The organism is Bradyrhizobium sp. MOS001 (assembly GCF_004634465.1).
Lineage (GTDB): Bacteria > Pseudomonadota > Alphaproteobacteria > Rhizobiales > Xanthobacteraceae > Bradyrhizobium > Bradyrhizobium barranii.
The window spans coordinates 1-112,494 of the sequence record NZ_SPVJ01000007.1; the positions used below are offsets into that span (position 1 = coordinate 1).

General features: G+C 64.5%; 104 protein-coding genes, 1 tRNA gene and 1 pseudogene. 60 read left to right on the forward strand and 46 right to left on the reverse strand.

The window, feature by feature from the left end:
* Positions 1-432, reverse strand: a pseudogene (locus tag CT676_RS44850) (hypothetical protein); the annotation flags it as partial.
* A 193-nt stretch (positions 433-625) separates the two neighbouring features.
* Between CT676_RS44850 and CT676_RS12610 the strand changes: the two are divergent.
* Complete coding sequence (locus CT676_RS12610) at positions 626-1,213, forward strand: hypothetical protein (RefSeq protein WP_085401949.1); 588 nt, start codon at positions 626-628, stop codon at positions 1,211-1,213.
* 281 nt (positions 1,214-1,494) lie between these two features.
* Here CT676_RS12610 and CT676_RS12620 read toward each other — a convergent pair whose 3' ends face one another.
* Together CT676_RS12620 and dctP are read right to left on the reverse strand one after the other, a co-directional pair.
* Positions 1,495-2,586 carry a TRAP transporter substrate-binding protein gene (locus tag CT676_RS12620; RefSeq protein WP_063985767.1) on the reverse strand — a complete coding sequence of 364 codons (1,092 nt, stop codon included), beginning with the start codon at positions 2,584-2,586 and terminating at the stop codon, positions 1,495-1,497.
* Positions 2,587-2,916: 330 nt separating this feature from the next.
* Positions 2,917-4,008 carry a TRAP transporter substrate-binding protein DctP gene (gene dctP, locus CT676_RS12625; protein WP_063986726.1) on the reverse strand — a complete coding sequence of 364 codons (1,092 nt, stop codon included), beginning with the start codon at positions 4,006-4,008 and terminating at the stop codon, positions 2,917-2,919.
* A gap of 292 nt (positions 4,009-4,300) precedes the next feature.
* On the opposite strand from dctP, the gene CT676_RS12630 reads away from it, so the two are divergent.
* Positions 4,301-5,386 carry an SDR family oxidoreductase gene (locus CT676_RS12630; RefSeq protein ID WP_135214783.1) on the forward strand — a complete coding sequence of 362 codons (1,086 nt, stop codon included), beginning with the start codon at positions 4,301-4,303 and terminating at the stop codon, positions 5,384-5,386.
* A gap of 203 nt (positions 5,387-5,589) precedes the next feature.
* Here the strand turns inward: CT676_RS12630 and CT676_RS12635 are convergent, their stop codons facing one another.
* The 7 genes from CT676_RS12635 to CT676_RS12665 all read right to left on the reverse strand — a co-directional run bounded on the left by CT676_RS12635 (position 5,590) and on the right by CT676_RS12665 (position 12,144).
* Complete coding sequence (locus tag CT676_RS12635; protein ID WP_085401950.1) at positions 5,590-5,967, reverse strand: hypothetical protein; 378 nt, start codon at positions 5,965-5,967, stop codon at positions 5,590-5,592.
* 75 nt (positions 5,968-6,042) lie between these two features.
* Complete coding sequence (locus CT676_RS12640; protein ID WP_071909357.1) at positions 6,043-6,318, reverse strand: hypothetical protein; 276 nt, start codon at positions 6,316-6,318, stop codon at positions 6,043-6,045.
* 355 nt (positions 6,319-6,673) lie between these two features.
* The gene (locus CT676_RS12645) at positions 6,674-7,981 is read right to left on the reverse strand and encodes a Gfo/Idh/MocA family oxidoreductase (RefSeq protein ID WP_085401951.1); all 1,308 of its coding nucleotides are present in this window, start codon (positions 7,979-7,981) and stop codon (positions 6,674-6,676) included.
* A 142-nt stretch (positions 7,982-8,123) separates the two neighbouring features.
* Positions 8,124-8,924, reverse strand: coding sequence for a phytanoyl-CoA dioxygenase family protein (locus CT676_RS12650; protein WP_085401952.1), 801 nt, complete (start codon positions 8,922-8,924; stop codon positions 8,124-8,126).
* A gap of 143 nt (positions 8,925-9,067) precedes the next feature.
* On the reverse strand, positions 9,068-9,745 hold the full coding sequence (locus tag CT676_RS12655) for a GntR family transcriptional regulator (RefSeq protein WP_085401953.1): 678 nt from the start codon (positions 9,743-9,745) through the stop codon (positions 9,068-9,070).
* Positions 9,746-9,928: 183 nt separating this feature from the next.
* Positions 9,929-11,185, reverse strand: coding sequence for a M20/M25/M40 family metallo-hydrolase (locus tag CT676_RS12660; RefSeq protein WP_085401954.1), 1,257 nt, complete (start codon positions 11,183-11,185; stop codon positions 9,929-9,931).
* A gap of 89 nt (positions 11,186-11,274) precedes the next feature.
* Positions 11,275-12,144, reverse strand: coding sequence for a sigma-70 family RNA polymerase sigma factor (locus CT676_RS12665; protein WP_135214784.1), 870 nt, complete (start codon positions 12,142-12,144; stop codon positions 11,275-11,277).
* A 99-nt stretch (positions 12,145-12,243) separates the two neighbouring features.
* Here CT676_RS12665 and CT676_RS12670 point away from each other — a divergent pair, with 99 nt between their 5' ends.
* On the forward strand, positions 12,244-12,699 hold the full coding sequence (locus tag CT676_RS12670) for a carboxymuconolactone decarboxylase family protein (RefSeq protein WP_085401961.1): 456 nt from the start codon (positions 12,244-12,246) through the stop codon (positions 12,697-12,699).
* Positions 12,700-12,741: 42 nt separating this feature from the next.
* Here CT676_RS12670 and CT676_RS12675 read toward each other — a convergent pair whose 3' ends face one another.
* On the reverse strand, positions 12,742-13,554 hold the full coding sequence (locus tag CT676_RS12675) for an alpha/beta hydrolase (protein WP_135214785.1): 813 nt from the start codon (positions 13,552-13,554) through the stop codon (positions 12,742-12,744).
* A gap of 2 nt (positions 13,555-13,556) precedes the next feature.
* Entirely contained in the window at positions 13,557-14,375 is an 819-nt protein-coding gene (locus CT676_RS12680; RefSeq protein WP_085401957.1) for an alpha/beta hydrolase, read from the reverse strand.
* A gap of 138 nt (positions 14,376-14,513) precedes the next feature.
* On the opposite strand from CT676_RS12680, the gene CT676_RS12685 reads away from it, so the two are divergent.
* Entirely contained in the window at positions 14,514-15,056 is a 543-nt protein-coding gene (locus CT676_RS12685; RefSeq protein ID WP_063985757.1) for a methylated-DNA--[protein]-cysteine S-methyltransferase, read from the forward strand.
* Positions 15,057-15,229: 173 nt separating this feature from the next.
* Here CT676_RS12685 and CT676_RS12690 read toward each other — a convergent pair whose 3' ends face one another.
* Positions 15,230-16,774, reverse strand: coding sequence for an acyl-CoA synthetase (locus tag CT676_RS12690; RefSeq protein WP_085398963.1), 1,545 nt, complete (start codon positions 16,772-16,774; stop codon positions 15,230-15,232).
* Between the two features lie 177 nt (positions 16,775-16,951).
* Positions 16,952-18,124, reverse strand: coding sequence for an acetyl-CoA C-acetyltransferase (locus CT676_RS12695; RefSeq protein WP_085398964.1), 1,173 nt, complete (start codon positions 18,122-18,124; stop codon positions 16,952-16,954).
* A 213-nt stretch (positions 18,125-18,337) separates the two neighbouring features.
* Between CT676_RS12695 and CT676_RS12700 the strand changes: the two genes are divergently transcribed.
* The 8 genes from CT676_RS12700 to CT676_RS12735 all read left to right on the forward strand — a co-directional run bounded on the left by CT676_RS12700 (position 18,338) and on the right by CT676_RS12735 (position 27,568).
* Complete coding sequence (locus tag CT676_RS12700) at positions 18,338-18,940, forward strand: TetR family transcriptional regulator (RefSeq protein ID WP_085398965.1); 603 nt, start codon at positions 18,338-18,340, stop codon at positions 18,938-18,940.
* 55 nt (positions 18,941-18,995) lie between these two features.
* Positions 18,996-19,754, forward strand: a complete 759-nt coding sequence (locus tag CT676_RS12705; protein WP_085398966.1) for an SDR family NAD(P)-dependent oxidoreductase — start codon at positions 18,996-18,998, stop codon at positions 19,752-19,754.
* A 235-nt stretch (positions 19,755-19,989) separates the two neighbouring features.
* Complete coding sequence (locus CT676_RS12710; protein WP_085398967.1) at positions 19,990-20,796, forward strand: enoyl-CoA hydratase/isomerase family protein; 807 nt, start codon at positions 19,990-19,992, stop codon at positions 20,794-20,796.
* A gap of 44 nt (positions 20,797-20,840) precedes the next feature.
* Positions 20,841-22,712: an AMP-binding protein gene (locus tag CT676_RS12715; protein ID WP_085398968.1), complete on the forward strand. Its 1,872-nt coding sequence runs from the start codon at positions 20,841-20,843 to the stop codon at positions 22,710-22,712.
* 158 nt (positions 22,713-22,870) lie between these two features.
* Positions 22,871-23,998: an acyl-CoA dehydrogenase family protein gene (locus tag CT676_RS12720; RefSeq protein WP_135214786.1), complete on the forward strand. Its 1,128-nt coding sequence runs from the start codon at positions 22,871-22,873 to the stop codon at positions 23,996-23,998.
* 119 nt (positions 23,999-24,117) lie between these two features.
* Positions 24,118-25,362, forward strand: a complete 1,245-nt coding sequence (locus CT676_RS12725; protein ID WP_085398970.1) for an acyl-CoA dehydrogenase — start codon at positions 24,118-24,120, stop codon at positions 25,360-25,362.
* A gap of 123 nt (positions 25,363-25,485) precedes the next feature.
* Positions 25,486-26,730, forward strand: coding sequence for an acyl-CoA dehydrogenase (locus CT676_RS12730; RefSeq protein WP_085398971.1), 1,245 nt, complete (start codon positions 25,486-25,488; stop codon positions 26,728-26,730).
* Positions 26,731-26,866: 136 nt separating this feature from the next.
* On the forward strand, positions 26,867-27,568 hold the full coding sequence (locus tag CT676_RS12735; RefSeq protein WP_085398972.1) for a nitroreductase: 702 nt from the start codon (positions 26,867-26,869) through the stop codon (positions 27,566-27,568).
* A 97-nt stretch (positions 27,569-27,665) separates the two neighbouring features.
* Here the strand turns inward: CT676_RS12735 and CT676_RS12740 are convergent, their stop codons facing one another.
* Together CT676_RS12740 and CT676_RS12745 are read right to left on the reverse strand one after the other, a co-directional pair.
* A complete protein-coding gene (locus CT676_RS12740) occupies positions 27,666-28,214 on the reverse strand; it encodes a sigma-70 family RNA polymerase sigma factor (RefSeq protein ID WP_014491704.1) in 549 nt (182 codons plus the stop codon).
* Positions 28,214-28,444 (reverse strand): NepR family anti-sigma factor, encoded by a 231-nt coding sequence (locus CT676_RS12745; RefSeq protein ID WP_063986724.1) that lies wholly within the window; start codon positions 28,442-28,444, stop codon positions 28,214-28,216. Before CT676_RS12745 ends, CT676_RS12740 begins: the two co-directional genes overlap by 1 nt.
* Before the next feature lie 221 nt (positions 28,445-28,665).
* Here CT676_RS12745 and CT676_RS12750 point away from each other — a divergent pair, with 221 nt between their 5' ends.
* Positions 28,666-29,472, forward strand: coding sequence for a response regulator (locus tag CT676_RS12750; RefSeq protein ID WP_014491706.1), 807 nt, complete (start codon positions 28,666-28,668; stop codon positions 29,470-29,472).
* 82 nt (positions 29,473-29,554) lie between these two features.
* On the opposite strand, the gene CT676_RS12755 is transcribed toward CT676_RS12750, so the two are convergent.
* The gene (locus CT676_RS12755) at positions 29,555-30,424 is read right to left on the reverse strand and encodes an energy transducer TonB (protein WP_135214787.1); all 870 of its coding nucleotides are present in this window, start codon (positions 30,422-30,424) and stop codon (positions 29,555-29,557) included.
* A 179-nt stretch (positions 30,425-30,603) separates the two neighbouring features.
* Here CT676_RS12755 and CT676_RS12760 point away from each other — a divergent pair, with 179 nt between their 5' ends.
* From CT676_RS12760 to CT676_RS12780, 5 genes are all read left to right on the forward strand, one after another.
* Complete coding sequence (locus CT676_RS12760; RefSeq protein WP_085398973.1) at positions 30,604-31,218, forward strand: nuclear transport factor 2 family protein; 615 nt, start codon at positions 30,604-30,606, stop codon at positions 31,216-31,218.
* A 264-nt stretch (positions 31,219-31,482) separates the two neighbouring features.
* The gene (locus CT676_RS12765; RefSeq protein WP_071909388.1) at positions 31,483-31,908 is read left to right on the forward strand and encodes a hypothetical protein; all 426 of its coding nucleotides are present in this window, start codon (positions 31,483-31,485) and stop codon (positions 31,906-31,908) included.
* 136 nt (positions 31,909-32,044) lie between these two features.
* The gene (gene htpG, locus CT676_RS12770) at positions 32,045-33,922 is read left to right on the forward strand and encodes a molecular chaperone HtpG (protein WP_063985743.1); all 1,878 of its coding nucleotides are present in this window, start codon (positions 32,045-32,047) and stop codon (positions 33,920-33,922) included.
* 127 nt (positions 33,923-34,049) lie between these two features.
* Positions 34,050-34,328, forward strand: a complete 279-nt coding sequence (locus tag CT676_RS12775; RefSeq protein WP_085398974.1) for a DUF3551 domain-containing protein — start codon at positions 34,050-34,052, stop codon at positions 34,326-34,328.
* Positions 34,329-34,361: 33 nt separating this feature from the next.
* On the forward strand, positions 34,362-34,631 hold the full coding sequence (locus tag CT676_RS12780) for a DUF3551 domain-containing protein (protein WP_085398975.1): 270 nt from the start codon (positions 34,362-34,364) through the stop codon (positions 34,629-34,631).
* Between the two features lie 44 nt (positions 34,632-34,675).
* Here CT676_RS12780 and CT676_RS12785 read toward each other — a convergent pair whose 3' ends face one another.
* Complete coding sequence (locus CT676_RS12785) at positions 34,676-35,380, reverse strand: SGNH/GDSL hydrolase family protein (protein WP_085398976.1); 705 nt, start codon at positions 35,378-35,380, stop codon at positions 34,676-34,678.
* A 285-nt stretch (positions 35,381-35,665) separates the two neighbouring features.
* On the opposite strand from CT676_RS12785, the gene CT676_RS12790 reads away from it, so the two are divergent.
* The 5 genes from CT676_RS12790 (at position 35,666) to CT676_RS12810 (ending at position 40,508) form a co-directional block, all read left to right on the forward strand.
* A complete protein-coding gene (locus tag CT676_RS12790) occupies positions 35,666-37,480 on the forward strand; it encodes a long-chain-acyl-CoA synthetase (RefSeq protein WP_085398977.1) in 1,815 nt (604 codons plus the stop codon).
* A gap of 363 nt (positions 37,481-37,843) precedes the next feature.
* Entirely contained in the window at positions 37,844-38,089 is a 246-nt protein-coding gene (locus CT676_RS12795; protein WP_014491754.1) for an acyl carrier protein, read from the forward strand.
* Entirely contained in the window at positions 38,076-39,458 is a 1,383-nt protein-coding gene (locus CT676_RS12800; RefSeq protein WP_135214788.1) for an AMP-binding protein, read from the forward strand. The genes CT676_RS12795 and CT676_RS12800 overlap by 14 nt, the downstream gene beginning before the upstream one ends.
* Positions 39,451-40,173: an SDR family NAD(P)-dependent oxidoreductase gene (locus tag CT676_RS12805; protein ID WP_071909394.1), complete on the forward strand. Its 723-nt coding sequence runs from the start codon at positions 39,451-39,453 to the stop codon at positions 40,171-40,173. The genes CT676_RS12800 and CT676_RS12805 overlap by 8 nt, the downstream gene beginning before the upstream one ends.
* Before the next feature lie 125 nt (positions 40,174-40,298).
* Positions 40,299-40,508 carry a hypothetical protein gene (locus tag CT676_RS12810; RefSeq protein ID WP_094183850.1) on the forward strand — a complete coding sequence of 70 codons (210 nt, stop codon included), beginning with the start codon at positions 40,299-40,301 and terminating at the stop codon, positions 40,506-40,508.
* Between the two features lie 4 nt (positions 40,509-40,512).
* On the opposite strand, the gene CT676_RS12815 is transcribed toward CT676_RS12810, so the two are convergent.
* Positions 40,513-40,890, reverse strand: a complete 378-nt coding sequence (locus tag CT676_RS12815) for a hypothetical protein (protein ID WP_085398979.1) — start codon at positions 40,888-40,890, stop codon at positions 40,513-40,515.
* 223 nt (positions 40,891-41,113) lie between these two features.
* Between CT676_RS12815 and CT676_RS12820 the strand changes: the two genes are divergently transcribed.
* The gene (locus CT676_RS12820) at positions 41,114-42,268 is read left to right on the forward strand and encodes a DUF3095 domain-containing protein (RefSeq protein WP_085398980.1); all 1,155 of its coding nucleotides are present in this window, start codon (positions 41,114-41,116) and stop codon (positions 42,266-42,268) included.
* On the opposite strand, the gene CT676_RS12825 is transcribed toward CT676_RS12820, so the two are convergent.
* The 3 genes from CT676_RS12825 to CT676_RS12835 all read right to left on the reverse strand — a co-directional run bounded on the left by CT676_RS12825 (position 42,265) and on the right by CT676_RS12835 (position 44,801).
* Entirely contained in the window at positions 42,265-42,699 is a 435-nt protein-coding gene (locus CT676_RS12825; protein WP_085398981.1) for a DUF2147 domain-containing protein, read from the reverse strand. The genes CT676_RS12820 and CT676_RS12825 overlap by 4 nt on opposite strands.
* Before the next feature lie 106 nt (positions 42,700-42,805).
* Positions 42,806-44,191, reverse strand: a complete 1,386-nt coding sequence (locus CT676_RS12830; RefSeq protein WP_085398982.1) for an MATE family efflux transporter — start codon at positions 44,189-44,191, stop codon at positions 42,806-42,808.
* An 82-nt stretch (positions 44,192-44,273) separates the two neighbouring features.
* On the reverse strand, positions 44,274-44,801 hold the full coding sequence (locus CT676_RS12835) for a GNAT family N-acetyltransferase (RefSeq protein ID WP_063985731.1): 528 nt from the start codon (positions 44,799-44,801) through the stop codon (positions 44,274-44,276).
* 232 nt (positions 44,802-45,033) lie between these two features.
* Here CT676_RS12835 and CT676_RS12840 point away from each other — a divergent pair, with 232 nt between their 5' ends.
* From CT676_RS12840 to CT676_RS12905, 14 genes are all read left to right on the forward strand, one after another.
* The gene (locus CT676_RS12840; RefSeq protein WP_063985730.1) at positions 45,034-45,630 is read left to right on the forward strand and encodes a superoxide dismutase; all 597 of its coding nucleotides are present in this window, start codon (positions 45,034-45,036) and stop codon (positions 45,628-45,630) included.
* Positions 45,631-45,845: 215 nt separating this feature from the next.
* Positions 45,846-46,457 carry a permease gene (locus tag CT676_RS12845; protein WP_085398983.1) on the forward strand — a complete coding sequence of 204 codons (612 nt, stop codon included), beginning with the start codon at positions 45,846-45,848 and terminating at the stop codon, positions 46,455-46,457.
* The gene (locus CT676_RS12850) at positions 46,454-46,954 is read left to right on the forward strand and encodes a hypothetical protein (protein ID WP_008138982.1); all 501 of its coding nucleotides are present in this window, start codon (positions 46,454-46,456) and stop codon (positions 46,952-46,954) included. Before CT676_RS12845 ends, CT676_RS12850 begins: the two co-directional genes overlap by 4 nt.
* Before the next feature lie 44 nt (positions 46,955-46,998).
* On the forward strand, positions 46,999-47,235 hold the full coding sequence (locus tag CT676_RS12855; protein WP_085398984.1) for a hypothetical protein: 237 nt from the start codon (positions 46,999-47,001) through the stop codon (positions 47,233-47,235).
* 2 nt (positions 47,236-47,237) lie between these two features.
* Positions 47,238-47,990 carry an ABC transporter ATP-binding protein gene (locus CT676_RS12860; RefSeq protein ID WP_071909401.1) on the forward strand — a complete coding sequence of 251 codons (753 nt, stop codon included), beginning with the start codon at positions 47,238-47,240 and terminating at the stop codon, positions 47,988-47,990.
* 6 nt (positions 47,991-47,996) lie between these two features.
* Entirely contained in the window at positions 47,997-48,866 is an 870-nt protein-coding gene (locus CT676_RS12865; RefSeq protein ID WP_085398985.1) for a metal ABC transporter permease, read from the forward strand.
* A gap of 2 nt (positions 48,867-48,868) precedes the next feature.
* Complete coding sequence (locus tag CT676_RS12870) at positions 48,869-49,732, forward strand: zinc ABC transporter substrate-binding protein (protein WP_085398986.1); 864 nt, start codon at positions 48,869-48,871, stop codon at positions 49,730-49,732.
* Between the two features lie 54 nt (positions 49,733-49,786).
* Complete coding sequence (locus CT676_RS12875; protein ID WP_135214789.1) at positions 49,787-50,830, forward strand: GTP-binding protein; 1,044 nt, start codon at positions 49,787-49,789, stop codon at positions 50,828-50,830.
* A complete protein-coding gene (locus tag CT676_RS12880) occupies positions 50,830-51,849 on the forward strand; it encodes a WD40 repeat domain-containing protein (protein ID WP_085398987.1) in 1,020 nt (339 codons plus the stop codon). The genes CT676_RS12875 and CT676_RS12880 overlap by 1 nt, the downstream gene beginning before the upstream one ends.
* A gap of 211 nt (positions 51,850-52,060) precedes the next feature.
* Positions 52,061-55,603 (forward strand): FG-GAP-like repeat-containing protein, encoded by a 3,543-nt coding sequence (locus CT676_RS12885; RefSeq protein ID WP_135214790.1) that lies wholly within the window; start codon positions 52,061-52,063, stop codon positions 55,601-55,603.
* A 321-nt stretch (positions 55,604-55,924) separates the two neighbouring features.
* A complete protein-coding gene (locus CT676_RS12890; protein ID WP_085398475.1) occupies positions 55,925-59,074 on the forward strand; it encodes an FG-GAP-like repeat-containing protein in 3,150 nt (1,049 codons plus the stop codon).
* 108 nt (positions 59,075-59,182) lie between these two features.
* Positions 59,183-59,899: an MgtC/SapB family protein gene (locus tag CT676_RS12895; RefSeq protein ID WP_085398474.1), complete on the forward strand. Its 717-nt coding sequence runs from the start codon at positions 59,183-59,185 to the stop codon at positions 59,897-59,899.
* A 101-nt stretch (positions 59,900-60,000) separates the two neighbouring features.
* Positions 60,001-60,333 (forward strand): hypothetical protein, encoded by a 333-nt coding sequence (locus tag CT676_RS43980; RefSeq protein WP_085398476.1) that lies wholly within the window; start codon positions 60,001-60,003, stop codon positions 60,331-60,333.
* Positions 60,334-60,427: 94 nt separating this feature from the next.
* Positions 60,428-61,168, forward strand: a complete 741-nt coding sequence (locus tag CT676_RS12905) for an acetoacetate decarboxylase (protein WP_071909407.1) — start codon at positions 60,428-60,430, stop codon at positions 61,166-61,168.
* Positions 61,169-61,231: 63 nt separating this feature from the next.
* On the opposite strand, the gene CT676_RS12910 is transcribed toward CT676_RS12905, so the two are convergent.
* From CT676_RS12910 to CT676_RS12935, 5 genes are all read right to left on the reverse strand, one after another.
* Positions 61,232-62,674, reverse strand: coding sequence for a homospermidine synthase (locus tag CT676_RS12910; RefSeq protein ID WP_041954184.1), 1,443 nt, complete (start codon positions 62,672-62,674; stop codon positions 61,232-61,234).
* 48 nt (positions 62,675-62,722) lie between these two features.
* Positions 62,723-63,112 carry a RidA family protein gene (locus tag CT676_RS12915; protein WP_085398473.1) on the reverse strand — a complete coding sequence of 130 codons (390 nt, stop codon included), beginning with the start codon at positions 63,110-63,112 and terminating at the stop codon, positions 62,723-62,725.
* Between the two features lie 135 nt (positions 63,113-63,247).
* Complete coding sequence (locus CT676_RS12920; RefSeq protein ID WP_085398472.1) at positions 63,248-63,835, reverse strand: N-acetyltransferase; 588 nt, start codon at positions 63,833-63,835, stop codon at positions 63,248-63,250.
* Positions 63,836-63,980: 145 nt separating this feature from the next.
* A complete protein-coding gene (locus CT676_RS12925) occupies positions 63,981-65,123 on the reverse strand; it encodes a type III PLP-dependent enzyme (protein WP_085398471.1) in 1,143 nt (380 codons plus the stop codon).
* Between the two features lie 675 nt (positions 65,124-65,798).
* Entirely contained in the window at positions 65,799-66,053 is a 255-nt protein-coding gene (locus CT676_RS12935) for a hypothetical protein (protein WP_041954176.1), read from the reverse strand.
* Positions 66,054-66,190: 137 nt separating this feature from the next.
* Between CT676_RS12935 and CT676_RS12940 the strand changes: the two genes are divergently transcribed.
* From CT676_RS12940 to CT676_RS12950, 3 genes are read left to right on the forward strand one after another with little or no spacing between them, the layout of a single operon-like run.
* The gene (locus tag CT676_RS12940; RefSeq protein ID WP_135214791.1) at positions 66,191-68,272 is read left to right on the forward strand and encodes a M3 family metallopeptidase; all 2,082 of its coding nucleotides are present in this window, start codon (positions 66,191-66,193) and stop codon (positions 68,270-68,272) included.
* Positions 68,272-68,910, forward strand: coding sequence for a DUF1007 family protein (locus CT676_RS12945; RefSeq protein WP_085398469.1), 639 nt, complete (start codon positions 68,272-68,274; stop codon positions 68,908-68,910). The genes CT676_RS12940 and CT676_RS12945 overlap by 1 nt, the downstream gene beginning before the upstream one ends.
* Positions 68,901-70,040 (forward strand): nickel/cobalt transporter, encoded by a 1,140-nt coding sequence (locus CT676_RS12950; RefSeq protein WP_085398468.1) that lies wholly within the window; start codon positions 68,901-68,903, stop codon positions 70,038-70,040. Before CT676_RS12945 ends, CT676_RS12950 begins: the two co-directional genes overlap by 10 nt.
* A 175-nt stretch (positions 70,041-70,215) precedes the next feature.
* Here the strand turns inward: CT676_RS12950 and CT676_RS12955 are convergent, their stop codons facing one another.
* Complete coding sequence (locus tag CT676_RS12955) at positions 70,216-70,614, reverse strand: MAPEG family protein (protein ID WP_085398393.1); 399 nt, start codon at positions 70,612-70,614, stop codon at positions 70,216-70,218.
* 82 nt (positions 70,615-70,696) lie between these two features.
* Between CT676_RS12955 and hemH the strand changes: the two genes are divergently transcribed.
* The 5 genes from hemH (at position 70,697) to CT676_RS12980 (ending at position 75,113) form a co-directional block, all read left to right on the forward strand.
* A complete protein-coding gene (hemH, locus tag CT676_RS12960; RefSeq protein WP_085398394.1) occupies positions 70,697-71,734 on the forward strand; it encodes a ferrochelatase in 1,038 nt (345 codons plus the stop codon).
* A gap of 11 nt (positions 71,735-71,745) precedes the next feature.
* Positions 71,746-72,723, forward strand: coding sequence for an ABC transporter substrate-binding protein (locus CT676_RS12965; protein ID WP_085398395.1), 978 nt, complete (start codon positions 71,746-71,748; stop codon positions 72,721-72,723).
* A 106-nt stretch (positions 72,724-72,829) separates the two neighbouring features.
* Entirely contained in the window at positions 72,830-73,357 is a 528-nt protein-coding gene (locus tag CT676_RS12970) for a hypothetical protein (protein ID WP_244623161.1), read from the forward strand.
* 195 nt (positions 73,358-73,552) lie between these two features.
* Positions 73,553-74,557 carry an SPFH domain-containing protein gene (locus CT676_RS12975; RefSeq protein ID WP_071909416.1) on the forward strand — a complete coding sequence of 335 codons (1,005 nt, stop codon included), beginning with the start codon at positions 73,553-73,555 and terminating at the stop codon, positions 74,555-74,557.
* A gap of 112 nt (positions 74,558-74,669) precedes the next feature.
* Positions 74,670-75,113 (forward strand): NfeD family protein, encoded by a 444-nt coding sequence (locus CT676_RS12980; RefSeq protein ID WP_028148102.1) that lies wholly within the window; start codon positions 74,670-74,672, stop codon positions 75,111-75,113.
* Between the two features lie 126 nt (positions 75,114-75,239).
* Here the strand turns inward: CT676_RS12980 and CT676_RS12985 are convergent, their stop codons facing one another.
* The gene (locus CT676_RS12985) at positions 75,240-75,566 is read right to left on the reverse strand and encodes a helix-turn-helix domain-containing protein (RefSeq protein ID WP_085398396.1); all 327 of its coding nucleotides are present in this window, start codon (positions 75,564-75,566) and stop codon (positions 75,240-75,242) included.
* A 72-nt stretch (positions 75,567-75,638) separates the two neighbouring features.
* Here CT676_RS12985 and CT676_RS12990 point away from each other — a divergent pair, with 72 nt between their 5' ends.
* The gene (locus CT676_RS12990) at positions 75,639-76,196 is read left to right on the forward strand and encodes a carboxymuconolactone decarboxylase family protein (protein ID WP_085398397.1); all 558 of its coding nucleotides are present in this window, start codon (positions 75,639-75,641) and stop codon (positions 76,194-76,196) included.
* A 109-nt stretch (positions 76,197-76,305) separates the two neighbouring features.
* Here CT676_RS12990 and CT676_RS12995 read toward each other — a convergent pair whose 3' ends face one another.
* A complete protein-coding gene (locus CT676_RS12995; RefSeq protein ID WP_085398398.1) occupies positions 76,306-77,313 on the reverse strand; it encodes a KpsF/GutQ family sugar-phosphate isomerase in 1,008 nt (335 codons plus the stop codon).
* 191 nt (positions 77,314-77,504) lie between these two features.
* Here CT676_RS12995 and CT676_RS13000 point away from each other — a divergent pair, with 191 nt between their 5' ends.
* Entirely contained in the window at positions 77,505-79,247 is a 1,743-nt protein-coding gene (locus CT676_RS13000; protein WP_135214792.1) for an outer membrane beta-barrel protein, read from the forward strand.
* A 180-nt stretch (positions 79,248-79,427) separates the two neighbouring features.
* Here CT676_RS13000 and CT676_RS13005 read toward each other — a convergent pair whose 3' ends face one another.
* Positions 79,428-80,879 (reverse strand): glutamate synthase subunit beta, encoded by a 1,452-nt coding sequence (locus CT676_RS13005; RefSeq protein ID WP_085398400.1) that lies wholly within the window; start codon positions 80,877-80,879, stop codon positions 79,428-79,430.
* Positions 80,880-81,042: 163 nt separating this feature from the next.
* Positions 81,043-85,776, reverse strand: coding sequence for a glutamate synthase large subunit (gene gltB, locus CT676_RS13010; protein ID WP_135214793.1), 4,734 nt, complete (start codon positions 85,774-85,776; stop codon positions 81,043-81,045).
* Positions 85,777-86,267: 491 nt separating this feature from the next.
* On the opposite strand from gltB, the gene CT676_RS13015 reads away from it, so the two are divergent.
* Positions 86,268-87,038, forward strand: coding sequence for a hypothetical protein (locus tag CT676_RS13015; protein WP_085398756.1), 771 nt, complete (start codon positions 86,268-86,270; stop codon positions 87,036-87,038).
* A gap of 105 nt (positions 87,039-87,143) precedes the next feature.
* Here the strand turns inward: CT676_RS13015 and CT676_RS13020 are convergent, their stop codons facing one another.
* The gene (locus CT676_RS13020) at positions 87,144-87,914 is read right to left on the reverse strand and encodes an alpha/beta hydrolase (protein WP_085398757.1); all 771 of its coding nucleotides are present in this window, start codon (positions 87,912-87,914) and stop codon (positions 87,144-87,146) included.
* Positions 87,915-88,068: 154 nt separating this feature from the next.
* Positions 88,069-88,530, reverse strand: coding sequence for an Hsp20 family protein (locus CT676_RS13025; RefSeq protein ID WP_063985698.1), 462 nt, complete (start codon positions 88,528-88,530; stop codon positions 88,069-88,071).
* A gap of 207 nt (positions 88,531-88,737) precedes the next feature.
* Between CT676_RS13025 and CT676_RS13030 the strand changes: the two genes are divergently transcribed.
* On the forward strand, positions 88,738-89,685 hold the full coding sequence (locus CT676_RS13030; RefSeq protein WP_028148092.1) for an alpha/beta hydrolase: 948 nt from the start codon (positions 88,738-88,740) through the stop codon (positions 89,683-89,685).
* Between the two features lie 145 nt (positions 89,686-89,830).
* Here CT676_RS13030 and CT676_RS13035 read toward each other — a convergent pair whose 3' ends face one another.
* The gene (locus CT676_RS13035; RefSeq protein WP_085398758.1) at positions 89,831-92,641 is read right to left on the reverse strand and encodes a di-heme-cytochrome C peroxidase; all 2,811 of its coding nucleotides are present in this window, start codon (positions 92,639-92,641) and stop codon (positions 89,831-89,833) included.
* Positions 92,642-92,832: 191 nt separating this feature from the next.
* Entirely contained in the window at positions 92,833-94,629 is a 1,797-nt protein-coding gene (locus CT676_RS13040; RefSeq protein WP_135214794.1) for a tetratricopeptide repeat protein, read from the reverse strand.
* Between the two features lie 214 nt (positions 94,630-94,843).
* On the opposite strand from CT676_RS13040, the gene CT676_RS13045 reads away from it, so the two are divergent.
* Together CT676_RS13045 and CT676_RS13050 are read left to right on the forward strand one after the other, a co-directional pair.
* Complete coding sequence (locus CT676_RS13045; protein ID WP_071909427.1) at positions 94,844-95,476, forward strand: LysE family translocator; 633 nt, start codon at positions 94,844-94,846, stop codon at positions 95,474-95,476.
* 66 nt (positions 95,477-95,542) lie between these two features.
* Positions 95,543-95,953: a GFA family protein gene (locus CT676_RS13050; protein WP_014491803.1), complete on the forward strand. Its 411-nt coding sequence runs from the start codon at positions 95,543-95,545 to the stop codon at positions 95,951-95,953.
* Positions 95,954-95,956: 3 nt separating this feature from the next.
* Here CT676_RS13050 and CT676_RS13055 read toward each other — a convergent pair whose 3' ends face one another.
* Complete coding sequence (locus tag CT676_RS13055; protein ID WP_085398759.1) at positions 95,957-96,709, reverse strand: sulfite exporter TauE/SafE family protein; 753 nt, start codon at positions 96,707-96,709, stop codon at positions 95,957-95,959.
* 92 nt (positions 96,710-96,801) lie between these two features.
* Here CT676_RS13055 and CT676_RS13060 point away from each other — a divergent pair, with 92 nt between their 5' ends.
* Positions 96,802-97,692, forward strand: coding sequence for a LysR substrate-binding domain-containing protein (locus CT676_RS13060; RefSeq protein ID WP_135214795.1), 891 nt, complete (start codon positions 96,802-96,804; stop codon positions 97,690-97,692).
* A 223-nt stretch (positions 97,693-97,915) separates the two neighbouring features.
* On the opposite strand, the gene CT676_RS13065 is transcribed toward CT676_RS13060, so the two are convergent.
* From CT676_RS13065 to CT676_RS13075, 3 genes are all read right to left on the reverse strand, one after another.
* The gene (locus tag CT676_RS13065) at positions 97,916-98,881 is read right to left on the reverse strand and encodes a tripartite tricarboxylate transporter substrate binding protein (protein ID WP_085398761.1); all 966 of its coding nucleotides are present in this window, start codon (positions 98,879-98,881) and stop codon (positions 97,916-97,918) included.
* Between the two features lie 33 nt (positions 98,882-98,914).
* Entirely contained in the window at positions 98,915-99,697 is a 783-nt protein-coding gene (gene hisN / locus CT676_RS13070) for a histidinol-phosphatase (protein ID WP_014491808.1), read from the reverse strand.
* 547 nt (positions 99,698-100,244) lie between these two features.
* On the reverse strand, positions 100,245-101,135 hold the full coding sequence (locus CT676_RS13075; RefSeq protein ID WP_014491809.1) for an N-formylglutamate amidohydrolase: 891 nt from the start codon (positions 101,133-101,135) through the stop codon (positions 100,245-100,247).
* Between the two features lie 329 nt (positions 101,136-101,464).
* Between CT676_RS13075 and CT676_RS13085 the strand changes: the two genes are divergently transcribed.
* Together CT676_RS13085 and CT676_RS13090 are read left to right on the forward strand one after the other, a co-directional pair.
* Positions 101,465-101,824 carry a response regulator gene (locus tag CT676_RS13085; RefSeq protein ID WP_007597092.1) on the forward strand — a complete coding sequence of 120 codons (360 nt, stop codon included), beginning with the start codon at positions 101,465-101,467 and terminating at the stop codon, positions 101,822-101,824.
* Between the two features lie 73 nt (positions 101,825-101,897).
* Positions 101,898-101,972: transfer RNA gene (locus CT676_RS13090), tRNA-Val, on the forward strand.
* Positions 101,973-102,190: 218 nt separating this feature from the next.
* On the opposite strand, the gene CT676_RS13095 is transcribed toward CT676_RS13090, so the two are convergent.
* Complete coding sequence (locus tag CT676_RS13095) at positions 102,191-102,715, reverse strand: DUF4440 domain-containing protein (protein WP_085398768.1); 525 nt, start codon at positions 102,713-102,715, stop codon at positions 102,191-102,193.
* A gap of 159 nt (positions 102,716-102,874) precedes the next feature.
* Positions 102,875-104,173, reverse strand: coding sequence for a heme-binding protein (locus CT676_RS13100; protein ID WP_085398762.1), 1,299 nt, complete (start codon positions 104,171-104,173; stop codon positions 102,875-102,877).
* A gap of 472 nt (positions 104,174-104,645) precedes the next feature.
* Between CT676_RS13100 and CT676_RS13105 the strand changes: the two genes are divergently transcribed.
* Positions 104,646-105,119, forward strand: coding sequence for an L-2-amino-thiazoline-4-carboxylic acid hydrolase (locus tag CT676_RS13105; protein WP_085398769.1), 474 nt, complete (start codon positions 104,646-104,648; stop codon positions 105,117-105,119).
* A gap of 11 nt (positions 105,120-105,130) precedes the next feature.
* Positions 105,131-105,376, forward strand: a complete 246-nt coding sequence (locus tag CT676_RS13110) for a hypothetical protein (RefSeq protein ID WP_085398770.1) — start codon at positions 105,131-105,133, stop codon at positions 105,374-105,376.
* A 126-nt stretch (positions 105,377-105,502) separates the two neighbouring features.
* Here CT676_RS13110 and CT676_RS13115 read toward each other — a convergent pair whose 3' ends face one another.
* Positions 105,503-105,982, reverse strand: coding sequence for a tautomerase family protein (locus CT676_RS13115; protein ID WP_085398764.1), 480 nt, complete (start codon positions 105,980-105,982; stop codon positions 105,503-105,505).
* Positions 105,983-106,326: 344 nt separating this feature from the next.
* On the opposite strand from CT676_RS13115, the gene CT676_RS13125 reads away from it, so the two are divergent.
* Positions 106,327-106,569 carry a hypothetical protein gene (locus tag CT676_RS13125; RefSeq protein WP_085398765.1) on the forward strand — a complete coding sequence of 81 codons (243 nt, stop codon included), beginning with the start codon at positions 106,327-106,329 and terminating at the stop codon, positions 106,567-106,569.
* Between the two features lie 11 nt (positions 106,570-106,580).
* Here the strand turns inward: CT676_RS13125 and CT676_RS13130 are convergent, their stop codons facing one another.
* Positions 106,581-107,048 carry an NUDIX hydrolase gene (locus CT676_RS13130; protein WP_085398766.1) on the reverse strand — a complete coding sequence of 156 codons (468 nt, stop codon included), beginning with the start codon at positions 107,046-107,048 and terminating at the stop codon, positions 106,581-106,583.
* A 230-nt stretch (positions 107,049-107,278) separates the two neighbouring features.
* Here CT676_RS13130 and CT676_RS13135 point away from each other — a divergent pair, with 230 nt between their 5' ends.
* On the forward strand, positions 107,279-107,701 hold the full coding sequence (locus CT676_RS13135) for a RidA family protein (RefSeq protein WP_063985690.1): 423 nt from the start codon (positions 107,279-107,281) through the stop codon (positions 107,699-107,701).
* A 12-nt stretch (positions 107,702-107,713) separates the two neighbouring features.
* On the opposite strand, the gene CT676_RS13140 is transcribed toward CT676_RS13135, so the two are convergent.
* Positions 107,714-108,802: an enolase C-terminal domain-like protein gene (locus CT676_RS13140; RefSeq protein ID WP_085398771.1), complete on the reverse strand. Its 1,089-nt coding sequence runs from the start codon at positions 108,800-108,802 to the stop codon at positions 107,714-107,716.
* 195 nt (positions 108,803-108,997) lie between these two features.
* On the opposite strand from CT676_RS13140, the gene CT676_RS13145 reads away from it, so the two are divergent.
* Complete coding sequence (locus tag CT676_RS13145; RefSeq protein WP_085398767.1) at positions 108,998-110,560, forward strand: adenylate/guanylate cyclase domain-containing protein; 1,563 nt, start codon at positions 108,998-109,000, stop codon at positions 110,558-110,560.
* A 353-nt stretch (positions 110,561-110,913) separates the two neighbouring features.
* Here the strand turns inward: CT676_RS13145 and CT676_RS13150 are convergent, their stop codons facing one another.
* Entirely contained in the window at positions 110,914-112,137 is a 1,224-nt protein-coding gene (locus CT676_RS13150; RefSeq protein WP_135214796.1) for an ABC transporter substrate-binding protein, read from the reverse strand.
* Positions 112,138-112,494: the final 357 nt, after the last annotated feature.

The window sequence follows — 112,494 nt, forward strand, 5'->3', positions numbered from 1 at the left end:
GCCTGCCAAGGACAAGAAATCTTCCTCTTTCGATGTTCGAATACAAAGAACGCCGCTTCCGGAAACCGAGGCGGCGTTTTTGTTTGTGCGGTCGTCTTCGGCAACAGTGGCGCCGAGCCTCATCCTCAAGACAGAACACGTTGACGCCGAAACGATCCGGCGTCGCGCTGGCGATGGAACGTGTAGATCCCGCGGCGCGAGCAGAAGACATGGCTTCGTGCGGTGCGTCTTCCATTCGTAGACCGACAGCAGATCTTCGCCGCTCTCAACGCTGAGCGCGCTCTCGTGCACCTTCGTCATCAGCGCATTTTTCTGCCGGCACAGTGATCCGTTGCAGGTCGTGATTTCAGGTGCTTCCTGACACCAGGCTGAACGCCACCGCGCCGCAAATGGCAGGCGCCTCGACAGGTCGGCAGGCAAGATGGATTGCATGGAGAACAATGTTTGGTGATCGCAGGAGCCACCACAGGGTTGTGATCATTCAGCCATGATCGGCCCTTAGCAGACGCAAGCGGAGTTCATGCGCAGTTCATTCCAGGCTCCCTAGTTTTTCCGTCGTCGAGACCTTCGATCGCCAAGACCTTCCGCTGACAACACCAACCATCCCCTTCAGGAGGAGACTCCCATGCCAGCATTGCTTCGTCCCGTCCTCACCGCGTTCGGCGTCGCGTGCCTTCTGTCCGCCGCATCGCTTGCCTCCTCCGGCGCCGCGTTTGCGCAGGCCAAGCAGGCCGCGCCGGCTCCGCAGGCCGCGCCTGCGCAGGCACCCAGCCTCAAGCAGATCGCGCTGACCGACAAGCAGCTCGACGGTGTGCTCGCTGCGCAGAAGGACATGGATGCGATCACGGAGAAGCTGCCGGAGAACACCGCGCCCGACCAGAAGGTGATCGGCCAGCTCGACGGCGTCGCCAAGAAGAACGGCTTTGCCGGCTATGACGATTACAACAACGTCGTCGACAACATCAGCCTCGTGCTCGGCGGCTTCGATCCCGCGACCAAGAAATATGTCGGCACGGAAGCCGTCATCAAGGCGCAGATCGCGCAGGTCCAGGCCGACAAGAAGATGCCGGCCAAGGACAAGAAGGAAGCGCTCGATGAGCTCAACGAAGCGCTGAAGACGCCGGCGCCGCAGGTCGAGAACAAGGCCAACATCGATCTGGTCGGCAAGTACTACGACAAGCTGGTTGCCGCGCTGGGTGACGATCAGAACTAAGCGCTATTACAGAACTGAGCGCTATTACAGAAAGCGCCCGCCACACCCACAGCTGTCATGCCCCGGCTTGACCGGGGCATCCAGTACGCCGCGGCGGAGGTGGTGAGAGCGTGTTCTCCAATATGGGCCTCTGGAATACTGGATCGCCCGGTCAAGCCGGCGATGACACCTTTGGTGTGGTTCGGGCTCTCGCCTCACCGCGCTCTTGATCCCGAAACAAAAAGCCCCGGAGACATCTCCGGGGCTTTCGTCGTTTGTGGCGCTGCGTTTAGCTTAACGCCTCACGTCCGTGTCCGCATCCGCATCATGAAGCTGTCGTAGCTGAGCTCTGCCACCTGCATCCAGGCGAGCGACTCGTTCCTGAACGCCGACAGGCTCGTGTACATCTTGTTGAAGTGCGGATTGGTCTTGCTGAGATCGGCGTAGATCTCGTTGGCGGCGTTGTAGCAGGCCTCCAGGACTTCCTGCGGGAACGGCTTCAGGACCGCACCGGCCACCAGCAGGCGCTTCAACGCAGACGGGTTGACGTAGTCGTATTTGCCGGTGACCCAGGTGAAGGTATCGCGTGACGCCATCTCGACCACGGCCTGATAGTGCTTCGGCAGCGCGTTCCACTTGTCGCGATTTATGACGTTGTGGCCCTGGCCGGTGCCTTCCCACCAGCCCGGATAATAATAGTATTTCGCGACCTTCACGAAGCCGAGCTTCTCGTCGTCATAGGGCCCGACCCATTCGGCGGCGTCGATCGTGCCCTTCTCCAGCGCCGGATAGATGTCGCCGCCCGCGATCTGCTGCGGCACGCCGCCGACCTTGGCGATGATCGTGCCGGCGAAGCCGCCGACGCGGAATTTCAGTCCCCTGAAATCCTCCATCGACTTGATCTCCTTCCGGAACCAGCCGCCCATCTGGGCGCCGGTCGAGCCGGTGGGAATGCCGACCGTGTTGTATTCCTTCAGCAGGTCGTTGAGCATTTCCGTGCCGCCGCCGAACAGCAGCCAGGAGATATGCGCCCGCGTGTTCAGTCCGAACGGCAGCGAGGTGCCGAACGTGAAGGCGGGGTTCTTGCCCCAGTAATAATACAGCGCCGTGTTGCCCATCTCGACCGTGCCGTTCGAGACGGCATCGAGCACCTGCAGGCCCGGCACGATCTCGCCGGACGCGAACGGCTGGATCTGGAATTTGTTGTCGGTGGCCTCGGCCACGCGCTTGCAGAAATATTCGCAGCCGCCGTAGAGCGTATCGAGCGCCTTGGGCCAGCTCGCGGCGAGCCGCCATCTCACTTCCGGCGAAGATTGCGCGATGGCCGGCGCAGCAACCGCTGTGCTTGCCGCCAGGCCAGCGCCTGTCACTTTCAGAAATTCACGACGTTTCATGCGTATCCCTCCGTTGTGCCGATTGCTCGACTAAGGGAACGATCTTCGTGTCGTCTTTTGCTTCGCCGAGAACCGAACTTGTCTTTGGTGATGGTGTGAGCGTGTCCGACGGCCCTTGAGGGCTCTTTGTGGATCCCGTACGTTGCGGTTCCCGCCATCAGGATGACTGGTCGCTTCGCGATAATCAAGCGGCGTCGGGACGCTCGCAGTTGCGAAGCCGATTGGGACAACCAGGTTTGGTCCGAAACCAGAACCAAAGCACGTAAAACCCCGGAGATGGCAGCATCTCCGGGGCTTCTCCGTCTTTAGTCGTGTGAGCCGCTCAGCGCCTCACGTCTTGGTCCGCATCCGCGCCATGAAGCTGTCGTAGCTCAGCTCGGCCACCTGCGTCCAAGGTAACGAGTCATTTTTGAACGCGGTCATGCTCGCATGCATCTTGCCGAAATGCGGATTGGTCTTGGACAGGTCCGCATAGATCTCGTTGGCGGTGTTGTAGCAGGCCTCGAGCACCTCCTGCGGGAAGCCCCTGAGGATCGCACCGTTCACGATCAGCCGCTTCAGCGCCGGAGCATTCACCGCATCGTACTTGCCGGTGATCCAGGTGAAGGTGTCGCGTGACGCCGCGTCGATCGCCGCCTGGTAGTGCTTGGGCAGCGCGTTCCACTTCTCGATGTTCATGATGTTGTGGCCCTGGCTCGTGCCTTCCCACCAGCCGGGATAGTAGTAGTACTTCGCGACCTTGGCGAAGCCGAGCTTCTCGTCGTCATAGGGACCGACCCATTCGGCCGCGTCGATGGTGCCCTTCTCCAGCGCCGGATAGATGTCGCCGCCGGCGAGCTGCTGCGGCACGCAGCCGAGCTTGGCGAGGATCGTGCCGGCAAAGCCGCCGATACGCATCTTCAGGCCCTTGAGGTCGTCGACCGTCTTGATCTCCTTCCTGAACCAGCCGCCCATCTGCGCGCCGGTCGATCCGGTCGGGATGCCGTAGACGTTGTGCTCCTTCAGGAGGTCGTTGACGAGATCCTGTCCGCCGCCCCACAGCAACCAGGAAATCTGCTGGCGCGTGTTCAATCCGAACGGAAGGGCGGTTGCGAACGTGAATGCGGGGTTCTTGCCCCAATAGTAATAAAGCGCGGTATTGCCGATCTCGACCGTGCCGTTCGACACGGCGTCGAGCACCTGCAGGCCCGGGACGATCTCGCCCGCCGCAAAAGGCTGGATCTGGAATTTGTTGTCGGTAATGTCGGCGACCTGCTTGCAGAAATATTCGCAGCCGCCATAGAGCGTATCGAGGGCTTTCGGCCAGCTCGTGGCGTAGCGCCACCTGACCTCGGGCGACGACTGCGCGATCGCGGGCGCAGCCACTGCTGTGCTCGCGGCCAGGCCGACGCCTGTCACCTTCAGAAAATCACGACGTTTCATGCGCATCCCTTCCATTGCGTCGATGCATCGACCAGGGAACGATCTTGCTGTCGTCTTGTCTTCGTCGAGGATCGACGTTCTCTTGTTAAGATTTGTTTGAGCGTTTCCGAATGGCCCTGATGGGCTCTTGTTGCTGGAAGCCGAGCGTTGCGGTTCCGTCAGCAAGGATGACCGGACGCCCTGCGATAATCAAGCCTGATGCCTTCCTCGCAAGTGCGAACGCGGGCCAGACGCAAGTCGGAACCATCAGCGATCTGCTACGCGATTAGGCAACAACAAGGGAGGCTCGCGCATGACGGGCAAAAAGGTCGTGGTCGCTGGGGCAACCGGTCTCGTCGGCAACGCCGCGTTGCGACACTTCGGCACATCCGAGCCTTCAGAAGTTGTGGCGCTGTCGCGACGCAAGCCGCGCCACCTCTACGGCGCCCGCCACGTCCCGATCGACCTTACTAGCGAAGCCGATTGCCGCCGTGCCGCGGCCGAGCTTCAGGGCGCCACCCATCTGATCTACGCCGCGCTCTACGAGGCGCCACAGCTCGTCGATGGTTGGCGCGATCCGCAGCAGATCAAGACCAATGATCTGATGCTGCGCAATTTGATGGCCGCGCTCGAGCCGGTCGCGCCGGACCTCAAGCATGTCGCTCTGTTGCAGGGCACCAAGGCTTACGGGGTTCACGTTCGCCCCCTGACGGTGCCGGCGCGCGAAGGCCGCTCCGAGATGTACGAGCAGCCCAATTTTTATTGGGCGCAGGAAAATTTCCTGCGCGAGCTCCAGGCCGGGAAAGCCTGGCACTGGAGCATCTTGCGCCCCGTTCTCATCGTCGGCCTCGCCATGGGGGGCGCCATGGATCTGATCCCGCCGCTCGGCGTCTATGCCGCGATGCTGCGCGAGCAGGGCAGGCCGCTCGACTTTCCCGGCGGCGCCGCGCGGGTGGCGCAGGCCGTCGACGTCGATCTCCTCGCGCGCGCGATCGCCTGGTCGGGCGAGGCCAACGCGGCACAGAACGAAGCCTTCAACGTCACCAATGGCGATGTCTTCACCTGGGAAAACATCTGGCCCGCGGTGGCCGACGCGCTGGAGATGAAGCCCGGCAAGCCGATCCCGCTATCGCTCGCCAAGGAGTTTCCCAATTGGGTCTCTTCTTGGGACGCGTTGCGACGCAAGCACGGCCTCGTGTCGCCGGACCTCGCCGACTTCGTCGGCCTGTCGTTCCAATACGCCGATTACAGCATGCGCTACGGCCAGACCGAGTCCGGTCCGCCCTCGATCGTCTCGACCGTGAAGATCAACCGCGCCGGCTTCACCGAGATGATGGACACCGAGGACATGTTCCGGAAGTGGTTCAAGCAAGCCAAAGATAGCCGGCTGCTTCCATAGAGATCGTTACCACGAAGGCCCGCCGCCCGCTCGAAGCACTGGTGACGGTACGCGACCTCGATCCGGAGATCGGGGTCGTTCGTACACCCAGTAGTGCACCCACCGCGCGATCTGGATGCTGATTTCGGCGAGAGCCACAAGCCAGCACAAAACAGGCGGCCCCTTTGGGGCCGCCTGAGCTGTTTAACGTCAGAGCAGATGACCTACTGGCAGAGATGCTGGAGGCCGTCGCTACCCTTGAAATAGGTGCCGGGCCGGCAGACGATGCCGTTGCGGGCAGCATACGTACTCCAGCTGCCGTTCCAGCCCATCTCGCCGTACGACATGCCGGGCGACATGGCGTAGGAATTGCCCCAGCTGCCGACAGTCGCGTCCGCCGCTGCCGGCTGGCGATATGCCGTTCGCCGAGTTGATGGCCGAACCCGATAGTCGGGGGTGGTCCCCGTTCCAAGACCCGTGCAGCTGGCGAATTCAGCTTGGCATGCGTCCGGATTGGAGTTGTACCACTGCGCCTGTACAGCAGAGCTGGACAGGGCAGATGCCACAACAACGACCGCACCAAGAATTTTCAGATTTATCATGGATTGCTCCTTACGGTTGGACCGTGGTGCAAGATGCCACGTGTGTCAGTACCCGTTTTTTTTGCGCGCAAAACATCAAATCGACGTGACACGTTGGGCGAGCACGAACAGAACGAGCATCCCGGTGTCATCCTTCGCGACCATCCTGACACTGCTCGGCCCGGCCATTGGCTTCTCGGGGCTATCAATCGCTGTGACCAGCGCAAGAATTTCGAGGAGGCCGAAGCCAAGGCCATCGTGGTCGAATAGGACGCAACCTGCTGCGATCATGAGTCCGCATACGGTTGGACATGGCGCGGGCTGCGGCCGATGCCGGCTTTTGATCGAGAAGCCGAACTCATGGTTCAACATTCACCGCTTTGGCATAGCTACACTTCATCTATAATTCTCTCCCGTGGATCAGTTACAGGAGGCAAGAATGAAGCGATCAATTGCCTTGTCAGCGTCGCTAATTATTGGCTTCTCAGTTGGAAGCAATGCAGGCGCGAGTGCTGCAACTTACTGCCGACACGTTGGCTATCCCGCCAATTGTGTCGTTCGGACCGGCGTCATAGTCGCGCCAACCCGTGATATTCGCGGAATGCCACCATCAATTGATGCCGGCCCGAGCGGCGTTATAAGGCAGGACTTGTTCGCAAGGAATAATCCGAACAATTTGCGATCGGATTGGCCCAGTCCACCCGCTCAACCGGGGCAGTTCTAGCCGCTATTTCGCGAATGCCGTCTCCATTACCTTTCGCGTCTTGATCGTCTCGTTGTTGGCGTCGAACTCGACGTCGCTCCAGCGCACGATCTCGCCATGGGCGACGTCGTGCTTCAGCTTGAGGCGATGCGCGAGCCCGATCGGCAGCGCGCCGGCCTGCAGGCTCGCGGCCGCCGGCACCAGCTTGCCCCACACGGTGTAGCCGCCTTCGCCGTCCAGCATCTCGCCGGCGCGCAGATTGCGCTTGGCCACGGCGGCAACGTCGCCGCGGAAGCCATAGGGCTGGCCGGTCGGCTCGCCCCGCAGCGCCGCCGACAGGATCGAGATGTTCAGCTCGAGCCCGATCAGATGGTACGGCTTGTACATCGCCGCGAAGCGTCCGCTGCCGTCGGTCTTCAGGCCGTATTGCCTGAAGCAATCGGCGGCATAATCGTTCGGCGCCTCCAGCACGACATAGACGCCCCAGCGCAGATCGCGAAACACCGGCCGGCCGTCGCGTTCGAGCGAGGAGACGACTTCCACCACGCCCGACCGCTCCAGCACGCCGCCCTTGTCGCTGGGACGCATGACGTGTGGCAAATCGTCGACGCCGCAGGGTGGAAACAGCAAACCGTTCGCGGGTACGTCGAGCGCACAGGCATTGGCGATCGCGGCCATCTCGATCGCGGATTTGGTGCCGTCGAGGAAGGAGTTGAACATCTGCGGATTCATGCCGGCCGACTGTGCCTCGCCCGCGGTGAGACCATAGTGCTGCCAGACGCCGTCAGGTGTCACGTCGTGATAGGCCGGCAGATATTTTGTCCCTTTGCCGGCTGCGACCACGCGAAAACCGGTGGCGCGCGCCCAGTCGACCATCTCGGCGGTCAGCGCCGGCTGGTCGCCATAAGCGAGCGAATAGACCACGCCCGCCTTCCGTGCTTCCTCGGCGAGCAGCGGGCCCGCCAGCACGTCGGCCTCGACATTGACCATCACGATATGCTTGCCCGCCGCGATCGCAGCGCGCGCGTGCTTGATGCCGACGGCCGGATTGCCGGTCGCTTCAACGACAACATCCATCGCGCCGCCCGCAATGGCGCGTGCGCCGTCGTCGGTAAACACAGTGGCCGCGATGCGCTCCGCATCCCAGCCCACGGTGCGGCAGGCTTCGCGCGCACGGTCGCGATCGATATCGACGATGATGGGCACCTCCAACCCCGGCGTGTGCGGCACCTGCGCCAGAAACATCGAGCCGAACTTGCCGGCACCGATCAGCGCGACACGGACAGGCTTGCCGGCGGACGCGCGGGCCTGGAGGAGGCGGAAGAGGTTCATGGGGGATGTCCTGAGCGCAACAATCAAAGCTCGTCATTCCGGGGCGACGCGCAGCGTCGAGCCCGGAATCCATAACCACGATCGGGAGTATGGATTCCGGGCTCGCGCCCAAGAAGGCGCGCCCCGGAATGACAGTGAGAACTTACTCCGCCGCCTGTCGCGGCGCACGTGCGAGCCGCACCAGCGCATCGTCGTCCACCGTCTTGATCGGCGCAAAATCGCGATGCGCGATGTACTCAGGCCGCGTCGGGGTACGGATGTAGTTCGAGACCGCGTTCAGCGTCAGGTACACGATCTTGCGCGGGTAGGGCGTGATGTTGCCGGCCGAGCCATGCACGAGATTGCCGTGGAACATCAGCATGCCGCCCGGCTTGCCTGTGGGCGCGACGATGCCGCCCTGCTTGACGAGGCGCGTCACGGTCTCTTCGTCCAGCGTCCACAGCGGATAGGAGGTCGTCGCAAGGTCATGCGAGGCCTGGAGATCGCCGGCATTCTGGCTCTGCGGCACCAGCATCAGGGGGCCGTTGATCGGCATGACTTCGTCGAGGAAGATCGCGATGTTCATCGCGCGCGGCTCCGGCATGCCGTCGTCGCGCTTCCAGGTGCCGTAATCCTGGTGCCATTGCCAGACGTCGCCGGTGAAGGCCGATTTCGCGTTGATCTTGAACTGGTGCATGTAGACCGGCTCGCCGAACAATTGCTCGACCGGGTCGATCATGCGCGGATGCGCGCCCAGGATGCCGAAGGCCTCGTTGTAGAGATGCGCGGCAAAGGCCGTGCGCGGCGCGCCGCTCTTCTCGCGCCAGACCTCGGGCCGATCGGCGTCATAGATGCCGACAGCCTCGCGCGCGAGGAAGTCGACCTCCTCCTGGCTGAACAATTCGGGGAGGAACAGCCAGCCCTCGCGATGGAAGAACTCCAATTGCTCCTGAGACAGTTTCATGGGTCGCTTCCTCCTTGGTTGTTTCATTGTTTTCTCTCGTCATGGCCGGGCTTGACCCGGCCATCCACGTCTTTGCTCCACGTTCGCGAGAAGAACGTGGATGCCCGGGACAAGCCCGGGCATGACGGCGGGCGCGCAAATGGCTACGCCGCCGCCTCGTCCGTCGCCTTCAATCTCTCCTCGGTCATCCGTCCCGCCGTCTGCGCATGCGCCAGCGCGGCGCGCTCGGCGGCTTTCGCATCGCCTGCGAGAATGTGTCCGGCAATCGTCGCGTGCTCGGCCCACGCGCTGCCGCGATAATCGAGCTCGGAGAGCACCGTCGCCATCGAGCGGCGCATATGCGGCCATTGCGGCGCGATCGTCTCCTCGATCACGGGATTGCCCGCGAGCTGATAGATCGCGCGGTGAAAATCGACGTCGAGCACGATCAGCTCGGCGAGCGAAGTCTTGCGGTCGATGCGGCGTCCGGCGGCGAGGGCCGCGTCCAGCCGCGCGCGTCCCGCCGCGTCGCTTGCGGCGCGCTGAGCGGCGAGCCGGGCGGCCAGCGCATCGATGGCGCCGCGCACCTCGTAGAGCTGGCGGATGCGCGAGGGGTCGAGCTGGGTGACTTCAAAGCCGCGACGGCCGCTCTCGGCGACGAGACCCTGCCGGTGCAACAAATGCAGCGCATGCGACACCGGCTGGCGCGACACGCCGAGCTTGTCGGCGAGTTCGTTCTGCCGGATGCGCTGGCCGGGCTGAAGCGTGCGGTCGGAGATCGCCTCCAGGATCCGCGCATAGACCTGGTCGATCAGGTTCGGGAGCGGGTCGAGAGGGATCACGCCGGCAGCTCCGAGACATAAAAGGGAATACGGAATTCCGTATTCGAAGGTATCGCAGGAGGGGGAGGGCGTCAAGGCGGACCTCAAGCCGCCGTTTTGGCCTCGCTAAGCCATTGATATCGCTAGGGCCGTCTACTGTGCATGGGGTTGTTTTCGCCGAAATGGCTTGGCCGGCCCCGGCGCCTACTTCTTCTTGCCCTGCTCGATCAGTATCCGGCTCATCAGATAGAGCCGCGGCACGATCGAGTTGGTGTCGATGAACTCGTCCCGGGCGTGATAGCCGAAGCCGGCGAGGCCAAAGCTCTCGACCACGACCGCCTTGCCGCTGCGGTTGGCATAGCCGGCGTCGGTGGCGCCGCCGGTCATCTCGGCGATGTCGAGCTTGCGGTCGATCTCGGCATAGATCGCCTGCCCCTCCTGCGCGAGCGCGCGGCCGCGATCGCTGGCGACGAAGGGCGGGCGGCCCGCAATGATCGTCACTGTGGTCTCGGTGTCGGGCACGAACTTGTCCTTCACCTTCGCGTCGAGCGCCGCCTGCAATTTGGCGATGCCATCGGGGATGGTCAGGCGGATGTCGGCGCCGGCCTCGGCCTTTTCCGGAATCTGGTTGCGCACCGTGCCCGCCTGCGCCGTGGTCCAGTTGAGCTGCGTGCCCGGGATCGACTTGGCGACGTCCTTCGTCTGCTGCAATTGATGTGCGAGCTCGATCAGCGCGTTGCGGCCCAGATCGGGCGCGGCGCCGGCATGCGAGGCGCGGCCCTTCACCTCCATCTTCGCCGTGGCAGTGCCGCTCGCGCCCAGCAGCAGCCCGTCATTCTTGGCGATCGGCGCGGCCACCGTCGGTTCGCAGGAGAGCACGACGTCGTGCTGGTCGGCGAGCTCGGCAATGATCTCGCCCGACCCGATCGAGCCGACCTCTTCATCCGGATTGAAGGACACGGTGAGCCTGGCGTAGTCCTGCCAGCCGGCGTCCTTCAGGATCTTGAGCGCATGCAGGACCACGGCAATGCCGCCCTTGTCGTCGGCGATGCCGGGGCCGTAGATGCGGTTGCCGTCGATACGGTACGGCTCGCTTGCGAGGATGCCGCGCTGATAGACCGTGTCCATATGCGCGATCAGCATCAGCTTGCGCGACCCGGTGCCCTGGAAGGTGGCGATCACCATGTCGGCGCCCGTACCCGCGGTGGTCTTGCGCCGCTCGATGGTGGCGCCCAGCGCCTTCAGGCGCGCTTCGGTGAATTCGGCCATCTTCTTCAGGCCGTCGGCATCGCTGCTGCCGCTCTCGATCATCACCATGTCGTGCAGGGTCTCGATCAGCGGCGCCTTCTCCTGCTCGGCCGCGGCTTTCAGCTTTTCGTCGGCGGCCGCAAGCGCGGTGGTGCTGCCGGCGGCGAGGCCGAGCAGGGACAAGGCGAGCAGGGGAATGAAGCGGACTGTCATGGAAATCGTCCTTTCGCGTCTTGAGCGCTGGCACCGCGCGCGATTGCGCGGAAAGCCTAGCATCCGGAAAGACGCGATGCCACGTCCCGCTAGCGCTCCAGCACCTCCACCTCCATCGTCGCGATCTGGTCCGCATCGGCTACCGCCTCGATCCCCGCGATCCGGTCGCCGTTGAACGTCACGCGCAGCGCGATGCGCAGACGTTCGCCGAAGATGACGGCGACGCCGATCTCGCCATCGACCAGCGCCGTCCGTGCAGCCTGCGCACGGCCCTTGTAGAGCTGTGCGACCGCATCCGCGCCGCGGATCTCCGGCAGCGTGCCGAGCCGCACCGCAGCCTGGTCGGCACGGAACACGACGTCGGGATCGAGCAGGGCCAGCAGGCCCTCGAAATTGCCCTCGCGCGAAGCCCTGAGGAAAGCATCGACGATCGCGCGCTGGTGCGAGATGTGCGCCTCGGGCACCGGCGCACCCTGGACGCGCCGACGTGCGCGGCTCGCAAGCTGCCGTGAGGCGTCGACCGAGCGTCCGACGATCGGCGCGATCTCCTCGAAGGGGACTGCGAACATATCGTGCAGCACGAAGGCCAGCCGTTCCGCCGGCTGCAATGTCTCGAGCACGACGAGAAGGGCCGCGCCGACGGAATCGGCCATCTCCGCCTCGCGCTCCCGCGTCTCGTCGACCGGCTCGGGCACGTGCGGGCCCATCGGGTCCTCGCGGCGCGATTTGCGCGCGCGCAGCATGTCGAGGCAGATGCGCGCGACCACGGTGGTCAGCCAGCCGCGCAGGTTCGCGACATCGGACGTGTCGTAACGGCTGACCCGCAGCCAGGCCTCCTGCACGGCATCGTCGACCTCGGTACTGGAACCCAGCATCCGGTAGGCGACCGCGCGCAAATGGTCCCTGCTGGCCTCGAACTGGCGGCTGAGAAAATTTTCTTCGAAGTTTTTCTGGGTCATCGGTCACATTCCCTCATCGCAATCCGTCATGCCCATGACGAAGCCAATCCGGCCGATGTGACCGGAACCTTCGAAATTCTCAAACGGAGACGCAAGATGATGCACGCGCGCATGAACCACCCCGTCATGGTCCTGCCTGAAGCCATGAACCACCTTCAATCCCTCGGCAATTTGACCAAGCAGGGGCTGCCGGAAAAGCTCCTGGAACTGGTGCACCTGCGCGCCAGCCAGATCAACGGCTGCAGTGTCTGTGTCGACATGCATCCGAAGATCGCCCGCAGGGCTGGCGAGACCGACGAGCGCTTGTTCGCCGTCTCGGCCTGGCGCGACGCGCCCTATTTCAGCGACGCCGAACGCGCCGCGCTGGCGCTGACCGAAGCCGTCACGCGCCTTGCCGATCGCGAGGACCCGGTGCCGGATGCGATCTGGAACGAGGCCGCCAAGCATTTTGACGAGCGCGAGCTCGCAACCCTGATCCTCTCGATCGCGACCATCAACGTCTGGAACCGGCTGAATGCGACGATCAAGATGCCGGTGGGTGTCTGGAAGGTGTGAGGCTCTTTTTCCTCTCCCCGCACGCGGGGAGAGGCGAAGAAGCTACTCCGCCAGAAACCTGTTTACGACCTCGCCGAACTCAAGCGGCGCCTGCTCGAACATCCAGTGGCCGGCATTCTCGATCACCGCCGTCTTGCTGCCCGCGATGTGCTCGGCCAGCACGCGCCACATTACCGACAGGCTGCCGGTGGTCGCACCGCCGCCGATCAGCAGCGTCGGTGTCCTGATCGCCTGCGCATCCGCGAGCGTGTAGGACCGGCGCTGCTCGTTGATCTGGCCGAGGAAGGTGAGCGTGTTGTCGCGCAGCTGTTGCTTCGCCGCCGCCGGCACGCGCCGCCACGAGCCGTCGCCTTCGATGCCCTCGTAGAAATTCTGCAGCGCGCCGTCGATGTCGCCGGCACGGATCATCTCGACCGAGCGCACCGTCTTCGCGGCGAGCGGCGGATGCGCGGGCGTGCCTTCCGGCACCGGCAGGCTGGCGTCGAGATCGCCGCCCGGCTCGGCCAGCACCAGCTTGCGCAGCAGGTCAGGCCGCGCTTGCGCGACGCGAAACGCGATGTGGCCGCCGCGCGAATGGCCCATCAGGTCGACCGGGCCGGGTCTGACCTGCTCGATGAAGGCGATCGTGTCCGCGACGTGCTGCGCCATCTTGTAATCGTCGCCGACGGCGTCCCAATGCTCGGGAAAGAAGTGCCGCAGGCTGACCGAGATGACGCGATGGGACTTCGACAGCGGGCCGAGCACTGAATACCAGGTGCGGAAATCACCTAACGTGCCATGGACGCAGACCAGCGGCGGGCCGTCGCCGACTTCGAGATAGGCCATGTCGTAACCGTTGACGCGAAAGCTCTGCATGATCAGCTCGCCAGGAAATCCAGAACCAGTTCGGTGTATTTTTGCGGCGCCTGCTCGAACATCGGATGGGTCGCGTTCGGGATGATCGCCGTCTTGGAATAGGGTACGTGCGCGGCCAGCGCATGCAGCACCTTTGGCAGCAGGCCTTTGGTCCGCGCACCCAGGATGAACAGCGTCGGCATCCTGATCGATTCCGCATCCGCCTTCAAGAAGGGCGGACGGTTGTCGCGGACCTGCCCGATCAGGGTATAGGCGTTGTCGCGCAGATTCTGCTTCACCATCGCCGGCAGCCGCGGCCAGGTGCCGGCGCCCTCCAGCGTGTCCACGAAGACGGCAAGGCCGCCGTCGACATCGCCGGCCGCGATCTTCTCGGCCGAGGCCGTGAACCGCGCCAACAGCGGCGAGGGGCCGCCGACGTAATCGGGATCGAGGCTCGCATCGAGCTCGCCGCCGGGTTCGGCCAGGATCAGCCGCCGCAACAGGTCGGGGCGCGCCTGTGCCACGCGGAAGCAGATGTGCCCGCCGCGGGAATGGCCCATCAGATCGACCGGGCCGACGTCGAGCTTCTCGATGAAGGCGATGACGTCCTGGACATGCTGGGCGATCGAATAGGTGTCGCCGACGCCATCCCAGCGGTCCGGGAAGAAGTGCCGCAAGCTGACGGCGATCACCCGATGCCGCTGCGTCAGCGGTCCGAGCACGCAGCCCCAGACGCGGAAGTCATTGAGCGAGCCATGTACACAGACCAGCGGCGGCCGGCTCCTGTCTTCGCCCACGTCGAGATAGGGCATGTCGTATCCGTTGACGTGGAGGCTTTGCATTCGGGGCTCGCGGGAGGGGGCAGGAACTCCTGTGCAAGATTCCCGGAAACCGGGTGGATCGCAACTATTTCCAAGCCTAGATTTAGGCATGGATCACAATGGGGGCATGCGACGAGGGCGCAAGCCAGGAACCAAGTCATGACCGACCAGCATTTTGCCCTGTTCGACACCAGGATCGGCCTCTGTGCCATCGCCTGGGGCCCGCGTGGTATCAACGGCACGCAACTGCCCATGGGCGGCGAGGAGAAGATCCGCACCCGCATCAGCCAGCGCCATGCCGACGCCACCGAGGCAGAGCCGACCGCCGAGGTGCGAGAGGCGATCGACCGCATCACAAAATTGCTCGCGGGCGAGCCGGACGATCTCACCGACATCCCGCTCGATCTCGACGGCGTGCCCGACTTCAACCGCGGCGTCTACGAGATCGCCCGCGCCATCCCGCCCGGCAAGACCATCACCTATGGCGACATCGCCAAGCAGCTCGGCGGCGTCCAGCTGTCGCGCGATGTCGGTCAGGCGCTCGGCCGCAACCCGTGCCCGATCGTCGTGCCCTGCCATCGCGTGCTGGCCGCCGGCAACAAGCCCGGCGGCTTCTCGGCCAATGGCGGCGTGGTGACGAAGCTGAAGATGCTCGAGATCGAAGGCGCGCTGGTGAACCACACGCCGAGTTTGTTTGATTAATCTCCGCTTCACCCTCCCCTGGAGGGGGAGGGTCGATGCGCATGCAGCGAAGCGGAATGCGCAGCGGGGCGGGGTGACAGTCTCTCCGAGTGGAACAGTGCCCGAGTGGAGAGATCACCCCACCCCGTCGCTTCGCGCCGACCCTCCCCCTCCAGGGGAGGGTAAGCAAGTGGCTAAATCTTTGCCGTCGTCTTCGGCCAATACCGGTCGCGCAGATGCCGCTTCACCAGCTTGCCCGTCGGCGTGCGCGGCAGCTCGGCTTCGAAATCGATCGAGCGCGGGCATTTGATCGCCGAGAGACGTGTCTTGCAGTAGGCGATCAGGTCGGCTTCGAGCGCCTTGCCGGCGCGGCTCATGTCGTGTGGCTGCACCACCGCCTTCACCTCTTCGCCCATCTCCTCGTTCGGCACGCCGAACACGGCGACGTCGGCGATATCAGGGTGAGTGATGAGCACGTCCTCGGTCTCCTGCGGGTAGATGTTCACCCCGCCGGAGATGATCATGTAGGACTTGCGGTCGGTGAGGAACAGAAAACCGTCCTTGTCGAGGTAGCCGACGTCGCCAAGCGTCGACCAACCCTTGGCGTTGTAGGCCTTCTTCGTTTTCTCTGGATCGTTGTGATAGGTGAAAACAGGCGCATCGGCGAAATAGACCGTGCCGATCTCGCCCACCGGCTGCTCCTCGTCGTTCTCGTCCAGGATCTTGATCTTGCCGACCACGGCGCGGCCGACGCTGCCGCGATGCTCCAGCCATTGCTGCGAATTGCAGACGGTGACGCCGTTGCCTTCCGAGCCGGCGTAATACTCGATCAGGATCGGTCCCCACCATTCGATCATTTTTGCCTTGACGTCGACAGGGCAGGGGGCAGCGGCGTGGATCGCGCCCTTCAGCGTGGAGACGTTGTACTTGCCGCGAACCTCGTCCGGCAGCTTCAGCATGCGCACGAACATGGTCGGTACAAGCTGTGACTGCGTGACCTTGTACTTCTCGACGAGCTTGAGAAAATCCTCGGCGTCAAAATGCTCCATGATGATGGAGGTGCCGCCCAGCACGATCGCCATCATGTTGAAGCGCAGCGGAGCCGCGTGATAGAGCGGCGCCGGCGAGAGATAGGTGCTCTCCGCATTCATGCCACACATGTCGGCGCAGAGGACGCGCAGGAAGGCGTTCGGCACGTCGATCTTGTTGCCTTCGAAGGCCCTCTTGATGCCCTTCGGTCGGCCGGTGGTGCCGGACGAATACAGCATGTCGTAGCCGGCGACCTCGTCCGCAATCGGCGTTGTCGGCTGTGCCGACGCTTCCTTGTCGTAGGAGCGGAAGCCGGGCTGGGGTTCGTCGACCATGTAGAAGATCGGCTCGCCTGCGGTCCCCTTGATCAGGGCCCTGATCTGGTCGGCGCATTTCGGCGTGGTGATCACGACCTTGGCGCCGCAATCGCCGATGATGTAGTCGATCTCGTCCTGCTTCAGATAGCGGCTGATGGCGGTGTAATAGAGCCCGCTGCGTTGCGCGGCCCAGCAGATCTCCATGAACGCGAGACGGTTTTCCATCAAGAGCGCGATGTGGTCGCCGGCCTTCAGGCCGAGCGAGCGGAACAGGTTTGCGCCCTGGTTCGAGAGCTCGTCGAGCTCGCGATAGGTGATCGCCCTGCCGGTCCCGGCCATCTGGTAGGCGATCTTGTCGGGCGTGGTTTTGGCGTAGACGGACGGATGGGTCATAAGCGTAGGTCCCAAGGCACACGAGATGTCGTCCCGGCGAAAGCCGGGACCCATAACCACAGGGCGTCGTTTGGCAGAGGATTGTCGTTCGGTACTGCGACCAACCACAATCGATAGATTTCGCGGTATGGGTCCCGGCTTTCGCCGGGACGACACCGTTAGTGTGGCAGCAGCAGCTTACAGCCGCTCCACGATCGTTACATTCGCCATGCCGCCGCCTTCGCACATAGTCTGCAGGCCATAGCGCTTGCCGCGCTGGTGCAGGGCGTGGACCAGTGTGGTCATCAACTTGGTGCCGGAGCCGCCGAGCGGATGACCGAGCGCGATGGCGCCGCCATTGACGTTGAGGCGGGCTGGATCGGCGCCGGTGGTCTTGAGCCAGCCGGTCGGCACCGAGGCGAAGGCCTCGTTGACCTCGAACAGGTCGATGTCGTCGATCGTCATGCCGGCCTTCTCCAGCGCGCGCTTGGTGGCGTGCAGCGGAGCATCGAGCATGATGACGGGATCGCCGCCGGTCATGGTCATGTGATGGATGCGCGCCAGCGGTGTGAGTCCGAGCTGCTTGAGGCCGCGCTCGTTCACCACCATGACACCGGAGGCGCCGTCGCAGATCTGGCTGGCGCTCGCCGCCGTCAGCTTGCCGTTCTCGGCAATCAGCTTGACGCCCTTGATGCCGTCGAGCGTGGCGTCGAAGCGGATGCCTTCGTCGATGTGATGGGTGTCCTTGCTGCCGTCGGCGCGGGTGATCTCGAGCGGCACGATCTCCTTCTTGAAGTGGCCGGCTTGCGTCGCTGCGATCGCGCGCTGATGGCTGTTGTAGGAGTATTCGTCGAGATCATTCTTCGACAGGCCGTACTTCTCGGCCATCATCTCCGCGCCGGTGAACTGGCTGAACACGATGTTCGGATATTTGTGCTCGATGCCCGGGCTCTTGTAATTGCCAAAGCCGTTCTTGGCCGGAAGCTGCGAGGACAGGCCCATCGGCACGCGCGTCATCGATTCCACGCCGGCGGCGATCACCACGTCCATCGTGCCGGACATCACGGCTTGCGCGGCGAAGTGCAGCGCCTGCTGCGAGGAGCCGCACTGCCGGTCGATCGAGGTGCCCGGAACGCTCTCCGGCAGCTTCGAGGCCATGATCGCGTTGCGCGCGACGTTGTTGGACTGCTCACCGACCTGCATCACGCAGCCCATGATCACGTCCTCGACCAGGGCGGGATCGATCTTGGTGCGATCGACCAGTTCGTCCAGCACTTTTGCGGCGAGATCGGCCGGATGCCAGCCGGCGAGGCGGCCCCCCTTGCGCCCGCCCGCGGTACGCGCAGCGGCGACGATGTAAGCCTCGGCCATGTCGGTCTCTCCCTGGATTGTTCTCTATCGAGTTGGATTGTCGGCGCGGATTTAATGGGCGTGATATCGTTTAGTCAATCGATCAATTAACTCTTGTGATGAGGCGCTGCTTCGGCTTATCTGCGGCCGCTTCAAGCGGCGAGAACAGGGAACTCCGTGACTACCAGCGTACCGAACAGGCTCCCGAGCGGAAAGAATTCCACGGCAGAGAAATTGCTCGTGGCCGCGAGCGACCTGATGATCGAACGCTCGTCGATCGAGATCTCGCTGTCCGACATCGCCCAGAAGTCGGGCGCCAATGCCGCGCTGGTCAAATATCATTTCGGCAACAAGGACGGCCTCTTGCTGGCGCTGCTCGCGCGCGATGCCGCGACCGAGATGTCCAATCTGGAATATCTGCTGGCGCAACCGATCACATCGACGGCGAAGCTGAAGCTGCATATCGCTGGCATCATCCGCGCCTATTACCGGTTCCCCTACATGAACCGGCTGATTCATTATCTGCTGCATGAGACCAATGCCGGCTCTGCCGACGAAGTCTCAAAATTCTTCGTCGCGCCGCTGCTGGACTTCCACCGGCGCCTGCTCACTGAGGGCGTCAGCCGCGGCGAGTTCCGCGCCACCGATCCGGTGCTGTTCTACACCAGCCTGATCGGCGCCTGCGATCACCTGTTCTTTGGCCGGCACGCGATGTCTCGCGCGATCGGCGTCGGTCCGGTCACCGATGACGTCTGCCGGCAATACATCAAGCACATGGAAACGCTGATCTGCGGTGGCATCCTCACGCAAGCCGAGGAAGCTGCCGCGGCCGGATAATCCGGCCGAGACGTACAAGTCTAGAGAAGAAACGCCCAAGGAAAGGTAGCCTGTCATGGAATTGAAAGACGTAGCCGTTCTCATCACCGGTGGTGGTTCGGGTCTTGGTGAAGCGACCGCGCGCGCCATGGCCGCCAAGGGCGCCAAGATTGGTGTGATCGATCAGAACAAGGACAACGCCGAGAAGGTCGCTGCCGAAGTGAAGGGCGTCGCGCTCCATGCCGACGTCACCAGCGAAGAGCAGATCAAGGCCGCGATCGCGAAGGCGGAAGCCGCGCACGGCGTCGCGCGCGTGCTGATGAACTGCGCCGGCATCGGCGGCTCCCAGCGCATCGTCGGCCGCGACGGCGTCTATCCGCTCGAAAAGTTCGCGCGCATCATCAACGTCAATCTGATCGGCACCTTCAATTGCCTGCGTCTGTTCGCCGAGCGCCTCGTCACGATCGAGCCGGTCGGCGAAGAACGCGGCGTCATCATCAACACGGCTTCGGTGGCCGCCTATGAAGGCCAGATCGGCCAGATCGCCTATTCGGCTTCGAAGGGCGGTGTCGTCGGCCTGACGCTGCCGGCCGCGCGCGACTTCGCCAGCCAGAAGATCCGCGTCAACACCATCGCGCCCGGCCTGTTCTTCACGCCGTTGCTGATGGGCCTGAACGAGGAGGCCCGCAAGAGCCTCGGCGCCCAGGTGCCGCATCCCTCGCGCCTCGGCGATGCCAAGGAATACGGCTCGCTCGCGGTGCACATCGTCGAGAATGCGATGCTCAACGGCGAGACCATCCGTCTCGACGGCGCCATCCGCATGGCGCCGCGGTAGTAGATGCGCTCTTCCTTCTCCCCTTGTGGGAGAAGGTGGCATAGGCGGCCTTTGGCCGCCGTCCTTAAAAGGACGCCGATGCTTCGCATCGGCTATGGCGCCGGATGAGGGGTCTCTATCCGCGGAGACAGACCCCTCACCCAAGCGAGTTCTTGGTCAGCGACGTACATGCCCTCTCCCACAAGGGGAGAGGGCGCAATAACCGCCACTCGAAGAGCGGATGCAGGAGCGCCCCATGTCCCAACCGCTGCTGATCGAGCACAACGACGGCGTCGACACGGTGACGCTCAATCGTCCTGAAAGCCTCAACGCGCTCGATCCTGCGCTGATCGATGCGCTCAACGTTTACTTCCAGGGCCTTCAGCGCAACCGCGACACGCGCGTCGTTGTGCTCAAGGGCGCCGGCAAGAATTTTTGCGCCGGCCTCGACCTCAAGGCGGCGATGGCCCGCCGCGCCGGGCAGCAGGAGCCGCCCGGCGTCACCGAGTCGCTCGACTCGCAGCGCCGCATCGCCGACATCGTGATGCTGATGCGGCGTTGTCCGCAGCCGATCATCGCTCTGGTGCAGGGCGCGGCGGCCGGCGGCGGGTTCGCGCTGGCGCTTGCCTCCGACATCCGCATCGCGACGAAGTCGGCGCGCATGAACTGTGCCTTCATCAAGCTCGGCCTTGGCGGCTGCGATATCGGCACCAGCTACTTTCTGCCGCGGCTCGTCGGCGTCTCAGTCGCATCCGAGTTGATCCTGACCGGACGCTTCATCGGCGCCGAGCGTGCGCTCGCGGTCGGGCTCGTCTCGGAAGTCGTCGACGAAGACAAGCTCGACGAAGCCGCTGAACCTTACGTCGATGCGATGATGACGGCCTCACCCGTGGGGCTGCGCCTGTCAAAAGAATGTCTCAACATGAGCGTCGATGCGGGATCGCTGGAAACCGTTATCGCGATAGAGGACCGCAACCAGGTCCTGTGCAGTCGCTCCGAGGAATTTTCGGAAGGCATCAGGGCCTTCCTTGAGAAGCGAAAGCCTGTCTATATCAGGCGCTGAAACGAGAACGATCCGCAAAGGACGATAATTTCGGGAGACGCAAAATGAGTGGAAGTGCGGCGGCCGTAATGACGAAGCCCGCCTTTCGCAAGGTCGAGTGGCTCGCGCGCGACATCGACGTCGAGCGCCGCGACGACGGCACGGTGGTGCTGAAGTCGCGCATTCCGCTGCAAGCCTACGAGACGCATCTTCCGGCCTCGCTGGCGAAATGGGCCAGGCAAGCGCCTGAGCGCATCTGGCTCGCGCAGCGCGGCGGAGCGAACCGCGAATGGCGCAAGGTCTCCTATGGCGAAGCCAAGCATACCGTGGATGCGCTGACGCAGACGTTGCTCAATCTCAAGCTCGACGGACGCCCGGTCACGATTCTCTCCGGCAATTCGATCGAGCACGCGCTGATGACGCAGGCCGCGATGCAGGCGCGCTCGCCGGCGGCTCCGGTGTCGCCGGCCTACTCCTTGATGAGCCATGATCACGTCAAGCTGAAATATCTGTTCGACCTGATCAAGCCGGCCGTGGTGATGGTTCAGGACGGCCCGACCTTCGAGAAGGCGCTGAACGCACTCGATCTCACCGGCGTCACCGTCGTTCACGTCGTGCGTCCCTGCGACGGCATCACGAGCGTCAGCTTTGCCGAGCTCGCGGCAACGTCCGTGACCGCCGATGTCGAAGCGTCGATCGCGAAGATCACGCCGCAGACCGTCGGCAAGCTGTTGTTCACCTCCGGTTCGACCGGCATGCCCAAGGCGGTCATCAACACGCAGGAGATGATGTGCGCCAATGCGGCGATGATGATGCAGGTGCGGCCGCGCGATCCCGGCGGTCCGATCTCGACCATGCTGGACTGGATGCCATGGAACCACACCATGGGCGGCAATGCGGCGTTTCACCCGGTGCTGGTCGACGGTGGCACGCTCTATATCGATGACGGCCGGCCGATGCCGGGCCAGTTCGAGGAGACGCTGCGGAATCTGCGCGAGATCTCGCCGACCTATTACGCCAACGTGCCGGCCGGCTATGCCGCGCTCGCGGCCGCCATGGAGAAGGACGATGCGCTGTGCCGCTCGTTCTTCAAGAACCTGTCGATCATGGCCTATGGCGGCGCGCGGCTGCCCGACGATCTCTATGAGCGCATGCAGGCGCTCGCGGTGAAGACGACCGGCGAGCGCATCGTGTTCTACACTGGCTGGGGCTCGACCGAGACGGCGCCGACCTCGACCGGCACCTATTGGGACACCGAGCGCGTCGGCCTGATCGGCCTGCCGTTCCCCGGCGTCGAATTGAAGATGGTGCCGTGCGGCCCGAAATACGAATTGCGCCTGCGCGGCGTCAACGTCACGCCCGGCTATTTTGGCCAGCCTGATCTCACCAAAAAGATGTTCGACGAGGAAGGCTTTTACTGTATCGGCGATGCCGGCATCTTCGTCGACGATGCCGATCCGGTGAAGGGCATCATCTTCGCCGGCCGCGTCGTAGAGGACTTCAAGCTCACCACCGGCACCTTCGTCCATGTCGGATCGCTCCGCACTGACGCGATCGCCGCGGCGACGCCCGTTGTGCATGACGCGCTGGTTGCCGGGCAGGATCAATGCTCGATCGGTCTGCTGGCATGGCCGAACCTGCACGCCTGTCGCCAGCTCGTCGGCAATCCCGATTTGAGCTTCGAGGATGCTGTAAAACATCCCGAGGTGATCGCCTGCTTCAGACGTGGCCTCGAAGCACACAACACGGAATGTGGCGGCGCCAGCAGCCGCGCTATCGCGCGCGCAATGCTGATGGCCGAGCCGCCCTCCATCGACGGCAATGAGCTCACCGACAAGGGCTACATCAACCAGCGTGCCGGCCTGGAACGCCGCGCGGCGCTGGTGGAGCGGCTCTATGCGGATAAGCCTGATCAGGATGTGATCGTGCTGCGATGAATGCGCAACTCTCTCAACTCGTCATTCCGGGATGGCCCGAAGGGCCGGGCCCGGAATCCATAACCCCGGCTGGTGGATATGGATTCCGGGCTCGCGCTCCGCGCGCCCCGGAATGACGGCGCAAATAAATGACAACGAATAAATAAGGGTAGCCCGCCATGAACTTCGATTTCTCCGACGACCAGAAACAGCTCCGCGACCAGGCGCGCAAATTCCTCACCGAAGAATGCTCGCCGAAGGCGGTGCGCGTCGTGCTCGACGGCAAGGCGCCCTACGACAAGGACCTCTGGAAAGGCCTCGCCGAGATGGGCTTTCTCGGCGTCGCGATCCCCGAGGAGTTTGGCGGCGCTGGCGCGGGCCATCTCGAGCTTTGCGTGATCGCCGAGGAAATGGGCCGTGCCAACGCGCCGGTGCCGTTCTCCTCGACCGTGTACCTCGCCGCTGAAGCGCTGTTGATCGCCGGCAGCGACGCGCAGAAGAAGAAATGGTTGCCGGCCATCGCTTCGGGGGACGCGATCGGCACGCTGGCGCTGTTCGAGGGCAAGGGCAATCCGTCGCCGAAGAACGTCAAGCTCACCTCTGCGAATGGCGTGCTCAACGGCGTCAAGAAGCCGGTCGCTGATGGTGCGATCGCCGATTTCGCCGTGGTTGCCGCACGCGCGGGATCGAGCGGTCGCGACGGCGACATCTCGCTGTTCCTCGTCGACCTCAAGGCCGGTGGCGTCGAGGTGAAAAGCCTCACCAATCTCGATCCGACCCGCGGGCAGGCCGAGATCACCTTCAAAGACTGCAAGGCCGAGCCGCTGGGAGCTGCCGGCGAAGGCTGGAGCATTTTGACCCAAGTGCTCGACCGCGCCGCGGTGCTGTGCGCCTTCGAGCAGGTCGGTGGCTCCGACCGCGCGCTGGAGATGGGCCGCGACTACGCGCTCGACCGCATCGCCTTTGGCCGCCAGATCGGCTCGTTCCAGGCGGTCAAGCATATGCTCGCGGACATGTATGTGTCTGCGACGCTGGCGCGCTCCAACAGCTATTACGGCGCCTGGGCGCTCTCGACCAACGCGGCTGAGCTGCCGGAAGCCGCAGCCGCCGCGCGCATCAGCGCGACGCAGGCGTTCCAGCATTGCGCCAAGAACAACATCCAGGTTCACGGCGGCATGGGCTTCACCTGGGAGTTCGACTGTCACATGTACTACCGCCGCGCCAACGCCATGGCGCTCGGGCTCGGCAGCCTGTCCTATTGGGAAGACCAGTTGATCGACCGCATGCGCAAGAAGAACGCGGCGTAACGACAGGTGATTTGTAGGATGGGTAGAGCGTAGCGAAACCCATCATGACGCGGGTGGTCTGACAGATGGGTTTCGCTTCGCTCTACCCATCCTACGACGCCGGCGAAGGATGAGAGACCATGAATTTCGACGACACCCCGCAGGAAGCCGAATTCCGCGCCACCGCCCGCGCCTGGATCGGCGCGAACGCGCCCAGGCAGTACGAGGAAGAGCTGCGCAAATCCTCGCTCGGCCGCACCCAGCTCAAGAACGCCAATATTCTCGAGGTCGCCAAGGCCTGGCAGAAGAAGAAGGCCGATGCCGGCTGGGCCTGCCTGCACTGGCCGAAGGAGTATGGCGGGCGCGGCTCGTCGCCGATCGAGCGCGTGATCTGGCAACAGGAAGAGGGGCCGTTCGGCCAGCTGTCCCGCATGTTCATCATCGGCCATGGCATGTGCGGGCCGACCATGATGGCGTTCGCGCGCGAGGAGCATAAGCGCACCTATCTGCCGCCGCTCGCCTCCGGCGAAAAGGTCTGGTGCCAGCTGTTCTCCGAGCCTGCCGGCGGCTCCGACGTCGCGGGCCTGCGCACGCGCGCGGAAAAGGACGGCGACGACTGGGTGATCAACGGCCAGAAGATCTGGACCTCGGGGGCGCATTATTCCGACTACGGCATCCTGCTCACGCGCACCGACCCGACCGTGCCCAAGCACAAGGGTCTCACCATGTTCTTCCTGGACATGAAGAGCCCGGGCGTCGAGGTGCGGCCGATCAAGCAGGCGAGCGGCGCATCCGACTTCAACGAGGTCTATTTCACAAACGTCCGCATTCCCGATCATCAGCGTCTCGGCGAGGTCGGTGACGGCTGGAACGTCTCGCTGACCACGCTGATGAACGAGCGCAGCGCGATCGGCGCGGCCGTCTCGACCGGTTTCCCGGAGCTGTTCGAATATTGCTCCAGCCTGATGCTCGACGATGGCCCGGCGATCGAGGACCGCGCAGTGCGCTCGAAGCTTGCGAACTGGGCGGCGAAGGCGAGCGGGCTGAAGTACACCAGCATGCGCGCGATCTCGGCGCTGTCGAAGGGCGAGCGGCCGGGGCCGGAGAACTCGATCGGCAAGCTGGTCGCAGGCTCGATGATCCAGGACGTCGCGACCTACGCGCTGGACCTGCAGGGTGCGAGCGGCGTGATCAGCGGCGAGGATGCTGAACTCGTCGGCCGTTTCCAGGCGATGCTCTTGCGCGCGCCGGGCACGCGCGTCGAAGGCGGCACCGACGAGATCATGCGCAACATCATCGCCGAGCGGGTGCTGGGCCTGCCCGGCGATATCCGTGTCGACAAGGACGTGCCGTTCAACAAGATCCCGACGAAGGGAAGAGGTTAGAATCGTAGGGTGGGCAAAGGCGCGTAGCGCCGTGCCCACCAATTCTGTCGAGAACGAGGGAAGGTGGTGGGCACGCTTCGCTTTGCCCACCCTACGCACCGAGCAAGAATTGAGAGGTTCGCCATGAATTTCGACGACACCCCGCAGGAAGCCGCTTTCCGCGAGACCGCGCGCAAATGGGTCGAGGCCAATGCGCCCAAGGAATTGCATACCGAGTTGTCAAATTCCTCGCTCGGCCGCATCCGGCTGGCCAATCATGACATCGTCGATGTCGGCAAGGCCTGGCAGAAGAAGAAGTTCGAGGGCAATTGGGCCTGCCTGCACTGGCCAAAGGAATATGGCGGCCGCGACGCCACGCCGATCGAGAAGGTGATCTGGCAGCAGGAGGAGGGCGTCTACGGCAAGCTGACGCAACCGTTCCAGATCGGCGAGGGCATGTGCGGCCCGACCGTGATGGCTTTCGGCAGCGAGGACGCCAAGCGCCGCCATCTGCCGAAGCTCGCCTCCGGCGAGGAGATCTGGTGCCAGCTGTTCTCCGAGCCGTCCGCCGGCTCCGACGTCGCGGGGCTGCGCACCCGCGCGGAGAAGAAGGGCGACAATTGGGTCGTCAACGGCCAGAAGATCTGGACCTCGGGCGCGCATTATTCCGACTTCGGTCTGTTGATCGCGCGGACCGATCCGAATGTGCCCAAGCACAAGGGCCTCACCATGTTCTTCCTGGACATGAAGAGCCCGGGCGTCGAGGTCCGCCCGATCAAGCAGGCCAACGGCATGCAGGAGTTCAACGAGGTCTATTTCACCGATGTGGTGATCCCCGACAGCCAGCGCCTCGGCGCCGTCGGCGAGGGCTGGAGCGTGTCGCTGACGACGCTGATGAACGAGCGGATGTCGATCGGCTCGCGGCTTGCGACCGGCGTCCCTGAAATGTTCGAGTTCTGCTCCAATCTGATGCTGGAGGACGGGCTCGCCATCGACGATCCCGCCGTGCGCTCGAAACTCGCGAGCTGGGCGGTGAAGTCGAGCGGGCTGAAATACACCAGCTACCGCGCGATCTCGGCGCTCTCGAAGGGCGATCGCCCGGGGCCGGAGAATTCGATCGGCAAGCTCGTCTCGGGCATGATGCTCCAGGACATCGCGACCTACGCCATGGATCTTCAGGGCGCGGCTGGTGTTCTCACCGGCGCCGACGAGGAGACGGTGCAGGGCCAGTTCCAGCAGATGCTGCTGTCCTCACCCTCGATGCGCATCGCCGGCGGCACCGACGAGATCTTGCGCAACATCATTGCCGAGCGCGTGCTGGGATTGCCGGGCGACATTCGCGTCGACAAGGACGTGCCGTATAACAAGATCCCGACCAAGGGTCGGTGATCCAGCCTCTCGCTGTATCGCGTAGGGTGGGCAAAGCGAAGCGTGCCCACCATATGCAGATGCGCCGGGGCAAGTCTGTCGGTGGGCACGGCGCTATCGCGCCTTTGCCCACCCTACGAGGAGCGCGAGCTAATTCATGGATGCAAAAGTGAGCCAGACCCAAGACCGCATCGGCGTGCTCGAAGAGCTCCTCAACGAGCGCTACTCCGTCCGCGCCTTCTTGGCCAAGGAGGTCGACCGCGCGACCATCGAGCATGTGCTCGCCACCGCGCAGCGCACCGCGTCCTGGTGCAACAGCCAGCCCTGGCAGGTCATCATCGCCAGTGGCGCGGCCAAGGAGCGCTTCCGCCAGGCGATCTACCAGGAAGCATCAGGCGGATTGGGTGACGATTACGACTTCACGCCACCTCGCGAATATGCGGGCGTCTATCTCGAACGCCGCCGCGAGAGCGGCTTTCAGCTCTACAACACGCTCGGCATCGCCCGCGGCGACAAGATGGCTTATGCAAAACAGGCGCTGGAGAATTACAATTTCTTCGGCGCGCCCCATGTCGCGATCATCCACACCAACGAGCCGCTCGGCATCTACGGTGCGATCGATTGCGGCGCCTATGTCTCGAATTTCATGCTGGCCGCGCAGGCGCTCGGGCTCGGCACCATTCCGCAGGCGGCACTGGCGCGCCACTCCGGCCTGATCCGCCGCCACTTCAATCTGCCCGACGACCGCCGCGTCGTCTGCGGCATCTCGTTCGGCTATGCCGACGACGCCGACAAGGTCAACAGCTACCGCACCTCGCGCGCGAGCGTCGCCGACACCGCCACGTTCGCGGACGAATGATCCCGTCTCACGCGCGCCGTCCGGTTTTCACGCACGCGCAAAGGCGGCCGCAGAAACGGCCGCCTTCACATTCGTCTCGGTCCGGTTGACGCGGCCGTTATCCGCCGCTGCCGCCGATCACGGCGCGCACGGTCTCGTCGGGCCCGAAGTCCTCGGCGCCATCGACATAAAGCAGCGCAGCGAGCTTTGAGCGCGCGCGATTGACGCGGCTCTTGATCGTGCCGACTGCACAGCCGCAGATCGAAGCTGCGTCCTCATAGGAGAAGCCGGAGGCGCCGACGAGGATCAAGGCCTCGCGCTGGTCCTGCGGAAGCTTTTCGAGCGCGCCGCGGAACTCCTCGAACTCGAGATGCGCGTTCTGCGACGGCTGCGTCTTCAGCGTCTTGGCATAGTTGCCCTCGGCATCCTCCACCTCCCGCCGCCGCTTGCGATAGTCGGAGCGGAACAGGTTGCGAAGGATCGTGAACAGCCACGCCGGCAGGTTTGAGCCGGGCTGGAACGAGTCGATGTTGGCGAGCGCACGCAGAAGCGTTTCCTGCACCAGATCGTCGGCGCGGTCGGCATTGCCGCTCAGCGAGATCGCGAACGCGCGCAGACTTGGCACGGCCGCGAGGATGTCGTCACGAAGGGAGTCCGTGAGAGGCATTAATCCCTCCCATTGTTGTCGTTGGAGCCCCTGTCAGGTTCCACTTGGGGTGCGCCTCCGGGCGCATCAAGCTTCTTGATCAGTTCCGCGAACCGGTCCGGAACCCCCTGCCGCACCACGTCGTCGTACATGGCGCGCAGCTGGTGGCCGATCCGGGACTGAATCTCCGGAGTGAGGCCTCCCTTGCCGGGGGTCGTGCTTTTGCTGGCTTGAGACTTGAGATCTTTCATGACCTGTTCCACGTTTCCCCGAGTTAAGTAACTGTAAAATCGAGAAGTTCTCTCAACCGGGAGCCGTTCCCTGAATAGGCACAATTCCAGGTTCGACAAAAAGTTCCCAGATAAGCGGAACTTTTCTTGGCGTGAGGCGTAGACAGCCCAGCAGGGGAACCCGGGCCTCCCCGCTTGTTGCCTGGTTCGTCAAGGTTGGCCCGAAGATGAATGGAGTGGGGATGTCCCGTTCGCAGCTTGTTGCTGAACACTTGCCGTTGTTGCGCCGGTACGCGCGCGCCCTGACGGGCAGCCAGGCCTCCGGTGACGCCTATGTCGCAGCCATGTTGGAAGCGATGCTCGGAGATCCGTCCGTGCTCGACGAGAGCCATGGTCCGCGCGCCGGCCTGTTCCGGCTGTTCACCCAGATATGGAATTCGGTCTCCGTCAACGACGATGCCGAGGTGACGACCTTGCCGATGCCGCCGGAGCGGCGGCTGTCGAACATCACGCCGCTGCCGCGGCAGGCGTTCCTGCTGCTCTCGCTCGAGGGATTCTCGGAAGAGGAAGTCGGCTACATCCTCGGCACCGACGTCGCCGAGACGCGGCGGCTTGCCGATGCCGCGGGACGCGAGATGGCGGCCGAGATCGCGACCGACGTGCTGATCATCGAGGACGAGACCTTCATCGCCATGGACCTCGAGAGTCTGGTGAAGAATCTCGGTCACAATGTCGTTGGTGTCGCGCGCACCCATGCCGATGCGGTGGCGCTGGCCAAGAACAAGCGGCCGGGCCTGATTCTCGCCGACATCCAGCTTGCCGACGGCTCGTCGGGCCTGGACGCCGTCAACGAGCTGCTCCGCACCTTCGAGGTGCCGGTGGTGTTCATCACCGCCTATCCGGAGCGCTTCCTGACCGGCGAGCGCCCCGAGCCGGCGTTCCTGATCTCAAAACCGTTCCAGCCCGCGATGGTGTCGGCGGTGGCGAGCCAGGCGCTGTTCTTCCAGCGGAACTCGCGCAACCGCGCGCCCAAGGCGCCGGCGGCGTAAGCAAGCCTCTATCGGACTAAGGAAACGGCGCGTCGCAAGGCGCGCCGTTTTTGCATGTGGCAGAGAGTTGTTCTGTTCTGCTTCAGCAGCCGCGGCAGATGCTGCGAAGCATGGAATTCAGCTTGGTATCGTCTGGCCCAGGGGACTTCGCATTCAGCCTGGCCTGGTCCTCGATCCAGGATTTGAGCAATTTTTCTCGTTCCGGCGACGGCCCTGGGTTTAGCCGCGTTCCGTCGAAGCTCATGAGGACGGTCACTCTCTGCAGGTCGTCCTTCGCCTCAGCGGGCGGTTTCGGGAATGGCACGGATCGCTCGACCATGGCGAGCGTTGCGGCATCTAGCGGCGCGAAGCCTGTGCTTTCTACCAGCACGTTCGAGATCAATTTGCCTGAACGATCGACCACGAACGTGACGCCGGTATCGCCCCTCTGACCGATCGCCTCCGGAGGAAATGCCCTGTGGCGCCAGACGTGTTGGGTGACCGTCTTGCGCCAGGCGGCCATGGGATCGGCCTCCGTGGAGGCGGGATCCGTGGAGGCGGGATCCGGCCTGCTCAGCACGACCCCTAAGGGCGGCACCTGAAATTGACGGCCGCTGAAGACAATCTGCACCGTGAAAGGGAACGAGTCCTCCTTGAGCTCCGAAGGTGGCGCCGGAAACGGTTCGGCGCGGGCGATGATCGCCAGCGCAGCATCGTCGAGCGACCGCGAGCCGGCGCTTTCAGCCAACGCCCGCGAGATCAACGTGCCCGACCGGTCGATGACGAAAGTGACTCTGGCCTTGCCGGTTTGCCCCCGTGCTCCAACTGGAAAGAACCTGTTGCTTGCAATATGTGCCGACAGCCCCGCCTTCCAGGCTTTGACGGTCTCGCTCTGCGGTTCAGTCTGCGCATGTGCGGGGAACGCCGCCAACAATCCGAGAAGCGCGGCCAACAAGGGGAATTTCATCTGCATCGGTGCGGATACTAATCGCGGTCAGGTTGATTGCAAGGCTCCCTACCCGTATCGCGCTCGCGCGGCTGTGGGCAATTCGAAGGGCTGGGAAGCCCGCTTGACGGCGGCCAAATTGCCTCGTTCATACGTCGGGTCGATGACATCAGTCGCGACCTCGAGCCGCCAGGGGATTTTTCATCATGGACCAGCAACTCCTCGACCGCCTCGCCATCCGCGACCTCGTCGAGAACTGGGCGGTGTGGCGCGACGCCGGTGACTGGGAGCGTTTTGCTACGGTCTGGCATGACGAGGGCTGGATGTCCGCCACCTGGTTTCAGGGACCGGCGCGGGATTTCATGCGGGTCAGTCAGGAGGGGTTTGCCAAGGGCGTGCGCATCCTGCATTTCCTCGGCGGCACCAGCATCGATCTCGCAGGCGAGCGCGCCATCGCGCAGACCAAGATGACGATCTCGCAGCGTGCCCCGGTGCATGACGTGCTCTGCGACGTCGTCTGCACCGGGCGCTTCTACGATTTCCTGGAGAAGCGGCATGACCAATCCGGTATTGGCAAATGGGGCATCGTCCGCCGCCAGCCGATCTACGAGAAGGACCGGATCGATCCGGTCGATCCCGCCGCAACGCTTCAACTCGACCAAAAAGCGCTCGCCGCACTGCCCGAAGGCTACCGCCACCTCGCCTACATGCAGGAGCTGATCGGCTACAAGGTCAAGCGCGACATGCCGGGCCTGATCGGCACTGAAGTCGAGAAGCTCTATGGCGAGGGGCGGAATTGGCTGGCGGGGAAGTCGAAGTGAACCGCAGACAAAAGTAAGGCGCGACTGGCATCACCACAGTCGCGCCCTACGTCGCCGGCTTATGGGGCAGGGGGGAATAGCCGGCTGTTGAGACGACTCTCGGGCCTGAGAGTCGTTCCAGGCGGGTGAAAATTTTTTTGTGCGGCCTTTTTATGCGCCCTGCCGTGAATTTCGCACACGGTTAAGTGATCTTAACGGCTGAGAACTGCCGGTCCTCCCATCGCGTTGTTCCCGCGATCGCCATGGGGCGAGGGATCGACAGCCATGTTGCAGATGCAAAAGGTATTTTTGGGTGTTGTCGCGATTGCCGCGACGCTTGGTGCCGTCCAGGTCGGTGCCGTCCAGCTGGCCTCTGGCCATGATCTGGCCGACCGCTGGCAGGCGGTCGCCGACAGGCCCACGCAAGATGCGGGTCACAACGTCAACCGTTCCGGCAAGGCCGACCGGTTCGCCGACGTCAAGCAGGCCCCGGTTCCCACCCGCACCGTGTCGATGCGGCTGAACGATCTGGCCGAGACGTCGGTGCTGCTGCGGGTCCGCGCGGTCATCGAGACCGGCAACGCCAAGCCGCCGGTGCTGCTCCAGAACCGGAAGCAGGGTCCCAAGAGGCCGACGATTGCCTGCGAGCCGATGGTCAGCTCCCTGACCGAGGTCGCAAAGCTGCTCCAGCCCGGCCGCTGTGTGACCTGATTCGTCTTCGCCGCCCTTGGCCGCCACGGACAAATCGCCTTCCCGCCGGGAGGGCGATAGTTCACGTCCACTTGATCCCCTATCCCCTCGCGTTATATCCCGGGTTTCTTTCCCCTTTGATTGACCGGGTAAACGCATGACGACGTCAGATACGGCCGCGCATACGCAGCCTTTCCAGGCCGAGGTTTCCGAGCTTCTGCACCTCATGGTGCACTCCGTCTATTCCGAGACCGACATCTTCCTGCGCGAGCTCGTCTCCAACGCATCGGACGCCTGCGACAAGCTGCGCTATGAAGCCATCGCCAGCCCGGCGCTGCTGGGCGAGGGCGACGCGCTCAAGATCCGGATCATCCCCAACAAGACGGCCGGAACGCTCACGATCGCCGACAACGGCATCGGCATGGAGCGCCAGGAGCTGATCGACCATCTCGGCACCATTGCCCGTTCCGGCACCAAGGCGTTCGTCTCGAAGCTGAAGGAGGCCAAGGACGGCCTCGGCCTGATCGGCCAGTTCGGCGTCGGCTTCTATTCCGCCTTCATGGTCGCCGAGAAGATCGTCGTCGTCAGCCGGCGTGCCGGCGAGAGCGACGTGTGGAGCTGGACGTCCTCCGGCGGCTCCGGCTTCGAGATCGCGCACGCAAGCGATGAGGAAGTGGCGCGCGTGGCACGCGGCACCGAGATCGTCCTGCACCTGAAGGACGACGCCAAGAAGTATCTCGAGACCTACGAGATCGAGCGCATCGTCAGTGCCTATTCCGACAACATCCTGTTCCCCATCGAGCTGGTGCCGGAAGAGGGTGAGCCGCGCCAGATCAACTCGGCGAGCGCGCTGTGGCAGCGCTCCAAGTCCGAGCTGACGGCCGAGGACTACAAGAAGGCCTATCAGCAGATCGCCTCCGCCTTCGACGATCCCGCGATGACGCTGCACTACCGCGCGGAAGGCCGCTATTCCTACGCCGTGCTGCTGTTCGCGCCGTCGACGAAGCCGTTCGACCTGTTCGAGCCGAACCGCAAGGGCCGGGTGAAGCTTTACGTCCGCCGCGTCTTCATCACCGACGATGCCGATCTGCTGCCCGGCTATCTCCGCTTCATCCGCGGCGTGGTCGACAGCGAAGATCTCCCGCTCAACATCTCGCGCGAGATGCTCCAGAACAATCCGCAGCTCGCGCAGATCCGGAAAGCCGTGGCGACCCGAGTCGTTTCCGAGCTGGAAAGCCTTGCCGACAAGGACCCGGAGAATTTTGCCAGGATCTGGGACGCCTTCGGCGCAGTGCTGAAAGAAGGCATCTACGAGGATTTCGAGCGGCGCGAAAAGCTGCTGTCCTTGTCGCGCTTCGCCACCACCTCGGGCGAGAAGCGTTCGCTGAAGGACGTCATCGCCGGTTTCAAGCCGAACCAGACCGAGATCTACTATCTCGTCGGCGACAGCATCGAGCGGCTGAAGTCCAATCCGCGGCTGGAAGCCGCGACCGCGCGCGGCATCGAGGTGCTGCTGCTGTCGGATCCGGTCGATGCCTTCTGGACCTCGATGCCATCGGAGTTTGACGGCAAGCCGCTGAAATCGCTGAGCCAGGGCGATCTCAATCTCGACCTGATCCCGCGCACCGACGAGGCCGACGAGGCGAAGAAGGACGAGCCGCAAGCCGACGAGGCCGCTACCATCGCGGTGATCAAGGCCGCGCTCGGCGAGCGCGTCAGCGACGTCAAGGTCTCGACGCGCCTCACCAGCTCCGCCTCCTGCCTCGTCGCCGACAGTCAGGGCCCGAGCCGCGAGCTCGAGCGCATCCTGTCGCAGCAGAACCGCGGCATGCGCACCAAGCCGATCCTCGAGATCAATCTGCGCCATCCGCTGGTGACGGCGATCACCGGGGCGCAGGCCGGCTCCAGGGCGGTCGACGATCTCAGTCTGATCCTGCTCGAACAGGCGCAGATCCTGGACGGCGAATTGCCCGAAGACCCTGCCGCGTTTGCGGCAAGGCTCAACCGGCTGGTCCTGCAGGGGCTGGGCGGGTAGCGCGCGCAGCGCACCCTGCTCACCTTGCCGTCATCCGCCGGAGGAACAGTCGCCTCCGGCGTGGTGTTATGCCATAGGAGGACGTCGGCATCAGATCCGACGCCGCCATCGATTCGAGGATGTCTCCATGCGCCTGCCTGTCCTGACCCTCACCGCGATTGCCACGCTGTTCGTGGCGGCAGATGCCGAAGCCCAGACCTATGATCCGCGCTATCCGGTGTGCATGCACGTCTATACTTCGGGCGGCCGGGGCGGTGGCGGCGACTATTACGACTGCTCCTTCACCTCGATCCCGCAGTGCCGGGCCACGGCGTCGGGCCGCGCGGCGAGCTGCGATGTCAATCCCTATTACGCCTACAACGAACCGCCGCCGCCCCCGCGCAAGCGTCACAAGAAGGTGCAGTAGTTGTTCGCGATGCGGCACGCAGCAACATCCCTCATGCGTTTCTCATCCGGCCTGATCATCACCGTCGGCGCGCTGACCGCAGCTGCGCCGTCGCATGCGCAGACCTTTGATCCCAGCTTTCCCGTCTGCATGCACGTCTATTCCGGCGCGAACGGCGGCGGCGGGGAGTGGTACGATTGCTCCTTCACGTCGCTGCCGCAGTGCCGCGCCACGGCGTCGGGCCGCGCCGCGACCTGCGATCTCAATCCGTATTATCCGGTCAACGTTGCGCCGCCGCGCCCACGCTACAGGCGAAGCGGCTAGCGCCCACCACCCGTTCAGCTGCGAATCCGGCGGAGCATGCAGAACTAGGTGCCGTGAGGCGCCTTGTTGGCAGCCGCGAAGATCGCGTCGGTCAATTGCCAGGTCATCTTGTCCGTGGTCCAGTCGCTGGCGTGCAGCCTGGTGTCATCGCCCGGGTCGACCAAATGGTCGAACGAGATCCTTGCGACCTCGTGCCAGCTCTTCATCAGCGCGAAGCGGCGGAAGACGTTGACCTGTTTCTCGTACGCGATCTGGCTGATCGCCTCGACCATGGCGTCCGCTTTCTGGTGCTTGGCCGGTGTCAGCACCGCAGGCACATATTGAAGGTCCATCAGGATCACGTCGATCCGCTTCGCGCCGAGCAGCTGGTCGACACCCTCACGAATGGCCTTCGTGGTGTCCGCAAACGAGGGACCGTCGGCTTGCCACACCGAATTGGTGCCGACCTGCCAGATGACGAGATCGGGATTGAGATCGAAGACGTCGTGCTCGAACCGCTTCAGCTCCAAAGGAGCGTCTTCGCCGCCGACGCCCCGGTTGATCACCTCGATTCCGACATTTGGAAATTTGATCCGAAGATCCGCCAGCAGCCGTTGCGGATAGGGAGCGATGCCTCCTTCGCCCGCCGTGGTCGACGAGCCGATCGCAACCACTCTGGCCTGCCCACCCTTCACGCGGCTGCCGAAATTCTCCAGGCGCTGGTCGAACGGCGCGGCCTGGACCGGAAACTCTGACGGATCGAAAGCCACGGGACGCCTCCCTTTCGTAGCCATGACAACGCAGGGTAGAAAAGCATAGCCCGTTTACCAGGGAGCGCATAGCCTCGGCGAGGCCGGATCGCTACCCCGTCCCGATCCCCGACAACTCGATCACCTTGCACCAGCGATCGGTCCCCGCCGTCAGCACGCCGCCCAACTCGCCCGCGTCGGACGGCCAGAGTTAATCACGTACTAACCTGGCTTTACCTTGTCTCTTAACACCTGGGCAGGGCATGCGAGCTAAGCTTGGAGAAACAGCAGACACGTTCCGAAAGAATGGACGGCATGACCATCGGCGTCATCGAGCAACCGAAAGTCGCGCGCGCACCTTCGGCTTCAAAGATCTGGCTGAAGGCGATCGAGCTCACCGCACGCATCGAGACGCTGCCGGGCCGGCTGTTCGCCGACGTCGTTGACGATTGGGCGCAGCGTCAGCCCGATCGCACCGCGCTGGTCGCAGATGAGACAACGATCGACTACGCAGGCCTCTCGAAGCGCATCAACCGCTATGCGCGCTGGGCGCGCTCGGTCGGCGTGGCCAAGGGGGATACCGTCGCGCTGATCATGCCGAACGGCATCGACTATCTTGCCGCGTGGCTCGGCATCAGCCGGGTCGGCGGCGTGGTCGCGCTGATCAACACCAGGCTCGTCGGCCAGTCGCTCGCGCATTGCGTCGATGTGGCCAGGCCGTCGCATGTCATCGTCGCGCACGAGCTCATGGAAGCCTTGGACGGCGCGTCGCCGCACCTGAAGACAGAAGCAAAAGTCTGGACCCATGGCGATGCCCGCAGCGAGCGCGCGATCGACGTCGCACTTGTCGCGCTCGAGGACGGGCCGCTCTCGCCGGACGAGCATGGCGACGTGACGATCAACGACCGGGCCCTGCTGATCTACACCTCCGGGACCACCGGCCTGCCGAAGGCGGCGAGCATCAGCCACCGACGCATCCTCAACTGGGGCTTCTGGTTCGCCGGCCTCACCGGCGCCAGCCCGCAGGACCGGCTCTATGATTGCCTGCCGCTGTTCCACTCGGTCGGCGGCATCGTCGCGCCGTGCAGCATGCTCGCCGCCGGCGGCTCCGTGGTGATCGCGGAAAAATTCTCGGCCTCGAACTTCTGGCCCGACATCGTGCGGCACGATTGCACGCTGTTCCAGTACATCGGCGAGCTCTGCCGCTACCTTCTGAAGGCGGCGCCGTCCGAATACGAGAACCGTCACCGCCTGCGGCTCGTCTGCGGCAACGGCCTGCGCGGCGACATCTGGGAGGATTTCCAGGGCCGCTTTGCCATTCCGCGCATCCTCGAATTCTATGCAGCGACCGAAGGCAATTTCTCGCTGTTCAACGTCGAGGGCCAGCCGGGTGCGATTGGACGCGTTCCGCCATTGCTCGCGCATCGCTTTCCGGCGGGGCTCGTCAAGCTCGATCCTGATAGCGGTGCACCCTTGCGCAACGAAGAGGGCTTTTGCGTTGCCTGCGCCCGGGGCGAGGCCGGCGAAGCCATCGGCCGCATCGGCACCGCGGACGAGGGCGGTGGCCGTTTCGAGGGCTATACCGACGCGGGCGAAACCGAGAAGAAAATCCTGCGCGATGTCTTTGCCAAGGGCGATGCCTGGTTCCGCACCGGCGATCTGATGCGGCTCGACGACAAGGGTTTCTTCCATTTCGTCGACCGCATCGGCGACACCTTTCGTTGGAAGGGTGAGAACGTCGCGACATCGGAAGTCAACGACGCCGTGCGCGATTTCACCGGCGTGATCGATGCCACCACCTATGGCGTCAGCATCCCCGGCACCGACGGCCGCGCCGGCATGAGCGCCATCGTCGTCAACGAGGGGTTTGACATCGAGGGGCTGCCCGCCCATCTCGCGCAGCGTTTGCCGGCTTACGCCCGCCCCGTCTTCATCCGTATCTCCCGCGAGCTCGATGCGACCGAGACGTTCAAGCAGAAGAAGGGCGAACTGGCCCGGGAGGGCTTTGATCCGGGCCTGATAAGCGAGCCGCTGTTCATGCTCGACCCGAAATCCGGCGCCTACATCGCCTTGGACGCTGAGACATATGCGCGTGTCGTCGTTGGTACGATCAGGCTGTAACTCATGAGCACGTTGCCACGAGGCAGGTGCGCTCCCTCCCCCCTTGCGGGGGAGGGCTGGGGAGAGGGGTAGCCCCGGAAAAGGACTAACCGTCATCTCGGGTGTCGCAACAGAATTTGCCAGCGCCGAGAGAGTGTGCCGTGCGGCACCCCTCTCCCTGCCCCTCCCCCGCAAGGGGGGAGGGAATGCGAGCAGCGTGCTCACCTCACTGCAACACGCAGCAAAATCCGCCAGATAGGTCCAATTTTATCTGAATTGTCCAAGAAGCCATTTACTTCTGTCGGGTAAACAACACGGGCCTTGGGGAGGCGGTCATCAAGAGCCGCTGCAACACGAACCATCAATAACAAGAGTGAGCCAGCCATGTCGGTAAGGTCTAAGGTCATCGAAGCGATCCAGCAGATCGCCAAGGAGCAGCACGTCACGCTTCCTGCGCTCTCGGACGATCTGTCCCTGCACGAGACGGGTTTCGATTCCCTCGCCTTCGCAATTCTGGTGGCGCGCCTCGAGGACGAGACCGGCGTCGATCCCTTCACCATTTCTGAGGACGTAGCGTTCCCCGCCACCGTGGGCGATTTCGTGCGGGCCTACGAAAATGTCCCCGCGTGAGATTTTCGCGCTTCGCGACTATCTAAGCCCGGAGCTCAAGAGCCGCACGATCTCCGACGCCCATCATGTGGTGTCGCTGACGGACGTCCTGGGGCATACGGTCCTGGGCGGCCGCCTGCGTGAGCTGGCGGGCCGATCTGTCCTGCTGAAGCTGTCGGACCAGCTCAAGTCGGGCCTCGCCATGATCGAGCTCGACGGTGTCGCGCGGCGCATGCTGCTGTGCCCGCCCGATCTCAATCCTGACCACCTCGACGCGCTGATCGCGGACGCCGAGATCGATGCCGTTGTCACCGATGAGCCCGCGCAGTGGGCCGCAAAGACAATCGCGCTCGCCGTCACCGCGCAATTGCCGCTTCAGGCCGCCACGCCGGCCAGGACCGAACGCGCCACGGAATGGCTGATGCTGACGTCCGGCACGTCGGGCGTACCAAAGATCGCCGGCCACACGCTGGAAGCACTGAAGGGCGCCATCGTCGCCGAAGGTCCTGCGCGCGGACTCGCGCCGGTCTGGGCGACATTTTACGACATTCGCCGCTATGGCGGTCTGCAGATCTTCCTGCGCGCCATCCTCTCGGGCGGCTCGATGGTGCTGTCCGATCCGCACGAAGCGCTCGGCGACCACGTCGCGCGGCTGAACACTCGCGGCGTCTCCCATATCTCCGGCACGCCATCGCACTGGCGCAAGCTCTTGATGAGCGGCTCGGCCGCACAGTTCGCGCCGGGATACGTCCGTCTGTCCGGCGAGATCGCCGACCAGGCGGTGCTCGACGGCCTGAAGGCCGCGTTCCCCAATTCCTCCGTCGGTCATGCCTATGCCTCGACCGAGGCAGGCGTCGGCTTTGCCGTGAATGATGGGCTGGAGGGCTTTCCGGCCGATTATCTCGGCAACCGCAACGGTGTCGAGATGAAGGTCGTGGATGGCTCGCTGCGCATCCGCTCGACGCGCACGGCGCATGCTTACATCGGCCGCAATGTAGCCGCGCTGACTGATGACGACGGGTTCGTCGACAGCGGCGACATCGTCGAGTTGCGCGGCGACCGCTATTATTTCGTCGGCCGCCGCGGCGGCATCATCAATATCGGCGGGCTGAAGGTTCACCCCGAGGAGATCGAGGCGGTCATCAATCGTCATCCTGACGTGCGGATGTCGCGGGCGAAATCGCGCCGCAGCCCGATCACCGGCGGCATCGTCGTCGCCGACGTGATCCTCGCCGACGGCACCGATCAGGCGCGGGCAAAGGAGATCCGCGACCAGATCCTGGATCGGTGCCGCGCGCAGCTCGCTTCTCACAAGGTGCCGGCGGTGATCCGCTTCGTCGAGGCGCTCGACGTCACTCCGGCCGGCAAACTGGCGCGCACCGATGCATAATGTCCTCGTCACCGGCGGCAGCCGCGGCATCGGCCTTGCGATCGGCAAGCGGCTGGCTGATGCCGGCTATAATGTGATTGCGGCGGCACGGCGCGAGAGCGAAGAGCTCAGGGCGGCGATCGGCCTCTCCGAAGGGCGCCTGCATTTCCGCGCCTGCGACCTCGCCGTGATCGACGCGATCCCGGCCTTCGCGAAGCTTATCCGCGACGAGTTCGGCCCGATCTACGGCCTCGTCAACAATGCCGGCCTCGGCACCGAAGGCCTGCTCGCCACCATGCACAATTCCGAAATCGAGGCGCTGGTGCAGCTCAACGTGCTGTCGCCGATCATCCTCTCCAAATATGTCGCGCGCCAGATGATGGCCGACGGCGCCGGCCGCATCATCAATATGTCCTCGATCATCGCGACCACGGGCTACAACGGCCTGTCCGTCTACGGCGCGACCAAGGCCGCCGCCACCGGCTTCACCCGCTCGCTCGCGCGCGAGGTCGGCAAGCTCGGCATCACCGTGAATGCGATTGCGCCGGGCTTCATCGACACCGAGCTGACCCACAATCTCTCCGACGAAGGACGCAAGCGCATCGCCGGCCGCAGCGCGCTGCGTCGCCTGCCGGAGACCGATGATGTCGCGCGCATGGTCGAATATCTCCTCGGCGAGGGCGGTCGCAACGTCACCGGCACCGTGTTCACGATCGATGCGGGGAATACGGCGTAAGCGGAACTCCGCCGCCACAATTGAGTTGATCCGGGCGATGACATCAAGCCGGAATTGGTCGTAAGATGCCCCGCAATCGGTTGGGTTATGTCAATCGATCTGCCCCAATCGACAGGGAGCAGTCCATGGCCACTTCAAACATGACCGCTTCAAATCAAGCCCGGATCGAGGAGCCTCGCGCGAAGCCGGACGATGTCCATTGCCCCCCGATGACGCATCAGAATTCCGGCGGACACGGTCATGAAATGTATCCGCAGCAATTCGTGCGCCTGGTCGGCTGCCACGACCTCTCTCTCGACGCCCTGCGCAAGCGCGAGGCCGAAAAGCTGCACTAGGCGTTCACTTCGGCAGGTCAATCCGCTCGCGTGAAAATTCCGGCGGCCCTTCGGTCAGGCGGCGGATGCGGCGTTCGCGTTCGTCCGTTGGCAATGCGGGGTCGAGCAGCCGCTCGATCTCGTGCACGGCCAGCGCCTCGATCTTGGTGGCGTCGGATGCGACCGGCTGGGCCGACGAGAATGCCGGGGGCGCGACCTTCAGGCCCAGTTCGACCAGCTTGCAGATCGCAGCCGAACGCGACAAGTGATGAGCTTCAGCCCAGGCGTCGACGGCCGCGGTCAGTCCTTCCGGCATCTTCACCGCGCTGAGCGGATCGAGCCCCGTACGCCGGTGCACCGGAGCGGTCGAGTCCTTGTTGTCGAAGTCGGGCACTTCGATCATCCCATCAATCTCTGGAGATGCCCCGACCATAGCCGCTCTTCCGGCCGGCTGTTTGACGCCGATCAATGACGGATCGCGCCATTTGCGCCGGCGCGATCTTGTTGTCCGGGTGCATTTCGGCCAATGATCGGGAATCGAAAGAGGGGCGCCGGCCGGCGAACCCGGATCGATCCTGCCTCGTATCTTTCCTCGGACGCGCTTCCCAACCATCCGGCATCACCCGATGACATCAGGCGAATCCTTCTACGGCGGCATTCCCGTCTTCCGCGGCTTCACGAGCCTGATGGACCCCGCGCTCTATGCGCCGCTGCCGGATGATTGGAACATCGGCGTCGCCGATATCGTCGATTCCACCAAGGCGATTGCGGCGCAGCGCTACAAGGCGGTCAACATGGCCGGTGCGGCCGTGATCGCGGCGGTGACGAACGCATTGGAGGGGCGCGAATTCCCCTTCGTGTTCGGCGGCGACGGCGCGAGCTTTGCGGTCGCGCCTTCTGATGTCGAACGCGCCCGCGAGGCGCTGGCCGCGACCGCGACCTGGGTGCGGGAAGACCTCGATCTGAAGATGCGCGTCGCGCTGGTGCCGGTGAGTGCGATCCGCGCCCAAGGGCTCGACGTGCGCGTCGCGCGCTTCGGTCCGTCGGCCAATCTGTCCTATGCGATGTTTTCCGGCGGCGGGCTCGCCTGGGCCGACGCCGCCATGAAGCGCGGCGAGTTCGCGGTCGCCGAGGCGCCCGCCGGCACGCAGCCCGATCTTTCCGGCTTGTCCTGCCGCTTCGAGGTGATGCCGTCCGCGCGCGGTCTGATCCTGTCGGTGCTGGTGATGCCGGCGCGCGGTGTCGATCCGCATGCTTTCCGCAAGGTGATCGAGGACATCATTCATCTCGTCGAGCGCAGTCCGGATGGCGGCCGCCCGGTGCCGCCGCAGGGGCCGCCGCTGAAATGGCCGCCGCAGGGGCTGGAATTCGAAGCCCGCACCAAACGCGGCGGTCCGCTGGTCGCGCGCCGCGCCCGCGTGCTGGCCTACACGCTGTTCGTCTATCTGATCATGCGTTTCGACCTCAACGTCGGCGGTTTCGTGCCAAACGTCTACAAGCGCCAGGTGGTCGAGAATTCTGACTTCCGCAAATATGACGACGGCCTGCGCATGATCCTCGACTGCACCCCGCAGCTCGAGCGCGCGTTGAGCGACCGTCTCGCGGCTGCGGCGCGCGACGGCGTCGTGCGCTACGGCCTCTACCAGCAGGACGCCGCGATGATGACCTGTTTCACGCCATCAGCCCTGCGCAGCGACCACGTCCATTTCATCGACGGCGCGCGCGGCGGCTACGCGTCGGCGGCAACGGCGTTGAAGGCGATGATGGCAGGCGCGAGCTAGCGTCCCGCGCGCGTCCAGGTCTCGCCGCCGCAGAGCGCGCCGACGCAGCCTTCGACCCGCAGCGAATCCGCACCCGTCACGGAGACGTTGCTCGCATAGGTGCTGCCGTCATCGGCATTGTAGATCTGGCCCGACCATTTGTTCGGCCCTGAGGGCTCCATGCCGCTGAACAGCGGCAGGCCGATCATCGCGCGTTTGGCGAGCGCGGGATTGGGATTCTTGCTGTCGGTCGCAGGCTGGCCAGTCGCGGTGTCATAGGGCTCGCGCAGCCAGACGATATGGCCGCAGATGCCGCCGCCGCATTTGCTGATCTTGACGCGCGCATCGCCGGCCTGAGTCAGCCAGGTCCCATCGGCGCTCTGCGCGTGGGCGGCAGTCGCACCAAACAGCGTAGTCAGGATGACGGAAAGGATGGCGAATCTGCCGAACATAGAGAGCCCCCGAAAATGGAGGCGCCTCCATAGCAGTCCGGCAGGATAGTGCAACGCTGGATGGAATCACATTCCTGCGTTTATCTGCCCGCTTATTTGCCTGCGCTCATTTGCCCCAGCGGGCGAAGGCGACCGAGGCTGCGGTCGAAAGTCCGAACACGACCATGGCGCCGCCGACCAGTGCGAACAAGGTCCAGGCCGGCGCCTGCGCAGTCATTAGACCGACGCCGCCGATCGCGACGATCAGCAGCCTCGCCGTGGAAGCCAGCACCGGACCGCCGACGCGCGCCGCGCCTTGCGAGGAGAAGTACAGCGACACGCCCATGCCGAAGAACGCGAAGGCCGGGCCGGCCCAGTGGAAATAGCTGTGCGCCGCCGCGGCGACGCCGGGATCCCCGGTGAAGAGCGATACCCACAGCGCCGGATCAAGCGCGATGACGAGGCCGATCAGGCCGACGGTCAATCCCGAAGCCGCGGCTGCGGTCCAGGCGACACGCCGCGCGCGTTTCACATGTCCGGCGCCCATCGCCATGCCGACCATCGGCACCGAGGCGATGCCGAAGGCGAAGGTGATCGGGATCAGCAGGAATTCCAGCCGCGAGCCGATGCCGTAGCCGGCCAGCATCTCGGTGCCGAAGGTCGCGAGGATTTTTGTGAAGATCAGAATCGTGAGCACGGTCTGGAGCGGCGACAGACAGGCGACCGCGCCGACCTTGAGGATGTCCAGGAACATCGCGCGTTCGAAATGGAAGGCGCGGACCTTCAGCGGCAGCCGGCTGCGGCCGGACAGGAGATACCAGAGGAAGAAGATCGCCGCGCAGGTGAAGGCGATCAGCTGGCCGGCGGCGACACCGGGCATGCCGAATTGCTTCACGCCGAACAGGCCGAGCCCCAGCGTGCCGCCGAGCGCGATCTGGAGCGCGCTCGCCCCGATCAGCGTCATTGAAGGCAGGCGCATGTCGCCGGTGCCGCGGATCACCGAGGCCAGCGTGTTGACGAGCCAGATCGCGACCGCGCCGGAGAACAGCATTTGCGAATAGCCGCTGGCTTCCTCGAGCACGCGCTCGCGTCCGCCGAGCAGCGTGAAGAAGCTGCGGCCGAAAGCTAGCATCATCACCGTGAAGAACAGCCCGCCGCAGAGGCCGATGATGGCGGCATGCAGCGCCAGCGTCGCGGCGCGGTCACGATCGCCTGCGCCGAGCGCGCGGCTGATCGCGGACGAAACGCCACCGCCCATTGCGCCCGCGCTCATCATCTGCGTCAGCATCGCGAACGGAAACACTAGCGCGATCGCCGCCAGCGGAATGGTGCCGAGCCGGCCGATATAGGAGGTCTCGGCAATCGCAACCAGCGTGCTGCCGACCATCGCGATCATGTTGGGGATCGCGAGCCGCAGCAGTGTCGGCAGGATCGGCGCCGTCAGCAGGCTCGCAATGGGGGAAGCGACCGGTGCACGTGGCGGCGCGGCGTCTGCGGAGGCATCGATCGTCATGTTCACCGGGCGGAATATTGGATGACGATCGACATCTTATCGGGCGCAGCATCTTCGCGCCAGTCCTCCCCTCACGCAGGGCTCACCAGGGCAGGCCGCATAGGTCGATGGTGCCCAGCGTCGGCGCGCGGACGATGTTGAAGACGTAGGGCGCCATGTAGTCGAAGCGGATCCGACCCTCCGGCTGCTCGCAATAGACCTCGCCCTTGAAGGGCAGCCAGCTGCGGGCCTCGTAGAACGCAAAATTGTTCGATTCGGAGAACAGCAGCCCGAAACGGACCGCCTCGTTGGCGCGCATGGTGTGGATGGCTGCGTCGATCGCCATGGTCGCGTAGCCGCGGCCGCGCCGGTCCTCGCGGGTGCAGACCCCGCCGATGCCGCCGATGTGAACCTTCTGTCCATTCCAGGTGACGGTACGGAAGTAGATGCCGACGTGGCAGACGAGGCCGTCCTCGGGCGTCTCGATCAGCACGCGAAGGTCGGCATTGGCCCATTTAACGTGGCTCCACGACGGCTTCTCGGCGGCGTCGCGTCCCCAGACCGCACTGAGCAGGGGCTGTGCGATCCGCCACGAAGCGTCGCCGTTCAGGATGTCGATCTCGATGCTCATTGCCTTCTCTTTCGCATCTCCGCGCCGTGGTGCGTTCGTTCTGCCATAAGCGCCTCAAAGGCAATGATATTTTACGGCCTGTCGAAGCGCGCCCCACGATGCGTCGATTTTATGCAATCCGGCCAATCGGCCGCATCACGCAATTTCGCAAATTGGCGGTATTTAACGGCGGTGGAACCTTCTATAAGAGTCCCCGTTAAGCCAGTTCCCCATCAGTCGCGGACAACAACCCATGACCTTTACGCTGCCCCCACTCCCTTACGCCTATGACGCCCTCGGCCAGTTCATGTCGAAGGAGACGCTGGAATTCCACCACGACAAGCATCATCAGGCCTACGTCACCAACGGCAACAACGCGCTTAAGGGCACCGAATGGGAAGGCAAGTCCCTTGAGGAGATCGTCAAGGGCTCGTTCGGCAAGAACCCGGCCGTGTTCAACAATGCCGGCCAGCACTACAACCACATCCACTTCTGGAGCTGGATGAAGCCCAATGGCGGCGGCACCAAGCTGCCGGGCAAGCTCGAGAAGAAGATCAACGAGGACCTCGGCGGCTTCGAGAAGTTCAAGACGGACTTCCAGGCGGCCGGCGTTGGCCAGTTCGGCTCCGGCTGGGCTTGGCTGCAGGTCAAGAACGGCAAGCTCGAGATCGCCAAGACCCCGAACGGCGAGAATCCGCTGGTGCACGGCGCTACCCCGATCCTCGGCGTGGACGTCTGGGAGCACTCCTACTACATCGACTATCGCAACCGCCGTCCGGACTATCTGAAGGCTTTCGTCGAGAACCTCGTGAACTGGGAATACGTCGAGTCCCTGTTCGACAAGGCCTGAGCCATCACACTTTCCGGGTGCGGCGTCGCCGCTCCGGGATGACGAACTCGAAGAGGCGGTCGCATGCGCGGCCGCCTTTTTGCTGTGCGGAATTCGACTGCTGCTTCGCATGGCCCTGCGCGAGATGCGCATCGCTTCCCATCATCGTACTGTTTGCATCGCATGGGCGGCGCCCTTAATCAGGATGGGCATCACCCTCGAGCCCACCGAGCCCGTTGTCAGAGCCTTCCCCGAACAATCCGGCGCCTGCCGAGGACGCGGAGTCCGAGCCGCGGCCGGGGCGTGTGCGCAAGCCGATCGGCTGGTCGACCATCATCATCGCGGTGCTGGTGGCGGTGAGCGCGGGCCTGGTCTGGCGGCGTGATGGCACAGACGGTGTCCTGGAGATTCTCACGCACGACCTCTCGCTGTTCGGCGGCATCCTGCCGCGCGTGCTGGCGGGCTGCCTGCTCGGGGCCTTCATCTCCGAAATCCTGCCGCACGAAAAAGTCTCGCGCTCGCTCGGGCCGAAATCGGGCCTGATGGGCCTTTTGATCGGCACCGCCTTCGGCGCGATCCTGCCGGGCGGACCCTTCACCGCCTATCCGGTGGCGAGCGCGCTGCTCGCTGTCGGCGCCGATTTCGGCGCCACCATCGCCATGGTCGTGAGCTGGACCCTGATCGGGTACGGCCGCGCGGTGGCCTGGGAAATCCCGATCATGGGCACCGACTTCACACTGTGGCGGATCCTGATCTCGCTGCCGCTGCCGGTGCTCGCCGGCGCGCTCGGCCGCTTCGTCTATGTCCGGATCTATCCGCAGCCGGCCGCGAAGGACGACGAGACTTGAGCGCGGCGCTTCTGATCGACATCCTGCTGTGGGGCTCGGTGTTCGGCGTCGGCCTGATCGCCTTCCGCCGCGGCCCACCGGTGTTCAAGGCCTCGCTCCGCGAAGGCTCCATGGACTTCATCAACATCGTGCCGCGCATTGCGCTCGGAGTGATCGGCTCCGGCTACATCGCCGCCATCATCCCGCAGGAGGTGATCACCGGCTGGCTCGGGCCGGACAGCGGCTGGCTCGGGGTTGCGACCGCCGTGGTCGCCGGCGCCGCCACCCCCGGCGGACCCGTGATCGGCTTTTCCATCGGCACGGTAGCGCTGAAGTCGGGCGGTGGGGTGCCGCAGGTGGTCGCCTATGTCGTGGCCTGGGCCCTGTTCGCCTTCCAGCGGGTGATTTTATGGGAAATCCCGTTCATGCCGGCCCGGTTCGTCTGGTTCCGCTGCGCCGTCTCGGTGCCGTTCCCGTTCGTCGCCGCCGCCATCGCGATGGTGATCGGCAAGCCCTGAGCCGGCCGTGGACAGGGGTAATGTTATAATATAACGTCGCTGGCATGGTTCCCGCCGCGTCCCACGCCCATCACCACGACCACGTTCATGACCATTCTCATGGCGACGGGCATTCGCATGGGCACGACCATACCCACGCCCATGTCCATGATGCGGCCTCGCCCCATCCGGCCCAGGACGCGCCTTGGTCGATCCTGCGCATGACCATGGCCGGCCGCCTCGCGGCCGCGCTTGCCGTCTGCGCCGTGCTCTGGGGCGTGGTCTTCCTGGCGATGAGGTGACCATGGCGGCCGTGCACTTCCATAATGTCACGCTCGGCTACGACCGGCATCCGGCCGTGCATCATCTCAACGGCGAGGTCGCCTCCGGTGCGCTGGTCGCCGTGATCGGCCCGAACGGCGCCGGCAAGTCGACGCTGTTGCGCGGCATCGTCGGCATCCTCCGGCCGCTCGACGGCAGCATCCATCTCGGCGGGCTCGATAGCCGCGATATCGCCTATCTGCCGCAGAGCGCGGAGATCGACCGCAGCTTCCCGATCTCGGTGTTCGACTTCGTCGGCACCGGGCTGTGGCGCGACGCGGGCCTGTTCGGGGGCATCGGCAAGGCTGCGCGGGAGAAGATCCTGCGCGCGATCGCCTCCGTCGGCCTCAACGGCTTTGAGAACCGCCCCATCGGCACGCTCTCGGGCGGGCAGATGCAGCGCATCTTGTTCGCGCGCGTGCTGCTCCAGGACGCGCGCCTGATCGTGCTCGACGAGCCCTTCAACGCCATCGACAGCAAGACCACGGCCGATCTGCTCGCGCTGGTGAAGCACTGGCACGGCGAAGGCCGCACCGTGCTCGCCGCGCTGCACGACATGGAAATGGTGCGCAACCATTTCACCGAAACACTGGTGCTGGCGCGCGGCCCCGTGGCCTGGGGACCGACGGCGGAGGTGCTGACGCCGGAAAACCTGCTGGTCGCGATGCGGATGTGCGAGGCTTTTGACGATAGTGCCACGGCTTGCGCCGAGGACGGACACTCGCGGGCGGCGTGATCGCAGATGATCTATGACGCGCTGATCGGCCCGTTCACCGAATTCGAGTTCATGCGGCGCGCGCTCGCCGCCGTGATCGCGCTGTCGCTGGCGGGCGCGCCGATCGGCGTGTTCCTGATGCTGCGGCGGATGAGCCTCGTCGGCGATGCCATGGCGCATGCGATCCTGCCTGGCGCGGCCGTCGGCTTCCTGCTCTCCGGCCTCAATCTGTTCGCGATGACGGCCGGCGGCCTGGTTGCAGGCTTTGCGGTTGCGATCCTCGCCGGCGTGGTCGCGCGTTCGACCGGGCTGAAGGAGGACGCCTCGCTTGCGACCTTCTATCTGGCCTCGCTGGCGCTGGGCGTCACCATCGTCTCGATCAAGGGCACCAACATCGACCTGTTGCACGTGCTGTTCGGCAACATTCTCGCGATGGACGACCAGACCCTGCTGGTGGTGGCCTTCAACGCCACGGTGACGCTGCTGGTGCTCGCGGTGATCTATCGCCCGCTGGTGATCGAGAGCGTCGATCCCCTGTTCCTGCGCACCGTCAGCCGCGCCGGCGGTCCCGCGCATCTCGCCTTCCTCGCGCTCGTCGTGATCAACCTCGTCAATGGCTTTCAGGCGCTGGGCACGCTGCTCGCGGTGGGCCTGATGATCCTGCCGGCGGGCATTGCCCGGTTCTGGTCGCGCGATCTCACTGTGATGATCTGCATCGCCGTCGTCGCTGCCGCCGTCTCGGGCTATGCGGGCCTTGTGCTGTCGTTCCAGACCCGCGTGCCGTCGGGCCCTGCGATCATTCTGCTGGCGACGGTGCTTTACATCGTCTCGGTGCTGTTCGGCCGCGTCGGTGGTATCGTCCGGCAGATGTTTCCCGGCCGGCATCTGGAAGCGTGACGATGCGGCGTCTCCTGCTTTGTGTGCTCCTGCTGATCGCCTCGCCGCTGCATGCGGCCGAGCGGCTCAACGTCGTCGCGAGCTTCTCGATCCTCGGCGATTTCGTCCGGACCGTTGGCGGCGATCGGGTCGACGTCACGACGCTGGTCGGCCCCGACAGCGACGTCCACGTCTACACGCCCGCGCCAAGCGATGCGAAGCGGATTGCGGATGCAAACCTCGTCATCGTCAACGGGCTCGGCCTCGAAGGCTGGCTGCCCCGTCTGGTGCAGTCCGCAGGAAGCAAGGCGCAGGTGGTCACCGTGAGTGCCGGCATCGTACCGCTGAAGCTCGGCTCGGCCGCGGATCCGCATGCCTGGCAGTCCGTCCCCAACGCCAGGATCTATGTGAGCGACATCGCCAATGCGCTGGCCGCGGCCGACCCTGACGACGCCGAGTTCTTCCGCGCCCGGGCAAAGGCCTATCTGGACAAGCTCGAAGCGCTCGACCGCGAGGTGCGGGAGGCCGTGGCGAAAATCCCGCCGGAGCGGCGCAAGGTGATCTCCACCCACGACGCCTTCGGCTATTTCGCCGCCGAATACGGTGTCCAGTTCGTGGCCCCCTTGGGGGTCTCCACGGAGACCGAGCCCAGCGCGCGGGACATCGCCGCCATCATCGGCCAGATCAAGGCCCAAAAGATCCCGGCTGTGTTCCTGGAAAACATCAGTGATGACCGTCTGATCCGGCGGATCGCGGCCGAGACCGGGGCCAAGGTCGGCGGGACCCTGATTTCGGACGGTTTGACCGGCGAAAAGGGGCTTGCACCCACTTACATTGATATGGTCAGGCACAATATAAAGGCCCTGACCAGCGCGCTTGACCACTAGGGCAGGGGGCCACCCCGCCTCGCGTCGCGCGGAAAAGCCCGACCCGGAGTTGTCATGTCTGAAGCGTCCCAAAAAATTCCCGTGACCGTGCTGACCGGCTATCTCGGCGCCGGCAAGACCACGCTGTTGAACCGCATCCTGTCGGAAAACCACGGCAAGAAATACGCCGTCATCGTCAACGAATTCGGCGAGATCGGCATCGACAACGATCTCATCATCGGCGCCGATGAGGAAGTGTTCGAGATGAACAACGGCTGCATCTGCTGCACCGTGCGCGGCGACCTCGTGCGCATCATGGACGGCCTGATGAAGCGCAAGGGCAAGTTCGACGCCATCATCGTCGAGACCACCGGCCTTGCCGATCCCGCGCCTGTCGCCCAGACCTTCTTCGTCGACGAGGACGTGCAGAAGAACGCGCGGCTCGACGCGGTCGTCACGGTCGCCGACGCCAAATGGCTGTCCGACCGGCTCAAGGATGCGCCCGAGGCCAAGAACCAGATCGCGTTCGCCGACGTCATCGTGCTGAACAAGACCGATCTCGTCACCAAGCTGGAGCTTGCCGAGGTCGAGGCCCGCATCCGCGCCATCAACCCCTATGCCAAGCTGCATCGCACCGAGCGCTGCTCGGTCGCCCTGGCGGACGTGCTCGACCGCGGCGCCTTCGACCTCGACCGCATCCTCGACATCGAGCCGGATTTCCTGGAGGCCGATGATCATGACCACGACCATGATCATCACCACCATGGCCACGACCATCACCACCATGATCACGGCCACGGCCTGAAGCACTATCACGACGAGGACATGCAGTCGCTGTCGCTCAAGACCGACAAGCCGCTCGATCCGAACGTGTTCATGCCCTGGCTCCAGAACCTGGTGCAGGTCGAGGGCGGCAAGATCCTGCGCTCGAAGGGGATCCTCGCCTTCCACGACGATGATGACCGCTATGTCTTCCAGGGCGTCCACATGATGCTGGAGGGCAACCACCAGCGGAAGTGGAAGGACGGCGAGCCGCGCGAGAGCCGCCTCGTCTTCATCGGTCGCGAATTGCCGGAAAAGGCCATTCGCGAGGGTTTTGAGAGCTGCATCGTCTCGTGATGAAAGAATTTACGCCGGCCCCCGATTCCGCCTCGATCGTCTCCGTCACCGATCGCGTCAAGCCTGTTACGCTCGGCATGGGCGTGACCTCGGTGTATTTCCTCGGGCCCCGCGCCGCCTTCGTCAGCGGCGAGGAGAATGTCGCGTTCGTCGACGCCAAGGGCGAGATCACGACGGTCGCCGTGCATGGCGGCGGCATTCTGTCGACCGCCTCCGATGGCAAGCGCCTCATCATGGGCGGCGACGACGGCAAGGTCGTGTCGCTCGACGCCAAGGGTGAGGTGACGCTGCTCGCCACCGACCCCAAGCGGCGCTGGATCGACGCGGTGGCGCTGCATCCCGACGGGGCCTATGCCTGGTCGGCCGGCAAGACGGCCACCGTCAAGAGCGGCAAGACCGAGGAGAAGTCGCTCGAGGTGCCCTCGACCGTCGGCGGCCTCGCCTTCGCGCCGAAGGGCCTGCGGCTCGCGATCGCGCATTACAACGGCGCGACGCTGTGGTTTCCGAACATGGAAGGATCCGCCGAATTCCTGCCCTGGGCCGGCTCGCATCTCGGCGTCACCTTCAGCCCCGACAACAAGTTCCTGGTCACCACGATGCACGAGGCGGCGCTGCACGGCTGGCGGCTTGCCGACAACAGGCACATGCGCATGACCGGCTATCCCGGCCGCGTCCGTTCGATGTCCTGGAGCGCGGGCGGCAAAGGGTTGGCGACTTCGGGTGCCGACACCATCATCATCTGGCCGTTCGGCAGCAAGGACGGCCCGATGGGCAAGGAGCCCGCGATGCTCGCGCCGCTGCAGGCGCGCGTGTCGGTGGTCGCCTGCCATCCGAAGAACGACATCCTCGCCGCCGGTTACAGCGACGGCACCGTGCTGATGGTGCGGCTCGAGGACGGCGCCGAGATCCTGGTCCGCCGCAATGGCACCCCTCCGGTCGCAGCGATTGCCTGGAACGCCAAGGGCACGCTGCTGGCCTTCGCCGACGAAAATGGGGACGGCGGTCTGCTGGAGCTATGAGGCCGACTATCCACAGCCTCTCCCTGTTATGTTATTTTTGTTATCATGTAACATAACCGACAAGCAGCCTCTGTAGGGTCGCAGATGTAGAGAGCACGGCGTGCAATTTCGAATTGCTGCCGTGCGATCGAATGTGCCTGGCGCCGGTTTTTCCGGGGCCAGTGTGCATTTCGAATCCTCGCATCAACACGCGCCACCGCAGGGAATTCAGATGCCCGTCATCCCCGATCTTCCGACCATCACCAGCATCACAGCGACCGATCCGACCCAGACCGACGCCGGAACGGTGCACTACACCGTCACGTTCTCGAAGCCTGTTCTTGGCGTCACGATTGATCAGTTCAGCCTTGCAACGAGTGGCAGCATCGGCGGCGCGGGCATCACCGACGTGACACCGGTCGCCGGCAGCAATCTTTCGAGCTATACGGTCACGGTGAATACCGGATTCGGCTCCGGCTCGGTGGCGCTCCAGTTCACGGGAAGCAACGTCCACGATACCAATGGTTACTATGTCGGACCGTACCAATCCGAATCGAAGCTGACCGTAAACAGCCCGACGTCCTTCGCGATCGGCGACGTCAACGGAGACGGGAAGCTGGACGTCGTGATGGGGACAAACTTTTTCGTCAACCCGAGCTACGTCAGCGTGGCGCTGAACGACGGCACCGGTCACTTCTCCTCAGCCTCGAACACCTCGAGCCCAGGCCTATTGCCCTTGCTGGCGCTTGCCGATCTGAATGGCGACGGCAAGCTGGACATCGCACAGGTCACCCTCGACGGTACCGTGACTGTTCGTCTCGGCAACGGTAACGGCACGTTCGGGGCCAACACGAGCTATTCCGCCGGCAGCGGCGTCTATCAAACACCTAAAGTGATCGACGTGACCGGCGATGGCGTGCTCGACATCGTCGTCGGCAGTACGGTCCTGCCAGGAAATGGCAACGGTACGTTTGGGACTGCCATCACCACGAATCTCGGGGTCAGCTCCATCGCCTATGGTGACTTCAATGGAGACGGCAAGCTCGACCTCGTGACGAGGAATTCGACCAATCTGGCAATAGCGCTGAGCTTCGGCAATGGTGACGGCACGTTCCAGGCTCCGTCGTCCCCGGTCGGGACGGCGACATCTGTCCTCACCGGCGATTTCAACGGTGACGGCAAGCTCGACATGGCGGCCGTCAGCAGCGCCACAATCTCGATCCTGCTCGGCAACGGCGACGGCACTTTCACCTCGTCCGGGACGACTCTTCAGGCGGCGGGTACGATCGGATCCGGCGCGGTCGCCGACATCAACGGCGATGGCGTGGCTGATCTCGTGGTCGTCGGAACCAACAACACGCTCTCGACCTTCTTCGGTCACGGCGACGGCACGTTCGGGCAAGTGAGGATCTCGCCGCTCGACAAGACCGCCGGGCAGATCGGCGCCGGTGACCTGAACGGCGACGGCAAGGCCGACGTTCTGGTCGGATATCAATTCGGCACCAATCCTTTCACTCAAAGTTCGGGCACCGATATCCTGCTGACCGGTTCATCCAGCGAGACGGGACCGGCGTACACGATCGTACGGACGTCGCCGGCTCTGACCATCACCGACGGGGACGTCACCCTCGGCGCCGACGGCAACAATTACATCAACGCGGCGCATTTCCATGGTGGGGCGACGACGTTGGCCGGCACCGGCAATGCCGGCGACACCATCTCGGTCACCGACGCCATGACTCACGCAGTCGTCGGCACGGCCACGGTCGGCCAGAACGGCACGTGGAGCCTCGGCGTGTCCGGCCTGCAGGACGGCACCACTTACAGCTATGTCGCGGCTGCGACCGACTCCCACGGCAACAGCAGCGTCGGCCCGGCGTTCACCTTCACGGTCGATGCGACCGCATCGCTCGGGATCACGGGCATCAATTTGTCGGCCGACTCGTCGGTGTCAAACCCGAAGGTCACCCTGCAGGGGACGACCGACGTGCCGGCGCAGGTGACCGTCTCGATCGGAGGGACCGACGTGATCGTCTCCAGCGCGACCGGATCGTGGCAGTTCAATAGCCAGGTCGTGCCATACGGATTGACGACGATCGTGGCTAGATTCTCGGATGCCGCAGGCAATGTCGGCGCCTCGCCGACCTATACGCTCATCAGGGGCAACTATACGCTTGTCTCCAGCACGCAGCTCGCCAACGCGGTGGTTGTCGACAGTTTCTTCACCGTGGATTCCAACGCCGCGGAGACCGGCGCGATCGTTCTCTCTGGCGCGGGCGAAATCGTCCGCGGGACCTCGACCGGGGCAACGATATACAATGGTGGGAGCCAAGGGCTCGAATACGGCACGGCGACCGGGACCCTGGTGCAGGCTGGCGCCACTCAGCTCGTGAGCTTCCAGGGGACCGCCAAGGACACGGTGCTTTATGGCACGCAAACGGTCGGCAACACGGCGATCCACACCACGATCAAGTCGGGCGGACTCCAGAACATCTACGTCAACGGCAGCACCTACGGCACCGTCATCGAGGCTCTTGGCACCCAAAGCACGGCCGGCGCCGACCACGATGCGACTGTCTTCGGTACGCAATATGTGACGGGCAGCAGCGCGAATGCCACGATCGGCTCGGGTGGCAATCAATACGATTACGGCACAGCGACCGGCGCAATGGTCCAGAGCGGCGGCTCCCAACACGTCTATCAGGGCGGCAGTGCCAGCGGCACCACCGTTGCTGCGGGCGGCTATCAGGACGTCTACCAGGGGACGGCCACCAACACCGTGCTCGCCGGCAATCAGCAGGTGCTTGCCGGTGGCCAGGCTGCCGGCACCGTCATCAATGCCGGTGGCCGGCAATATGTCGGCTCCGGTGGCGCGACCACCAATACGACCATCGCGATCGGCGGCTTCCAGTATGTCGACGCCGGCGCCACCGACAGCGGTGCGACCATCGCTGGTGGCCGGCAGTACATCGTCGGGTCAACGACGAGCGCGACCGTTGGCGCAGGCGGCGTTCAGTACGACTACGGGACGTCTATCGCGGTTCTTGTCGAGAGCGGCGGCATCCAGCATGTCTATCAGGGCGGCAGTGCGGATGGCACGACCGTTGCGGCGGGCGGCTATCAGGACGTTTCCCAGGGGACAGTCACCAACACCGTGCTCGACGGTGAGCAGCAGGTGCTCACGGACGGCCATGCCACCGGCACCACCATCAATGCCGGCGGGCGGCAATATGTCGGTTCGGGCGGCGCAACCACCGCCACGACCATCGAGACCGGCGGCTTCCAGTATGTGGACTCCGGCGCCACCGACGGCAGTGCCACGATCAGCGGCGGCTACCAGTTCGTGGCGGGCACGGCGACCGGCGCCACCGTCAGCGGCGGCGGCGAGCAGGATGTCGGCGCAACCGGCATCGCTGCGAATTCGCATCTCGACGGCGGTAGCGAGCATGTCTACGCTGGCGGCCTGCTCCAGAACGTCGATTTCGGCGGCTCGAACGGCGCAACGCTGGTGCTCGACGCGCCGACGGGCCTGTCTGGCGCGATCGCCAATTTCGGCGCTGACGACACCATCGACTTCCGCAACACGGTGGTCAGTAGTGTCGATGTCGACAGCGCGAACAATCTGACGGTCACGACCGACGGCGGCCAGAGCTACTCCTGGGCGCTGCTGGCGCAGTACGCAGCTTCGTCCTTCGTGCTCGCGGCCGACGGCAACGGCGGAACGATGCTGAGCTATGTGCCGCCACAGCAGACCTTGCTCGCGGCCGCTCACTAAGGCAGGCAAAACCAAGACGGACGGGCATTGGCTTCCATAGCGCCGATGCCCGTTCAAATTGACCGCGGCGCAACTCTCGCATGGATCGTCTGTCGATCTTGCGAGGGACCGGTTTCTGCGAGGCACAGGCTCCCTGCGTTATGTTGTTTATCGTTAATGTGTAACATAACCGACAAGCAGTCCCTGTAGGGTCGCAGATGTAGAGAGCACGGCGTGCAATTTCGAATTGCTGCCGCGCGATCAGTTGCGCTTGGCGTCGGCCTGTCCGGAGCCGGCGTGCAATTCGAATCCTCGCATCAAGCGCCACGCCAGGGAATCCCCATGCCACTCATCCCCGTTCTTCCGACGCTCGTCAGCATCACAGGCACCGATCCGTCGTCGACCGACGCGTCCGTCGTGCACTACACCGTCACCTTTTCGAAGCCGGTGTCCGGCGTCACGGTCGATCAGTTCACCCTCGCCACGACGGGGAGCATCAATGGTGCCGGCATCACGGACATCACGCCGGTGGCTGGCAGCAACGGCGCGAGCTACACGGTCACGGTCAACACCGGCTCGGGCAGCGGTTCGCTGGGGCTGCAACTGACCGGCACCAATGTGCACGATTCCAGCGGCTATTATGTCGGGCCGTTCCAGTCCGAAACGCAGATGAGCGGTCCGCGCTTCAGCATCATCAACACGGCGGCGGTCGGCGACGTCAACGGCGATGGCAAGCAGGATATGGTGTACATCCGAACCGTCAGCGCTTCCGCATACTTTCTTGATGTCAGGAACAATGACGGCACGGGCCAGTTCACGCAAACCTCGCTGACCGGCGCCTCGGAGCTGGAATCGTCGATTCGACTCGGCGACGTCAACGGCGACGGCAAGCTGGACGTCCTGATGGGCAACATCTTCACCGGGACCCTGGACGTCAGGCTGGGCAATGGCGACGGCACGTTCGCGGCGGCGACGAAGTATGCGACGGGTGGCAGCACTGGCGGCAATATCAGGGCGTTTGCCGACTTCAACGGCGACGGCAGGGCCGACGTGATCATGTCGAACAACATCGGCACGTCGCTGCTGCTCGGTAACGGCGATGGTTCTTTCGGATCGCCCATTGCCACGAATGCCTCCAACGCCTTCGCGAGCGGAGATTTCAACGGCGATGGAAAGATCGATCTGCTTGTGCAGGACTCGTCAAGTTCGCCGGTTGCCGTGCGGCTTGGCAACGGGGATGGCACGTTCCAATCCCCGATCACGGCCGGCACCTCATCCAGAACGATCAGCGGCGACTTCAACGGCGACGGCAAGCTTGATCTTGCACTCGGAACCAACAACTCGATTGCGATCCTGCTCGGCAACGGCGACGGCACCTTCGCGTCGCCACAGACCTTCCTGACACCGGCGCCCATCTGGAACTTGGCGGCCGCGGACTTCAATGGCGACGGTAAAACGGACCTCGCCGTGGTCGCTAGCAGCAACAATACGCTTTCGACCTTCTACAGTCGCGGTGACGGCACGTTCGGCCCGGCGGTGACGTTGCCGCTCGCTTCGGGCGCCAACGGAATCACCGTCGGTGACCTCAATGGAGACGGAAAAGCCGACGTGGTGGTGGAGTGGACAACGAGCAACTCCTCGACCGGCGAGGATGTTTTCCTCACCGCGCCGAATTCGACCACCACGCAATATACGATCAGCCGCACGCCTCCGGCCCTGACGATCGTCGATGCGGACGTGACGCCGGGTGCGGACGGCAACAATTACATCAACGCGGCGCACTTCCATGGCGGGATGACGACCCTGTCCGGCTCCGGCAATGCCGGAGACACCGTCACGGTCACGAATGCCGGCGACAATTCCGTCGTTGGCGTCACCACGGTTGGCAGCGACGGCAGCTGGAGCCTCGGCGTGTCCGGCCTCCAGGACGGCTCGACCTACAGCTACGCCGCGACCGCCACGGATAGCCTGGGCAACCATAGCAACCCCGGGCCCGCATTCACCTTTACGGTCGATGCGACCGCCCCCGTCCTCGCGATCACGAGCATCGAAAATTCCGATGCAACGCCCTTTTCGATCACCGTCCGGGGCACGCTCGACCTGGCTGACGCGACCTCCGCGCTCACCTTGTCGTTTGGTCCAACGGATCACGCAGTCACCAGCGCCGCCGACGGCACCTGGCGGCTGGACAATCTGTCTCCGGCAACCGGACTTTCCTATGTGACGGCCCGTCTGCGCGACGCCGCCGGCAATACCGGCGTGTCGCAATCGATCCCTCTCGCCTTTGGCTACACGCTAGCGAGCGGCGCCTCACTTGAGAACGCGATCGTCGCGGCGGCCTCCTCGTCCTTCAACCCGAGCCTTGTTGTCCGCGGCACCTCGGTCGGGGCGACCGTCTTGCGCAACGGAATCGAAGAAGACTACGGCATCTCGACCGGATCGGTGGTCAAGAACGGCGGCCAGCAGCATGTTTTTGGCACCGGCACGACCGGCGCGATGATCGAAGCCGGCGGCTATCAGGACATCCGCGCCGGTGGGCGTGCGACAGATACCCTGTTGTACGGTTTCGGGCAGGTCTACGCTAACGGCACCTCGGCCCACACCACGATCAAGGCTGGCGGACAGCAGTCCGTTGCCGCCGGCGGCCGCGACGTCAACTCGACGATCGACGGCGGAACGCAATATCTGAGCGGAACGGCGACGGGCACGACGGTGGGCGCCGGCGGCAATCAATACGATTACGGCACGGCGAATGGCGTCCTCGTCGCGAGTGGCGGCTCCCAACACGTCTATCAGGGCGGTAGCGCCGCCGGAACGACGGTCGCGGCGGGTGGCTACCAGGATGTTTACCAAGGTACCGTCACCGACACCGTGCTCGACGGCAATCAGCAGGTGCTCGGCAATGGCCACGCTGCCGGCACCGTCATCAATGCCGGTGGGCGGCAATATGTCGGCTCCGGTGGCGCGACAACGGGCACGACGATCGCAGCCGGCGGCTTCCAGTACGTGGACGCCGGCGCTACCGACGGCAGCGCGACGATCAATGGCGGCTATCAGTTCGTCGCAGGCGCTGCGACCGCAACGACGGTCAGCGGCGGTGGCGAGCAGGATGTGGGGGCGGGCGGCAACGTCTCAAACGCGCATCTGGATGGCGGCAGCGAGCATGTCTACGCTGGCGGCCTGCTCCAGAACGTCGATTTCGGTGGCTCCGGCGGCGCAACGCTGGTGCTGGACATGCCGGCGGGCCTGGCCGGCTCGATCGCCAATTTCGGCGGCGATGACACCATCGACTTCCGCAACACGGTGGTCAGTAGTGTCGATGTCGACAGCGCGAACAATCTGACGGTCACGACCGACGGCGGCCAGAGCTACTCCTGGGCTCTGCTGGCGCAATACTCGGCCTCGTCCTTCGTGCTCGCCTCCGACGGCAACGGCGGCACCGTGCTGAACTACACGCCGCCCCAGCAGACGTTGCTCGCGGCCGCTCACTAAGGCGGAGAAAACAAGACGACCGGGCATCGGCTTCCACAGCCGGTGCCCGTTCAAATTGACCTCGTCGGCACTCTCGCATAGATCGTTTGCCAACCCGTGCGAGGGACCATGCGGTTTTTGACGACATTCCAGATTGCTGACTTCGCGGACACGCTGGTCAGCCTCTTCACGGCCTTCGTGCTGGGCACGCTGATCGGCGCCGAGCGGCAGTACCGCCAGCGCACCGCGGGCCTGCGCACCAACGTGCTGGTCGCGGTCGGTGCCGCCGCCTTCGTCGATCTCGCCATGCACCTGACCGGCGCCGACGGCGCGGTCCGCGTGATCTCCTATGTCGTCTCAGGCATCGGCTTCCTCGGCGCCGGCGTCATCATGAAGCAGGGCATGGACGTCCGCGGGCTCAACACCGCGGCGACGCTGTGGGCTTCGGCCGCGGTCGGCTCCTGCGCCGGCGCCGACATGGTCGCACAGGCGGCCGCGCTGACCGTGTTCGTCATCGCCGGCAACACCATGCTGCGCCCACTGGTCAACGCCATCAACCGCATTCCGCTGAACGAGAAGGCCTCGGAGGCGACCTACTATTTCAAGCTCGCCGTCGCGGCCGACGCCCTGCCCGACATGCGCGACCGCCTCGTTGAAAAGCTGGAGGCCGCGAAATATCCGGTGGCCGATATCGACGTGGTTGAGATCGGGGATGATATTCTCGAGGTCGTCGCAAAGCTGGTTGCGACCGCAGTCGATCCGAACGAGCTCAACGCGGTGGCGACCAATCTTCAGCACCTGCCGGGCGTGCGCCACGCCACCTGGGAAGTTAACACCTCAGACTGAGCGCGGCGTTTTGGCGCGCGAAGGCACGGTTCCCGCCTCGTCCGCCACGGAACCGCAGTCGGGCAAGTTCGTTGATCCCGCGGATAAAGGCGGTGATCGACATGCCCGGCCCAAATGACAAGCGCAGACTGAAACGTGACCTGATGGTCGCATGCTCGCTGCTCGCAGCAGGCGCCGTGGTGTCAGGCCTCTCGCTGGCGCAGATCCGGGCCGAGAGCCGGATGCAGACGGCGCAGGCGACCCAACCGCTCCAGGGCACGCCATCCGGCGATCAGGATAAGACGCCCGCGGAAGCCAAGCCCGGCGGCGACCGGCCGACCACGCCGGCCCCCGAGCCCGCGCGCCCCGACCCGCAGACGCGGGGTGCGGCGACCAAGCCGGCACTGCCGGCGGCGCCCGCGGAGAAGATCGCGCCGCCGATCAAGGAGAAGTAGCCCGGCGGCCGGCGTATTGTGACGCGCATTTGATCTCGCCTCGGCAACCGGCCCGTTCCATAATCTGTCGCGCCAACGACAGATGGGGCCTCCCATGAAGATCGAAGACGTCCGCCGCACCGCCTATTCGATGCCGCTCACCAACCCGGCATTCCCGCCGGGGCCATATCGCTTCTTCGACCGCGAATATTTCATCATCACCTACAGGACCGATCCCGAAGCCCTCGCCGCCATCGTGCCCGAGCCGCTTGAGGTGGCGGAGCCGGTGGTGAAATACGAGTTCATCCGGATGCCCGACTCGACCGGATTCGGCGACTACACCGAAACCGGGCAGGTGATCCCGGTCCGCTTCAAGGGCGAGGAGGGCGGCTACACCCACGCGATGTATCTGGACGACGAGGCCCCGATCGCCGGCGGCCGCGAGCTGTGGGGCTTTCCGAAGAAGCTCGCAAGGCCCAAGATCGAGATCGAGAGCGACGTCCTGGTCGGCTCGCTGCATTACGGCTCGGTCCTCTGCGCTTCGGCCACGATGGGTTACAAGCACCGCAAGGTCGACCACGACACGGTGCTGAAATCGATGGCGGCGCCGAACTTCATCCTGAAGATCATCCCGCATGTCGACGGCAGCCCGCGGATCTGCGAGCTGGTGCGGTTTCATCTCGATGATGTCGTGCTGAAGGAAGCTTGGACCGGCCCTGCCGCGCTCGGGCTGTTTCCCCACGCACTCTGCGACGTCGCCCGCCTGCCGGTGCGCGAGGTGGTCTCCGCGCTGCATTTCAAAGCGGACCTGACGCTCGGGCTCGGCAGCGTGGCGTTCGATTACTTGGCGAAATAGGTCGGCAAAAAGAAATGCCCGGCACAAGGCCGGGCATCGCTATCGACCGGAAGCGCTGAGAGGTCAACGCACCAGGACATTCCGGAACTGCCAGGGATCGCTCGTGTCGATGTCTTCCGGGAACAGTCCCGGACGATCCGTCAGCGGCGTCCAGTCGGTGTAGAAACCCTTCACCGGGCCGAGATACGGCAGCTGGATCTCCAGCAGACGATCGAAATCCATCTCGTCGGCTTCGACGATGCCTTCGTTCGGGTTTTCCAGCGCCCACACCATGCCGCCGAGCACGGCGGAGGTCACCTGCAGGCCGGTGGCGTTCTGGTAGGGCGCGAGTCTGCGGGTCTCCTCGATGGAGAGCTGCGAGCCGTACCAATAGGCGTTGTTGTCATGGCCGAACAGCAGCACGCCGAGCTCGTCGATGCCGTCGACGATTTCGTTCTCATCGAGGATGTGGTGCTTTTCCTGCATCTTCGCGGCACGGCCGAACATTTCGTGCAGCGACAGCACGGCATCGTCGGCCGGATGGTAGGCGTAGTGGCAGGTCGGCCGGTAGACCGCCGTACCCGATGCGTCGCGCACCGTGAAGTAATCGGAGATCGAGATCGACTCGTTGTGGGTGACGAGGAAGCCATACTGCGCGCCGCGGGTCGGGCACCAGGTGCGCACGCGCGTGTTGGCGCCGGGCTGCATCAGATAGATGGCCGCGCCGCAGCCGGCTTCGTGGGTGCGCGCATTCTCGGGCATCCATTTTTCATGGGTGCCCCAGCCGAGTTCGGACGGCTGCACGCCTTCCGACAGGAAACCTTCCACCGACCAGGTGTTGACGAAGACGTCAGGCTCTTTCGGCGACTTGGAGCGCTGGGTGTCGCGTTCGGCGATGTGGATGCCCTTGATACCGGCCTGCCGCATCAGGTCCGCCCACTCGGCCTTGGTCTTCGGCTTGGGGGCATTGAGCTTCAGATCGGCGGCGACATTGAGCAGCGCCTGCTTGACGAAAAAGGAGACCATGCCGGGATTGGCGCCGCAGCAGGAGACGGCCGTCGTCGAGCCCGCGGGGCGCGCCTTCTTGGCGGCCAGCGTCACTTCGCGCAGCGCGTAGTTGGAACGCGCTTCCGGGCCCTTCGAGGAATCGAAATAGAAGCCGAGCCAGGGCTCGTTGACGGTGTCGATATAGAGCGCGCCGAGCTCGTTGCAGAGCTCCATGATGTCGGTGGAGCCGGTATCGACCGAGAGATTGACGCAAAAACCCTGGCCGCCGCCTTCGGTGAGCAGCGGGGTCAGCAACTCCCGGTAATTGTCCCGGGTCACGGCCTTCTGGATGAAGCGGACGTTCTGCTTCTCGCAATGCGCCTTGCGGCCCTCGTCCTTGGGATCGATCACGGTGACGCGCGACTTGTCGTAGTCGAGATGCCGCTCGATCATCGGCAGCGTGCCTTTGCCGATGGAGCCGAAGCCGACCATGACGATGGGACCAGTGATCTTCGCGTAGATCTGCGAGGGGTGGCTCATGGGATGGTTTCTCCGGAACGTGCTGGCAGACAAAGGGTGGGGGGTGGATCAGGCGCTGCGGCGCTTGGCGGTGACTTCGATCTCGACCTTCATCTCGGGCTTGGCGAGGGCGGAGACGACAAGCAGTGTCGCAGCCGGCCTGATGTCGCCGAGAACCTCGCCGCAGACAGCGAAGTGGGCATCGATGTAGCTGGCGTCGGTGACGTAGTAGGTCGCACGGACGATATCGGCCATCTCGAATCCGCCCTCCTTCAGGGCGGCTTCGATGGTCTTGAAGCAGTTGCGTGACTGGCTCGTGACATCGGCCGGCATCGTCATCGTCGTGTAGTCATAGCCGGTGGTTCCGGCGACGAAGGCGAACTCGCCGTCGATCACGGCGCGGCTGTAGCCGACGGTCTTCTCGAGGGGAGAGCCGGTGGAGATCAGGCGACGGGACATGGTCGTGGGCCTCGACTGAAGGGGGTGTTTGGCGGGTTAAAGGGCGTTTCTCAGGCCCGCGCAACCCTAAAGGAACGGGCCTGCGCGAGCATCGCCGCGGAACGCGGCTTAAGTCGTCGCCATCATGGCAATCCCTTAGGCCGCGTGCGCCTGGAGGGCGCGAACTACCCTCCGTTTGGGCATGGCCGCGCCGGTCGGGACGATCATCCCCTCAACGCCATCCAGCGCACCGGCCTGGAATTCGATCGCCAGCAGACGATCGCGCTCGAACGGGCCGGGCAGCATCAATGCGCCGGTCTTCTCGGGCGAGAAGCCGAAGCGGGCGTAGTAGGGGGCATCGCCGAGCAGGATCACGGCGGCATGCCCGCGTGCCCGGGCGGCGGCCAGCGCTTGTTGCATCAGCGCGGCGCCGATCCCGAGCTCGCGGAAGGCAGGGTCCACCGCCAGCGGTCCGAGGACCAAAGCGGGCCTGCCTCCGGCGCTGACGTGCCACAGCCGCACGGTTCCCACGAGTGTCCCCTCGCGCACAGCCGACAGGGCAAGGCCTGCGGCAGGTGCACGTCCGTCGCGCAGGCGCTGGCAGGTGCGGTCATGGCGGTTCTCGCCAAAGCAGGCATCCAGCAGCGCTTCACGGGCGGCGACGTCGGCAGCACGTTCCGCACGGATCGCGAACGGAGCGGCTTTCGAAGTGAGGGCGACTTGTGGCTTCCGAAAAGCAGTCATGGCGCGTCAGTCCCCGCTTGAACCCGCGTGCGAGAAGCACGCCGGCTCAAGACGTCGTCAGAATGGCAATGTCAGGAAGGGAGCCGGCGGACCGGCTCCCGGGTTCGTCAGGCCTCAGAACGAGAGGCGGATCAGATGCGGCAAATCAGATGTGGTACGTCTTCAGCGGCGGGATGCCGTTGAACGCCACCGACGAGTAGGTCGACGTATAGGCCCCGGTGCCTTCGATCAGCAGCTTGTCGCCGATCTCGAGCGTGACGGGAAGCGGATACGGGGTCTTCTCGTACAGCACGTCGGCGCTGTCGCAGGTCGGGCCCGCGAGCACGCACGGCGTCATGTCCGCGCCGTCATGCGGGGTGCGGATGGCGTAGCGGATCGACTCGTCCATCGTCTCGGCGAGACCGCCGAACTTGCCGATGTCGAGATAGACCCAGCGCACCTCGTCATCGTCGCTCTTCTTCGAGATGAGCACGACCTCGGATTCGATGATGCCGGCGTTGCCCACCATGCCGCGGCCCGGCTCGATGATGGTCTCCGGAATCTGGTTGCCGAAGTGCTTGCGCAGCGCGCGGAAGATCGAGCGGCCGTAGGTCACGACCGGCGGCACGTCCTTCAGGTACTTGGTCGGGAAGCCGCCGCCCATGTTGACCATGGTCAGGTTGATGCCGCGCTCGGCGCAGTCGCGGAATACCTGCGAGGCCATCGCCAGCGCACGGTCCCACGCCTTCACCTTGCGCTGCTGCGAGCCGACATGGAAGGAGATGCCGCACGGCTCCAGGCCCAGGCGCTTGGCAACGTCGAGCACATCGACGGCCATCTCCGGGTCGCAGCCGAACTTGCGCGACAGCGGCCATTCGGCGCCGGCGCAGTCGTAGAGGATGCGGCAGAACACCTTCGCGCCGGGAGCGGCACGGGCGACCTTCTCGACCTCGGGAACGCAGTCGACCGCGAACAGCCGGATGCCGAGCGCGAAGGCGCGCGCGATGTCGCGCTCCTTCTTGATCGTGTTGCCGAAGGAGATGCGGTCGGGCGTCGCACCCGCGGCCAGCGCCATCTCGATCTCGGCGACCGTCGCGGTGTCGAAGCAGGAGCCCATGGAGGCGAGCAGGGACAGCACTTCCGGCGACGGGTTCGCCTTGACGGCATAGAACACGCGGCTGTCGGGCAGCGCCTTGGCAAAGGTCTGGTAATTGTCGCGCACGACCTCGAGGTCGACGACGAGGCAAGGCTCGGTGTCCCGGCCCTCGCTGCGGCGGGTGCGCAGGAATTCCTGAATACGTTCGGTCATAGCACTCTCCCAAACGGCCCAGCGACGGGGATCCGTTCAAAAAATGACGTCGGATAAGAGCGCTCCGGCCAGATCGCGCGATGGAGGCGCGACGAGCCAAAGACTCAAACCAGACTGTGCTGCCGTGGATTGGTTGGGATTGTTCCCGCCCGCACACCTGGCAATGAAGGACAAGCCTTTTCAGTAGCCCGCGCCGGCGTTGGACTGCCGGTAGAGACCAAAAAAGCCCGATCCGTCGTTGCTTTAAGTCGCGTCCCCCGTTGAGAGCGGGGTGCGCCGGTTCGCCTCCGGCTGCCAGTCACGGTTGCAAAAAGTGAAGTCACCTTCGACATGGCATCTCTTTGAGAGAGATGCTGGACGCTCCGGGTTTGCTTCCTCGTCCGACCTTTCGGTCTCGCGACTTCCGCACTTCCGAAGAGCCCCTCGGCTTCTTCACCCCTTGGCGGCTGTCCGGCCTCTTGTCCGGATACCTACCGACTGACACACGACCACAGGCACGTGCGAAATTGGGCAAGAGCGCACATAAGCGTTTTGACTCAGCTTCGCAAGAATTTTTTTAGGCTGAGGACAGAATTGCCTAACATCTGCTTGCGCAGTGTTGCGCGAGCGACGCGGAAGATGAACGCGCGTTAAGTTTTCTCAGCCGTGCGCGCGTCTTGCGCGCGCGAGGAAGCGTCAGCGGCGCTTCGTGAACGGCTCGACGCGCTGAGCCGCGCGGATGAACGCGGTCATCACGAGCACGCCGAGCGCGAACAGCACAGCCTGCAGGATGTGCGTGCCCTGATCACCGAGCCCGAACAGGATCGCGAGCGCCCAGCCGCCGGCGAACGCGGCGCCGAACACCTCGGCGCCGATCAGGATGGCCGCGCTGACGACAGTGATGACGCTTGGCCAGACGATCTGACGGGAAGATGAGGCAGGCGCGTTCATGAGCTTTGGGGTCCGTAGCTTCGAGGGCCGCAATCTCCCCGAAAAGGCGGCCGGGAGCAAGGGCAAATGGCCCAAAAAAGCCCCATCGCGTGCTATAGCTGACCCCAACAATCGAGCCACAAAAACCGGGACTTGCGATGTCAGACCCCCGCCAAACCACGGACCCCGAGACCAACCCGCTGCTGAAGGCCTGGGTGACGCCGTTTGCGACCCCGCCCTTCGACGAGGTCAAGCCCGAGCACTTTCTGCCGGCCTTCGAGCAGGCCTTCGCCGATCACTCCGCCGAGATCGCGGCGATCACCAACGATCCGGCGGCCGCCGACTTCGCCAACACCATCACGGCGCTGGAGCGCTCCGGCAAGCTCCTCACCAAGGTCGCGGCGGTCTTCTACGACCTCGTCTCGGCGCATTCCAACCCGGCCATCCTGGAGATCGACAAGGAGGTCTCCTTGCGGATGGCGCGGCACTGGAATCCGATCATGATGAACGCCGTGCTGTTTGGTCGCATCGCCCATCTGCACGAGAACCGCGCCGGTCTTGGTCTTTCGCCCGAGCAGCTCCGCCTGCTGGAGCGCACCTACACCCGCTTCCACCGTTCCGGCGCCGGCCTCTCCGAAGAGGCCAAGGCGCGGATGGCGGAGATCAACGAGAAGCTCGCCCAACTCGGCACCGGCTTTAGCCACCACCTGCTTGGCGACGAGCAGGAGTGGTTCATGGAGTTGGGGGAGGCCGACCGCGAGGGCCTGCCGGAGAGCTTCGTCGCAGCCGCCAAGGCTGCGGCGGAAGAGCGCGGCATGGACGGCAAGGCCATCGTCACGCTGTCGCGCTCCTCGACCGAGCCGTTCCTGAAGAGCTCGGCCCGCCGCGACCTGCGCGAGAAGGTCTACAAGGCCTTCACGGCGCGCGGCGACAACGGCAATGCCAACGACAACAACGGCACCATCGTCGAGATCCTGCAACTGCGCGAGGAGAGCGCCAAGCTTCTGGGCTATCCGACCTTCGCCGCCTACCGGCTCGAGGATTCCATGGCCAAGACGCCGGATGCGGTGCGCGGCCTGCTGGAGCGGGTCTGGAAGCCGGCGCGTGCGCGTGCGCTCTCCGACCGCGACGAGATGCAGGCGCTGATCACGGAAGAGGGCGGCAATTTCAAGCTCGCGCCCTGGGACTGGCGCTTCTATGCCGAAAAACTCCGCCTCCAGCGCGCCAATTTCGACGACGCCGCGATCAAGCCGTATCTTACGCTCGATCACATGATCGCCGCCGCCTTCGACTGCGCCACCCGCCTGTTCGGCATCACCTTCGAGGAGCGCAAGGACGTGCCGGCCTGGCACCCGGATGTAAGGGTCTGGGAGGTAAAGGGGCCGGACGGCAAGCACAAGGCGCTGTTCTACGGCGACTACTATGCCCGGCCGTCGAAGCGCTCCGGCGCCTGGATGACCTCGCTGCGCGACCAGCAGAAGCTCGACGGCGAGATCGCGCCGCTCGTCATCAATGTCTGCAACTTCGCCAAGGGCGCGAACGGCGAGCCCTCGCTGCTGTCGCCCGACGATGCCCGGACCCTGTTCCATGAGTTCGGCCACGGCCTGCACGGCATGCTCTCCAATGTGACCTATCCGTCACTCTCGGGCACCGCGGTGTTCACCGACTTCGTCGAGCTGCCGTCCCAGCTCTACGAGCACTGGCAGGAGCGGCCCGAGGTGCTGCAGCAGTTCGCCCGCCACTACCAGACCGGCGAGCCGCTGCCGGACGATCTGCTCCAGCGCTTCCTCGCCGCACGAAAGTTCAACCAGGGCTTTGCCACGGTCGAGTTCGTCTCCTCGGCGCTGGTCGATCTCGAATTCCACACCCAGCCGGCTTCCGCCGCGCAGGATGTCCGCGCCTTCGAGAAGAAGGAGCTGGAAAAGATCGGCATGCCCGAGGAGATCTCGCTGCGCCACCGCCCCACCCAGTTCGGCCACATCTTCTCCGGCGACCATTATGCCTCCGGTTACTACAGCTACATGTGGTCGGAGGTGATGGACGCCGACGCCTTCGGCGCCTTCGAGGAGGCCGGCGACATCTTCGATCCTGCAGTGGCAAAGCGCCTGCACGACGACATCTACTCCTCGGGTGGATCGGTCGATCCCGAGGCCGCCTATGAAGCCTTCCGCGGCCGCCCGCCGGAGCCCGACGCGCTGCTCCGCCGGCGCGGCCTGCTCGATGACGCAAAGGCAGCCTGATGGGCATGCGTGCCCTGTTCGGCCTGTTGCTCGCCGCTGCGATGACGTTCGCAGCCGGCGCGGCGCGGGCGCATCCGCATGTCTGGATCACCGCGACTAGCGAGCTGCTCTACGCCGCCGACGGCAGCATCACCGGCGTGCGCCACGCCTGGACTTTTGATGACATGTTTTCGGCCTATGCCCTGCAGGGGCTCGAGAGCAAGACCAAGGGCGCCTATACGCGCGAGGAGCTCGGGCCGCTGGCGCAGACCAATGTCGAGTCGCTGAAGGAATACGCCTACTTCACCTTTGCGCGAGCCGACGGCAAGAAGGAGCGTTTTAACGATCCGGTCGACTACTTCCTCGACTACAAGGATACCGTGCTGACCCTGCACTTCACGCTGCCGCTGAAGAACCCGGTCAAGCCCAAGCAGCTGGTGCTCGAAGTGTTCGACCGCTCCTACTTCATCGACTTCCAGATGGCCAAGGACAATCCGGTCAAGCTGGTCGGCGCGCCCGCCGGCTGCCAGATGAAGCTCGATCGGCCCAGCGACGGCTCCGCCACCGCGCAGAAGCTCAACGAGCAGACCTTCCTGAACGGTGAGAACTCGAATTTCGGCATGATGTTCGCCAACAAGATCACGGTGGATTGCCCTTGATTGGTCGTCTTCGTTCCCCGCTTGTGCGCGGGCTTCTGGCCTGTGCGGCCGTGTTCCTTGTTGTGAGCGTGGCGGACGCCGCGCTTCACGATCTCCTCGCGCAAAATCCGTTCGGTGCACCACGCCCGGCGCAGGCCGCGGAGCCCGAGGCCAGCGGCGTCATTGGCTGGCTGTTGGCAAAGCAGTCGGAATTCTATCGCCAGATGTCGGCGACCATTCGCGCCGCCAAGTCCGACGGCTCGGCGGTGTGGACGCTGCTCTTCATCTCCTTTGCCTATGGCATCTTCCACGCCGCCGGCCCCGGCCACGGCAAGGCGGTAATCGCCTCCTATCTCGTCGCCAACCGCGAGACCGCGCGGCGCGGCATCGCGCTGTCGTTTGCCTCGGCGCTGATGCAGTCGCTGGTGGCGATCCTGATCGTCGGCATCTCGGCCTGGGTGCTGAACGCCACCGCCAAGACCATGTGCAAGGCGGAAGGCGCGATCGAGATCGCGAGCTACGGCCTGATCGCGCTGTTCGGCCTGCGGCTGGTCTGGGTCAAGGGCCGCACCTTCATCCGTGCGCTGCAGGCGGTCCAGCCGGTGCCGGCGATCGCCGGCGTGCCGCATGACCATCACGATCACGGCCATCACCATGATGCCCATGACCATCATGACCACGATCACGGTCATGATCACCATCATCACGACCATGGTCACGCCCACGCCCATCACCACCATGCGCATGACCACGTCCATGACGAGCATTGCGGCCATTCCCACGGTCCGACGCCGAGCGAGCTCGCCGGCCCCGGCGGCTGGCGGCGCGGGTTCGCTGCGATCCTGACAGTCGGCATTCGGCCCTGCTCGGGTGCGATCCTGGTACTGGTGTTCGCGCTGGCGCAGGGCCTGTTCTGGGCCGGCATCGCCGCGACCTTGCTGATGGGGCTCGGCACCGCCATTACGGTCGCGGCCATCGCCGTCGTCGCCGTCTCCGCCAAGGACATCGCCGCCCGCCTCAGCGCCGGGCGCGACGGCGGCGGTGCCCTGTTCATGCGCGGCATCGAATTCGGCGCCGCCGGCCTTGTGCTGCTGTTCGGCGCGGGCCTGCTGTTCGGCTACATCGCCGCCGAACGGACGACGTGTTTCTAAGGTTGCTCTTTCCCTCCCCCCTTGTGGGGGAGGGTGGCTCGCCGCGTAGCGGCGAGACGGGCGAGGGGTATCTCTCCGCGAGCAAACCTCTCACGATTGAATCGTGCGGAGAGATACCCCTCATCCGTCGCGCTACGCGCGCCACCTTCTCCCACAAGGGGAGAAGGAAGAAAGATCACACCGGCAAAAACCGCTTCAGCGCCGGCATGAAGAAGATCCCGAGATTGATCGCAAAACCGATGCTCCAGAGGATCGAGCGCAGCGTCGGGCGGTTGCCGAGATAGGTCAGCACGTAGGCGATCCGCACGATCAGGAACAGCACGGCGAGCTCGTCGATCAGCCGCTGCGGCGAATCCCGGAATTCGGCAAGCAGCACCGCGAAGGCGAAGAACGGAAAGGTCTCGATGCCGTTCTGGTGGGCACCAAGCGCGCGCTGCGCCAGCGCATCCTCGAAGAAGGCGGGGTCGCGCGGCCGGGAATTGTCGAAGATGCGAAACCGCGTCCATTTGATCGAGACGATCGTCGTCAGATAAAGCAGCAGCGCTCCCAATACGCAGAATTCCGCGAGTGTCATCAGCCCCTCCCCGCTTGGGCGCGACCCTAGCGAAATCGACCTCATCTTGACAAGTTCGGAGCAACGCGCGACGCAACTGATCATGACGACAATTGCCCCCATCGCAGCGCAAAAGCCCGCCGTCCGGTCCAGCCTGCGGCGCGTCGGCGTGCTCCTGGTCAATCTCGGCACGCCCGATACGGCCGATGCGCCCGGCGTGCGGGTCTATCTCAAGGAATTCCTCTCGGACGCCCGCGTCATCGAGGACCAGGGGCTCGTCTGGCAGTTCGTGCTCAACGGCATCATCCTGCGCAGCCGTCCCCGCACCAAGGCGCTGGACTATCAGAAGATCTGGAACAATGAGCGGAACGAGTCGCCGCTGAAGACCATCACGCGCTCGCAGAGTGACAAGCTTGCGGCCGCACTGTCTGACAGCGACCACGTTGTCGTGGACTGGGCGATGCGCTACGGCAATCCCTCGATCAAGTCCGGCATCGACGCGCTGATCGCGAAGGGGTGCGACCGCATCCTCGCCGTGCCGCTCTATCCGCAATATTCCGCCTCGACCTCGGCGACGGTCTGCGACGAAGTGTTCCGCGTGCTCGCCCGCTTGCGTAACCAGCCGACGCTGCGGGTGACGCCGCCTTATTACGAGGACGAGGCCTATATCGAGGCGCTCGCGATCTCGATCGAGACGCATCTGGCGACGCTGCCGTTCACGCCGGAGCTGATCGTGGCGTCCTTCCACGGCATGCCGAAATCCTATGTCGACAAGGGCGATCCCTACCAAAGCCACTGCGTCGCCACGACCGAGGCGCTGCGCCGCCGGCTCGGCATGGACGAGACGAAACTGCTGCTGACCTTCCAGTCGCGCTTCGGCAATGACGAGTGGCTCCAGCCCTACACCGACAAGACCATGGAGCGCCTGGCCAAGGAGGGCGTGCGCCGCATCGCGGTGGTGACGCCGGGCTTTTCCGCCGACTGCCTGGAGACGCTGGAGGAGATCGCGCAGGAGAATGCCGAGATCTTCAAGCATAATGGCGGCGAGCAGTTTTCCGCGATCCCCTGTCTCAACGACAGCGATCCGGGCATGGACGTGATCCGCACCCTGGTGCTGCGCGAGCTTCAGGGCTGGATTTGATGGCGTGTCCCATGAACCGCCGCGAGACTTTGGCGCTTCTTGGGACGATCGCCGCGCTGCCGGCCTCGGTGCTGGCGCAGCAGCCGAACGCGACCCGGCGGCTCGGCGTGCTCTCGGTCACGGCCGCGGATGACGCGATCGGGCAGGCCCGCAGCACGATCCTGGTCGAGACGCTCGCCGCTCATGGCTGGAAGGAGCACGACAACCTCAGGATCGATTGGCGCAGCGGCGCCGGCGACCGGGCGCGCATCGCGCGCCTCGCCGACGAACTCGTGGCGCTCAAGCCGGACATCCTGCTCGCGGTCGGCACGCCCTCGGTCGAGGAGTTGCGCCAGCGCACCACGACGATCCCGATCGTGTTCGCCGTCGTGACCGATCCCGTCAGCCAGGGCTTTGTCAAAAACCTCGCCCATCCCGGCGGCAACATCACCGGCTTCACCGATTACGACGGCCCGCTCGCCGGCAAATGGCTGGAGATGCTGACGCAGGTCACGCCAAAAGTGTCCCGCGTCTTCGTCGTCTACAATCCCGCCACCGCGCCGTTCGCGCCCCTGATGCTGCGCACGATCGAGGACGCCGCACGGACGCTTCACGTGACGGTCGAGGCAGCGCCGGTTCAGGACGCCGGCTCGATCGCCGCGCTGGCTTCGCGAAAGGACAGCGGCCACCTGGTGCTGCCTGACTTCTTCACCATGGCCAATCGTTCCCAGCTCCTGGCTGCAATCGGTGAAGCCCGCGTGCCGGCGGTGTTCTGGAGCCGCACCTTCGTCGACGAGGGCGGGCTGATGTCCTACAGCACCGACAGCGCCGAGCAGCTCCGCCGCGCTGCCAACTACATCGATCGCATCCTGAAAGGCGCGCAGGCAGCCGACCTGCCGGTCCAGAACCCCACCAAGTTCGAGCTGGCGATCAACCTGAAGACGGCGAGGGCGCTGGGGTTGACGATGTCGCCCTCGCTGCTTGCGCTCGCCAACACCGTGGTTGAATAGGGGCGCCGAAGCTACCTTCGACTGGTGATTCCGGAATTCCTGGGGCAGAATGACGGTGGGGATGTTGCCGCGAGCGATGCGGCTCGAACGGGGCGGGCGCGATTACATGCGGGGATTGTTGCTTGTAGCCGTCGTGGCCTGCGGACTCGCTGGCTGCAACACGACCGGGGACGTTGCGTCGACCATGTATCCGGAAGCGGTGCGGGCCGGCGGTGCCGTCAAGAGTGATACGGCCATTGTCCTGGTCGCAAACGGCGGCAGCGAGACGATCAACTATCTTCAGTTCGTTCACAACGGTTTTCCCGCGATCAACGCGCGAGGGATCAGCCTTGCTCCGGACGGCTTTGTTGCGATTCCGGTCGCTGTCGGAACGACGGGGCTTGAGCTGCAAAACTATACGACGACGGGTCGCCCGGGCACCTATCTCCCGAATGGCGCGTCGATGGGATTCATGCCGGTGCATACGCCCAAGATCGATCTTCCCGCCCCCGGACTGTATTACGTTGCGACCGTCTTTCCAGGGCAGCAACGCAGTTTCGAGACAAGGCCGACGGCCGTCCAACTGGCGAAGCTGCGCAAGGAGCGGCCCGAGCTCGCCGCGCTGAAGCCGGTGAATTTTACATGGTCCAACTAGGACACCGGTCGTTGCTAGGTTGCCTCCGTGCCCTTTCAAGGGCTTTCTCACAATACTTATCGGCGATCGTTCCGCCTCCGTACTTCTTGTGGAAATGTCGCCCCGCGCCGACGTAAATGGTGACCGCTGAACCGGTAGGGTTGCGTTCCCGACCAATGACAGCGCGGGAAAGGGCTTTCCCGCCTTGGAGGAAGTATGAGCGGTTTCGATGTTTTCGCGATTGTTCTGGTGTTGCTCGTCATCGTCACGCTGGTCGCCGGCGTGAAGACGGTGCCGCAGGGCTATGACTGGACCATCGAGCGGTTCGGCAAATACACCCAGACGCTGAGCCCCGGGCTCAACCTGATCGTGCCCTATTTCGATCGCGTCGGACGCAAGATCAACATGATGGAGCAGGTGATCGACATTCCCGAGCAGGAGGTCATCACCAAGGACAACGCCACCGTGACGGTGGACGGCGTCGCCTTCTACCAGGTGTTCGATGCCGCCAAGGCGAGCTACGAGGTCTCCAACCTGACCCAGGCCATCACGGTCCTGACCATGACCAACATCCGCTCGGTGATGGGAGCGATGGATCTCGACCAGGTGCTGTCGCATCGCGACGAGATCAACGAGCGCCTGCTTCGCGTCGTCGACGCTGCGGTCTCGCCCTGGGGCCTCAAGGTCAACCGCATCGAGATCAAGGACATCGTGCCGCCCGCCGACCTCGTCGAAGCCATGGGCCGGCAGATGAAGGCCGAGCGCGTCAAGCGCGCCGACATTCTGGCCGCCGAAGGCCAGCGCCAGTCCGAGATCCTGCGCGCCGAGGGCGCCAAGCAGGGGCAGATCCTCCAGGCCGAAGGCCGCAAGGAAGCTGCGTTCCGCGACGCCGAGGCTCGCGAACGTTCCGCGGAGGCCGAGGCCAAGGCGACGCAGATGGTCAGTGAGGCTATCTCCAAGGGAGACGTCGCCGCGCTGAACTATTTCATCGCCGACAAGTATATCAAGGCGTTCGGGCAACTGGCGGACTCGCCGAACCAGAAGGTCATCATGCTTCCGGTCGAAGCGATGAGCATGCTGGGCTCGCTCGCCGGCATCGGCGAGATCGCCAAGGCAACGTTCGGCGAAAGCGCGGCGTCCGCGGCCGCTGCCGCCCGCCGCGGCGGCTCGGTGCCGACGACCGGCCCCACGCCGCCGGCGGTACCGCCGCGACAGGGGTAATCAAAGCGCATGCACTTTCGAAAAGTGCATGCGGCAATTTAAAGCGCATGCCCCGGAAAAGTGGGGACCGGTTTTCCGATCAGGGCATACGCCAGCATAAAGAGGTCGTGTCATGACCGACATGTTCGTATCGCTCGGCACCTGGAATTGGCTGATCTTCGGCTTCATCCTGATGGCGCTGGAGGTGCTGGCGCCGGGCGTGTTCCTGTTCTGGCTCGGCCTCGCCGCGTTGCTGGTTGGCCTGATCTCCTTTGCTGTCGCCGTGTCGTGGCAGATCCAGCTCGTGATGTTCGCAATCTTCGCTGCCGCCGCCGTGCCGGTGTGGCGCCGGCTCGCGCGGCCGAAGCTGGACGCAAGCACCAGCCCCTTCCTGAACAAGCGCAGCGAGGCATTGCTCGGCCGCGAGTTCACGCTGGAGAAACCGATCATCGACGGCAACGGCACCGTGCGCCTCGGCGACACGGTGTGGCGCGTGGCCGGGCCCGATACGCCGGCCGGGACGCGGGTGAAGGTGGTGCAGGTGGACGGTGCGAATTTGACGGTGGCCGCGGCGTGATCCTTTCTTCCCCTCTCCCCTTGCGGGAGAGGGTGGCTCGCCGCGTAGCGGCGAGACGGGTGAGGGGTATCTCTCACCGAACGCGATACTGAGTTTGTGGAGAGAAAGGCAGCGTGCTTGGCTGCTCTACCTCTTCCACCTCTCCGCAAACCGGTGCAGGGGCATGAACGTCTCGCACAGCTCCCGCCCCAGTGCCGTCAGCCCGTAACCTCCACCGTCGCCCAGCTCCACGAACCCTGCGTCGCGCAGCTCCGTCAGCCGCGCCTGCAGCACTGTCGGCGAGGCCTCGTCGCAGGCGGTGCGCAACGCGCGGGAGGTGAGGGCTTGGTCGCGCAATTCCCACAAGATCCGCAGGCTCCAGCGTCGGCCGAGGAGGTCGAGCAGCGCCATGATCGGCCGCCCGGTGCGCGAGCCGCGGACATTGCGGCTCCCTGATGCTGCCTGTTTCGCCATCCCGGCCCTCTTGCGTCGTGCTACAAATAATGTAGCGTATTGCTACGATAATTGTAGCAACGGAGACAGCTGATGTCCCAGGCCACGCCGCGCATCGCGCCGCTCGTCCCGCCTTATCCCCCGGAGATCCAGGCGCAGTTCGACCGCATCATGCGCGGTGCGCCGCCGCTGGTGCTGTTTCGGGTGATGGCGGGCCACGCCCGCGCCTGGGACAAGTTCCGCGCCGGCGGGCTGCTCGATCCCGGCCCGCTGTCATTGCGCCAGCGCGAGATCGTGATCGACCGCACCTGCGCGCTGACCGGATGCGAATATGAATGGGGCGTGCATGTCGCGATCTTCGCCGGGCCGGCGCGGCTCAGCGAGGAGGAGGTGCACGCGACCGTGCGGGGCGATGCGACGTCACCGTGCTGGTCGCCGGCCGAGCAGGCGTTGATCGCCGCCGTCGATGCGCTGTATCACCGCGCGACGTTGGACGACGCTGAATTCGCCGCGCTGTCGGCGCATTACGACGAGGCCCAGATCCTGGAGATCATGCTGCTGTGCGGCTTCTACCGCACGGTGTCGTACCTGGCGAACGGGCTGAAGCTGCCGCTGGAGGAGAGGGCGGTGAGGTTTCCGGCACCGCTCTAACCGCTCGTCATTGCGAGGAGCTCTTGCGACGAAGCAATCCAGACCGTCTCCGCGGAGGCGGTCTGGATTGCTTCGCTGCGCTCGCAATGACGATGTGGAAAGAGCGGCCCTACGCCACGCCCGCCCGCAGCAGATCGTGCAGGTGCACGATGCCCACCACCTTGTCGGCTTCGGTCACCACCAGCGTGGTGATCTTGCGGGTGTTCAGCACCTCGATCATCTCGCTGGCGAGCATCGAGGGCGGCACGGTCTTCGGCTGCCTGGTCATGATGTCGTCGACCGACACCGTCAGCAGGTCCGGCCGCATGTGACGGCGCAAATCGCCGTCGGTGATGATGCCGATGGCCTCGTTCGCGGCGTTGACGATGCAGACGCAGCCAAGCCCCTTGGCCGACATCTCCATCACCGCGTCCGACATCTTGGTGCCTTCAGGTTTCACCGGGATCTCCGCGCCGGTGCGCATGTAGTCGCGGACGAATTTCAGCATCGCGCCCAGCTTGCCGCCCGGGTGGAAATGCGCGAACTCCAGCGCGGTAAAACCGCGGCCTTCGAGCAGCGCGATGGCAATGGCATCGCCGATTGCAGCCTGCATCAGCGTCGAGGTGGTCGGCGCCAGATTGTGCGGGCAGGCCTCGCGCGCCTTCGGCAGCTCGATCACGATGTCGGCGGCCTGGCCCAGCGAGGACGCCGCGTTCGACGTCACCGCGATCATCGGGATCGCGAAGCGCGCCGAATAGTTCACCAGCGTCTTCATCTCCGGCTGCTCGCCGGACCAGGACAGCGCCATGATGACGTCGTCGGCGGTGATCATTCCGAGGTCGCCATGGGCGGCCTCCGCGGTGTGGACGAAGAAGGCCGGCGTGCCGGTCGAGGCCAGCGTCGCAGCGATCTTGCGCGCCATGTGGCCGGACTTGCCAAGCCCGGTGACGATGACGCGGCCCTTGGCGTTGCGGATCAGGTCGACCGCCTTGGCGAAGGTCGCGCCCAGCGGACCGCGCAGGGCAGCGGCGAGCGCGTTGATGCCGCCGCTCTCCGTCTCCAAGGTGCGGAGCGCGGATTCGACGCTGTCGGGGTTGGGGCCGGATGATGGGGTCATCAGGGGTTTCGAGCTCGACATGTTCAGGTCCAGGGAGGAGGGGCGCTCGCCCGTTGGCGCCTGCTTAGCATGGCCAGACCGGCGAGGCGACGAGAGCGCCAGGCCCCGAAACGGGTCATTAACCATAATTGTTTTAACTCCATTAACGATGGTTCCCGCCCGCTGGCGGAGGTCGTCGTGGAAGTCTTTGATTTCGTTGGAGTTCTTACATCGTGGGGGCGCCTCCAGGCACGAGCCGGAGCAAACGCGGGCATTTCCTGCGTGCGGCTTTGCCGTGCCTGGCGCTGACTGCCCTCGGAAGCGCGCCGGCGGCCGCCCAGAGCCTCACGCCCGACCTGTTCAATCCCAATCGCGGCGGCTTTGCCGCGCCCGACACGCTGCCGACGCGCCGCACGGCGGGCGTGCCGCAGGCGCCGTTGGATGCGCTCCCGGCGCTGCCCGATCCCAATGCCGATCCGCGCAAGCGCCAGCAGGCGCCGGCGACCTCGCGCGTCGGCCAGGTGCCGACCTACGGCCTGCCGGCCGCCAACGGCGCCAGCGGCTCCGGCTACGACTCGCTCAACCGCAAGCGGCAGCAGCCAAAGCTCTATCCCGGGCAGCCGAAGCCGAAGCGCCCGGTCGGACCCGGCTCGCCGGTGCCGCCAGCAACGCCGGACCGGACGCTAGGGCCGCCGCGCATCGCGCCGCCACCGTCGGAAACCGCAAACAAGGCGCCGGTGCCGCGGGCGATGGCGGGCACCGTGCCCGGCCAGCCGCTGCGCCGCCGCCTCAAGGCCGACGACGATGCGTTCGGAGCGGTCGGCGACTATGCCGGCAGCTTCCTGATCAAGGGCGGGCTCGAGCTCTCCGCCGGCTACGACACCAATCCGGCGCGCCTGAACAAGCCGGTCGGCTCGCCGGCCTATGTCGTCGCGCCCGATCTTCTCGTGATGTCCGACTGGGAGCGCCACGCGCTGGTCGCCGATCTGCGCGGCTCGTTCTCCGGCTACACCAACAACATGCCGGCGACGATCGACGGCTTTGCCTCGCCGTCGCCGGTCGAGATCGACCGCCCCGATTTCACCGGCCATGTCGACGGTCGTTTTGACGTCAGTCGCGACCTCAAGCTCACCTCGCAGTTCCGGCTGCGGGTCGCGACCGACAATCCCGGCAGCCCGAACGTGCAGGCGGGCCTGCAGAAATATCCGATCTACGCCAGCTATGGCGGCACCTTCGGCTTCGACCAGACCTTCAATCGCTTCCAGGTGGCCGCCGGCGCCACCGTCGATCGCACCGCCTACACCGATTCCAAGCTGACCGACGGCTCGACCTTCAGCAACAACGACCGCGACTTCAACCAGTATGGCGGCATCGGTCGTTTCTCCTACGACCTCAAGCCGGGGCTGAAGCCGTTCGTCGAGATCGAAGGCGACAGTCGCGTGCACGACCAGCCCGCCGACCGCAACGGCTATTTCCGCGATTCATCGGGTGGCTACGCCAAGGTCGGCTCGAGCTTCGAGTTCTCGCGCATCCTGATCGGTGAGATCTCGGTCGGCTATACCGCGCGCAACTATGTCGACCCGCGCCTCAGCCAGCTCGCGGGCTTCCTCACCGCGGGCTCGCTGATCTGGAATGCGAGCGGCCTGACCACGGTGAAATTCGCCACCGACACGCAGATCGCGGAGTCCACGGTCCCCGGCTCCTCCGGCGTGCTGGTGCACACCTACGGGATCGAGGTCGATCACGACTTCCGCCGCTGGCTCACCGCCGTCGGCAAGTTCACCTACGGCACCTACGACTACCAGAACCAGAATCGCAACGACAAAACCTACTCGCTCGAAGGCAATCTGATCTACAAGCTCAACCGCAACATCTGGATCAAGGGCACGCTGCGCCACGACATCCTGAACTCGAACCAGCCGGGGTCGAGCTCGCAGGGGACGGTGATGTTGGTGGGGGTGAGGTTGCAGAACTAGAGGCGGTGAGCACGTGGATTGACGCGCCATCTTGCCGCTTGCTCAACAGTCATGCCCCGGCTTGACCGGGGCATCCAGTACGCCGCGGCCTCTCAGTAGGCGACAGCTGTCTCGGAATACTGGATCGCCCGCTTTCGCGGGCGATGACACCTTTCGTAAATCTGGCAGCGGAGCGAGAACCTACCGCGGCAGATCCGTCTTCCCCATCAGGAACGTATCAATCGACCGCGCGCACAGCCGGCCCTCGCGGATCGCCCACACCACCAGCGACTGGCCGCGGCGCATGTCGCCGGCGGTGAACACGTTCGGGCGCGAGGTCTGGTAGTCGAGCGTGTTGGCCTTGACGTTGCCGCGCGGGTCGAGATCGACCGAGAGCAGCTTGAGCAGGCCCTCGTGCACGGGATGCACGAAACCCATCGCGAGCAGGATGAGCTCGGCATCGAGCTCGAACTCGGTGCCGGCAATCGGCTTGAACTTGTCGTCGACGCGCACGCAGTGCAGCTTCTTGACTTGGCCGTTCTCGCCGGAAAACTTCTGCGTCAGCACGGCGTATTCGCGGATCGCGCCTTCGGCCTGGCTCGACGAGGTGCGCATCTTCAAGGGCCAGTTCGGCCAGGTCAGGCCCTTGTTCTCGCGCTCGGGCGGGGCGGGCATGATCTCGAGCTGGGTGACCGAGAGCGCACCCTGGCGCAGCGAGGTGCCGATGCAGTCAGAGCCGGTGTCGCCACCGCCGATGACGACGACATGCTTGCCGCCGGCCAGGATCTCCTGGACGCCGCCGAGCGGCTCCTCGGAGACGCGGCGGTTCTGCTGCGGCAGGAAGTCCATGGCGTAGTGGATGCCTTGGAGGTCGCGGCCGGGGATCGGCAGGTCGCGCGGGGCTTCTGCGCCGCCGGTCAGCGCGACGGCATCGTAATCGTTGAGCATCTCGCGCGGGTCGACATTGCCGTCAGCGCCGACATGGCTGTTGTAGTGGAAGGTGACGCCTTCGCCTTCCATCTGCTTGACGCGGCGGTCGATGACGCCCTTCTCCATCTTGAAGTCGGGGATGCCGTAGCGCAGCAGGCCGCCGGCCTTGGCGAACTTCTCGAACAGATGCACGTCGTGGCCGGCGCGCGCGAGCTGCTGCGCGCAGGCCATCCCGGCCGGACCCGAGCCGATCACCGCGACCTTCTTGCCGGTCTTGACGGTCGCCACTTCCGGCTTCAGCCAGCCATTGTCCCAGGCGCGGTCGACGATCGCGCATTCGATGGTCTTGATGGTGACGGGGTTGTCGTCGATGTTGAGCGTGCAGGACGCTTCGCACGGCGCCGGGCAGATGCGGCCAGTGAACTCCGGGAAATTGTTGGTCGAGTGCAGGTTGCGCGAGGCCTCTTCCCAATTGCCCTGATAGACGAGGTCGTTGAAGTCGGGGATCTGGTTGTTGACCGGGCAGCCGGGCGTGCCGGGCGCGACCGAGCCGGTGCCGTGGCAATAGGGAATGCCGCAATTCATGCAGCGCGCGGCCTGGTCGCGCGTTTCCTTCTCGGTCAAGGGAACGACGAACTCGTTGTAGTGCTTCACGCGCTCGGCGACCGGGGTGTACTTGCGGTCATGCCGTTCGATTTCGAGAAAACCCGTGATCTTGCCCATTAAACCCGAAGTCCCTGCCGCTTAAATTCGTCTTCTCTCTAGCCAGACCCTCATCCTGAGGAGCGGCGCACTGGCGCCGCGTCGCGAAGGATGAAAGGCCCCGCTGGTGACCTCATGGTTCGAGACGCAGCTATCGCGCTCCTCACCATGAGGGCTTATCGCTCTACGCGCCGATCGCGATTTTCGGCTCGGCGTCCGCGTTGGCGGCCATTTCGCGCAGCGCGCGCCGGTATTCGACCGGCATCACCTTGCGGAATTTGGGCAGCCAGTCCTTCCAGTTGGCAAGGATGTCGGCGGCGCGCTTGGAGCCGGTCGCTTTCGCATGGCGCGAGATCAGGACGTGCAGGCGCTCGACATCGGAGTCGAGCAGGTTCTTGAACACGTCGACCCGGCCGTGCGCCTCGAGGTCACCCGAGTGGTTATAGGTGCCGGCGTTGATCAGCTCTTCCGACAGCACCGGCTCGAGCTCGACCATCGACATGTTGCAAAGCTTGTCGAAGTCGCCGGTCTCGTCGAGCACATAGGCGATGCCGCCGGACATGCCGGCCGCGAAGTTGCGCCCGGTCTTGCCGAGCACGACCACGATGCCGCCGGTCATGTATTCACAGCAATGATCGCCGGCGCCTTCGACGACCGCCACCGCACCCGAGTTGCGCACGGCGAAACGCTCGCCGGCGACGCCGCGGAAGTAGCACTCGCCCTGGATGGCGCCATACATCACCGTGTTGCCGACGATGATGCTCTCTTCCGGCACGATGCCGCTGTTGGCGGGGGGCTTGACGATGATCTTGCCGCCCGAGAGGCCCTTGCCGACATAGTCGTTGGCTTCGCCTTCGAGCTCGAAGGTGACGCCTTGCGCCAGCCACGCGCCGAACGCCTGGCCGGCGGTGCCCTTGAGGCCGACATGGATCGTGTCGTGCGGCAGGCCGGCATGACCGTAGATCTTGGCGACCGCGCCCGACAGCATCGCACCCGCGGAGCGGTTGGTGCTGTTGATCCTGGCCTCGATCTTCACCGGCGCGCCGCGGTCGAGCGCAGGCGTCGCCTTCTCGATCAGCGTGCGGTCGAGCACCGCTTCCAGATGATGGTTCTGGCGCTCGGAGTGATAGATCTTCTGGCCCTTCTCTTCCTTCTGCTTGACGAAGAGCTTCGAGAAATCGAGGCCCTTGGCCTTCCAGTGCGCGACCAGCCTGGTCTGGTCGAGCAGCTGAACCTGGCCGATCATCTCGTTGAAGGCGCGGAAGCCGAGCGATGCCATGATCTCGCGGACTTCCTCGGCGACGAAGAAGAAGTAGTTGATCACGTGCTCGGGCTGGCCGGTGAAGCGCTTGCGCAGGACCGGGTCCTGGGTCGCGACGCCGACCGGGCAGGTGTTGAGATGGCACTTGCGCATCATGATGCAGCCGGCCGCGATCAGCGGCGCGGTGGCGAAGCCGAACTCGTCGGCCCCTAAAAGCGCGCCGATCACGACGTCACGGCCGGTGCGGAAGCCGCCGTCGACCTGGACCACGATGCGGCTGCGCAGCCGCTCGCGCACCAAGGTCTGGTGGGTTTCGGCAAGGCCGATCTCCCAGGGCGAGCCGGCGTGCTTGATCGAGGTCAGCGGCGAAGCGCCGGTGCCGCCCTCGAAGCCCGCGATGGTGACATGGTCGGCGCGCGCCTTGGCAACGCCGGCGGCGACCGTGCCGACGCCGATCTCGGAGACCAGTTTGACCGAGACGTCGCCCGTCGGGTTGACGTTCTTGAGGTCGTAGATGAGCTGCGCCAGATCCTCGATCGAGTAGATGTCGTGATGCGGCGGCGGCGAAATCAGGCCGACGCCCGGCGTCGAGTGACGAACCTTGGCGATGGTCGCGTCGACCTTGTGGCCGGGCAGCTGGCCGCCTTCGCCGGGCTTGGCACCCTGCGCCATCTTGATCTGCATCATGTCGGAGTTGACGAGATACTCCGTGGTGACGCCGAAGCGGCCCGAGGCGACCTGCTTGATCGCCGAACGCATGGAATCGCCGTTCGGCATCGGCTTGAAGCGGTCGGCTTCCTCGCCGCCTTCGCCGGTGTTCGACTTGCCGCCGATCCGGTTCATGGCGATCGCGAGCGTGGTGTGCGCCTCGCGCGAGATCGAGCCGAAGCTCATCGCACCGGTGGCGAAGCGCTTGACGATGTCCTTGGCCGACTCAACCTGGTCGATCGGGATCGGCTTGCGCTTCTCCTCGTCCGCGTTCTTGATCCGGAACAGGCCGCGCAGCGTCAACAGCCGCTCCGACTGCTCGTTCAGGATCTTGGCGAAGGCGCGGTAGCGTTCCAGCGAATTGCCGCGGGCGGCGTGCTGGAGCAGCCCGACCGACTCCGCGGTCCATGCATGGTCCTCGCCGCGGCTGCGATAGGCATATTCGCCGCCGACATCGAGCGCGGTCTTGTAGACCTGCGCGTCGCCGAACGCGTCGGCATGACGGCGCACCGCTTCTTCCGCGATCTCGGCAAGGCCGACGCCCTCGACGCGGGTATGGGTGCCGGCGAAGAACTTGCCGACGAAGTCCGCCTTGAGGCCGACGGCGTCGAAGATCTGCGCGCCGCAATAGGATTGGTAGGTCGAGATGCCCATCTTGGACATCACCTTGAGCAGGCCCTTGCCGATCGACTTGATGTAGCGCTTGACGATCTCGTAGTCGTCGAGCGAGCCGGGCAGGCGGTCCTTCATCGCGATGATGGTTTCGAACGCCAGATAGGGATTGATCGCTTCGGCGCCGTAGCCGGCCAGGCAGGCGAAGTGATGCACTTCGCGCGGCTCGCCGGATTCGACGACGAGGCCGACCGAGGTGCGCAGTCCGACGCGGATCAGATGATGATGCACGGCGGCGCAGGCCAGCAGTGCCGGGATCGGCACCCGGTCGCTGCCGACCATGCGGTCGGACAGGATGATGATGTTGACGCCCTCGCGGACGGCGGCTTCCGCACGCGCGCAAAGCTCGTCGAGCACCTGGTCCATGCCGGCAGCACCGAGACCGGCGTGGAAGGTGGTGTCGAGCGTGCGCGACTTGAAGTGCGACTCGGCCACATCGGAGATCGAGCGGATCTTCTCGAGATCCGCATCGGTCAGGATCGGCTGGCGCGCTTCGAGACGCTTGGTGGTGGCGAGGCCCTGCAGGTCGAACAGGTTCGGCCGCGGTCCGATGATGGAGACGAGGCTCATCACCAGCTCCTCGCGGATCGGGTCGATCGGCGGGTTGGTGACCTGCGCGAAGTTCTGCTTGAAATAGGTGAACAGCGGCTTGGCCTTGTCCGACAGCGCCGAGATCGGCGTGTCGTTGCCCATCGAGCCCGCGGCTTCCTCGCCGGTGGAGGCCATCGGCGTCATCAGGATGGAGATGTCTTCCTGGCTGTAGCCGAACGCCTGCTGGCGATCGAGCAGCGACAGGTTGGAGCGCACGCCGGTGGTCGGTACCTTCGGCAGCTCTTCCAGCACGATCTGGGTCCGCTCCAGCCACTCCTTGTAGGGATGGCTCCGGGCGAGCTCGGCCTTGATCTCGTCGTCCGGGATCAGGCGGCCCTGCTCGAGGTCGACCAGCAGCATCTTGCCGGGCTGCAAGCGCCACTTGGTGATGATCTGGTCCTCGGGGATCGTCAGCACGCCCATCTCGGACGCCATCACGATGCGGTCGTCCTTGGTGACGAGATAGCGCGCCGGACGCAGCCCGTTGCGGTCCAGCGTAGCGCCGATCTGGCGACCGTCGGTAAAGGCGATCGCGGCGGGGCCGTCCCACGGCTCCATCAGGGCGGCGTGATATTCGTAGAAGGCGCGGCGCTTCTCATCCATCAGAGGATTGCCGGCCCACGCCTCCGGAATCATCATCATGACGGCGTGAGGCAGCGAGTAGCCGCCCTGCACCAGGAATTCGAGCGCGTTGTCGAAGCAGGCGGTGTCCGACTGGCCTTCGTAGGAGATCGGCCAGAGCCGGTTGATGTCCTTGCCGTAGAGCTCGGAGCTCACGGAAGCCTGGCGCGCCGCCATCCAGTTGGTGTTGCCGCGCAGCGTGTTGATCTCGCCGTTATGCGCGATCATGCGATAGGGATGCGCCAGCGACCAGGCCGGGAAGGTGTTGGTCGAGAAGCGCTGATGCACCAGCGCCAGCGCGCTCTCGAAGTCCGCCTCGTGCAGATCGGGATAGTACTTGCCGAGCTGGTCGGCGAGGAACATGCCCTTGTAGATCACGGTGCGGCACGACATCGAGCAGGGGTAATAGCCCGCAAGGCCGCGGTCGCGACGCTGGTAGATCGCCTGCGAGATCGACTTGCGCAGGATGTAGAGCCGGCGCTCGAAATCGTCCTCGGTCTTGGCGGTGCCGTTGCGGCCGATGAACACCTGCATGCAGGCGGGCTCGGTCGGCTTCACGGTGACGCCGAGCGAGGAATTGTCGGTCGGCACGTCGCGCCAGCCAAGCAGGGTCAGGCCCTCTTCCTTGATCTGGTCGGCGATGATGCTCTTGATGACATTGCGCCAGGCGGTGTCGCGCGGCATGAACAGCGCGCCGATGGCATATTCGCCAGGAGCCGGCAACGTGAAGCCGAGCTCCCCGGCCTTGCGGCTGAAGAAGGGGTGCGGGATCTGCACCAGGATGCCGGCGCCGTCACCGGCGCGCGGGTCGGCGCCGACGGCGCCGCGATGCTCGAGGTTGCAGAGGATGCTGAGCGCGTCCGCGACGATCTCGTGGGACTTCTTGCCCTTGATGTTGGCGATGAAGCCGACGCCGCAGGAATCCTTTTCCAGGCTCGGATCGTACAGACCTACGGCCGGCGGACGCGAATTGTGTTCCTGAATCGGATCAGTCGTTTTCGAGGCGACCGTCGCCGACAGTTCTTCTGCCACGATGTTTGCGCGCTCGAATTGCGACCCGTTCATTGTTCCAATCCTCTCCATGCGGCAAGCTGCCTCACCGCTATCTTCGGCGCACCTTGGGCGTTCCGCGGCACCCGCCTCTGGGTCACCGCTCGTCCGCTGCGAGCCGCATTTTCTTAAATTCAGGCCAAGGCGTTCTTCGTCCCCGAGAACGGCTTTGCCTGTTGCCTTCCTGGCGCTCGAAAGCACCGACTTTCGTTGCAATCCGTATGCCGGAACTGCAAGCAAAATTGAGACAGTCTTCCTGTCCTAACCATCACCTTGCCAAATTTTTGTCTATCACACAAGCGCGCGGAAGTCCCGATTCCCAGAGTGTCAATCAGCGCTTTCCGCATGGCACGCGGCCCCGGTTTTGAAGCAAACGCGCCCTGATCCGGCCCTGCCGACGCCGAAATCCCGAATGAAGCTTCGGATCAGCCCTTCGAAAGGCGCGCCACGCCGCAAGAAGCGAAAGAGCGCGAGGCATTCGGGGGCCTGACAGGAGCGTGTCGACCATGAAGTTTTTCACAGGATGTGTGGCCGCTGCCACGCTGGCGCTGGTGGCAACGGCCGTCGAGGCACAAGTTCCGGCCAACGGCGCTGCGCGGGGCGCCTATATCGCGGTCTCGGATTTCGACGGACCCTATGGGCCGCCGGAAGCCGCGCCGCCGCCGCGCTACGGTTACGGCTTTGGCTACGAGGAGCGCGGTCCGGCACCGGCGCTGCTGCCGCCGACCGAGGTCTACGCCGTGCTGCGCGACAACGGCTTCTCTCCGCTTGGCATCCCGCGCCTGCGCGGCGGCGTCTACACCATCGCGGTGATCGACCGCCGCGGCGACGACGGCCGGCTGGTGATCGATGCCCGCGACGGGCGAATTTTGCGCTTCATGCCGGCCGCTGACGCCTTCGGCATGGCCCCCAGTGATGAGGTGCCGACGGTTGCACCTTACCGTCCGCAAAGCGCGCTGCCGCCGCCGACCATGGTCCGCAGCGGCCCGCCGCGTCCGCCGGCCTCGATCCCGCATGTCGCCAGCCGCACCGTGCCGCTGCCGAAGGCCGCCCCGCGCCGCGGCGAGGCGCCTGTCGCCGCCACCAAGCCGGCCGCGCCAGCTCCGCAGCAGGTACAAGCGCCGCAGGCGCAGCCCGCCCAACAGACCGCTGCCGTGCAGGCAAAGCCCGCCGAAGCCGCACCACCGCAAACCGCCGCGCCAACCGTCGGTCAGGCCAAGCCGGCTCCGACTATCATGCCGACGCAGGAGATGCCGGCGGCGCAGGGGCTGGACTAGCGCGCGCTCGCTTGACGCGACTGCGCGCCACGCTCCGGACGGAGACCTGAGCAAAAAAAAGCGCCCGAAAATCGCGGGCGCTTTTTCATTGCGGCAATCGCGCGCTCAGCTGCGCGGATACCCCGCGGCTTCCAGGATCAGATTCGCCACGTCCTTCGGATGCGACACCAGCGAGAGGTGGCCGGCATCGAGCTCGATCGTGGTTGCGTTCATGCGCTTGGCGAGGAAGCGTTCGAAATCGGGATTGATGGTGCCGTCGTTCTTCGATACCGCGTACCAGCTCGGCTTCGTGTGCCATGCAGCTTCCGTGGTGCGGCCGGCGAAGATCGAGGCGGCGGTCGGCCATTGCACGGCGTAGAGCTCCCTGGCCTGCTCCGGCTTCACGCCATTGGCAAAATACTTCAGGAAGGCGTCTTCAGAGAGCTTTGTGTAGCCGTCGCGCTCGACGATGCCGGCGCGGGCCGGGCCTGCCGGAAACTGCTTCGACAGCGCGACGAAGTCTTCGTTCGCATCGGGCGCGCGTGCGGCGACGTAGACGAGGCCGGTGACCTTCGGGTCGTTACCGACCTGGCTGATCACGGTGCCGCCCCAGGAATGCGCGACCAGCACCGTCGGGCCGTCCTGTTCGGCCAGCGCGCGCTTGGTCGCCTCGACGGAGTCCGCAAGCGACGACAGCGGATTTTGCACGGCGGTGACGTGCAGGCCCGCGGCCTGGAGGATCGGGATCACCTCCGACCAGCTCGATCCGTCGGCCCAGGCGCCGTGCACCAGCACGACGTTCTTGGCTTTCACCGTCTGCGGCGTCTGCGCGTGAGCCAGGCTGATGGGGGCCGCCAGCAGGCTCGCGGCGATGAGAAGGCTGCGCCAAAGTGACATGATCGTGCTCCGTATTGTTTTTGCTGCGATGCCCAAAGGACGGAGCGCGTGGTCGCGGCGTTACATGTCCTCACCGTTCTGTGATGCGATGCAAAACGAAAAAAACGCCCCGGGGCACCGGGGCGTTTTCGCAACTTGGTGGCTGTCGACGTGCTTAGGCGGCGACCGAACTCTCGATCACCTGCGCCTTCGGCGCGCCCGCGTTGATGGCGATCTGGCGCGGCTTCTTGGCTTCGGGAATCTCGCGCACAAGGTCGACGTGAAGCAGCCCGTTCTCGAGCGAGGCGTCCTTCACCTGCACGAAGTCGGCAAGCTGGAAGGCGCGCTCGAAGGCACGCGCGGCGATGCCGCGGTAGAGCACTTCGGACTTCGAGTTCTCGTTGGCGACTTTCTCGCCCTTGATCGTCAGCGTGTTTTCCTTCGCGACGAGGGAGAGCTCGTCCTTGGCGAAGCCGGACACCGCAACCGTGATGCGGTAGGTGTTCTCGCCGGTACGCTCGATGTTGTAGGGGGGATAACCGGGGCTGCCGTCCGAACCGGCCTGGTCGAGTAGGCTGAAGAGGCGGTCGAAGCCGACAGTGGAACGGTAAAACGGAGTCAGGTCGTAGGTACGCATGGTCTAGTCCTCCATTGAGCGACTGTTGGTAACCCGCCCGCCAATCGGGCCGGGCTTTAGTCTGTGTGCAGCCTAATGTTCCGGTTCCGAAACACTGGTAGCGGCCTGCACCATGGTGATATGGGTTCAGGGGAACGGCGTTCAAGAGGGCGGCAAGTTGCGCCTTTTCGGCGCTCCAGCCCCTTGATTTGCAGCATTTCTCGCCCAATGACGCTGATCTCGATTCCGTCCAATCCCGTTCCCGAAGACGTCGTCAGCGGCACCATCAAGACGCCCGATGGCGCCGAGCTGCGCTTTGCGCGCTGGGCGCCGCCGGCGAACCGCAAGGGCACGGTCTGCGTCTTCACCGGACGCAGCGAGCAGATCGAGAAATATTTCGAGACCGTGCGCGACCTGCGCGACCGCGGCTTTGCGGTGGCGATGATCGACTGGCGCGGGCAGGGCCACTCCTCGCGCCGCCTGCGCGATCCGCGCAAGGGCTATGTGCGCGACTTCTCCGATTTCGAGATCGACGTCGAGACCTTCGTGCAGCAGGTGGTGCTGCCGGATTGCCCGCCGCCCTTCTTCGCGCTCGCCCATTCCATGGGCGGCACCGTGATGCTGCGGGTGGCGCATGCCGGCAAGCGCTGGTTCGACCGCATGGTGCTGTCGGCGCCGATGATCGACCTGCCCGGCCGCGCCACCTCGTTTCCGGCGCGGGCGCTGCTGAAGACGATGCGCCTGATGGGGATGGGCGGTCGCTATGTCCCCGGCGGCAGCGACCACATCACCGGGCTCAATCCCTTCATCAACAATCCGCTGACCAGCGATCCCGTGCGCTATGCGCGTAATGCCGCGATCCTGGAGGAGGATCCGACGCTCGGGCTCGCGTCACCGACGGTCGCCTGGGCCGATACCGCCTTCCACGCCATGAACACCTTCAAGGGCAAGAACTACCCTTCCCAGATCCGCCAGCCGATCCTGATGCTGGCGGCCTCCAGCGACACCGTGGTCTCGACCGCGGCGATCGAGGAGTTCGCCTATCATTTGCGCGCCGGCTCCCATCTCGTGATCGCCGGCGCCAAGCACGAGATCCTCCAGGAGCAGGACCGCTACCGCTCCCAGTTCTGGGCCGCCTTCGACGCCTTCGTGCCGGGCACGCCGCTGTTCAAGTGACGGGGTGGAAGCTTCCTGAGGACGGCTGATCGTTCCACAATCTCCGTCATGCCCGGGCCTGTCCCGGGCATCCACGCCTTGTTGCGCGATCAAAGAACGTGGATGGCCGGGACAAGCCCGGCCATGACGATGAACCTTCTCTGCCTCACAGCGTCTTCAGATATTCGATCAGATCGTAGCGCTCTTGCTCCTTGAGCACGCGGCCGATGGTGCCGTCCTTGCCGGGGCCCGGCGTGCCATCGAACGAGTGGCCGGCATTGCTGTTGCCGAAGGTCTCGGTGCCATCAGACGCTCGCGTCGAGAAGCGCGACTGCCCGGTCTTGCAGCTCTCGCCGTCGACGACCGCGAAGCCGACCTGCTTCGGATCGTAGTCGCGACCACCACCCATGCAGAACGATTTGGGGCGCTCGGCCGCGGGGCTCAGCATCCAGTAGAGCGAGGGCACCGATCCGTTGTGCAGGTAAGGCGCGGTGGCCCAGACGCCGTTGAGCGGGCGCGCGCGATACCAGGGCGGCGGCTCCTTCGCCTCGGCCGGCTGCGGACCGGGATTCGGGCAGTTTTTGCGCTCGCCCCACCAGGCCTGCTGAACCTTCGGGTCGATCTTCGCATCGTCCATCGCTTTGCGGCTGACGATGTCGACGAGCACCATCAGCCCGACCGAGTACGGCATGTCGGTCGAGGAGATAGCCGGCAGATTGCAGCTCCACCAGGCATTGAGCTTCTGCGTGGGATCGAGCTCGAGAAAGCCCGGGACCTGAACCGTCCGCGTCGCCAGCACACTGGCCTGAGCGGGATCGGTGCCCATGCCTTTGACGCTTTTCTGGACCTCGTTCAGGAATTTGTCTTTGCCGATGGTCTCCCAGCGCGACGAGGACCAGATGCTCTGGTCCGGAAACTCGGTGTCGAACACGGGATCGTTGACCGGCCCGAGATGGCATTCGACGCAGATCTGCGCGTAGAGCTTGCGGCCGTTCTTGACGCGCTCGCCATCGATCTTCCAGGCATTGTCGCCGAAGATGTCGGACGGCCATTTCGGTGATGTCAGTCCGGAGAGCTGCTTTTTCGGATAGGGCGCCGACCCCTTCAGCAGATCCTCGATCCAGTTCAGGTTCTTGATATCCATCGACGAGCGGAACAGCGTGTCCTTGGGGGTATTGTCGGACAGATTGAGCAGCGCCGTCACGCCCAGCGCTTCGCCGGCGTTGCGGATCAGCGGTTGTTCGATGGACGCGTCATATTGCGCGAATTTGAGCCAGGGCACGGTCCAGATCGGCGGGAAGCTGACCGGCGCGTCCTTGGCATGCAGATTCTTTTCGAAGCCGCTGAGGCCGCTGAGCGTCATGTCCTGGGCGAAGACCTGATTGCCGATGCGGTTGAGCGCGTCGAGACGGCCGTATCCTTCCTCGGTGTCCTGCTGCTTCTCTTCCCGCTTCGTCTTCTCGTTGAACCTCGTCTTGCCGTCGATGGTTTTCGCGTAGGTCTTCTCCCAGTCGATCAGGAACGTGCTGATCGTGCGCAGCTTCTGCTTCAGCGCGTCGCGATCCGCATCGCTGGCGGAGGGGCCGAGCACACGGTCGGCGAAGCGCGTAAAGCGACCCGGCACGAGGAGCGTGTAGGCGATCGACAGACCCGTCGTGACCTCGAGCTTCCTCAGGTCGGTCATCGCCGGGCCGCCGTCGAAACGGATGTCGATGCCTTTGTAGTGAATCTGGCCGGTGTGGCAGGCGGCGCAGGTCAGGCCGATCCGGTCGTCGCCGACCTGGCCGGTCGCAGGATCGGGTACGCCGGTCATGCGAGCAAAGCCGACGGGCAGGCCGTCGACGTTTTCAGCCTGGGCGCCCCAGTTAACCGGCGGATCCCAAAGCCGCGCCGGCACCGGCTTGGTCTTGTCGTAGACATTGGCGTAGCCGAACCGGCGCAGCGTGGCGTCGTCGGTGTTGATCGTCTGCGGGCTCGGGATGAAGCCGAAGCGCTGCAGATGGTCGCTGTCATGCAGCATCCCGGGCTTTGCGAAGAAATGAAGCCGCGGCTGCTCGAGCGCCATGAACCAGCTGTAGGGCACCGGGAAGGTCGCGGTGCCCTGGCTGGCGTGATGAAACCAGTGCCGGTCCTCCAGCGCCCAGTTTTGCTCGAGCCAGTACGCGGCCCGCGGTTCGACAAGCTTCGGCAATGGCGGCGCCACGAGGTCACCGAGGATGCCGGGCAGCATCGGCTGGAATTGATCGGGAAAGCGCAGCGCCACGACGCCAAAGACGAGCAGCGCGGCGACTAACCCGCCGGCAACGCGCCATATGAGCGAGGGCGGGGTGACCGGCTGGCTGACGACTCGCTGCGTGATCCTGTCAGGGAATTTGCGCTCGTTGAACAGCGTACGCACGTCGGCGATGGCGAGATAGCGGTTCTCGCCTTCGCCCTTGCCCATGATCTTCAGCAGGATGGGCCATTCGAACTGCATCAAGATCCGATAGTACCAGCGCGCAGTGCTCCCGGCGCGCTTGAGGTTGTCGCGCATGTAAGTTTGTATTTCCGACGCGTTGATGCCGGGCTCGGTGCCGCCGCCGTTCGGATCGGTATAGTCCCTGCCGAAGCTGGCCAGGCGGGCGATCTGATCCTCATTGACCTTGCCGTCGACGCCGAGGATGCGCGAACCGGCGCCGCGCTTGTCCAGGGGGCCGCCGCGCAGGGCATCGAGCTGTGCGCCCGAAAAGATGCTCTTCAGGATGTGACCGAAGCCGTTGGCGATCAGCGCGATGCCGCGGGTCTCGACGCGGGCCACCGTCTTCATCAGCCCCTTGTCGCCGCTCGCATTCGCGATCGTCTGCGATAGCTTGCCGATCGGGACGGTCCCGCCTTCGACGAAGCCTTCGCCGACCAGGCCGCGCAGGAAGGGGCAGGGATTGTCTGGCGAGACCTGGATCGAGGGATCGAAGGGAGGCTTCGAGGCGGGGTCGTTCATGGCCCAAAATCCTGAAAACAGCGAATCGTGAAATGAAGACGCGCCGATAGAGCGCGGAAAGTCCTAACAAACCGACAGCAGCTTATACTACTTCAGCGTGTAAAGAAGTGTGGCTGAATTCACGGTCCTGTCAATAAAAGCCGGCCCGCGTTTTGCGAAGGGGCTGGGTCGAGACCGAGAAGGCCCGCCTGTCAGGACTCGGCCGCGCGTTTGACGTCGCTTTGCACCAGGGTCAGCTTGCTGAGCGGCACGCCCGCGTTCAGAAGCCCCTCGCGGTAATGGGCAAGGTCCTCGGGCCGCTTCCAGTGGAAATTGCGCAAGTGACGATCGACATTCAGCGTCGGGTAGTTGCGCATCAGCACGCCGACGGCCTCGCCAGCCTCATCGTCCCGACCCAACTGTGCCAGCGCCGCGGCACGGATCGCCAGCGCCTGCATGTGGTTCGGGTTGATGTAGAGCTGCTCGCGCGCCCAGGACAGGGTCGCGTCGTATTGCCCCAGCAGATAATGGCTGAAGGCGTTCAGCGCGGCCCATTGGTAGCGCGGGTCGCTGTTGTCGCGCTGCGCGGCCATCGAAAACAGCTCGATCGCCTCGCGGTGCTCGCCGATGACGAAATGGCAGATGCCGAGCACGCCGCGTGCGCCGTTGTCGTAGGGGTTGAGCGCGACCGCGCGCTTGGCGGCGTCCATCGCGGCCTCGTAATGCGCCTCCATGGCATGCGCCCAGGACAGGATCGAGAAGGCGAAGGAGGAGCGCGGGTCGAGCCGGACGCTGGTCTCGGCGAGGGCCATCGCCTCGGCCCACATCTCGCGCGTGCCCTTGACCCACCCGAACTGGATGCTCTGGATCTGGATCGTGGCGAGATAGGCGTGCGCGATCGACAGTTTGGGGTCGAGGCTGATGGCTTCGCGGAACAGGTCGACGGCGGTGGCCAGGTCCTCCTTGGTCTGCCGGTAGTAGTGCGACAGCCCCTTGAGGAAGCGGTCCCAGGCGGTCACGTCGGTGGAGAGCCGCGCCGGCGCCGAGGCCTCGGCACGGACGATCTCGGTGGCGATGGCGGCGGACAGATTGGTGGTGATCTCGTCCTGCATCGCGAACAGTTCGCCGATGTCGCGGTCGTAGCGGCCGGTCCAGAGCTGCTCGCCGGTCTCCGGCGCGACCAGCTCGGCGGTGACGCGGATCTTGGCTCCGGCGCGCCGCACCGAGCCCTGGATCAGATAGGTGGCATCGATCTCGCGCGCGATCAGGCGGGTGCTGGTGTTCTTGCCCTTGAACGCGAAGGTCGAGTTGCGGCTCAGCACGCGATAGAAGGATTGCAGCGACAGCGCGTGGATCAGATCCTCGGTGAGGCCGTCGGAGAAATATTCGTCCTGGGCGTCGCTGAGATTGGCGAAGGGCAGCACGCCGACGATCGCTGTGCGGTACTGCTGCGACAGCACCGACGCCTCCCGGAGCTCGGGCGCGAGCGCCGGCGCACCCTCGGGCATCCAGGTCCAGACCCCGATCGGGTCCTTGATGTTCTTGAAGCGATGGTTGCCGGCATCGACCAGCAGCGCGGTCAGGTGCTTGCTCGCCTCCCGGTAGGCCTTGGCCGAGATGGCGAAGCCGCCGGGGCTCGCCACCGCTTCGAGGCGGACGGCAATGTTGACGTCGTCACCGAATACCTCGTCCTCGTCGGCGATGACGTCGCCCATGTGGATGCCGAGGCGAAACTGCATGGCGCGCTCGGCCGGCAGGTGATGGTTGCGCTCCGCCATCAGCGTCTGCATCGCGATCGCGGCCTCGACAGCGCCGACGATGCTCGGGAACTCCAACAGGAAGCCGTCGCCGGTGTTTTTGACGACGCGGCCGCCATGGTTGAGGATGATGGGATGGATCGCGCTGCGATGGGCCTTGAAGGCGGCATGGGTGCCGGCCTCGTCTCTGCCCATCATGCGCGAATAGCCGGCGACATCGGCGCAGACGATGGCGGCCAGACGTCTTTCCATAATCCGGAGCTCCAAGGGATCGATGACCGGCCCCCGCGTGGCAGTCGCCTCGAATCCCGCATTTCCAAGAACCCTGCCTTTATAGAGCAGATAAGGCCGGGCGAAAGCATGATCCGCATTGCAAATTTGAGGTAAATTCTCCGCAATCCTGGCGGTGGACGGCGGCGGCCGAACCGAATAAGCCCGCCTTTCAAGGCTGACGGGGGCACCTCACATGCTGGGCATTCACGAGATCTGGCTCTTCATCCTGTCGGGCATATTGCTCAACATCACGCCTGGCCCGGACTCGGTCTACGTGATCGGCCGCAGCATGCAGATGGGCTGGCGGGGCGGCGCCGCGGCCGCGCTCGGCATCAGTTTTGGCTGCTTTTTCCACGTCGCGGGCGCGGCAATCGGCCTTTCGGCGCTGCTGATGGCCTCATCGACCGCCTTCTCGATCCTGAAGCTGGTCGGTGCGGCCTATCTCGTCGTGACGGGACTTCAGATGCTGTGGTCGCGCCCGGCGCTGGCCGCAGCCATCGACGAGCCGGAGCGGAGCCCGCTGCGGCGGGTCTTCCTCCAGGGCGTCTTCACCAACGCGCTCAATCCCAAGGTCGCGCTGTTCTTCCTGGCCTTCCTGCCGCAATTCGTCGCAGCCGATTCCCCGCACAAGCCGCTCGCCTTCCTGACGCTCGGCCTGATCTTCATCTTTACGGGAACGTTGTGGTGCCTGGTGCTGGCGGCGTTCGCGGCAAGGGCGGCCCACCGGCTGCGCAAGTCTGAGGGCGCGATCGCCTGGGTGAACCGCGCGCTCGGCGGCCTCTTCATCTATCTCGGCATCCGCGTCGCCATGCTGGAGACGCGATAACTCATTCGAACGGATGACTGGTCCGGCATGCAGTCGGCCCGATAGAGGCCGCGCGGGGAGGTTTCGATGGTTCGTGGAAGCTGCCTATGCGGCGCCGTGCGTTTCGAGATCGATCAGGTGCGTGCGCTCACGCATTGTCATTGCGCCAATTGCCGCAAGCTGACCGGTGCCGCCTTCGCCACCTACGCCCATGTCGATGCCGACAAGTTTCGCTTTGTTGCCGGCGAGGACATGACGGTGGCTTACGAATCCGCGCCGGGGAGCTTCCGCCATCGCTGCAAGACCTGCGGCTGCCTGACGCCGGGCAAGGCGAGTTATCTGCCGACCGTCAGCATTCCCGCCGGCCTGCTCGATGACGATCCCGATGTCAGGCCCCGCCTCCACGTCTTCACCTCGTCGCGCGCACCGTGGTGGACGATCCAGGACGATCTGCCCCAGCACGAAAAATGGGTGCCGGGCTACGAGCCCAAATCGTAGGCCTCAGGCGAACTCCTTCAGCAGCGCGCTGCCGGCGAGATAAATGCCGAGCAGGATCATCGCGATCAGGAACCAGCGGCGAAACGCTTCCGCCGGCATCCGCGCCCGCACCGACTGGCCGACGAACATGCCGGCAAAGGCCATGGCCATGCCCACGGCGCCCGGCACGGCGTTCGCCGGCGTCAGCAAGCCGCCGGCGGTGAGATTGAAGGCGAGCGCCAGCGTCGCGGTCGTGAAGAACACGCCGAGCGCCTGCACCAGTTCGTCCTTCTCCATGCCGATCGCCTGCATGAACGGCATCGAGGGGATCACCTGCACGCCTGTCGAGGCCGAGATCACGCCGGTGATCACGCCGACCACGCCGCCGACCCATTTCTCGTTCTGCGGCGCGACGTGGAACTTGAATTTGCTGAGCCCGATGATCGCGTAGATCACGAGCAGGATTCCGAGCACGATCGTGCCGTAACGGGCATGCGGGCCGGTCAGCGCGCCGGCATTGAGCCAGCATCCGATCACGGTGCCGATCATCAGCGGCCACAGCCGCCTCAGGATGTCGCGCAGATAGGGGCCGGCGAAGGTCTGCCAGATATTGGTGACGATGGCGGGCACGATCACGATGGCGATCGCGCGGCTCGGCGCCATGTTCACCGCGAGCAGGCCCATGGACACGGTCGGCAGGCCGAGCCCGACCACGCCCTTGACGAATCCGGCGATCAGGAAGACGGCGGCGATGAGGATGAGGAGCGGGTCAATCATATCTTGCACATTGACCGAAGCCGCGCGCGGGCACAATCTGAAGGTTACGGAGACAGCCTTCGTTCCTGGCGGAGGCTGAGGAGAATCCGACCATGCGCTTCGACCTCGTCGACCTCCAGCTCTTCATCGCGGTTGCCGACCAGCGCAGCATCACGCGCGGCGCCGAGCGATCGAATCTCGCCTTGGCCTCTGCCAGCGCGCGCATCAAAGGGCTCGAGGACGCGCTCGGCGTCGCGCTGCTCAAGCGTGGGCGGCGCGGTGTCGAGCTGACTGCGGCGGGCGAGAGCCTGCTCGATCATGCACGGGTCGTGATGCACCAGGTCGACGCCCTGCGCGGCGATCTCGCCGGCTTTGCCAGCGGCGTGCGCGCGAGTGTGCATTTTCTCGTCAACACCTCGGGGCTGTCGGAGCATCTGCCGAAGGCGCTGGCGGGTTTCCTGCGCGAGCATCGCGACGTCGCCATCGACATCGAGGAGCGCGAGAGCACCGATATCGCGGCAGCAATCACCGCCGGTGCCGCCGATCTCGGCTTTGCCGCCGAGCACGCGCTGCCTGATCATATCGAGCGTTTCGTCTTCAGCGAGGACCACCTGACATTGGTGACGTCGCGGCGCGGCCCGTTCGCGGGCCGTCGCCAGATCGATTTTCAGGAGACGCGGGATTGCGAATTCGTCGGGCTCACCAGCGCCACTGCACTCCAGATGCACATTTCGAAGCACGCCGCCCGGCTCGGCATGCGTCCGCATTACCGTGCGCGTCTGCGCGATTTCGACGCGATCTGTCAGATGGTCGCCGCTGACGTCGGCATCGCCCTGGTGCCGATATCCGCCGCCCGCCGCTGCGCCAAGCTGATGCCGCTGGCCATGGTCCGCCTGCGTGATGCCTTCGCCAACCGCAAGCTCGTGATCTGCGCCCGCAGCTTCAAGGCGCTGCCAAGGCCGGCCAAGATGCTGGTGGAGCATTTAAGGGCAGAGGCGGCGTGAGGGCGGCTTTTTGATGTGAGCCTACGTTGCGGCGGTGCGCACAACTGCGCTCCCTCCCCCCTTGCGGGGGAGGGAGGGGGAGAGGGGTACCCAGAAAAAGGTGTCTCTGTCGCGAAGAAGAGAGATCGATGGAGTCCCCGTGTGGACCCCTCTCCCTGGCCCTCCCCCGCAAGGGGGGAGGGAACGCACCTGTCGCGTTGTGAGGCCGTTCGCCTACCGCGCGCTACTTCGCCGTCTCGACTCCGGCATCCTTGATCACCTTCGCCCACTTCGCGGTCTCGTCCGCGATGAAGCTGCGAAAATGCTCCGGCTCGTCGCCAATCAGGGTCGCGCCTTGGGCGGCGAGCTTTTCCTTTACGGCCGGATCCGCCATGGCCTTCGTCGCCAGGCCATGCAGCGCGGTGACGATCTCCTTCGGCGTGCCCTTCGGCGCCACCATGCCGTACCAGTTCTCGATACGAAGATCGGCAAAGCCCGCTTCCGCGGTGGTCGGCACGTCGGGCGCGGTCGCGGAGCGCTCGGCCGAGCCGACCGCGATCGGCTTCAACGCGCCCGCCTTGACCTGCGGCAGCAGCACCGGAAGATCCAGGAAGGTCATCTGCACCTGCTGGCCCAGGAGATCGTTCACCGCGGGAGCAGCGCCACGATAGGGCACGTGGACGATGTCGATCTTGGCCGTCAGCTTGAACAATTCGCCGGCGAGGTGCGGCAGGCTGCCGGGGCCGGAGGAGGCGAAATTGAGCTTTCCGGGCTGCGCCTTGGCGAGCGCGATCAGCTCGCCGATGTCCTTTGCGGGCACGTTGGTGGCAACCACCAGCATTTCCGGCACGGTCGCAACCAGCGTCACCGGCGTGAGGTCGCTCGCGGTGTCGTAGGCGACCCGCTCCATGCTCGGGCTGATCGCGAGCGCGCCGGCTGAGGAGATGGCGATGGTGTAGCCGTCGGGCGCGGCCTTGGAGACCGCGTCGGTGCCGAGCACGCCGCCCTGGCCGCCGCGGTTGTCGATCAGCACCGGCTGCCCTGACAGCTCCGACATGCGCTGGCCGATCACGCGGGCAATGATGTCGTTGGGCCCGCCGGCCGGGAACGGCACGATCAGCTTGATCGGTTTTGCGGGGAAATTCTGCGCGGAGGCGAGGGCGGGAAACAGGAGCAGGAATGCAAGGAGGAGCTTAGGCCAGTTGTTCATGCAGGCTCTTTTCATGCACGCTCCTTGGGGCGCTTATCCGTTGAGCAGTTTCAGTGCTTCTTCGTGAACTCTTGCATCGCCGGCCGCGATGATGCGGCCGCCGCCCTGGGCCGGCTTGCCTTCCCAGGTGGTGACGACGCCGCCGGCGCCGGTCACGATCGGGATCAGGGCGGCGATGTCGTAAGGCTTCAGCTCGGTCTCGACCACGAGATCGACGTGACCGGCCGCCAGCATGCAATAGGAGTAGCAGTCGCCGCCATAGCGCGACAGCCGCGCGCCCTGTTCGATGCGGCTGAAGATGGCGCGGTCGCGTTCGTTCATCAGCAGCGGGCTGGTGGTGTAGCTCGTTGCTTCCGACAGCGAGGCGCAGCGACGGACCTGGAGCCGGCGCTCGCCGGACGGGCCTTTATAGGTGGCCGAGCCGTTGTCGCCGGAGAAGCGCTCGCCGATGAAGGGCTGGTGCATCATGCCGTACACCGGCGCGCCCTTGTGCAGCAGCGCGATCAGCGTGCCCCAGATCGGAAAGCCGCCGATGAAGGATTTCGTGCCGTCGATGGGGTCGAGCACCCAGACATAATCGGCGTCCTCGCGCTCGTTGCCGAATTCCTCGCCGACGATGCCGTGCTGGGGGAAGCTCGCCTTGATCAGCCGGCGCATCACCGCCTCCGCGGCGCGGTCGGCCTCCGTAACGGGGTCGAAATCCTTGGTCTTGCTCTTGTCGTCGATCGACAGCGAGGTGCGGAAGAACGGCAGGATGGTTTCGCCGGAGGCGGTGGCGAGCCGTCCGATGAAGGCTGAGAAGTCGATCACCGTCACGGCGCATCCTCAAAACGAAAGTCGGGTGAAGCTCGCTCCTGCCTAGCTCAATTCGCTTCTCGCGTGCAGCGCTGAGTTGGTTTGCTCCCTGGTATTTTGGATGCCGCAACCGGCTGCCCCATCCCAGTCATATGCTGGCCAAATATCGATCATAGAGTTGAAAACTTAGTTCCGAGTATGCCTTGTTCGTATGCAAACGGTTATCAACCCATTGAATTTCCTTATCAAAGAAACTGAATCTGGGTTTCGCTATAAGCAATTGAGCCATGTGCATATTGCATGGGAAACGGCTCAAAAGCCCTTGCACTTTGTGCGTCGCGGCCGCATATTGTTGCGGTGCGGTAGCGCTCTGCGTTACCGCTGCCCTCCTTGGGCGTTTCCTCCCTAGACTTGGGCCGCTTCTTCATCAGAAGCGGCCCTTTTTTCTTTGAGCCTCGATCTTCACTTCGAGCGCGCGAAAACGCGAAGCGAAGATTCGGCGCACGATACGCTGGCAGCTTGATCTGATGTTTGATCGGCGGCGCGATCGCGCGGCGACGGCTCGCTATTATTCCGCCGCGGCCTGGAACGGGCCGAGATCGCCGAACGGGATCGTCGTCGCCAGCACGTCGGCGAGCACGCCGAAGTCGCTTGCCACTTGCGCAAAGCGCGGACTGCGCTCGCGCCGCCGCTCGTCCATGTAGATCGCGCGGTTGAGCTCGAGCTGCACCGCGTGCAGCCCGCTCGCGGGGTTGCCGTAATGCTCGGTAATGAATCCGCCGGCATAGGGCTTGTTGCGGCCGATCGAATAGCCGAGCCCGCCCATGGTCTCCTCGACCCTGTCCGGAAGCAGCGGCGTGCAGCTCGTGCCGTAGCGGTCGCCGATCACGATGTCGGGCCGCCGCGGCTCGTCCCTGCTGACGCCGACCGAGGGCATCGAGTGGCAGTCGACCAGCACCACGGTGCCGAACATCTGGTGCACCTTGTTGATCAGCCGGCGCAGCGCGCGATGATAGGGCTTGTAGAGCGTCTCGATCCGCGCCAGCGCATCGTCGACCAGGATGCGTTCGCGATAGATCTCCTGGCCGTCGCCGACCACGCGCGGGATGGTGCCTAACCCGCCGGCGACCCGCATCGAGCGGGTATTGGCAAAGCTCGGCAGCCGTCCGGTGAACATGCGGGGATCGAGCTCATAAGGCTCGCGATTGACGTCGACATAGGAGCGGGGAAAGTTGACCCGCACGGTCGGAAAGCCGCGCTCGCTCAAATGGCCGATCAGCTCGTCCATGAAGGAATCTTCGGACCGCCGCAGCGTCGTCAGGTCGATCCTGGAGGCGCTGAGGAATTCGTCCGGATAGGTCGAGCCGGAATGGGGCGAGTTGAAGATGACAGGCGCGCGCCATTGCGCGGGCTCCACGATCTCGAAGGCGGGCGACACGTCGCCGTCAAACCGGGTCATCTTCTCAGGCTTCGTCCCTTCGCGCCGCGGGATCCGGGTCTCGGATCGAATTGATTCGGCCGGTGGAGCGGCTCTTATGTGTCGTCATTGTCTGGAATCGCAACCATTCTGCCAAGCGAAAAGATGTGATCGGCGCTGGAACATGTCTTAACCGTGTGGGCAGGGAAGCGGGGATGCGCCAGCGCGGCTCGATTGATTCGTGCCGCATTCGGGTTCACAAGGGACCGGCAGCGCAGCCAGCCCAGGGTAAAGATTTTCACCCCAAATTTACCCTCTGTCGGGCTTAGTAACCTCTGCTGATATCCTCTGGGGATTTGACGTTTCCTGCCATGCCCAAAATCCTGCTCGCCGAAGACGACAACGACATGCGCCGTTTCCTGGTCAAGGCGCTGGAAAACGCTGGTTTTCAGGTCTCGTCCCATGACAACGGCATGGCCGCCTATCAGCGGCTCCGGGAAGAGCCGTTCGAGATGCTGCTGACCGACATCGTGATGCCGGAGATGGACGGCATCGAGCTCGCCCGCCGGGCCTCGGAACTCGACCCCGACATCAAGATCATGTTCATCACCGGCTTCGCCGCGGTCGCCCTGAACTCGGATTCGGACGCCCCCAAGAACGCCAAGGTGCTGTCCAAGCCCGTGCATCTGCGCGAATTGGTCAGCGAAGTGAACAAGATGCTGGCGGCCTAAATCGGCCCCCTTCGGTCCTTGCACCGGCTCCCCTGAGCCGTTATAGGGACCCGACCCGATCTAGAGACATCTAGGGCGCGTAGCTCAGCGGGAGAGCACTACCTTGACATGGTAGGGGTCACAGGTTCGATCCCTGTCGCGCCCACCATCCTTCGCTCGCGATAGCGAGAGAAGGATGCCACGCCGAAGCCCAAAGGGCGCAGGCGGGCTGCCCGCGGCGAGCTTCGGCCAGGCAAGCCCAAACAATCCGCGATTGCGAAGCCTGCGTGTAGCCCGGATGGAGCGAAGCGCAGTCCGGGGTGTATCCTCTCCGACGCTGTCCCGGATTACGGTGCGCTCCATCCGGGCTACGATTCTGGATCGCGGCTATTTCAGTTCCGTGTTCGCGACCGGCAGGACCGAGGCGACGGACCAGCCGTTCGCATCCCGCACGTAGGTCTGGCTGATCAGAAACGTATTCTGTTGGGCCGGCTTGCCGGGAAGGCCGCGCGTGAAGACGATGGGAACGAGGACCTGCATCACCTCGTTCGAGATCACGGCGACGTGGAATTTCGACATATCGGGTTCGAGGTGCCAGGTGCCCTCGTAGTAGCCCTTGAAGCGGTCCGCGACCGCATCACGGCCTCTGGTTTCGATGCCTCTCGCAAACAACAGCGTGCCGGGCGAATTCCACAGCATGGCCTTCACATCGTCCGCGTTGTGCGCATTCTGCGCGGCAATGAATTTTTCGAAGATGGTTCGCGCCTCGGCATCATCTGCCGCGGCCAGCGCCGGCCCGGCTGACCAGGCGGTCGCCGCGAGAAACAGCGCTGCAGCAATTGCCGCAACATGACCGCGCCGTGCAAATCGTCGTAGCCTGATGGAGCCGCGAGACATCTTGGAAGGGGGCATGATCATCTCTCTTTTGGATGACAATGATCATACCATTGATCGTGCCGCCGGCTTTTCAGGATCGCGCGAGCGGCGGTCACCGTCGCATCACGGATGCGTTGGTTCAGGCCACGTCCGATACCGCGGACGTGGCGCATCGTCGTCACACCGCCATCCGCCTCACGTCAGCGGCAACAGATGATCCGGGATCGGCACGGGTGCGGCCGGCACCAGCGATGCGACCGAGACGTGCGGCCAGGTCAGCCCGGCGAAATCCAGCATGACCTTCTGTGAATACTGGATCTGCGTCGTCGCCACCCTGACGTGGCCGCCCTTGAATCCCTTGTTGGGCACGAACGGGATCGCGGCGACGAAGCTCGGAACCAGCGGCACGTTGCTCCTCTGGCGCGGTTGCAGGATCACCGGCGGCGTTCCGGGCGGCAGGGCCGGCACGTCGATGTCGTAAACCACCGTCTCGATCCAGAACACTGCGTCCATCTGGAAGGCGTTGGCGTTCGAGCCATTGCCGCCCGGTGTCGGAACGGGCAAGCCCTGAAGGAACGCGATGTTCGCGGCGCCGCCGGCAAAGCTCGGCGCCTGCGGATGCGGGCCGGGCGAGGGGATGGCCGGCAAGGGGCCGCCGGACAGCGGTGTGCCGGGCTTCGTCGAGGTCTCGATGACGATGGTCTGCGTGATGGTCTGATGCGCGATCTGATCGCGCAGCACCGTGTTCGGGTCGGTGATCATCGCCTGGGTGAGCTTGCCGGAAGCCATCAGTGCGGTCAGATCCTGAGGTAGCCTGCGAGTCGTCTTGTTGGTCGCGGTCTGGTTCTGGAATGTGATCTTGTTGCCCGGATTGCCGCCGATGAACGGTGTGATGTCGATGGCCGCGATGGTTGGCTTACCGGCGACCGGAGGCAGCGCGGTGCCTTGCGCAGTGATCGTCGTGCCGTGCGGGATCGACGCCATGCGCGCGACGGTGAACGGCTCGTGCGGATTGGTGGTGGCGGGCACCGCCAGCCAGATGCCGGGTTCGAAGTGAATGCCCACGGGCGTTCCCGTGGTGATGTCGTTGATGGTCTGGAGATACGGCACGCCGTTGAGGAATGCATCTGCCTGCTGCAGCGAGCCGCGATTGGGGATCGAGCCAAGATTGTTCGAGAACGACATCGTCTCGTCGGTGAGATTCAGCTCCAGCACGTTGTCGTCGGGGTCGGTGGTGCTGATCGGCCCCGGCATCGGCGTCGGCGTGATCTTGCTGTCGGGCCGGAAGATCGTATTGAATCCCTGTCCTGTGAAGGTGCCCGTGAAGGCCGACAGCGGACCGAGGATGGGCGGCAAGGTGACCGGCGGACGCGCAGCTCGCGCGGCGGCCCCCGCGGCGGGCTGCGCGGCGTCCCTGAACACCTCGTCGACCTCGTGGATGGAGAAATTCGCGGTCTTGGTGAATGCACTGGTGAGTGGTTTGGGCTCGTCCATGGTGATCCCTCGCGGTGCTGCAACTGTCGATGCCGGCATTTCCCCGGGCCGGCTGTCCGGGCAGGTGAGTCCTGCGCTATTGCGCCTCGTGATCCCGATCGCGTCTCGTGATCCGCCCGATGCCGGGCATGACAACATCGTTCACGCGCGCTCATGCGCGCGTGCCGACTACGAACATTGATCGGCCCTACGTTGTTGGCCGGGCCGGATACTGAACGGATCTGCGTGAATCGATCGTGATTTTCAACTTGTGGTTCGGGCAAATATGCGGTCGGGAAATAGCCGAGCCCTGCGAACTGAGTGAAGCATTGCTTCCTTCTCCGTGCTCGAAAATGAGATCATCAAAATGGAGGTCGGGCGCCTGGCCGGCTTCGGTTATGCTGGGCTATCATACAACCTTAAGATGGTCGCAAATGTGTGCCAGGTCACAGGGCCAAAGAGTCGCAGCAACGAGAGACGAGCGAGGCTGCCCATGAGCGTTTCCGTCATCGAGCAAGCAAAGATCCAGGCGCAGGTGCTGGTGCCGCTGGTCAAGGCATTGCAGGCCGAGCTCGGCGAGGCGCGCGCCAACGCGCTGGTGCGCAAGGCGCTCGGCGATCTCTATCGCGGCTTCGGTGAGGAGTTCTGGAAAACGAAGAACGAGACCGATCTCGGCAACGCTGTATCGTCGGCGTTCAAGACCTATGCCCGCGACGACGCGCTCGCCTATGACGTCGTCGAGCAGACGGCGGACACCTTCGCGTTCGACGTGACGCGATGCGCCTATGCCGAGTTCTACAAGGCGCTGGGCGAACCGGAGCTCGGCTTCCTCCTGGTCTGCACCGCCGATTTCGCGACCGCGGAAGGGTTTGGTCCCGACGTCAGGCTCACGCGCACGCAGACGATCATGCAGGGCGCCAGCCATTGCGATTTTCGCTACCGGCGCGATGCGGGGGGATCACGGTGAAGGGAATGCAAATGATGCGGGCAAGCTGCCTTGCCATGGCTGCGCTGGCGCTGATGGCATCACGCGCCGATGCGGCGATCATCGATTGGCAGGCCGAGCTCCAGCGCTGCCGCGTGCTGCGGCAGAACGTGGCGCCGCTGCTTCAGGCCGGCGAGGGAATATCCGCCGTCGGCCGCTCCAACAGATCCGTCCGTCGCTGCATCTGGATCCAGCGCATGGCGGTGCGCAAGAAAATCCCCGGCGCGGAGGCGTGGTAGCAGGCGCCCGTCAGGTGGACTGGCTCTTCTGCCGGAGCAGCAGGTCCTTCAGTCCTGTCGGATAGAGGCTCGGTCCGCCCTGCGGAGCGGCGTCTTGCGTCGATCGACAGTCCTGCGGGCGTCGCCTCAGCCGGCGGACACGCCCGGCTTGAACAGGGCTCCGACCGGCAGCTTTTCCTGGAGGTCATACGAACTCGGCCGGTTCTCCTTGACCCATCTTGTTTCGGCGTGGGATTCGAATGGCGGCGGAATTTGCCCCTGAATCGACCAAAGGTCGGCCGGTAGCTCGTCGATGGTGACCTCCCAGTCGTATCCCCGGTCCTTGACGTAGGGCGCGATCAACTTGTCGACTGCTTTCACCCACCATTCCCTGATGACGGGGCCGGGCATCGTCCTCGCCATGTGGTCGATCTTGAAGCGGACGAATTTCTCGTGCGAAGCTCCGCCGACATAGACCGAACCTGCGGCGACTTCCTCGAAGATCATCACGGCGTAGAATTTCGGGATGGGAATCCTCGCATACATTGCGGTGACCTTCTCTGCGAATTCCTTCTTGTCATGAGCCGAGTAGGCCCCGACGGGGTGATAGACTTTCCACAACGGCACTCGAGTTCTCCTTGACGTTGGCTGGTTCTTAGGGAAGCCCGCGCAGCATTTGGTATGATGGGGATAATATCACTGACTGCGCCGTCGGCTCTTCAGGATCTGGCGACCCGCGGTAACCGCTGAATCACGTCTGCGTTGGCTCAGCCTTGTTGGGGCCGCCACAGCTGGGCGAGCCGGAGCTCGGCTTTTCTCCTTTGTCTGCACTTCCGACTTCGCGACTGCGGAAGGGTCCGGCCCCGACGTCAAGCTGACGCGGGCGCAGACCATCATGCAAGGCGCGCGAGCCATTGCGACTTCCGCTACCGGCGCGACGCGGGGGGATCACAGTGAAAGGAATGCGAACGATGCGGGCGACCTGTCTTGCAATGGCTGTGCTGGCGCTGATGGCGTCATGCGCGGATGCGGCGGTGATCGACTTGCAGGCCGAGCTCCAGCGCTGCCGGGCGCTGCGCGCGAACATCGCGCCGCTGCTTCAGGCCGGCGAGGGGATATCCGCCGTCGGCCGCTCCAACAGATCCGTCCGTCGCTGCATCTGGATCCAGCGCATGGTGGTGCGCAAGAAAATCCCCGGCGCGGAGGTTTGGTAGCCAGGCGCCCGTCAGGCGGACTGGCGCTTCCGTCGGAGCAGTACATCCTTCAACCCGTTCGGATAAAGGCTCGGCCCGCCCTCGACGTCGAGCTCCGCAAGATCGAACCAGCGTGCGACGATCTCTTCGCCGTTATCCTCGCGGAAGTCGATGCGGTCCTGGCCGCTGAACGCGCCGTCTGGAAGCGCGACCTCGGCGATGAACATCACCTCATGCCCGGTCGATCCCTCGTGCAAAAAAATGTTCTCCATCACCAGCGGCTCGCCCGTGATGGTGATGTCCACGCCGAGCTCTTCGTTGAATTCGCGCACCAGCGCAGTCCGCCAGCTCTCGCCGAACTCGATCTCGCCGCCGAGCGGGCGAACGCCCTTGATCCGCGCCGCATCGTCGCGCACCTCGGCCGCCAGCAGCCGCCCGCCCCGCCAGTGCAGGCCGAGCGCGACGACGCGGATGTGAGGGTGGGGCCGCCACGTGGACATGGGGGCATCGTTATCGTGCCCGCCGGCGCTGCGCAATGCGCGGTGGCGAGGCCTTGTCGGGCTTGATCCGCACTGCCTTCGGCATGCAAATGCTTCGCAGCCTTGATCCGTGAACCTCCGCCTGCCATTGTCCGGTCATCCATGACGGCGACGAGCCTGGTGAGATACAATTTGCGGGGTTCGGCGAAACGTGTCGCTTCGCCGGACGTGACGAGAAGGCAGTTTTCGAGATGAACAGCGTGAACAAGCCCGGCGGCAACTATTTGCCGGTGATCATCCATGGTGGAATTGCGTATGTCAGTGGTCAGCTGCCGCGTCGCGGTGAGGACCTGCTGTATGCGGGCAAGGTCGGCGCAAATGTCGATATCGCGGCCGCGCAGGAGGCCGCTGCTCTTTGCGCCGATCTCTGCATTTCGGCCATCAACCACGCAACAGGCGGAGAGGACAGGATCGTCCAGGTCCTGCAGCTCGTTGGATACATTGCTTCAGCGCCCGGATTTACCCAGCAGTCGCAAGTCATGAATGGGGCCTCCGACCGGCTGATCGAGCGCTTGGGCGATCGCGGTCGTCACACGCGCACGTCTGTCGGCGTCGCCGAGTTGCCGCGGGGCGCTCCCGTCGAGCTGAGTATGATTGCCGCTGTTCGGTCGTAAGAGGCGGTCTTATCAGACGAGATACTTCTTCACCGCTGCCTCGTCCCACGCGATCCCGTTGCCGGGCTCCTCGCCCGGCAGGGCAAAGCCGTCCTTGATCGTCAGCCGTGTCGCCAGCACCGCGTCGGCCCAGTCGACATATTCCAGCCAGTGCGCGGTCGGCGTCACGCAGAGCAGGTGCGCGCTGACCTCCGAGAACAGGTGCGTCGACATCTCGATGCCGGCGGCATGTGCGAGCGAGGCGGCGCGGAGCCACCCGGTGACGCCGCCGATGCGCTGCACGTCGGGCATCACGTAGTCGCAGGCCTCAGCGGACAGCGCCGCCTGCATCGAGAAGGCGCTGTCAAAATTCTCGCCGATCTGGACCGGCGTGCGGAGCGCATCCGCAATGCGCGCGTTACCAGCGTAATCGTCGTGGCGGATCGGCTCCTCGATCCAGGTCAGCCCCTCGTCGTCGAGCATCTCGCCGCGGCGGATGGCCTCGGTCACCGTCAGGGCCTGGTTGTAGTCGCACATCAGCGTGACCTGATCGCCGACGGCCTTGCGCACCGCGCGCACCACGGCGAGATCCTCCCGCGCATCGGGCCGGCCGACGCGGATCTTTGCCGCGTGAAAACCTTCGGCCAGCAGCTTGTGGGCTTCGTCCACCGCGGCGCCCGCCGGCATGATGCCGAGTCCCTTCGAATTGTAGGCCCTGACCGGCTTCGGCGCGCCGCCGAGCAGGCGCGCCAGCGGCAAGCCTTTGCTGCGCGCCAGCGCATCCCATGCCGCCATGTCGATGCCGGATTGCGCCAGCCGCTGCAGGCCGGCGAGGCCGAGCAGGGTGAAGCGCTGGGTCAGCTTGCGCTCGATCTCGAACGGCAGCAGCTCGTCGCCGGCGACGAGCTCCGACATTTCCGTGACCATCGCCGTCAGCGGCTTCAAGGCCGACGGCGTGATCGAGAACAGATAGGCATGCCCCACCGCGCCCTGGTCGGTCTCGCAGTCAATCAGCACCAGCGGCGCCTTTGCGACCGCGCCGGTCGAGGTCTTGAGCGGCAAATTCATCGGCACGATCACGGGGCGCGCATTGAAGCGCCTGATGCGGATGGTCTCGGTCATATGGAGGATCTCCCGGCGGAGTGAATGCAGGTTCATGCCGATCTTAAACATTCGCCATGAAACGAAAAGCCATTTGCTGCGACCCACCATGAAATGGGGTTGCGCGGCCTCGCATTTGCGGGCTCTGTGCCGCCGCAAGCTCTTGCCGCGAATTCCCGGGATTTGCGTCAAGATCGCACACGACGGAGCCACAGGGTGAAACAAGAGATCTCCGAAGAACAGCGCAAGAGCGGCATCCTCACGGGGGCCGTGATCGCCTTGCTCCTGCTCGCTTTGCCGGTCGCGGTGTGGCTGGACCTGACCGACCTCAGCAAGACCGCGCTGCGCCGGCAGGCCGCCGACCTCAACTCGGTGATCACGAGCGTGCGCAGCTACTATGCGTCCAACGTGGTCGGCCGCATCCTGGCTAACCCAAACGGCACCACCAGGGTCGTGCACAATTACGAATCCGTCCCCGGTGCGATCCCGATCCCGGCGACGCTGTCGCTGGAGCTCGGACGGGTGATCGGCGCGCAGCAGGAGAACATCGCCTACCGCTTCGTCTCGGATTTCCCGTTCCAGAACCGCGCCGCGCACCAGCTCGACAAGTTCGAGAAGGACGCGCTCGACGCGCTTCGCAAGGACCCCGAGCAGAAGATCGTCGAGACCGAGACCTCGCTGTTCTCCGACAAGGTCCGCCTGGTCGCGCCCGTCACGATGGGCCCGGCCTGCGTCAGCTGCCACAACAGCCACCCCGAGAGCCCGAAGAAGGACTGGAAGGTCGGTGACATCAGAGGCATCCAGGAGGTGATCATCGCGCAGCCGATCGCCGCCAACATCTTCTCGTTCAAGTTCCTGCTGGCCTATTTCCTGATCGCCGCCGGCTGCGGCCTGTCGTTCCTCTCGCTCCAGCGCCGCCAGGCCGGCCGTATCAAGGGCATGAACAAGGAGCTCGAATCCGCCAACGACTTTCTGGCTTCGTTGTCGATGAAGATCTCGCGCTACATCCCGCCGCAAGTCTACAAGAGCATCTTCAGCGGCCAGAAGGACGTCACCATCCACACCGAGCGCAAGAAGCTCACGATCTTCTTCTCCGATATCCAGAATTTCACGGCGACCGCCGAGCGGCTGCAGCCGGAATTGTTGACCCAGCTCCTCAACGAATACTTCACCGAGATGTCGGCGATCGCCCATGAATATGGCGGCACCATCGACAAATTCATCGGCGATGCCATGCTGATCTTCTTCGGCGACCCCGAGACCAGGGGCGACCGTGCGGACGCTGAGGCCTGCCTCCAGATGGCCTGGCGCATGCAGCAGCGTCTTGCCGAACTCAATGCGAAGTGGCGCGCCTCCGGCATCGAGCAGCCGTTCCGCTCGCGCATGGGTATCAATTCCGGCTATTGCAATGTCGGCAATTTCGGCAGCAGCGACCGCATGGACTACACCATCATCGGTGCCGAAGCGAACCTCGCCGCGCGTCTGCAATCGATCGCCGAGCCCGGCGGAATCGTGCTGAGCTACGAGACCTTCGCGCTGGTCAGCGACATCGTCCGCGCGCACGCGCTGCCCGCGATCACGATGAAGGGCATCAGCCGCGAAATCATTCCCTATTCGGTCGACGCGCTCAACGACGCTGCGGCGGAGAAGAGCGGTGTCATCACCGAGCGCGCGCCCGGCCTCGAGCTGTATCTCGACCCCGCCATGGTGAAGTCAGGCGATGCAGCACGCGTCCGCTCGCTGCTGGAAAACGCGCTGGCTTCGCTGAAGCCAGCGTGAAGGTGCTCTTACCCTCCCCTGGAGGGGGAGGGTCGATCGCGCGCAGCGCGAGCGGGGTGGGGTGATCTCTCAACACGGGCAGTGTTCGATGCGGAGAGACCGTCACCCCACCCCGCCTCATGTCTCGCTTCGCTCAACATGAGCCGACCCACGGGCGAGCTACGCTCGTCCCGGACCCCTCCAGGGGAGGGTAAGGGCCGACCTCTCACAACGCGACAGGTGCTCTCCCTCCCCCCTCTTGTCCGCCGCAGCCTTGGCGAAGGCGGATGCGGGGGAGGGCGGGGGAGAGGGGTGGCCCAGCAAAAGGTGCGTGCCTGAACGCCGCGCTGCACCAACCAGCGTCGACGCGAGACTCACCGCGCCGCGCCCTCCGTGAACGCGGTCTCGATCACATCGCCAAAAGGCTGCCAGGAACGGCCGTCGAACTGGACAAGCCGCATCTGCTTGATCGGCAGATAGCTGTTGGGCGAGGTGCTCATCCTGATGTTGGGCAACGCAACGGAGGGCTGCTGATCCCTCAGCGAAGCCGCCTGACGCATGATGTTCTCGCGCGACAGGTCGTCGCCGCATTGCTTCAGCACCTGTGTCAGCGCCTCGGCTGCGCCGTAGCCGTAGACCGCGGCGCTGTTGTTGGTGCTTTCGACGTGATGGTACTTGTCCATGAAGGCGAACCAGTCCTTCATGGCGGGGTCGTTCTTCCATGCGGGGTCGCTCGGATCCTTCAGGAAGGCCGCCGAGATCACGCCGGACGAATTCTCCAGGCCCGCGGGCGCCATCGCGTTGGCGATCGAGGCGGAGGCGTCGTTGACGATGATGACCGGGCGCCATTTGAGTGACGCCGCCAGCTTGATCACCTTGGACGCCGTCGACGGCACGCCGAGAAAGACGAAGATGTCCGCGCCCGCGCGCTTGAGGATCGAGACATGCCCTTCGAGATGCTCATCGGCAATGTCGAAGGCGATGTCGACGAGGACAAGGCGGTTCAGGTCGCCAAGACCTTCCTGGATGCCCCTGTAGAGCATGCGTCCGAACTGGTCGTTCTGCCAGAGCACCACGATCTTCTTCTTGGGGTAATAGGCCTGGATGTAGTTGGCATAGATGCGCCCCTCCGACCGGAACGACGGCTGCCAGCCCATGGTCCAGGGAAACGCCTTGGCCTGGCTCAGCTCCTCGTCGCCGGATGCGACGAACAGCTGCGGGATTCTCTTCTCGTTCAGGTACCAGCGCGTGGCGATATTGCCGGGCGTGCCGAACGAGCCGAACATCAGGTGTACGTCGTCCTTCTCGACCAGATTGCGCGTCAGCTCCAGCGCGGTGGCCGGATCGGAATTGTCGTCGCGCGTGATGAAGCGGATCTTGCGGCCGTTGATGCCGCCGCGCGCGTTGACCATGTCGAAATAGGCGGCCTCCGCCTGGCCGATGGCGCCGAATTCCGAGAGCGGTCCCGAATACGGCATCACGTTGCCGATGCGGATTTCATCGCCGCTCGCGGGTTGTTCGGCGTGTTGCTGGGACATCGCGCCAAGCGACGCGATAGCGATCATCGAAACGAACAGCATCCTGCCGATGACGCGCATGCTCGATACCTTGATATTGGCCCCTCCAAGAGGTCGGCTCAATCCGCACCAAGTCCGCTTGATCTACGTCAAGCGTTTGTCAAAGCTGTGGCTTGATCGCCCGCTTCAAGGCGACGCATCGCGAACGAAACGACAGCCGTGTTGACGGGCCATCAATCGACAGAGCGTGCCGTGTGGCACCCCTCTCCCTAACCCTCCCCCGCAAGGGGGGGAGGGAACGCATCTTTCGTTTGGCGAGTGACTCCATTCATTAGCGCGTCGGCGATGAGGGCACAGCGTGGCCACGTGCTCCGCTGCGCTCCCTCCCCCTTGCGGGGGAGGGCGGGGGAGAGGGGTGGCCCAGCAAAAGGTGAAAGT

Bases quoted from the DNA above. Each gene is read 5' to 3' on its own strand.
- CT676_RS12610 (WP_085401949.1), top strand. From the start codon at position 626: ATGCCAGCATTGCTTCGTCCCGTCCTCACCGCGTTCGGCGTCGCGTGC.
- CT676_RS12620 (WP_063985767.1), bottom strand. From the start codon at position 2,586: ATGAAACGTCGTGAATTTCTGAAAGTGACAGGCGCTGGCCTGGCGGCA.
- dctP (WP_063986726.1), bottom strand. From the start codon at position 4,008: ATGAAACGTCGTGATTTTCTGAAGGTGACAGGCGTCGGCCTGGCCGCG.
- CT676_RS12630 (WP_135214783.1), top strand. From the start codon at position 4,301: ATGACGGGCAAAAAGGTCGTGGTCGCTGGGGCAACCGGTCTCGTCGGC.
- CT676_RS12635 (WP_085401950.1), bottom strand. From the start codon at position 5,967: ATGATAAATCTGAAAATTCTTGGTGCGGTCGTTGTTGTGGCATCTGCC.
- CT676_RS12640 (WP_071909357.1), bottom strand. From the start codon at position 6,318: ATGTTGAACCATGAGTTCGGCTTCTCGATCAAAAGCCGGCATCGGCCG.
- CT676_RS12645 (WP_085401951.1), bottom strand. From the start codon at position 7,981: ATGAACCTCTTCCGCCTCCTCCAGGCCCGCGCGTCCGCCGGCAAGCCT.
- CT676_RS12650 (WP_085401952.1), bottom strand. From the start codon at position 8,924: ATGAAACTGTCTCAGGAGCAATTGGAGTTCTTCCATCGCGAGGGCTGG.
- CT676_RS12660 (WP_085401954.1), bottom strand. From the start codon at position 11,185: ATGACAGTCCGCTTCATTCCCCTGCTCGCCTTGTCCCTGCTCGGCCTC.
- CT676_RS12665 (WP_135214784.1), bottom strand. From the start codon at position 12,144: ATGACCCAGAAAAACTTCGAAGAAAATTTTCTCAGCCGCCAGTTCGAG.
- CT676_RS12670 (WP_085401961.1), top strand. From the start codon at position 12,244: ATGCACGCGCGCATGAACCACCCCGTCATGGTCCTGCCTGAAGCCATG.
- CT676_RS12675 (WP_135214785.1), bottom strand. From the start codon at position 13,554: ATGCAGAGCTTTCGCGTCAACGGTTACGACATGGCCTATCTCGAAGTC.
- CT676_RS12680 (WP_085401957.1), bottom strand. From the start codon at position 14,375: ATGCAAAGCCTCCACGTCAACGGATACGACATGCCCTATCTCGACGTG.
- CT676_RS12685 (WP_063985757.1), top strand. From the start codon at position 14,514: ATGACCGACCAGCATTTTGCCCTGTTCGACACCAGGATCGGCCTCTGT.
- CT676_RS12690 (WP_085398963.1), bottom strand. From the start codon at position 16,774: ATGACCCATCCGTCCGTCTACGCCAAAACCACGCCCGACAAGATCGCC.
- CT676_RS12695 (WP_085398964.1), bottom strand. From the start codon at position 18,124: ATGGCCGAGGCTTACATCGTCGCCGCTGCGCGTACCGCGGGCGGGCGC.
- CT676_RS12705 (WP_085398966.1), top strand. From the start codon at position 18,996: ATGGAATTGAAAGACGTAGCCGTTCTCATCACCGGTGGTGGTTCGGGT.
- CT676_RS12710 (WP_085398967.1), top strand. From the start codon at position 19,990: ATGTCCCAACCGCTGCTGATCGAGCACAACGACGGCGTCGACACGGTG.
- CT676_RS12715 (WP_085398968.1), top strand. From the start codon at position 20,841: ATGAGTGGAAGTGCGGCGGCCGTAATGACGAAGCCCGCCTTTCGCAAG.
- CT676_RS12720 (WP_135214786.1), top strand. From the start codon at position 22,871: ATGAACTTCGATTTCTCCGACGACCAGAAACAGCTCCGCGACCAGGCG.
- CT676_RS12725 (WP_085398970.1), top strand. From the start codon at position 24,118: ATGAATTTCGACGACACCCCGCAGGAAGCCGAATTCCGCGCCACCGCC.
- CT676_RS12730 (WP_085398971.1), top strand. From the start codon at position 25,486: ATGAATTTCGACGACACCCCGCAGGAAGCCGCTTTCCGCGAGACCGCG.
- CT676_RS12735 (WP_085398972.1), top strand. From the start codon at position 26,867: ATGGATGCAAAAGTGAGCCAGACCCAAGACCGCATCGGCGTGCTCGAA.
- CT676_RS12740 (WP_014491704.1), bottom strand. From the start codon at position 28,214: ATGCCTCTCACGGACTCCCTTCGTGACGACATCCTCGCGGCCGTGCCA.
- CT676_RS12745 (WP_063986724.1), bottom strand. From the start codon at position 28,444: ATGAAAGATCTCAAGTCTCAAGCCAGCAAAAGCACGACCCCCGGCAAG.
- CT676_RS12750 (WP_014491706.1), top strand. From the start codon at position 28,666: ATGTCCCGTTCGCAGCTTGTTGCTGAACACTTGCCGTTGTTGCGCCGG.
- CT676_RS12755 (WP_135214787.1), bottom strand. From the start codon at position 30,424: ATGCAGATGAAATTCCCCTTGTTGGCCGCGCTTCTCGGATTGTTGGCG.
- CT676_RS12760 (WP_085398973.1), top strand. From the start codon at position 30,604: ATGGACCAGCAACTCCTCGACCGCCTCGCCATCCGCGACCTCGTCGAG.
- CT676_RS12765 (WP_071909388.1), top strand. From the start codon at position 31,483: ATGTTGCAGATGCAAAAGGTATTTTTGGGTGTTGTCGCGATTGCCGCG.
- htpG (WP_063985743.1), top strand. From the start codon at position 32,045: ATGACGACGTCAGATACGGCCGCGCATACGCAGCCTTTCCAGGCCGAG.
- CT676_RS12775 (WP_085398974.1), top strand. From the start codon at position 34,050: ATGCGCCTGCCTGTCCTGACCCTCACCGCGATTGCCACGCTGTTCGTG.
- CT676_RS12780 (WP_085398975.1), top strand. From the start codon at position 34,362: ATGCGTTTCTCATCCGGCCTGATCATCACCGTCGGCGCGCTGACCGCA.
- CT676_RS12790 (WP_085398977.1), top strand. From the start codon at position 35,666: ATGGACGGCATGACCATCGGCGTCATCGAGCAACCGAAAGTCGCGCGC.
- CT676_RS12795 (WP_014491754.1), top strand. From the start codon at position 37,844: ATGTCGGTAAGGTCTAAGGTCATCGAAGCGATCCAGCAGATCGCCAAG.
- CT676_RS12800 (WP_135214788.1), top strand. From the start codon at position 38,076: ATGTCCCCGCGTGAGATTTTCGCGCTTCGCGACTATCTAAGCCCGGAG.
- CT676_RS12805 (WP_071909394.1), top strand. From the start codon at position 39,451: ATGCATAATGTCCTCGTCACCGGCGGCAGCCGCGGCATCGGCCTTGCG.
- CT676_RS12810 (WP_094183850.1), top strand. From the start codon at position 40,299: ATGGCCACTTCAAACATGACCGCTTCAAATCAAGCCCGGATCGAGGAG.
- CT676_RS12815 (WP_085398979.1), bottom strand. From the start codon at position 40,890: ATGATCGAAGTGCCCGACTTCGACAACAAGGACTCGACCGCTCCGGTG.
- CT676_RS12820 (WP_085398980.1), top strand. From the start codon at position 41,114: ATGACATCAGGCGAATCCTTCTACGGCGGCATTCCCGTCTTCCGCGGC.
- CT676_RS12825 (WP_085398981.1), bottom strand. From the start codon at position 42,699: ATGTTCGGCAGATTCGCCATCCTTTCCGTCATCCTGACTACGCTGTTT.
- CT676_RS12830 (WP_085398982.1), bottom strand. From the start codon at position 44,191: ATGACGATCGATGCCTCCGCAGACGCCGCGCCGCCACGTGCACCGGTC.
- CT676_RS12835 (WP_063985731.1), bottom strand. From the start codon at position 44,801: ATGAGCATCGAGATCGACATCCTGAACGGCGACGCTTCGTGGCGGATC.
- CT676_RS12840 (WP_063985730.1), top strand. From the start codon at position 45,034: ATGACCTTTACGCTGCCCCCACTCCCTTACGCCTATGACGCCCTCGGC.
- CT676_RS12855 (WP_085398984.1), top strand. From the start codon at position 46,999: ATGGTTCCCGCCGCGTCCCACGCCCATCACCACGACCACGTTCATGAC.
- CT676_RS12860 (WP_071909401.1), top strand. From the start codon at position 47,238: ATGGCGGCCGTGCACTTCCATAATGTCACGCTCGGCTACGACCGGCAT.
- CT676_RS12865 (WP_085398985.1), top strand. From the start codon at position 47,997: ATGATCTATGACGCGCTGATCGGCCCGTTCACCGAATTCGAGTTCATG.
- CT676_RS12870 (WP_085398986.1), top strand. From the start codon at position 48,869: ATGCGGCGTCTCCTGCTTTGTGTGCTCCTGCTGATCGCCTCGCCGCTG.
- CT676_RS12875 (WP_135214789.1), top strand. From the start codon at position 49,787: ATGTCTGAAGCGTCCCAAAAAATTCCCGTGACCGTGCTGACCGGCTAT.
- CT676_RS12880 (WP_085398987.1), top strand. From the start codon at position 50,830: ATGAAAGAATTTACGCCGGCCCCCGATTCCGCCTCGATCGTCTCCGTC.
- CT676_RS12885 (WP_135214790.1), top strand. From the start codon at position 52,061: ATGCCCGTCATCCCCGATCTTCCGACCATCACCAGCATCACAGCGACC.
- CT676_RS12890 (WP_085398475.1), top strand. From the start codon at position 55,925: ATGCCACTCATCCCCGTTCTTCCGACGCTCGTCAGCATCACAGGCACC.
- CT676_RS12895 (WP_085398474.1), top strand. From the start codon at position 59,183: ATGCGGTTTTTGACGACATTCCAGATTGCTGACTTCGCGGACACGCTG.
- CT676_RS43980 (WP_085398476.1), top strand. From the start codon at position 60,001: ATGCCCGGCCCAAATGACAAGCGCAGACTGAAACGTGACCTGATGGTC.
- CT676_RS12905 (WP_071909407.1), top strand. From the start codon at position 60,428: ATGAAGATCGAAGACGTCCGCCGCACCGCCTATTCGATGCCGCTCACC.
- CT676_RS12910 (WP_041954184.1), bottom strand. From the start codon at position 62,674: ATGAGCCACCCCTCGCAGATCTACGCGAAGATCACTGGTCCCATCGTC.
- CT676_RS12915 (WP_085398473.1), bottom strand. From the start codon at position 63,112: ATGTCCCGTCGCCTGATCTCCACCGGCTCTCCCCTCGAGAAGACCGTC.
- CT676_RS12920 (WP_085398472.1), bottom strand. From the start codon at position 63,835: ATGACTGCTTTTCGGAAGCCACAAGTCGCCCTCACTTCGAAAGCCGCT.
- CT676_RS12925 (WP_085398471.1), bottom strand. From the start codon at position 65,123: ATGACCGAACGTATTCAGGAATTCCTGCGCACCCGCCGCAGCGAGGGC.
- CT676_RS12935 (WP_041954176.1), bottom strand. From the start codon at position 66,053: ATGAACGCGCCTGCCTCATCTTCCCGTCAGATCGTCTGGCCAAGCGTC.
- CT676_RS12940 (WP_135214791.1), top strand. From the start codon at position 66,191: ATGTCAGACCCCCGCCAAACCACGGACCCCGAGACCAACCCGCTGCTG.
- CT676_RS12945 (WP_085398469.1), top strand. From the start codon at position 68,272: ATGGGCATGCGTGCCCTGTTCGGCCTGTTGCTCGCCGCTGCGATGACG.
- CT676_RS12955 (WP_085398393.1), bottom strand. From the start codon at position 70,614: ATGACACTCGCGGAATTCTGCGTATTGGGAGCGCTGCTGCTTTATCTG.
- hemH (WP_085398394.1), top strand. From the start codon at position 70,697: ATGACGACAATTGCCCCCATCGCAGCGCAAAAGCCCGCCGTCCGGTCC.
- CT676_RS12965 (WP_085398395.1), top strand. From the start codon at position 71,746: ATGAACCGCCGCGAGACTTTGGCGCTTCTTGGGACGATCGCCGCGCTG.
- CT676_RS12970 (WP_244623161.1), top strand. From the start codon at position 72,830: ATGCGGGGATTGTTGCTTGTAGCCGTCGTGGCCTGCGGACTCGCTGGC.
- CT676_RS12975 (WP_071909416.1), top strand. From the start codon at position 73,553: ATGAGCGGTTTCGATGTTTTCGCGATTGTTCTGGTGTTGCTCGTCATC.
- CT676_RS12980 (WP_028148102.1), top strand. From the start codon at position 74,670: ATGACCGACATGTTCGTATCGCTCGGCACCTGGAATTGGCTGATCTTC.
- CT676_RS12985 (WP_085398396.1), bottom strand. From the start codon at position 75,566: ATGGCGAAACAGGCAGCATCAGGGAGCCGCAATGTCCGCGGCTCGCGC.
- CT676_RS12990 (WP_085398397.1), top strand. From the start codon at position 75,639: ATGTCCCAGGCCACGCCGCGCATCGCGCCGCTCGTCCCGCCTTATCCC.
- CT676_RS12995 (WP_085398398.1), bottom strand. From the start codon at position 77,313: ATGTCGAGCTCGAAACCCCTGATGACCCCATCATCCGGCCCCAACCCC.
- CT676_RS13005 (WP_085398400.1), bottom strand. From the start codon at position 80,879: ATGGGCAAGATCACGGGTTTTCTCGAAATCGAACGGCATGACCGCAAG.
- gltB (WP_135214793.1), bottom strand. From the start codon at position 85,776: ATGAACGGGTCGCAATTCGAGCGCGCAAACATCGTGGCAGAAGAACTG.
- CT676_RS13015 (WP_085398756.1), top strand. From the start codon at position 86,268: ATGAAGTTTTTCACAGGATGTGTGGCCGCTGCCACGCTGGCGCTGGTG.
- CT676_RS13020 (WP_085398757.1), bottom strand. From the start codon at position 87,914: ATGTCACTTTGGCGCAGCCTTCTCATCGCCGCGAGCCTGCTGGCGGCC.
- CT676_RS13025 (WP_063985698.1), bottom strand. From the start codon at position 88,530: ATGCGTACCTACGACCTGACTCCGTTTTACCGTTCCACTGTCGGCTTC.
- CT676_RS13030 (WP_028148092.1), top strand. From the start codon at position 88,738: ATGACGCTGATCTCGATTCCGTCCAATCCCGTTCCCGAAGACGTCGTC.
- CT676_RS13035 (WP_085398758.1), bottom strand. From the start codon at position 92,641: ATGAACGACCCCGCCTCGAAGCCTCCCTTCGATCCCTCGATCCAGGTC.
- CT676_RS13040 (WP_135214794.1), bottom strand. From the start codon at position 94,629: ATGGAAAGACGTCTGGCCGCCATCGTCTGCGCCGATGTCGCCGGCTAT.
- CT676_RS13045 (WP_071909427.1), top strand. From the start codon at position 94,844: ATGCTGGGCATTCACGAGATCTGGCTCTTCATCCTGTCGGGCATATTG.
- CT676_RS13050 (WP_014491803.1), top strand. From the start codon at position 95,543: ATGGTTCGTGGAAGCTGCCTATGCGGCGCCGTGCGTTTCGAGATCGAT.
- CT676_RS13055 (WP_085398759.1), bottom strand. From the start codon at position 96,709: ATGATTGACCCGCTCCTCATCCTCATCGCCGCCGTCTTCCTGATCGCC.
- CT676_RS13060 (WP_135214795.1), top strand. From the start codon at position 96,802: ATGCGCTTCGACCTCGTCGACCTCCAGCTCTTCATCGCGGTTGCCGAC.
- CT676_RS13065 (WP_085398761.1), bottom strand. From the start codon at position 98,881: ATGAACAACTGGCCTAAGCTCCTCCTTGCATTCCTGCTCCTGTTTCCC.
- CT676_RS13075 (WP_014491809.1), bottom strand. From the start codon at position 101,135: ATGACCCGGTTTGACGGCGACGTGTCGCCCGCCTTCGAGATCGTGGAG.
- CT676_RS13085 (WP_007597092.1), top strand. From the start codon at position 101,465: ATGCCCAAAATCCTGCTCGCCGAAGACGACAACGACATGCGCCGTTTC.
- CT676_RS13095 (WP_085398768.1), bottom strand. From the start codon at position 102,715: ATGCCCCCTTCCAAGATGTCTCGCGGCTCCATCAGGCTACGACGATTT.
- CT676_RS13100 (WP_085398762.1), bottom strand. From the start codon at position 104,173: ATGGACGAGCCCAAACCACTCACCAGTGCATTCACCAAGACCGCGAAT.
- CT676_RS13105 (WP_085398769.1), top strand. From the start codon at position 104,646: ATGAGCGTTTCCGTCATCGAGCAAGCAAAGATCCAGGCGCAGGTGCTG.
- CT676_RS13110 (WP_085398770.1), top strand. From the start codon at position 105,131: ATGATGCGGGCAAGCTGCCTTGCCATGGCTGCGCTGGCGCTGATGGCA.
- CT676_RS13125 (WP_085398765.1), top strand. From the start codon at position 106,327: ATGCGGGCGACCTGTCTTGCAATGGCTGTGCTGGCGCTGATGGCGTCA.
- CT676_RS13130 (WP_085398766.1), bottom strand. From the start codon at position 107,048: ATGTCCACGTGGCGGCCCCACCCTCACATCCGCGTCGTCGCGCTCGGC.
- CT676_RS13135 (WP_063985690.1), top strand. From the start codon at position 107,279: ATGAACAGCGTGAACAAGCCCGGCGGCAACTATTTGCCGGTGATCATC.
- CT676_RS13140 (WP_085398771.1), bottom strand. From the start codon at position 108,802: ATGACCGAGACCATCCGCATCAGGCGCTTCAATGCGCGCCCCGTGATC.
- CT676_RS13150 (WP_135214796.1), bottom strand. From the start codon at position 112,137: ATGCGCGTCATCGGCAGGATGCTGTTCGTTTCGATGATCGCTATCGCG.